The organism is Burkholderia sp. 4NA327C6, assembly GCF_005502655.1.
Classification (GTDB): Bacteria; Pseudomonadota; Gammaproteobacteria; order Burkholderiales; family Burkholderiaceae; genus Burkholderia; species Burkholderia contaminans.
In genome coordinates, this window is record NZ_SCNZ01000021.1 from 1 (window position 1) to 115343 (window position 115343).

The 115343-nt window shown below is 66.1% G+C and carries 97 protein-coding genes and 1 tRNA gene (1 of these 98 running past the window's edge); 64 read left to right on the top strand and 34 right to left on the bottom strand.

What is annotated here, in order from left to right; genetic code table 11:
- From dnaG to FFS49_RS21350, 4 genes are all read left to right on the top strand, one after another.
- Positions 1 to 1543: DNA primase (dnaG, locus tag FFS49_RS21335; protein ID WP_137951016.1), on the top strand; the 1543-nt coding region annotated here is incomplete at its 5' end.
- A gap of 88 nt (positions 1544 to 1631) precedes the next feature.
- The gene (gene rpoD, locus FFS49_RS21340) at positions 1632 to 4058 is read left to right on the top strand and encodes an RNA polymerase sigma factor RpoD (RefSeq protein ID WP_137909896.1); all 2427 of its coding nucleotides are present in this window, start codon (positions 1632 to 1634) and stop codon (positions 4056 to 4058) included.
- Positions 4059 to 4185: 127 nt separating this feature from the next.
- Positions 4186 to 4261, top strand: a tRNA-Ile gene (locus FFS49_RS21345).
- 258 nt (positions 4262 to 4519) lie between these two features.
- Positions 4520 to 6070 carry a phospholipase D family protein gene (locus FFS49_RS21350; protein WP_105818900.1) on the top strand — a complete coding sequence of 517 codons (1551 nt, stop codon included), beginning with the start codon at positions 4520 to 4522 and terminating at the stop codon, positions 6068 to 6070.
- Between the two features lie 25 nt (positions 6071 to 6095).
- Here FFS49_RS21350 and FFS49_RS21355 read toward each other — a convergent pair whose 3' ends face one another.
- The gene (locus FFS49_RS21355) at positions 6096 to 7559 is read right to left on the bottom strand and encodes a PLP-dependent aminotransferase family protein (RefSeq protein ID WP_105818899.1); all 1464 of its coding nucleotides are present in this window, start codon (positions 7557 to 7559) and stop codon (positions 6096 to 6098) included.
- 313 nt (positions 7560 to 7872) lie between these two features.
- Between FFS49_RS21355 and FFS49_RS21360 the strand changes: the two genes are divergently transcribed.
- Complete coding sequence (locus FFS49_RS21360) at positions 7873 to 8523, top strand: pyridoxamine 5'-phosphate oxidase family protein (RefSeq protein ID WP_071332914.1); 651 nt, start codon at positions 7873 to 7875, stop codon at positions 8521 to 8523.
- A 94-nt stretch (positions 8524 to 8617) separates the two neighbouring features.
- On the opposite strand, the gene FFS49_RS21365 is transcribed toward FFS49_RS21360, so the two are convergent.
- The 8 genes from FFS49_RS21365 to FFS49_RS21405 form a co-directional block, all read right to left on the bottom strand.
- Positions 8618 to 10309 carry a DUF3300 domain-containing protein gene (locus FFS49_RS21365; RefSeq protein ID WP_105818898.1) on the bottom strand — a complete coding sequence of 564 codons (1692 nt, stop codon included), beginning with the start codon at positions 10307 to 10309 and terminating at the stop codon, positions 8618 to 8620.
- Positions 10310 to 10760: 451 nt separating this feature from the next.
- On the bottom strand, positions 10761 to 12593 hold the full coding sequence (locus FFS49_RS21370) for a S53 family peptidase (protein ID WP_039358153.1): 1833 nt from the start codon (positions 12591 to 12593) through the stop codon (positions 10761 to 10763).
- A gap of 977 nt (positions 12594 to 13570) precedes the next feature.
- Entirely contained in the window at positions 13571 to 14041 is a 471-nt protein-coding gene (locus FFS49_RS21380) for a VirK family protein (protein ID WP_105818897.1), read from the bottom strand.
- Between the two features lie 79 nt (positions 14042 to 14120).
- The gene (locus tag FFS49_RS21385; protein ID WP_105818896.1) at positions 14121 to 14732 is read right to left on the bottom strand and encodes an ankyrin repeat domain-containing protein; all 612 of its coding nucleotides are present in this window, start codon (positions 14730 to 14732) and stop codon (positions 14121 to 14123) included.
- 75 nt (positions 14733 to 14807) lie between these two features.
- Positions 14808 to 16343, bottom strand: coding sequence for a catalase (locus tag FFS49_RS21390; RefSeq protein ID WP_105818895.1), 1536 nt, complete (start codon positions 16341 to 16343; stop codon positions 14808 to 14810).
- Positions 16344 to 16652: 309 nt separating this feature from the next.
- Entirely contained in the window at positions 16653 to 18140 is a 1488-nt protein-coding gene (locus FFS49_RS21395) for an efflux transporter outer membrane subunit (protein ID WP_105818894.1), read from the bottom strand.
- A 13-nt stretch (positions 18141 to 18153) separates the two neighbouring features.
- Entirely contained in the window at positions 18154 to 19740 is a 1587-nt protein-coding gene (locus FFS49_RS21400; protein ID WP_039358167.1) for an MDR family MFS transporter, read from the bottom strand.
- Positions 19733 to 20854 carry an HlyD family secretion protein gene (locus FFS49_RS21405; RefSeq protein WP_105818893.1) on the bottom strand — a complete coding sequence of 374 codons (1122 nt, stop codon included), beginning with the start codon at positions 20852 to 20854 and terminating at the stop codon, positions 19733 to 19735. Before FFS49_RS21405 ends, FFS49_RS21400 begins: the two co-directional genes overlap by 8 nt.
- Before the next feature lie 92 nt (positions 20855 to 20946).
- Here FFS49_RS21405 and FFS49_RS21410 point away from each other — a divergent pair, with 92 nt between their 5' ends.
- Positions 20947 to 21777 carry a CerR family C-terminal domain-containing protein gene (locus FFS49_RS21410; protein ID WP_105818892.1) on the top strand — a complete coding sequence of 277 codons (831 nt, stop codon included), beginning with the start codon at positions 20947 to 20949 and terminating at the stop codon, positions 21775 to 21777.
- Positions 21778 to 21804: 27 nt separating this feature from the next.
- Here FFS49_RS21410 and FFS49_RS21415 read toward each other — a convergent pair whose 3' ends face one another.
- Both FFS49_RS21415 and FFS49_RS21420 read right to left on the bottom strand, forming a co-directional pair.
- Positions 21805 to 24303, bottom strand: coding sequence for a mechanosensitive ion channel domain-containing protein (locus tag FFS49_RS21415; protein WP_105818891.1), 2499 nt, complete (start codon positions 24301 to 24303; stop codon positions 21805 to 21807).
- A 299-nt stretch (positions 24304 to 24602) separates the two neighbouring features.
- A complete protein-coding gene (locus FFS49_RS21420; protein WP_105818890.1) occupies positions 24603 to 25562 on the bottom strand; it encodes an LLM class oxidoreductase in 960 nt (319 codons plus the stop codon).
- Positions 25563 to 25747: 185 nt separating this feature from the next.
- Between FFS49_RS21420 and FFS49_RS21425 the strand changes: the two genes are divergently transcribed.
- Positions 25748 to 26146, top strand: coding sequence for a lysozyme inhibitor LprI family protein (locus FFS49_RS21425; RefSeq protein ID WP_105818889.1), 399 nt, complete (start codon positions 25748 to 25750; stop codon positions 26144 to 26146).
- A 21-nt stretch (positions 26147 to 26167) separates the two neighbouring features.
- Here FFS49_RS21425 and FFS49_RS21430 read toward each other — a convergent pair whose 3' ends face one another.
- The gene (locus FFS49_RS21430) at positions 26168 to 26899 is read right to left on the bottom strand and encodes a GNAT family N-acetyltransferase (RefSeq protein ID WP_105818888.1); all 732 of its coding nucleotides are present in this window, start codon (positions 26897 to 26899) and stop codon (positions 26168 to 26170) included.
- Positions 26900 to 27921: 1022 nt separating this feature from the next.
- Here FFS49_RS21430 and FFS49_RS21440 point away from each other — a divergent pair.
- The 4 genes from FFS49_RS21440 (at position 27922) to FFS49_RS21455 (ending at position 31511) form a co-directional block, all read left to right on the top strand.
- Complete coding sequence (locus FFS49_RS21440; protein WP_105818887.1) at positions 27922 to 28818, top strand: NAD-dependent protein deacetylase; 897 nt, start codon at positions 27922 to 27924, stop codon at positions 28816 to 28818.
- Complete coding sequence (locus tag FFS49_RS21445) at positions 28815 to 29456, top strand: DUF938 domain-containing protein (RefSeq protein WP_105818886.1); 642 nt, start codon at positions 28815 to 28817, stop codon at positions 29454 to 29456. The genes FFS49_RS21440 and FFS49_RS21445 overlap by 4 nt, the downstream gene beginning before the upstream one ends.
- 97 nt (positions 29457 to 29553) lie before the next feature.
- Positions 29554 to 30966: an NADP-dependent phosphogluconate dehydrogenase gene (gene gndA / locus FFS49_RS21450; protein ID WP_071332901.1), complete on the top strand. Its 1413-nt coding sequence runs from the start codon at positions 29554 to 29556 to the stop codon at positions 30964 to 30966.
- A 200-nt stretch (positions 30967 to 31166) separates the two neighbouring features.
- Complete coding sequence (locus tag FFS49_RS21455) at positions 31167 to 31511, top strand: DUF4148 domain-containing protein (protein ID WP_039358191.1); 345 nt, start codon at positions 31167 to 31169, stop codon at positions 31509 to 31511.
- A 118-nt stretch (positions 31512 to 31629) separates the two neighbouring features.
- Here FFS49_RS21455 and FFS49_RS21460 read toward each other — a convergent pair whose 3' ends face one another.
- Positions 31630 to 31950 carry a hypothetical protein gene (locus FFS49_RS21460; protein ID WP_039358194.1) on the bottom strand — a complete coding sequence of 107 codons (321 nt, stop codon included), beginning with the start codon at positions 31948 to 31950 and terminating at the stop codon, positions 31630 to 31632.
- A gap of 423 nt (positions 31951 to 32373) precedes the next feature.
- On the opposite strand from FFS49_RS21460, the gene FFS49_RS21465 reads away from it, so the two are divergent.
- Positions 32374 to 33108 (top strand): peptidoglycan DD-metalloendopeptidase family protein, encoded by a 735-nt coding sequence (locus FFS49_RS21465; protein WP_039358196.1) that lies wholly within the window; start codon positions 32374 to 32376, stop codon positions 33106 to 33108.
- 48 nt (positions 33109 to 33156) lie between these two features.
- On the opposite strand, the gene FFS49_RS21470 is transcribed toward FFS49_RS21465, so the two are convergent.
- Complete coding sequence (locus tag FFS49_RS21470; RefSeq protein WP_039358356.1) at positions 33157 to 33795, bottom strand: Pr6Pr family membrane protein; 639 nt, start codon at positions 33793 to 33795, stop codon at positions 33157 to 33159.
- 225 nt (positions 33796 to 34020) lie between these two features.
- Between FFS49_RS21470 and FFS49_RS21475 the strand changes: the two genes are divergently transcribed.
- From FFS49_RS21475 to FFS49_RS21495, 5 genes are all read left to right on the top strand, one after another.
- Positions 34021 to 34557 (top strand): cytochrome b, encoded by a 537-nt coding sequence (locus FFS49_RS21475; RefSeq protein WP_105818885.1) that lies wholly within the window; start codon positions 34021 to 34023, stop codon positions 34555 to 34557.
- A gap of 156 nt (positions 34558 to 34713) precedes the next feature.
- Positions 34714 to 35082 carry a DUF2946 domain-containing protein gene (locus tag FFS49_RS21480; protein WP_071332900.1) on the top strand — a complete coding sequence of 123 codons (369 nt, stop codon included), beginning with the start codon at positions 34714 to 34716 and terminating at the stop codon, positions 35080 to 35082.
- An 82-nt stretch (positions 35083 to 35164) separates the two neighbouring features.
- Positions 35165 to 37297 (top strand): TonB-dependent copper receptor, encoded by a 2133-nt coding sequence (locus FFS49_RS21485; protein WP_105818884.1) that lies wholly within the window; start codon positions 35165 to 35167, stop codon positions 37295 to 37297.
- Between the two features lie 228 nt (positions 37298 to 37525).
- On the top strand, positions 37526 to 38620 hold the full coding sequence (locus tag FFS49_RS21490; RefSeq protein ID WP_105818883.1) for a triacylglycerol lipase: 1095 nt from the start codon (positions 37526 to 37528) through the stop codon (positions 38618 to 38620).
- 3 nt (positions 38621 to 38623) lie between these two features.
- Entirely contained in the window at positions 38624 to 39658 is a 1035-nt protein-coding gene (locus FFS49_RS21495; RefSeq protein WP_105818882.1) for a lipase secretion chaperone, read from the top strand.
- A gap of 36 nt (positions 39659 to 39694) precedes the next feature.
- Here FFS49_RS21495 and FFS49_RS21500 read toward each other — a convergent pair whose 3' ends face one another.
- Positions 39695 to 41218: a PLP-dependent aminotransferase family protein gene (locus FFS49_RS21500; protein ID WP_105818881.1), complete on the bottom strand. Its 1524-nt coding sequence runs from the start codon at positions 41216 to 41218 to the stop codon at positions 39695 to 39697.
- A 108-nt stretch (positions 41219 to 41326) separates the two neighbouring features.
- Here FFS49_RS21500 and FFS49_RS21505 point away from each other — a divergent pair, with 108 nt between their 5' ends.
- The 5 genes from FFS49_RS21505 (at position 41327) to FFS49_RS21525 (ending at position 47417) form a co-directional block, all read left to right on the top strand.
- Positions 41327 to 42433, top strand: coding sequence for an ABC transporter ATP-binding protein (locus FFS49_RS21505; protein ID WP_039358214.1), 1107 nt, complete (start codon positions 41327 to 41329; stop codon positions 42431 to 42433).
- Positions 42434 to 42511: 78 nt separating this feature from the next.
- Positions 42512 to 43558 (top strand): ABC transporter substrate-binding protein, encoded by a 1047-nt coding sequence (locus tag FFS49_RS21510; protein WP_105818880.1) that lies wholly within the window; start codon positions 42512 to 42514, stop codon positions 43556 to 43558.
- Positions 43559 to 43660: 102 nt separating this feature from the next.
- Positions 43661 to 44917, top strand: a complete 1257-nt coding sequence (locus FFS49_RS21515; RefSeq protein ID WP_046550015.1) for an ABC transporter permease — start codon at positions 43661 to 43663, stop codon at positions 44915 to 44917.
- A 37-nt stretch (positions 44918 to 44954) separates the two neighbouring features.
- Positions 44955 to 45791, top strand: coding sequence for an ABC transporter permease (locus FFS49_RS21520; protein WP_027791109.1), 837 nt, complete (start codon positions 44955 to 44957; stop codon positions 45789 to 45791).
- Between the two features lie 207 nt (positions 45792 to 45998).
- A complete protein-coding gene (locus FFS49_RS21525) occupies positions 45999 to 47417 on the top strand; it encodes an MFS transporter (RefSeq protein WP_105818977.1) in 1419 nt (472 codons plus the stop codon).
- A gap of 55 nt (positions 47418 to 47472) precedes the next feature.
- Here the strand turns inward: FFS49_RS21525 and FFS49_RS21530 are convergent, their stop codons facing one another.
- A complete protein-coding gene (locus FFS49_RS21530) occupies positions 47473 to 49206 on the bottom strand; it encodes a S53 family peptidase (RefSeq protein ID WP_105818878.1) in 1734 nt (577 codons plus the stop codon).
- A 172-nt stretch (positions 49207 to 49378) separates the two neighbouring features.
- Here FFS49_RS21530 and FFS49_RS21540 point away from each other — a divergent pair, with 172 nt between their 5' ends.
- The 4 genes from FFS49_RS21540 (at position 49379) to FFS49_RS21555 (ending at position 51042) form a co-directional block, all read left to right on the top strand.
- Positions 49379 to 49792 carry a hypothetical protein gene (locus FFS49_RS21540; protein ID WP_137909897.1) on the top strand — a complete coding sequence of 138 codons (414 nt, stop codon included), beginning with the start codon at positions 49379 to 49381 and terminating at the stop codon, positions 49790 to 49792.
- Between the two features lie 61 nt (positions 49793 to 49853).
- A complete protein-coding gene (locus FFS49_RS21545) occupies positions 49854 to 50177 on the top strand; it encodes a metalloregulator ArsR/SmtB family transcription factor (RefSeq protein WP_105818877.1) in 324 nt (107 codons plus the stop codon).
- Complete coding sequence (locus FFS49_RS21550) at positions 50177 to 50608, top strand: SRPBCC domain-containing protein (protein WP_071332894.1); 432 nt, start codon at positions 50177 to 50179, stop codon at positions 50606 to 50608. Before FFS49_RS21545 ends, FFS49_RS21550 begins: the two co-directional genes overlap by 1 nt.
- Positions 50605 to 51042: a DUF1801 domain-containing protein gene (locus tag FFS49_RS21555; RefSeq protein ID WP_105818876.1), complete on the top strand. Its 438-nt coding sequence runs from the start codon at positions 50605 to 50607 to the stop codon at positions 51040 to 51042. The genes FFS49_RS21550 and FFS49_RS21555 overlap by 4 nt, the downstream gene beginning before the upstream one ends.
- 122 nt (positions 51043 to 51164) lie before the next feature.
- On the opposite strand, the gene acnA is transcribed toward FFS49_RS21555, so the two are convergent.
- The 5 genes from acnA to FFS49_RS21580 form a co-directional block, all read right to left on the bottom strand.
- The gene (gene acnA, locus FFS49_RS21560; RefSeq protein WP_039358234.1) at positions 51165 to 53882 is read right to left on the bottom strand and encodes an aconitate hydratase AcnA; all 2718 of its coding nucleotides are present in this window, start codon (positions 53880 to 53882) and stop codon (positions 51165 to 51167) included.
- A gap of 52 nt (positions 53883 to 53934) precedes the next feature.
- The gene (locus FFS49_RS21565; protein ID WP_039358237.1) at positions 53935 to 55386 is read right to left on the bottom strand and encodes a bifunctional 2-methylcitrate dehydratase/aconitate hydratase; all 1452 of its coding nucleotides are present in this window, start codon (positions 55384 to 55386) and stop codon (positions 53935 to 53937) included.
- Between the two features lie 22 nt (positions 55387 to 55408).
- Positions 55409 to 55924, bottom strand: a complete 516-nt coding sequence (locus tag FFS49_RS21570; protein WP_105818875.1) for a hypothetical protein — start codon at positions 55922 to 55924, stop codon at positions 55409 to 55411.
- 230 nt (positions 55925 to 56154) lie between these two features.
- Positions 56155 to 57162 (bottom strand): aldolase/citrate lyase family protein, encoded by a 1008-nt coding sequence (locus FFS49_RS21575; RefSeq protein ID WP_071332892.1) that lies wholly within the window; start codon positions 57160 to 57162, stop codon positions 56155 to 56157.
- A 184-nt stretch (positions 57163 to 57346) separates the two neighbouring features.
- Complete coding sequence (locus FFS49_RS21580; RefSeq protein WP_006754984.1) at positions 57347 to 58333, bottom strand: malate dehydrogenase; 987 nt, start codon at positions 58331 to 58333, stop codon at positions 57347 to 57349.
- A gap of 288 nt (positions 58334 to 58621) precedes the next feature.
- On the opposite strand from FFS49_RS21580, the gene FFS49_RS21585 reads away from it, so the two are divergent.
- The 7 genes from FFS49_RS21585 to gltA all read left to right on the top strand — a co-directional run bounded on the left by FFS49_RS21585 (position 58622) and on the right by gltA (position 64556).
- Positions 58622 to 59446: a GntR family transcriptional regulator gene (locus FFS49_RS21585; protein ID WP_039358249.1), complete on the top strand. Its 825-nt coding sequence runs from the start codon at positions 58622 to 58624 to the stop codon at positions 59444 to 59446.
- Positions 59447 to 59616: 170 nt separating this feature from the next.
- The gene (sdhC, locus tag FFS49_RS21590; protein WP_105818873.1) at positions 59617 to 60033 is read left to right on the top strand and encodes a succinate dehydrogenase, cytochrome b556 subunit; all 417 of its coding nucleotides are present in this window, start codon (positions 59617 to 59619) and stop codon (positions 60031 to 60033) included.
- Between the two features lie 4 nt (positions 60034 to 60037).
- On the top strand, positions 60038 to 60406 hold the full coding sequence (gene sdhD / locus FFS49_RS21595; RefSeq protein ID WP_011355745.1) for a succinate dehydrogenase, hydrophobic membrane anchor protein: 369 nt from the start codon (positions 60038 to 60040) through the stop codon (positions 60404 to 60406).
- A gap of 3 nt (positions 60407 to 60409) precedes the next feature.
- Complete coding sequence (gene sdhA / locus FFS49_RS21600) at positions 60410 to 62188, top strand: succinate dehydrogenase flavoprotein subunit (RefSeq protein ID WP_039358255.1); 1779 nt, start codon at positions 60410 to 60412, stop codon at positions 62186 to 62188.
- 21 nt (positions 62189 to 62209) lie between these two features.
- On the top strand, positions 62210 to 62911 hold the full coding sequence (locus tag FFS49_RS21605) for a succinate dehydrogenase iron-sulfur subunit (protein WP_006479352.1): 702 nt from the start codon (positions 62210 to 62212) through the stop codon (positions 62909 to 62911).
- A gap of 7 nt (positions 62912 to 62918) precedes the next feature.
- The gene (locus FFS49_RS21610) at positions 62919 to 63188 is read left to right on the top strand and encodes a succinate dehydrogenase assembly factor 2 (RefSeq protein WP_039358259.1); all 270 of its coding nucleotides are present in this window, start codon (positions 62919 to 62921) and stop codon (positions 63186 to 63188) included.
- Positions 63189 to 63254: 66 nt separating this feature from the next.
- Positions 63255 to 64556 (top strand): citrate synthase, encoded by a 1302-nt coding sequence (gene gltA, locus FFS49_RS21615; RefSeq protein ID WP_039358262.1) that lies wholly within the window; start codon positions 63255 to 63257, stop codon positions 64554 to 64556.
- A gap of 90 nt (positions 64557 to 64646) precedes the next feature.
- Here the strand turns inward: gltA and FFS49_RS21620 are convergent, their stop codons facing one another.
- Entirely contained in the window at positions 64647 to 65624 is a 978-nt protein-coding gene (locus FFS49_RS21620; protein ID WP_105818872.1) for an AraC family transcriptional regulator, read from the bottom strand.
- 71 nt (positions 65625 to 65695) lie between these two features.
- On the opposite strand from FFS49_RS21620, the gene FFS49_RS21625 reads away from it, so the two are divergent.
- The 5 genes from FFS49_RS21625 (at position 65696) to FFS49_RS21645 (ending at position 70610) form a co-directional block, all read left to right on the top strand.
- Complete coding sequence (locus tag FFS49_RS21625) at positions 65696 to 66085, top strand: VOC family protein (protein ID WP_046549909.1); 390 nt, start codon at positions 65696 to 65698, stop codon at positions 66083 to 66085.
- A gap of 110 nt (positions 66086 to 66195) precedes the next feature.
- Positions 66196 to 67446, top strand: coding sequence for a DUF1479 domain-containing protein (locus FFS49_RS21630; protein WP_105818871.1), 1251 nt, complete (start codon positions 66196 to 66198; stop codon positions 67444 to 67446).
- A 209-nt stretch (positions 67447 to 67655) separates the two neighbouring features.
- Complete coding sequence (locus FFS49_RS21635; protein ID WP_105818870.1) at positions 67656 to 68414, top strand: arginine deiminase family protein; 759 nt, start codon at positions 67656 to 67658, stop codon at positions 68412 to 68414.
- A gap of 98 nt (positions 68415 to 68512) precedes the next feature.
- A complete protein-coding gene (locus FFS49_RS21640; protein ID WP_105818869.1) occupies positions 68513 to 68977 on the top strand; it encodes an Lrp/AsnC family transcriptional regulator in 465 nt (154 codons plus the stop codon).
- A 100-nt stretch (positions 68978 to 69077) separates the two neighbouring features.
- Positions 69078 to 70610 carry an amino acid permease gene (locus FFS49_RS21645; RefSeq protein ID WP_105818868.1) on the top strand — a complete coding sequence of 511 codons (1533 nt, stop codon included), beginning with the start codon at positions 69078 to 69080 and terminating at the stop codon, positions 70608 to 70610.
- A 102-nt stretch (positions 70611 to 70712) separates the two neighbouring features.
- Here the strand turns inward: FFS49_RS21645 and FFS49_RS21650 are convergent, their stop codons facing one another.
- Positions 70713 to 71438: a glutathione S-transferase gene (locus FFS49_RS21650; RefSeq protein ID WP_039358278.1), complete on the bottom strand. Its 726-nt coding sequence runs from the start codon at positions 71436 to 71438 to the stop codon at positions 70713 to 70715.
- 128 nt (positions 71439 to 71566) lie between these two features.
- Positions 71567 to 71890, bottom strand: coding sequence for a cupin domain-containing protein (locus tag FFS49_RS21655; protein WP_105818867.1), 324 nt, complete (start codon positions 71888 to 71890; stop codon positions 71567 to 71569).
- 405 nt (positions 71891 to 72295) lie between these two features.
- Here FFS49_RS21655 and FFS49_RS21660 point away from each other — a divergent pair, with 405 nt between their 5' ends.
- From FFS49_RS21660 to asd, 7 genes are all read left to right on the top strand, one after another.
- Positions 72296 to 73117, top strand: coding sequence for a hypothetical protein (locus tag FFS49_RS21660; protein WP_105818866.1), 822 nt, complete (start codon positions 72296 to 72298; stop codon positions 73115 to 73117).
- Positions 73118 to 73149: 32 nt separating this feature from the next.
- The gene (locus FFS49_RS21665) at positions 73150 to 73908 is read left to right on the top strand and encodes a Tat pathway signal protein (RefSeq protein ID WP_105818865.1); all 759 of its coding nucleotides are present in this window, start codon (positions 73150 to 73152) and stop codon (positions 73906 to 73908) included.
- A 235-nt stretch (positions 73909 to 74143) separates the two neighbouring features.
- Positions 74144 to 75553, top strand: coding sequence for a 3-isopropylmalate dehydratase large subunit (gene leuC, locus FFS49_RS21670; RefSeq protein ID WP_039358286.1), 1410 nt, complete (start codon positions 74144 to 74146; stop codon positions 75551 to 75553).
- Positions 75554 to 75556: 3 nt separating this feature from the next.
- Positions 75557 to 75703 (top strand): entericidin A/B family lipoprotein, encoded by a 147-nt coding sequence (locus tag FFS49_RS21675; protein WP_039358289.1) that lies wholly within the window; start codon positions 75557 to 75559, stop codon positions 75701 to 75703.
- Between the two features lie 67 nt (positions 75704 to 75770).
- Positions 75771 to 76421, top strand: a complete 651-nt coding sequence (leuD, locus tag FFS49_RS21680) for a 3-isopropylmalate dehydratase small subunit (RefSeq protein WP_039358292.1) — start codon at positions 75771 to 75773, stop codon at positions 76419 to 76421.
- A 79-nt stretch (positions 76422 to 76500) separates the two neighbouring features.
- Positions 76501 to 77568 carry a 3-isopropylmalate dehydrogenase gene (leuB, locus tag FFS49_RS21685; protein WP_039358295.1) on the top strand — a complete coding sequence of 356 codons (1068 nt, stop codon included), beginning with the start codon at positions 76501 to 76503 and terminating at the stop codon, positions 77566 to 77568.
- A 299-nt stretch (positions 77569 to 77867) separates the two neighbouring features.
- On the top strand, positions 77868 to 78989 hold the full coding sequence (asd, locus tag FFS49_RS21695) for an aspartate-semialdehyde dehydrogenase (RefSeq protein WP_027791140.1): 1122 nt from the start codon (positions 77868 to 77870) through the stop codon (positions 78987 to 78989).
- Between the two features lie 104 nt (positions 78990 to 79093).
- Here the strand turns inward: asd and flgE are convergent, their stop codons facing one another.
- On the bottom strand, positions 79094 to 80338 hold the full coding sequence (flgE, locus tag FFS49_RS21700; protein WP_105818864.1) for a flagellar hook protein FlgE: 1245 nt from the start codon (positions 80336 to 80338) through the stop codon (positions 79094 to 79096).
- 852 nt (positions 80339 to 81190) lie between these two features.
- On the opposite strand from flgE, the gene FFS49_RS21705 reads away from it, so the two are divergent.
- The 12 genes from FFS49_RS21705 (at position 81191) to FFS49_RS21760 (ending at position 94606) form a co-directional block, all read left to right on the top strand.
- Positions 81191 to 83392, top strand: a complete 2202-nt coding sequence (locus FFS49_RS21705; RefSeq protein WP_105818863.1) for a FimV/HubP family polar landmark protein — start codon at positions 81191 to 81193, stop codon at positions 83390 to 83392.
- Positions 83392 to 84204: a tRNA pseudouridine(38-40) synthase TruA gene (gene truA, locus FFS49_RS21710; protein WP_171026811.1), complete on the top strand. Its 813-nt coding sequence runs from the start codon at positions 83392 to 83394 to the stop codon at positions 84202 to 84204. The genes FFS49_RS21705 and truA overlap by 1 nt, the downstream gene beginning before the upstream one ends.
- Positions 84201 to 84902 (top strand): phosphoribosylanthranilate isomerase, encoded by a 702-nt coding sequence (locus FFS49_RS21715; protein ID WP_105818861.1) that lies wholly within the window; start codon positions 84201 to 84203, stop codon positions 84900 to 84902. Before truA ends, FFS49_RS21715 begins: the two co-directional genes overlap by 4 nt.
- 54 nt (positions 84903 to 84956) lie before the next feature.
- The gene (gene trpB, locus FFS49_RS21720; protein WP_039358309.1) at positions 84957 to 86150 is read left to right on the top strand and encodes a tryptophan synthase subunit beta; all 1194 of its coding nucleotides are present in this window, start codon (positions 84957 to 84959) and stop codon (positions 86148 to 86150) included.
- A 9-nt stretch (positions 86151 to 86159) separates the two neighbouring features.
- Positions 86160 to 87011: a site-specific DNA-methyltransferase gene (locus tag FFS49_RS21725; protein ID WP_105818860.1), complete on the top strand. Its 852-nt coding sequence runs from the start codon at positions 86160 to 86162 to the stop codon at positions 87009 to 87011.
- A gap of 41 nt (positions 87012 to 87052) precedes the next feature.
- Positions 87053 to 87868 carry a tryptophan synthase subunit alpha gene (gene trpA / locus FFS49_RS21730; protein ID WP_039358314.1) on the top strand — a complete coding sequence of 272 codons (816 nt, stop codon included), beginning with the start codon at positions 87053 to 87055 and terminating at the stop codon, positions 87866 to 87868.
- 64 nt (positions 87869 to 87932) lie between these two features.
- Positions 87933 to 88805: an acetyl-CoA carboxylase, carboxyltransferase subunit beta gene (accD, locus tag FFS49_RS21735; RefSeq protein ID WP_039358317.1), complete on the top strand. Its 873-nt coding sequence runs from the start codon at positions 87933 to 87935 to the stop codon at positions 88803 to 88805.
- Between the two features lie 100 nt (positions 88806 to 88905).
- Complete coding sequence (gene folC, locus FFS49_RS21740) at positions 88906 to 90216, top strand: bifunctional tetrahydrofolate synthase/dihydrofolate synthase (protein ID WP_039358319.1); 1311 nt, start codon at positions 88906 to 88908, stop codon at positions 90214 to 90216.
- Between the two features lie 29 nt (positions 90217 to 90245).
- Entirely contained in the window at positions 90246 to 91085 is an 840-nt protein-coding gene (locus FFS49_RS21745) for an SPOR domain-containing protein (RefSeq protein ID WP_039358321.1), read from the top strand.
- 6 nt (positions 91086 to 91091) lie between these two features.
- A complete protein-coding gene (locus FFS49_RS21750) occupies positions 91092 to 91586 on the top strand; it encodes a CvpA family protein (RefSeq protein WP_039358324.1) in 495 nt (164 codons plus the stop codon).
- 51 nt (positions 91587 to 91637) lie between these two features.
- Positions 91638 to 93170, top strand: coding sequence for an amidophosphoribosyltransferase (gene purF, locus FFS49_RS21755; protein ID WP_039358327.1), 1533 nt, complete (start codon positions 91638 to 91640; stop codon positions 93168 to 93170).
- 245 nt (positions 93171 to 93415) lie between these two features.
- Positions 93416 to 94606 carry an O-succinylhomoserine sulfhydrylase gene (locus tag FFS49_RS21760; protein WP_039358331.1) on the top strand — a complete coding sequence of 397 codons (1191 nt, stop codon included), beginning with the start codon at positions 93416 to 93418 and terminating at the stop codon, positions 94604 to 94606.
- Between the two features lie 94 nt (positions 94607 to 94700).
- On the opposite strand, the gene FFS49_RS21765 is transcribed toward FFS49_RS21760, so the two are convergent.
- From FFS49_RS21765 to FFS49_RS21775, 3 genes are read right to left on the bottom strand one after another with little or no spacing between them, the layout of a single operon-like run.
- A complete protein-coding gene (locus tag FFS49_RS21765) occupies positions 94701 to 95663 on the bottom strand; it encodes an NAD-dependent epimerase/dehydratase family protein (protein WP_105818859.1) in 963 nt (320 codons plus the stop codon).
- Complete coding sequence (gmd, locus tag FFS49_RS21770; protein ID WP_039358336.1) at positions 95650 to 96696, bottom strand: GDP-mannose 4,6-dehydratase; 1047 nt, start codon at positions 96694 to 96696, stop codon at positions 95650 to 95652. Before gmd ends, FFS49_RS21765 begins: the two co-directional genes overlap by 14 nt.
- A gap of 35 nt (positions 96697 to 96731) precedes the next feature.
- On the bottom strand, positions 96732 to 97796 hold the full coding sequence (locus FFS49_RS21775) for an acyltransferase (protein ID WP_039358339.1): 1065 nt from the start codon (positions 97794 to 97796) through the stop codon (positions 96732 to 96734).
- Between the two features lie 499 nt (positions 97797 to 98295).
- Between FFS49_RS21775 and FFS49_RS21780 the strand changes: the two genes are divergently transcribed.
- Both FFS49_RS21780 and FFS49_RS21785 read left to right on the top strand, forming a co-directional pair.
- On the top strand, positions 98296 to 100488 hold the full coding sequence (locus FFS49_RS21780; protein ID WP_171026813.1) for a hypothetical protein: 2193 nt from the start codon (positions 98296 to 98298) through the stop codon (positions 100486 to 100488).
- Positions 100489 to 100514: 26 nt separating this feature from the next.
- The gene (locus FFS49_RS21785) at positions 100515 to 101981 is read left to right on the top strand and encodes an oligosaccharide flippase family protein (protein ID WP_039358344.1); all 1467 of its coding nucleotides are present in this window, start codon (positions 100515 to 100517) and stop codon (positions 101979 to 101981) included.
- A 13-nt stretch (positions 101982 to 101994) separates the two neighbouring features.
- On the opposite strand, the gene FFS49_RS21790 is transcribed toward FFS49_RS21785, so the two are convergent.
- The gene (locus FFS49_RS21790; protein WP_105818857.1) at positions 101995 to 103047 is read right to left on the bottom strand and encodes an RNA-guided endonuclease TnpB family protein; all 1053 of its coding nucleotides are present in this window, start codon (positions 103045 to 103047) and stop codon (positions 101995 to 101997) included.
- 89 nt (positions 103048 to 103136) lie between these two features.
- On the opposite strand from FFS49_RS21790, the gene FFS49_RS21795 reads away from it, so the two are divergent.
- Positions 103137 to 105602 carry a glycosyltransferase family 4 protein gene (locus FFS49_RS21795; RefSeq protein WP_105818856.1) on the top strand — a complete coding sequence of 822 codons (2466 nt, stop codon included), beginning with the start codon at positions 103137 to 103139 and terminating at the stop codon, positions 105600 to 105602.
- 474 nt (positions 105603 to 106076) lie between these two features.
- On the opposite strand, the gene FFS49_RS21800 is transcribed toward FFS49_RS21795, so the two are convergent.
- Entirely contained in the window at positions 106077 to 107252 is a 1176-nt protein-coding gene (locus tag FFS49_RS21800; protein ID WP_105818855.1) for an acyltransferase, read from the bottom strand.
- Positions 107253 to 107469: 217 nt separating this feature from the next.
- On the opposite strand from FFS49_RS21800, the gene FFS49_RS42055 reads away from it, so the two are divergent.
- Positions 107470 to 107613: a hypothetical protein gene (locus FFS49_RS42055; RefSeq protein WP_006479318.1), complete on the top strand. Its 144-nt coding sequence runs from the start codon at positions 107470 to 107472 to the stop codon at positions 107611 to 107613.
- Between the two features lie 230 nt (positions 107614 to 107843).
- Complete coding sequence (galU, locus tag FFS49_RS21805; RefSeq protein ID WP_021162860.1) at positions 107844 to 108731, top strand: UTP--glucose-1-phosphate uridylyltransferase GalU; 888 nt, start codon at positions 107844 to 107846, stop codon at positions 108729 to 108731.
- 381 nt (positions 108732 to 109112) lie between these two features.
- On the opposite strand, the gene FFS49_RS21810 is transcribed toward galU, so the two are convergent.
- Complete coding sequence (locus tag FFS49_RS21810) at positions 109113 to 110231, bottom strand: acyltransferase (RefSeq protein ID WP_039370278.1); 1119 nt, start codon at positions 110229 to 110231, stop codon at positions 109113 to 109115.
- A 257-nt stretch (positions 110232 to 110488) separates the two neighbouring features.
- Here FFS49_RS21810 and FFS49_RS21820 point away from each other — a divergent pair, with 257 nt between their 5' ends.
- Entirely contained in the window at positions 110489 to 110938 is a 450-nt protein-coding gene (locus FFS49_RS21820; protein WP_011355701.1) for an HU family DNA-binding protein, read from the top strand.
- 277 nt (positions 110939 to 111215) lie between these two features.
- Complete coding sequence (locus FFS49_RS21825) at positions 111216 to 112007, top strand: AadA family aminoglycoside 3''-O-nucleotidyltransferase (RefSeq protein WP_105818976.1); 792 nt, start codon at positions 111216 to 111218, stop codon at positions 112005 to 112007.
- Between the two features lie 149 nt (positions 112008 to 112156).
- Here the strand turns inward: FFS49_RS21825 and FFS49_RS21830 are convergent, their stop codons facing one another.
- The 3 genes from FFS49_RS21830 to FFS49_RS21840 form a co-directional block, all read right to left on the bottom strand.
- Entirely contained in the window at positions 112157 to 112630 is a 474-nt protein-coding gene (locus FFS49_RS21830) for a VOC family protein (RefSeq protein ID WP_105818854.1), read from the bottom strand.
- 392 nt (positions 112631 to 113022) lie between these two features.
- Positions 113023 to 114180, bottom strand: a complete 1158-nt coding sequence (locus FFS49_RS21835) for a porin (protein WP_105818853.1) — start codon at positions 114178 to 114180, stop codon at positions 113023 to 113025.
- Between the two features lie 417 nt (positions 114181 to 114597).
- Positions 114598 to 115343: the 3' portion of a YihY/virulence factor BrkB family protein gene (locus FFS49_RS21840; RefSeq protein WP_071333651.1), read on the bottom strand. 199 nt of this gene lie beyond the right edge of the window; the window shows 746 of its 945 coding nt (coding positions 200-945); the start codon falls outside the window, past its right edge; the stop codon is at positions 114598 to 114600.

Here is a 115343-nt window from a genome sequence, read left to right on the forward strand (position 1 = left end):
GTTCTTCAGGTACTGGATCGCGACGGTCGCAACCGCACTGTCCGATGCGATGACCGCCGCGTGCGACTACTACCGCAAGCAGTTGCGCGGCGCGACCGTCGCGATCCAGTACCTGAAGAACCGGGGCCTGACCGGCGAGATTGCCGCGCGCTTCGGGCTCGGCTATGCGCCGGACGGCTGGCAGAACCTCGAAGCCGCGTTCCCCGACTATCGCGACGAGTCGCTCGTCGAGGCGGGGCTCGTGATCGTCAGCGAGAAGACCGATGCGCAGGGCGTCGCGCGCCGCTACGACCGGTTCCGCGAGCGGATCATGTTCCCGATCCGCAACGTGAAGGGGCAGGTGATCGGCTTCGGCGGCCGCGTGCTCGGCAGTGGTGAGCCGAAGTACCTGAACTCGCCCGAGACCCCGCTGTTCAACAAGGGCAGCGAGCTGTACGGCCTGTTCGAGGCGCGGCTCGCGATTCGCGAGCGCAAGTACGTGCTGGTCGTCGAAGGCTACATGGACGTCGTCGCGCTCGCCCAACTCGGGTTCCCGAACGCGGTCGCGACGCTCGGCACCGCATGCACGCCGATTCACGTGCAGAAGCTGCTGCGCCAGACCGATACGGTCATTTTCAGTTTCGACGGCGATTCGGCCGGGCGGCGAGCGGCCCGGCGCGCGCTCGAGGCTTGCCTGCCGCATGCGGGGGACAACCGCACGATCCGGTTCCTTTTTCTGCCGGCCGAGCACGATCCGGACAGCTACGTGCGCGAATTCGGCGCGGACGCGTTCTCCGAGCAGGTCGAGCGCGCGATGCCGCTGTCACAATTTTTGCTGAACGAAGCAATTTCCGGCAAGGCGCTCGATCAGCCGGAAGGCCGCGCGAAGGCGCTGTTCGATGCGAAGCCGTTATTGCAGGCGCTCCCCGCGAACGCGTTGCGCGCGCAGATCATGCACATGTTCGCCGACCGCCTCGACATTCCGTTCGAAGAGGTTGCGGGGCTGTCCGACGTCGATACGCGGATCGCGGCACCGCCGCGCCAGGCGCCTGCGCGCAGCGAGCGGCGCCGCGTGACGGACAGCGAAAAGCGCGCATTGCGCACGCTGGTGATGCATCCGCGCATCGCGTCGCAGCTCGACGATGAGCAACTGGCGACCCTGCGCGCGTTGCCGCGCATCGGCGAACTGTTCGCGGAAGTCGTCGATCATGCGCGCGCGCTGGGCGACGGCGCGGAGTTCCGGCTGCTGTCGGATGTGCTGCGGACGTCCTCGAATGGAGCGACTTACGAGGAAATCTTCCGCGAAATTCTGGACTATGATGAAAACGTCCGTGATTTGCTGTTACAGAATCCGGAAGACGAGACGGTGCCCGAGCGGCAGCGTGAACAGGAACGGATCGCGGCGGAGGAACTGCAGGCGGCGGTGCTCAAGATGCGTTACGACGCCTGCTGCGACCGGCTTGACAGGCTGGCGCGGCAATCCACCTTCACACCCGAGGAATTGGCCGAATTGACGGAATTGAACCAGCAGCGAACCGACATGAAGCGTCGGCTCGGGCTGTAGGCGGCAGGGGAGCTTAGAGAGGGCTCCCCAGCGTGCTATAATATAAGGTTTCCAGCGGTTTGTTTTCCAAGCAAAGGCGAGAATCGCGATGGCAAAGACGACAGGCGGAAAGAAAGCAACAGGCAAGGGCTCGACGGAGCCGACCAAAAAGGTCACAGCGGCCAAGTCTGCTTCTTCCACCAGGACAACGTCTTCAGCCACGTCAGCTTCTGCAGGAAAGAAAACCGCGGCCGGCACTGCTCAGGCTGCGCCGGCGCCGGCAGCCAGAACACGGGCTGCCGCCAGACCCGACTCCGGGCCGGCCAAGCCGGCGGCGAAGCGGGCAAGTGCGAAAAGCGCAAGGGACACGACTGCCGCCGCGGACGAAACGGCAGTACGTACTACTCATGCACCCACGGTTCAACCGGCTGTCGTCCAGCAGCCGCGAGTCGATATAGCCGGTACGGCGAACTCCATGACCAAAAAGCTGAACGAAGTATCCGTCGAAGACGACGCAAATCAGAGCGACGAGCAGCCCGCAGCAGCAGCGGCTGCACCGGGCAAATCCAAGGTGCGCGATCGTCGCGCCAAGGAAAAGGCGCTACTGAAGGAAGCGTTCGCGACGAGCACGCCGGGTACGGCCGAGGAGCTCGAAGAGCGCCGCGTGAAACTGCGCGCGCTGATCAAGCTCGGCAAGGAGCGCGGCTTCCTCACGTACGCCGAAATCAACGACCACCTGCCGGACAACTTCACCGAGACCGAAGCCCTCGAGGGCATCATCGGCACGTTCAACGACATGGGCGTGGCGGTCTACGAGCAGGCGCCGGACGCGGAAACGCTGCTCCTGAACGACAACGCGCCCGCCGCGTCGTCGGACGATGAAGTCGAAGAGGAAGCGGAAGTCGCGCTGTCCACCGTCGATTCGGAATTCGGCCGCACGACCGATCCGGTCCGGATGTACATGCGTGAAATGGGCACGGTCGAACTGCTCACGCGCGAAGGCGAAATCGAGATCGCGAAGCGGATCGAGGACGGCCTGCGCCACATGGTGATGGCCATCTCCGCGTGCCCGACGACGATCGCCGACATCCTCGCGATGGCCGAACGCGTCGCGAACGAAGAGATCCGCGTCGACGAACTCGTCGACGGCCTGCTCGATCCGAATGCTTCGGACTCCGCCGATACCGACGGTTTCTCCGCGAAGGAAGCGGAAGCCATCGAGAACGAGGACGAGGAAGCCGAAGAGGAAGAGGAAGAAGAGGAAGAGGAAGAGGAGGAGGACGACGGTGCCGCGCAGGCATCGGCCAACGCCGCCCAGCTCGAAGCCCTCAAGCGTGCGTCGCTCGAGAAGTTCTCGCAGATCAGCGAGTGGTTCGACAAGATGCGCCGCGCATTCGAAAAGGAAGGCTACAAGTCGAAGGCCTACCTGAAGGCTCAGGAAACGATCCAGAGCGAGCTGATGACGATCCGCTTCACCGCGCGTACCGTCGAGCGCCTGTGCGACACGCTGCGTGCGCAGGTGGACGAAGTGCGTCAGGTCGAACGCCAGATCCTGCACATCGTCGTCGACAAGTGCGGCATGCCGCGCTCGGAATTCATCGCGCGCTTCCCGGGCAGCGAGACCGATCTCGACTGGGCCGAGAAGATCATGGCCGAAGGCCATTCGTACAGCGCGGTGCTGTCGCGCAACATCCCGGCGATCCGCGAACAGCAGCAGCGCCTGCTCGACCTGCAGGCGCGCGTCGTGCTGCCGCTGAAGGACCTGAAGGAAACCAACCGCCAGATGGCGGCCGGCGAACTGAAGGCGCGCCAGGCGAAGCGTGAAATGACCGAGGCGAACCTGCGTCTCGTGATCTCGATCGCGAAGAAGTACACGAACCGTGGCCTGCAATTCCTCGACCTGATCCAGGAAGGCAACATCGGCCTGATGAAGGCGGTGGACAAGTTCGAATACCGTCGCGGCTACAAGTTCTCGACCTATGCGACGTGGTGGATCCGTCAGGCCATCACGCGCTCGATCGCGGACCAGGCGCGCACGATCCGTATTCCGGTTCACATGATCGAGACGATCAACAAGATGAACCGCATCTCGCGGCAGATCCTGCAGGAAACCGGTCTCGAGCCGGATCCGGCAACGCTCGCCGAGAAGATGGAGATGCCGGAAGACAAGATCCGCAAGATCATGAAGATCGCGAAGGAGCCGATCTCGATGGAAACGCCGATCGGTGACGACGACGATTCCCATCTCGGCGACTTCATCGAGGACACCAACACGGTCGCTCCGGCGGATGCCGCGCTGCATGCGAGCATGCGCGACGTCGTGAAGGACGTGCTCGATTCGCTGACGCCGCGCGAGGCGAAGGTGCTGCGGATGCGCTTCGGTATCGAGATGAGCACCGATCACACGCTCGAGGAAGTCGGCAAGCAGTTCGACGTCACGCGTGAGCGGATCCGTCAGATCGAGGCCAAGGCGCTGCGCAAGCTGCGTCACCCGAGCCGTTCCGACAAGCTGAAGTCGTTCCTCGAAGGGAACTGATTTCCAGCGTCTCTTGCGAACGCCGCCGGTATCCGCGTGATGCCGGTGGCGTTTCTCTCCTTTGTTGTTACAATGCCGGCCCGGCTTCTTCGTCGGGGCAGCGTGTGACACGCTTCGCTTCTCATCAGGGCTTGTAGCTCAGCGGTTAGAGCAGTCGACTCATAATCGATTGGTCGCGGGTTCGAACCCCGCCGGGCCCACCAGATTTCATGCGCGCGTTCGCGTAGCATGCCGAAAACCCGCGATGGCTTCATGCGTCGCGGGTTTTTCTTTGCGGGCACGCGTGACTCATGTGGTGATCAGGAAGTACCGAGAGGGTGCCGCGCGACCGTCAATCGAAGTATGCTGTAGCGCGGCCGTTCCACGCGCGACACCGGTTGCGGCCGAAGGAAAACCAGACAGCCCCGCGATCCATCCGGCGGCGAAAATAAACAGCTTCGGCCGGGAGTGGGACGGCAATCATGACCATGCTGCGTTCGTGGGGTGCGCTTCTTTCGTTGCTGGCGCTCGTTGCATGCGCGAGCCTGCCGCCGCAGGCCGAGCGCGCGCAGACGCACGCATACACCGATACCGACAACACGCGGCTGGGTGTCGCGTTTCGGCAGCAGGCCAGTACGCATCCGGGGCAGGACGCGTTTCATCTGCTGACCGATCCGGTCGATGCGCTGGATGCGCGCGTGTTGCTGGCCGATCGCGCGGATCGCTCGATCGACCTTCAGTACTACATCTGGCATGACGACCTGACCGGGCACGAACTGGCCGACGCGATCATCCGCGCGGCCGATCGCGGCGTGCGCGTCCGTGCGCTGCTCGACGACCTCGGCACGAACGCGGACGATCGCAAACTGCTCGAGATCAGCTCCCATCCGAACATCGAGATCCGGCTCTTCAACCCGGTTGCCACGCGCCGGTTCAAGAAAATCGGCACCGTGTTCGAGTTCTCGCGCGTCAACCGGCGCATGCACAACAAGGCGATGATCGCGGACAACCAGGCGGCGATCGTCGGTGGCCGCAATATCGGCGACGAGTATTTCGGCGCATCGTCGATGCTGGAGTTTGGCGATCTCGACGTCGTCGTTCACGGCCCGGTCGTGAAGGACATCTCGACCGAATTCGATACGTTCTGGAATTCCCCGTACGCGTATCCGATCAGCGCGCTGGTCGGGCATGACGCGGCGCCGGGCGGGCTGGACCGCGAGCGCGAACGGTTGCGCGACTACCTGAGGGCCATGGAAGACAATCCGTACGTGCTCGAGGCCAGGCAGCGGCTCGACCGGATCGTGCATGGGCAGGGTACGGAACTGTCGTGGGGGCACGCGACGGTGCTGTACGACGATCCATCGAAGATCGCACATGCGCCGAAGGACAGCGACGGACACCTGATGCCGCAGTTGCGGGCGCTCGCATTGCAGCCCGAACATGACCTGCTGATCGTGTCGCCGTATTTCGTGCCGGGCAGGGAGGTCGTCGAGCGGCTGCGTGCGCTCACGGCGCGCGGTGTGCGCGTCACGGTGCTGACCAACTCGCTCGCGTCGACCGACGTCGCGGCCGTGCATGCCGGCTACCGGCACTACCGAAGCGATCTCGTGGCGGCCGGCGTGCGGCTATACGAGCGGCGGCCGTCGGGTGACAAGAGTATCTCGAAGCAGGTCATCATCGGGTCGTCGCGTGCGTCGCTGCATGCGAAGACCTACGTGTTCGATCACAAGAACATTTTCATCGGTTCGATGAACCTCGATCCGCGCTCGCTGAACCTCAACACGGAGATCGGCGTTTACTGCGAGAGTCCGGCGATTGCGTCGCAGGTGGCCAACGATCTGGAGGCGCGGCTCGATCGCATCGCGTGGCGGGTCGAATTGAAGCCCGATCCGGCGGGCAACGGGCGGCTCAAGTGGATTCAGACCGATTCGGACGGCACGGTCACCGAGCTCGATCACGAACCGGAAGTGTCCGCCCCGCGCCGCATGGAAGTCTGGTTTCTCGGGCTGTTTCCGATCGAGTCGCAACTGTGAGCGACGATGCCGCGCGCGGCATTCATCAACGCGTGCGGCCGTGCTGCTCGATGACGGCCGCGAACTGCATCGTCGCGGTCTCGATCGTCGTGTCGCTGAGCCCCGAGTATCCCAGCACGAAGCCGTTGTACGGCCGGCCGTCGCCGACCCGATAGCTGCTCAGCGGCTGAAGCAGCACGCCATGCGCGGCTGCGGCGCGGGCGACGTCGGTATCGTGCAGCGGCATCGCGAGATCCGCCGAAAGATGCATGCCGCCCGGGCTTTCGCGAACGCTCAGCACGGCGCCGAGGTGGCGGGCGAGTGCGGCTTCGAGGCTGCGCCGCCGTTCGGCGTACAGCGTCCTCATCCTGCGCAGGTGTCGCGCAAAGAGGCCGGTGTCGATGAATTCGGCCATCGCCAGTTGATCGGCCGAGTGGCCGCGATGGACGAGTTCGCGCAGCGTGCGGGTGAAGCGGTCGACCAGGATCGGCGGAACCACCATGAAGCCGAGCCGGAGGGCGGGAAACATCGTCTTGCTGAAGGTGCCGAGATAGCAGACCGGTGCGTCGGCATCGAGGCCCTGGATCGCGGGCAGCGGCTGGCCGCCGTGGCGGAACTCGCTGTCGTAATCGTCCTCGATGATCCACGCACCGCACGCCCGTGCGTGCTCGACGAGCGCCGCGCGCCGCCGGGGGCTCATCAGTGCGCCGAGCGGGTACTGGTGCGACGGTGTCGTATAGATCAGCCTGGGCGGGCGGGTGTGCCACTGCTCGTCGGTTGGCGCCATTCCTTCGTGGTCGACCTCGATCGGCACGAGCTTCAGGCCGGTCGACCGGAATGCGGTTCGGGCGCCGTTGTAGCAGGGGTTCTCGAGCCAGCCATATTCACCGGGATTCGCCAGCATGCGTGCGCACAGTTCGAGGCTGCTTTGCGTGCCGTCGGTGATGAATACCTGGCCTGTTTCGCAGCGCACGCCGCGCGAGACCCGGATGTAGGCGGCCACGGCACGCCGCAATTCGGGCAGCCCTTCGACCGGGCCATAGGCGAGCTGCGCGGGCTTGACGGCTCTCCACGCGCGCTCGATGCAACGGCGCCATTGGGCAACGGGGAATTCGTCGAGCGATGGGAGGCCGGGAATGAACGGCAACATGCGTTCGGGTTCGGGATCGACGTTCTCCAGCCCGTGCACGCGCTCGGACAATCGAGCCGGGGCCGGGCCGCGTTCGATTCCTGCACTGGAACGGCCGCACCCGTCCCATTGCGTGATCGTCCCGTTGCGCGTGGCCGCCACGAAGCCTTCCTCGGCAAGGCGCTCGTACGCATAGACCGCCGAATTGCGCGCGATACCGAGCTCGGCCGCAAGTACGCGCGTCGACACGAGCCGCGTGCCGGGCGGGATGTGCCCGTCCAGCAGCAGGTTGCGCAGGCTCCGGTAGAGGGCTTCCTGCTGGCTGTGGCGCGTCGAGCCGTGCTGTCTGGAAAGCGATGAGACGAGCAGCGCGAGATCCATGGGCTGGTTCCAGAATTTTTCGTTGAGCTGGTTCTTTTGAAGATTCGACGCGCGTCGTATCGTTCACGTTCACGTGGTGCTGGCCCGTGCGCGGGCATGTCCAGCGATCGTCACGGATAGCGGCACGCGCGTATTTTGATCGATTTGGCAAGCGACTGTCGATGGGATGATCGACAGGTCATACGCGAGTGGAAGCTCTTGCGTTCGATTCTATTAACTTCGTAGTGCAAATATATTTGGAGTGAATGCCCGTGCTTTGCCGAAACGTGGGCTGCTCGATGCGCGCAAGGGCGCGCAAACAGGAAAACGAAACATGAAAGACCAGGCCGTCATCTCCCCCACGTCCCGCACCACCATCCGCCGCCTGCCGGAACTGGCGAGCCACGATCGCGAGATGCTTCATCGCATCGTGGACGAGGCCTACGTGTGCCACATCGCATTCGGTTCGGGCGAGGACACGCACTGTATCCCGACCGCGCACTGGAGACGGGGCGATGACCTCTATATTCACGGGTCGAACGGTAGCCGGATGATCAAGGCATTGGCGGCGGGTGCGCAGGCTTCGGTCGCGATGACGTTGCTGGACGGTCTCGTGTTGGCCAGGTCGGCCTTCAACCATTCGATGAATTACCGATCCGCGGTGATCTACGGGCGATTCGAGACGGTGGAGGGCAGTGCGGACAAGCTGGCGGCCCTGGATGCATTGATGGACAAGATCGCGCCCGGTCGCAAGCATGCCGCGCGGCCCGGCAACGAGAAGGAAATCAATGCGACCAGCGTGCTGCGAATTGCGCTTGCGGAAGCAGCGGTAAAAGTCAGCGATTCAATGCCGTCCGACAAGGAAGAAGATCTCGCGCTTGCTGTCTGGACGGGGATCCTGCCGCTGAAGATGACGCGCGGTGCGCCGGTCCCTGCCGAGGGCAACGTGCCGGTACCGGATTATGTCCGGAACTGGGAGGAGTAAGTTGCGCGGCAAGGCCGTGCGGCTTCGCACGGCAACGAGACGCGTTCTTGCCGGCCGGCAGTGCGAATGCCGCGCTGCCGTCACGGCGTGCATTTCACTCGGTGCGATGCTCATGCGTCTCGTGCGGCGGATGCGACTCCGCAGGGTGCGGATGCGGTGCGGGCGCGTGCTCGGGGGCCGGTTGCCGAGGTTGCGGTGCCGCGTGTTCTCGCGGTTGCGCTTCGTTGTGCGGTGGCGCCTCTTTATGCACTTGCTGCGGAGTCTCGTTGCGTTGCTGCATGGCTTCGCGCTGCCGTTGCTGCTCCGCATCGTGTTGCTGCAACGCCTCGCGCTGCTGTTGCTCCGCTGCGTTGTGTTGCTGCATTTCCTCGCGTTGCTGCTGCTGTACGGCGTTGCGCTGTTGCATCGTGTCGCGCTGCTGCTGAGCCTCGTTGCGCTGTTGCTGCTGCTGGGCGGCTGCACGATTTTCCTGCGCGGTGTGCTCCTGCTGCATTGCCTGCTGCCGCTCCTCGCGCATCGCACCGGGCGCATGTTGTCCCGGTGCTTCGGCATGCAGTTCATTCGCCCGGTTCTGCGCGAACGCGTCCGGCGACGGCCGCGCGCCGGGGCGCGCGTCGTTCGCGCCGAAGTGCGGAATCGTCATCGGCACGGCGCCCGGGTGTTGCTCCATGGCCTGCCCGCGCATCGGCTCTGCGCCCGGCTGCATCGTGTTGCGTTCGATCGTCGTATTCGTCGTGTTGTTGGTGACGTTGCCGCCGTAGTTGTTCGTGATTCGCGTGTTGCGGATGTTGGTGATGTTGTTGATCACGGTGGTCGACTTCGACACGTACGTGGTGTGGTTGTACACCACCGCGGGGCGCTGCCAGCCGCCATGCCAGCCGGGGCCTTCCGGACGAGGTGCGCCCCAGTTCATGCCCCATGCATGCCAGCCCCAGTCGTGGTGCCCGAAGATCGCGGCGCCGACGGCGATGCCGACGCCGAACGTGATCACGCCGGCGGTAACGATTTCGCCCGTGCTGTATGAAGGCGGCCGGTACACGTAGCCGGGGTAGGCCGAAACCGGCTCGCCGTAGACGACCGTCGGGTTGTACGACGGGACATAGACGACCTCCGGCTGTGCCGATTCGATCTCGATGGCCTGCGCGGGGGGCGGCACGATCGCCGGCCCGGCGTAGACGACGGGCGCATCGGTAGCCGGGGTATAACCGGTCGGTGCGGCCTGCGCGACTTGCGTGACCCGCATCTGGCCGCTCGAGCGGAGATGGCCGGACGTCTGCGCGCGCTGGCGCATCACCTGGATCGCGTTCATCACGTCGGTCGGATCGTTGTAGTACGCCTGGCCGAGCGACGTGGTCCAGGCCGGATTCGACGCCATCTGCGACAGCACCGCGGGGAACGCGGTCAATGCCTTGACGGACGGATCCCACGGCTGCGTATCGGCGGCGGTTGCGAGTGCCTGTCCCTTCAACGAAGGATTCTGCGTGACCCAGTTATTGGCGGCCGTGACCTGGTCCGGGTACGTTGCCCCCGCCAGCACGAGTGCGACGAGCTTGTCGGGGAACAGTGCGATCGGCGCGACCATCTGGTAGAGCTGGTCGGCAGTCGGCGGCGTGTAGGCAATGGGTGCCGACGCGGGCTGCGCCGCCGCGGCCGCGCTCGCGTCGCTGGCCGGAGTGGCGGCGCTGCTGTCGCCGTTCCTGTTGCAGGCCGAGAGGCCGAGCAGCGACACGATGAGGGACGACGCGATCAGCGTTCTGACGGGGCGGTGTGCACGTGTGTTGTTCATGTTGTTCGTTCGGTGTTGTGTCGGCGTTGGCAGGCACGCGGGCCGCGCGACCGGCTTGAGCCCGGTATCGCGACCGTTGTCGCATGCTCCGGGGGCATCGACCGGGGCAGGCGGTGAGGCCGTGTTCGCATGGTGGTCGTTCCGCGACGAATCGATATACCCAGTTAAACGCACGACACGCACGTAAGTTGTCTGCGTGTTGTGTAACAGTGTGTGTGCCTTGCAGTTCGTAAGCGGGCGGTGCTGCCGGGGTAATGAACATGAAAGTTGCTTGCGCAACGATTGCAAGGTCGGTGAGGGCGTCGTCGCACCGGGAGCTGCTCCGCGACAGTAAGCGGAACGCAAAAAACCCGCGAAGGCCTTGCGGCCCTCGCGGGTTGTTCAAGCGATCACTTCCGGTTCCCTGCATGCGCTGCGGTGCGCATGCGGGACCGGAGCAGTCATCGATCCATCAGCGTGCGAAATCCGACGTGCCCTGGATGAACGTGTTGAGCTTCGAGATGTTCACGCTGCCGAAGCCCGTCGTCGCGTCCCAGCCGGCCTTCGCCTTGTAGCCGTAGGTGCCGCTGCCGTTGTTGCCGGACGTGACGTCGTGCAACAGGGCCGCGTTGCTCGGGAAGTACTTGTAGAAGCTCGACGCGGGAAACCCGAGCGCATTGTTGTTGGCGGACTGCAAGCGCGCCCAGATGCCCGTGAAGATCGGCGCGGCGAGGCTCGTGCCGCCTTCGTTGTTGAGGTAGCCCGAGCCCCACAGCGTGTCGGACGTCTGGCCGTTGACGACGAGAATCGCGCCGGTGCGCAGGTCAGCGTCGAAGCCGACGTCAGGCAGCGCGCGCTTGGTCGATCCCGTGAGGCTCGACGATTGCCAAGCAGGCGCGGCTTCGTACTTGCTGTACCCGCCGCCCGTCGACCACACGGTGCCCGGCTGCCAGCTCGGATCGTTCCAGACGATCTCGCTGTTGTAGGCGTTGGTCGACGTATTGGTGAACAGCGTCGTGCCGCCCACCGCGATCACGTACGGCGACGTTGCCGGCTCGCTCACCGTGTAGGTCGAGCGCGACGGCGTGCCGCTCGCACATTCGTACGCGCCATGGTCGCCGGCGGATACCGAGAAGGTCTGCCCCTGCGCGACTGCCTGCTTGAAGATGGTGTCGTCGGTGGCCTGCGAGCCGGTGCTGTTCGCGGACGATTCGCACACGCCGAGCGACACGTTGATCACCTTTGCGACGTTGTCGGTTACGGCCTTGTTGTACGCGGCGGTGATCGCCGTGAGCGTCATCGACGGCGCGACGTAGAACACGACCTGCTTCACGCTGCCGCCGGCCGCGCCGACGATCGACTGGCTGTCGAGGTTCCATTCGACGGTGCCGTCGGTGTCGGTGTACGAACTGCCGGACGGGCCCGTCTTCACAATGCTGCTGCTGATCGTGCCGAGGCTGTTGTTTGCGGCGAACGTATTGAGGTCGCTGACCGTCTGCGACAGGTCGCCTTCGGAGATGATGCCGACGGTGGTCTGCGAGGCGGTCGGCGTGCCGTCGCCGCCGTAGATCGACGAGAATTCGGTCGGGTTGTGCGGCACCGCCGACGCGCCGGCCGGAATCGCCAGGTTGCTGGTGTTGCCTTGCGGCTGGCTGCCCGCGCCCGTATGCATCAGTTCGACGTTCTGCAGGCCCAGCACCGAACCCACGACGCCGCCGATCGCATTCGGCACCTGCGCGGCGTCGGTATTCGCGTAGACGCTGCGGCCGTTGCGCGTGAAGCGCTTGAGCGTCGTGCGGAACGCGGACTTGATGGTGGCCGCGGTGCCCGACGCGGAAACCAGCAGACGGTTCGGCGCGACTACGATGTTCACGAAGCCTTCCTTGCGCAGATGCGCGACGACCGAGGCGACCTGCTGGTCGGTCGGCGCATATTGCGCCGCGAACTGCGCCGGCGTGAGGAACTGCCGGTAGTGCGGCGAACCAGGCGTATGCAGGTCGTGCAGATACTGGTCGAGTTGCGCCTCGTTGCGCAGGTTCAGCCCGAGCACGATGTCCACCGATTCGCCCGGCGCCATCTCGACGGCTGCTGCTGCAGCGGCGGCCGTGCTTGCGGCGGGCGCGCCGGCCGTACCGGCTTCGCTTTGCTGCACGAGCGGCAGGAAACCCTTGGTGTGCGTCTCCGTCCAGCCGGCCGCAGGCGCGGCGTGGGCGGTCGCCATGCCGAACGATGCGGCGGCTGCGGCGGCGAATGCGAGTTTGACGAAGCGATTGTGCTTTTGATTCTTGTCTGCAACCTGATTCATTTGAATTACCCCTCCGGTTGAACATCGAACAGCACGAACAACAACGGTCGACAGCGATGCGGGTCATGCACCGCCGATTTCTGTCGCACGCATGCGGATGGCACGGACGCGACAGGGCCTTTCGCCCGATCCGGAAAGGTGTTTTTTCTCCGGGGGCGAAATACGGAAAACGCGGTAACGGGAAGGCTGCGCCTCGACGCGACGCAACTGCGCCGGACGTGACGCGGGCGGGATTGCTAGAGCAACAGTTTCGTTGTCCTGCTCATTTTATTCGGTCCTTCGGCCCGCTGCCGGATGGCAGTCGTCCAATGAGATGCATCGGGATGTTGCATGCGCCGGCGCGCGAACGATACAGCCGGCGGCGAGCACTGCGGTGCGGCGGAAGCGAAAAACGTGGAGCGGAAGCGGTTGTGTCGTGAGCAATTCGTCAGATTGCATCGGACGGTATCAAGAACGAAAGCGAGGTGTCAAACTTTTTTTGATTATATGAAACTAAATTAAAGCGAATATGTGAAATGTTTTTGAAAAGATTGGCGGTGTTTTGTAATATTCGAGGCCACCAAAGAAAGTAATTCGGAATTCGTTTTGCCGATCGTTTCTGGTTTGATGCGTAATGGGTGCAATTCGCCGATCGGGTTCGAGGCGGGACTCGAATTGCAGGGGCGTGCCGGAGAAAGCCCAATCAGCGGGCGGCGGCACGCGAAGCATGAAGTCGCGAAGTGTCCGACGTTACGCATGTCGGCCGAGTCAACGAGGATCGAACCTGACGTGGGTCGCGCCTTTCTTTGCCCGGTATGGAATCGGTCAGCCCGATCCGGGCCGGATCGCGTTCTACCGGCTGCTCGACGATTTTTTCTGATACCTCGGGGGCTCGCGGGCGATGCACGAAACAGATTTCCTGTCCCGCGCATTGTCCTGTTTCGTAGTACTCCTGCTTTTCAGGCGAAATTTTTCACGTTCTCTACGTATCTCCTTCGTCAGTCGTGCTCGCGCCCTGTGTAGGCGAAACGGAGGCCGTCGCCGAGCGTGCACTGGAAGACCTGGGCCGGCGCGACCGGCTGATACGTCGTTGGTGAAAGCGAGCGCACAGTCACCGTCGCGCTTTCATCCTGCATGACGCGGTACTGGATCAGCTCCAGTACCGGCGAGCCGCTGGGCTGGACGGTAAGGTGCTGATTGGCGAATGCGAGCGTATTGCCACCGACTTCCATGAAGTCGCGTATCGCGAAGGCGCCCGATACGGTGGGCACCGTTACCTTCGCCTGAGCCGGCTGCGCGTTCTGGCACTGGGTCGGTGAAAAGATTGCAGTCACGGTCACGCCGGCAAACAGCCGCGTGCGCAACTGTCGATACGAATTGACGTTGTCCGGCTGGGGGCTCGCGGCTGTTGCCGCGAGACTGGTTGCCGCACCCGCGGCAACAAGAACAATGGCGAAGCGATTCAGCATTTTCCTGTCTCCGTGCGATGAAACCACGGGCACGATAGCACGGTGCGCAGGCATTATTCAGACGGTTCGGTCACGGCGGCTACTGCCTCGCACCTGCATGCCGCAGCGCGTCCACGGCTTCCGTGTTGTCGTGCGACCGCGCGAGCTGCAGCAGCGACTGGCCGCGCCGATCGATGTGATTCGGATTCGCGCCACGCGCGACGAGGAGCGGAATCAGGTCGAAACGATTGAACAGCGTGGCGAATCCCAGCGCGGTTTCTCCGGCACCGTTCGTCTGGTCGATCGGGCATGACGTATCGATCAGGCGCCGCGCGATGTCCGGTTCGTTCCTGAAGAGGGCGCCCATCAGCGCCGTGTTGCCGTGACGGTCACCGGTGCACGCGTTGGCGCCGGCCGACAGCAGGTAGTCGAGTGCGGTGGGCTGGCCGTCGTAGGACGCGAGTATCACGGCCGTATAGCCGTGGCTGTCGGTGGCATCGACGGGATAGCCGGCTTCGTGCAATGCGCGCAGGATGTCGACGCGTCCGACACGGGCGGCGTCGAACCAGTCGCCGTCGTAGCGGCGCAGCGCGGCAGGGTCGGCCGGCGAGTATGCCGGCTGGTCGGGAAGGTGCGCGCAACCGGTGATCGCGGCCAGAGCCAGGACCGTTGCGGTCGCGCGGATCGCGTGTGTCAGGCGTTTGGATTGCATGAAGATGTCCTGATGGGGGGAGGGTCGACGTGCGTGGTACAACCCCGCACGTCGACGGCAACCTGAATCGCGGGATCAGTTCTCGCTCAGCTTTGCGGCGAGCGCTTGCACTTGCCCGACGTCGGCGTGAACGGCCTGCGCGAGACGCGTGCCGTAGTCGGCATCGGCCTTGTAGAAGTACGACAGCATCGCGTACTGGTTGTGCGCGTTCGTCACCTTGCCGAGATCACCGGACAGCGCAGTGATCAGGTCGTCCTTGTCCTGCTGCGACAGGCCGCGGTAGTACTCGCCTGCCTGGCGGAACCTCAGCTTCTTGTGGATGGCTTCCTGCTGCGTCGTGCCGTTGAGCGCCGTGCGAACGGACTTGTACTGCGGATCCGGTGCGAGTTCATGCAGCGTGGACGGTTCGTAGTTCACCTCGCCCTTGCGGTCGCCGGCGTTCATCTTGCCGTCCTGGTTGTTGTTGACCACCGGCACGACGGGCCGGTTGATCGGCAGGTCCATGTAGTTCGCGCCGAGCCGGTACATCTGCGTGTCGGCGTACGCGAACAGCCGGTCCTGCAGCATCCGGTCTTCGGACGGTTCGATGCCGGGCACGAGCCGCGACGGCGCGAATGCCGATTCCTCGGTCGACTGGAAGTAGTTGTCGGGCACGCGGTTCAGCGTCATCGTGCCGATCTTGCGCTCGGGCACACCGGCCCACACCTTCGTGTCGTCCAGCGCATCGAAGTCGAAACGGTTCAGGTCCTGCGGCGTGAGCACCTGCACGTACAGATCCCACTTCGGAAAGTCGCCTTGCTTGAGTGCGCCGTACAGGTCGTTCGTCATCATGTTCCAGTCGCGCCCGATCGATGCGTCGATCTCTTGCGGACGCAGCCCGTGCACGCCTTGCTGGCTTTTCCAGTGGAACTTCACGTAGTGCACGTCGCCGTGCGCATTGACGAACTTGAACGCATGCACCGCGAAGCCGTCCATGTGACGATACGAATCGGGCATGCCCGCATTCGTGTACAGCATCGTCAGCATGTGCGTCGCTTCGGGTGTATGCGCGAAGAAGTCGAATGCGAGGTTTGGATCCTGCACGCCAGTCACGGCGCTCGGCTTGTTCGCGTGAACGAAGTCGGGGAACTTGATGCCGTCGCGAATGAAGAACACGGGCCAGTTGATGCCGACCATGTCCCAGTTGCCCTGTTGCGTATAGAACTTCACCGCGAAACCGCGCGGATCGCGCGCCTGTTCAGGTGAGCCGCGATAGCCCATCACGGTGGAGAAGCGCACGAACACGGGTGTGCGGGTGCCGGGCGTGAAGACCTTCGCTTTTGTCAGGTTCGAGATGTCGGCGGTCGGCACGAACTCGCCGAATGCACCGGTGCCGCGTGCATGCACGACACGTTCAGGAATGCGCTCGCGATCGAAGCGCTGCAGTTTCTCGATGAGTGCGGAGTCTTGCAGGAGTACGGGGCCGGCAGGGCCCGCCGTCTGCGAATTCTCGTTGTCGCCGACGGGGGCACCCGTGTCTCGCGTGAGTTCGGCAGCATGGGGGGACGCGGAAAGTGCAACGCAGATCGCAGCGATTGCGTGTCTCAGCACGCGATGGGAGGATGAGGACATGACGATGGAACTCCTTGAATCCGATCGATGGTGGGGAAGCCGACTGAATTAGAAGAGATCGTCAGACGATTGGCTAATTGATATTGGATATGTTTCCGATAGCGGCGGCGTCGATGTGGCGTGAGCGCCGTTTTCATCGGCGCGGACGATGAATATTGTTGCGTGCGCAATGGGTTGTTGCGTCGCGCATCGTGAAGCGGGCCGTGAGCGTCGAACGTGGACGCATTGAAGTCTTGCGATTCGCATATCGCGTATCGGCGCCGCAACAGCCTCGACCAACCCGGCCGTGCGGCACCGATCAACTCGGCATCAACCCGCGCCCGCTTGCCACCCGAGCCCGAGGTTCTTCTGCAGCGACACGTAGTCCTTGATCAGCTCGGCCTGCCCGGCGATCACGTTCTGTTGCGCGGACAGCGCTTCGCGTTGCGTATCGAGCAGGTCGATCATCGATGCGACGCCCGCGCGATAGCGCTCGTCCATCAGCGCCCGGGAATGCACGGCCGACGTCTGCACCTTGGTGAGCGCAACGACGTGTTCGCGCTGGTGCCCGTAACGCTGTAACGCCGTGTTGGCATCCTGCAGGGCGCCGAGCACCGCCTTCTGATAATTCGCTTCCGCTTCGTCGCGTGACGCTTCGGCCGCGCGCACCGCGCCGCGCGTGCGTCCGAAGTCGAGAATGTTCCATTGCAGATACGGCGCACCGACCCACGTGAAATTCTGCTTGCGGAACAGGTGGCCCGGGTCGGTCGCGCTGAAGCCGAGATCGCCGAGCAGCGTCACCTTCGGGAAATAATCGGCGACGTGCTCGCCGATTTGCGCGTTGCTCGATGCAAGCCGGCGTTCGGCCGCGCGAATGTCGGGGCGCTGCTTCAGCAGCGTGGCCGGATCGCCGATCGCGACGCTGCCGGGCAGTGTCGGCAGCGGCGCGTCCGGTGTCGACAGTGCTGCGTCGAGTGCACCGGGCGCGCGGCCCGTCAGGATCGCCAGCCGGTCGAGCGACTCCGTGACTTGAGCATCGAGCGGGATCAGCGACGCGCGCGTGGTTTCGACCTGTGTGGTCAGGCGCTCGAGATCCACGTCGGCCGCGACGCCGCGCGCACGGCGCTGCTGCGTGAGTTCGAGCATCTGTTGCTGCAACTCGGCGGTGCGCCGCGACAGCGCAAGCCGCTGCTGCTGGTCGCGCAGGTCGACATACGCATTCGCAACTTCGGCCGCGATCGACACCTGCGTGTCGGCGAGATCGGCATCGACCGCTTCCGCCTGCGCGGATGCTGCTTCGACCGCGCGGCGCGTGCCGCCGAACAGGTCGATTTCCCAGGTTGCGTCGAAGCCCGCCGAATACAGCTGCAGCGGGCCCGAGCCACCCAGCGACGGCGAGGTGCCGCTCGATTGGCTCGAACCGTTCGACGGCAGCAGCGAACCGAGCGCGCTGACGTCCGGCTCGCGCATGCGGATGGCGGCGACGGTGGCCGACGACTTCGGCAACTGGGCCGCACGTTGTTGCGAGAGCTGCGCGCGCGAGGCGCGCAAGCGGGCCTGCGCCGCGTGCAGATCGGGGTTGTACGCGAGCGCGGCGGTGATCAGGTCGTCGAGCTGGCGATCGTTGAGCGCATGCCACCATGCGCTCGGCGCGGGCGCAGCGGGGTCGACGCCGGTGGCAGGCGCGCGCACGAAGGTCGGCGCATCCGGTGCGGCGGGCGCGCCGCGGTAGTCGGGGCCGACCGTGCAGCCGGCGAGCAGGCACGCGGCCGCGCACAGCGTGAGCGCAGGGCGGCGGGGCAGGGAGAAGGGTTTCATCGCGTAAGACGGTTCAGTGGCCGGACGACATCGGCTGCGGCCCGCGCGGCGTTCTCAGCAGCAGCGCGAGCGGCACGCAGGCGAGCAGCGCGAGGCCCAGCAGATAAAAGGTTTCGGAATAGGTCATCACGACGGCCTGGATCTGGATCTGCTGCGCCAGCTGTCCGAGCGCGCGCATGTTCGAATACGCGAGATCGCCGGTGTGCGAGAACCAGTTGGCCGCGTAGGCCGACAGCCGGTCCTGCCCGATCAGCGAGTTCGCCGTCACCGATTCGCGGAGCGCGGCCGTATGGAAGGTCGTGCGCCGGTCGATCACGGTACCGATGATCGCGAGCCCGATCGAGCCGCCGAGATTGCGCGCCATGTTGTAGAGCCCGGCTGCATCGCCCGAATCTTCGCGTGCGACGGCTGCCATCGATGCCTGGTTGAGCGGCATCATCGCGAGCATCTGCGCGACGCCGCGGATGAGTTGCGACCAGACGAAATCGTGGCCGACGCTTTGCGCAGTCAGGCTGATGTCGAGCATGCAGCTCAGGCAGAACAGCAGCAGCCCCGAGATCACGAGAATGCGGAAATCGACCTTGCCGAGCAGGCGCGGCAGGATCGGCATCACGAGAAACGCGGGCAGCCCCGACAGCAGCATGATCGCGCCCGCCTGCTCCGCGTTGTAGCCGGCGACGATCGCAAGAAACTGCGGCAGCAGGTAGGACACGCCATACAGCCCGGCACCGACCGCGGACACGATCACGATCACGCTCGCATAGCGCGGGTTGCGCATCAGCGACAACCGCATGATCGGCCGCTTCGCAAAGATCTGCGACAACGCGATCAGGATCATCCCGGCAAGCGACACGACGCTCAGCGTGACGATCATCTGCGATTCGAACCAGCGTTCGCGCTGGCCTTCCTCGAGCACGACGGTGAGCGAGCTCAGGCCGATCGCGAGACCGCAGATCCCGAGCCAGTCCGCGTTCAGGAATGAATGCCATTGCGGGCGGTCCGACGGCAGCCCGAATATCAACAGCGCCATCAGCAACAGGCACACCGGCAGGTTCAGGAAAAAGCACCAGCTCCAGCTCACGTTTTCCGCGAGCCAGCCGCCGAGCACGGGGCCGAACAGCGGCCCGAGCAGCACGATCAGGCCGAACAGCGTCATGCCGACCGGCAACTGCGACAGCGGCAGCCGCGTGCGGATGATGGTTTGCGCCGTCGGGATCAGCGCACCGCCGGTGAAGCCCTGGCCGATCCGGCCGGCGATCATCATCGGCAGCGAATGCGACCAGCCGCACATCATCGAGAAGGCAATGAACAACGCGGAGTTCGTCAGCAGGAAATTGCGCAGCCCGAACACGCGCGTGAGCCACGCGGCGAGCGGGATCATCACGATCTCCGACATCAGGTAGCCGGTCGAGATCCACGTGCCTTCGGTGCCGGTTGCGCCGATTTCACCCTGGATCTGCGGCAGCGCGGAGTTCGTGATCGAGATGTCGAGGGTCGCCATCAGCGCGCCGAGCGCGCCGGCCGCGACCGCGATCCAGTCGGTCACGCTCGCGCGGCCTTCGTGCGGCGGCGTGGGCATCGTGGCGGACGGCTCAGCCATGATGCGTCTCGTCGCGGGCCGAGCGCGTATCGACGTCGACCGTCACCGACAGCCCCGGCAGCAGCATGCGCTGCGCGCGGGCGTTCGCGGCGAGGCGAATGCGCACCGGCACGCGCTGGACGATCTTCGTGAAGTTGCCGGTCGCATTCTCGGGCGGCAGCAGCGCGAATTGCGCGCCCGTGCCGGGGGCGAAGCTGTCGACCACGCCGGACAGCGCGCCGTCCGGCAGTGCGTCGACGTGCAGTTCGACGGGCTGGCCGATGCGCATGTTGCCGATCTGCGTTTCCTTGAAGTTCGCGACGAGGTAGATCGCGTCCACGGGCACGACGGTCAGCAGGCGCGTGCCGGGCTGCACGTATTGACCGACGCGCACCGTGCGATCGCCGACGCGGCCGGCGAGGGTGCTGCGCACGATCGTGTTGTCGAGGTCGAGCTGCGCCTGGGCGGCGCTGGCCTGTGCGGCTTCGAGCTGTGCGCGCGCCTGCTGGAGCTGCGCGGTGTACGACGCGATCTGCGTGCGGGCGGCAGCGATCGACGCGTTGTTCGCGGCGAGCGTCGCGGCCGCCTGATCGCGCGTGCTCTTCAGGTCGGCCACGCGTTCGTGCGTTTCCGCGCCCGTCGCGGCGAGCGGCGCATAGCGCGCGTATTCGTCGCTGGCGTGCTGCGCGTTGATGCGCGACACCTTCGCCTGTGCGTCGGCCTGCTCGAGATTCGCATGCTGCTGGCTGATGTCGGCCTCGGCGCGTGCGATGTCGGCACGGCGCGCGTCGACGGTCGCAAGCGATTGTGCAAGTGCGACCTGGTACTGGCGGACGTCGAGCCGCACGAGCGGGTCGCCGGCTTTCACGGCCTGGTTGTCGCGCACATACACGTCGGTCACGTAGCCGGCGACCTTCGGCGCGGCGGTCATGCTGTCGGCCTGCAGGTACGCGTCGTTGGTGCTTTCGATGAAGCGGCCGACCGTCCACCAGCGGCCGAGCCAGACTGCACCGCCGATGGCCGCGAGCACGGCGACGACGAGCAGGACGCGCCGCTTCGTGCCGTTGCCGTTTCGCGGCGTTGTTCCGTTTTCCTGACGATTTGCTTTCTGTGGCGAGTCTTGCAGCGTCGACATGCTGGCGTCCAATTTATTCCAAGTGGAAGAATTATTCCAGTTGATAAAATTGTGTCAAGTAGAATGTCGATCGATCGAATGACGAGGAAGGCATGAACGAAGCGAAGAAGCTGCGCCGTACGTCGGCGGGCGGCTACGCCCGCGGCGACGAAACGCGCCAGCGGATCATCGAGGCGGCGATCGAACTGTTCGGCGAGCGCGGGTTCGCGGGGGCATCGACACGCGAAATCGCCGCGATGGCGGGCGTGAACGCGCCGGCGCTCCAGTACTACTTCGAGAACAAGGAAGGCGTGTACCGCGCGTGCGTGGAGACGATCGCGGAGAACGGCTGGGAAGTGTTCGCACCGGCAGTCGGCCATGCGTGGGCGATGCTCGACGCGGACGCCGACGTCGACGCGCTGATCGACGCATTCGTCGGGCTGCTGCGTGCGCTCGCAGACCGGATGTTTACGGCGCCGAAGACGATGAACCAGCGGATGTTCTTCGTGCGCGAGCAAGGCGGCCAGGAGCCGGCGAGCGCGAGCGAGATCCTGATGAAGCGCATGCGCAAGCCGCTCAACGACGTGAGTGCCGAGCTGATCGGCCGTATTTCGGGGCGGCCGGCCAACGATCCTGTCACGCGGTTGCGCGCGCTGAGCCTGTTCGGGCAGATCACGGTATTCCACATCGCGCAGCGTTCGGCACTGCAGTTGCTCGAATGGGAGGCATTCGAAGGCGAGCGCGCGGCGCTGCTGACCGACACGATCGCCGAACAGACGCGCGTACTGCTCGAGCAATGGCACGCGCAGCGCGACGTATCGGCTGACGGCCCTCAACGCTCGAAGCGGGGGCAGGGCGCGGCGGAGAAGCGCAGCGCAAAGGCGAAGGCATCGCCGCCCGCCGTGAAAGGCGCCGGGCGCCGGAACAAGCCCGCCGCGCGTTGAGCGCCGCGCGCCGTCGGCACCGGCCGGTCAATCCGGCTTGCGCGCCGGGTCGGCGGGCGACGGCGGCCGGGCCGATGCTTCGGCAGCTTGGCCGTTGTCGCCGCTGCTGCCGTTTGCCTCTTCGACGACAGGCCGCGATCCATCCGCGTATGCAACGACGCTGCGCTGCGGATTGGCGATCCGGATGCCGCGTTCGCGGAACGTCTCCGCGATCCGCCGGTTGAATTCACGCTGCACGCTCCAGCGCGTCGAGTCCGTGCATTGCATCTGTCCGGACAGCACGAGCGTCGCGCCGTCGACCTGGTCGATACCCCAGTAGCTGAAGTCCGACAGGATGCCGTCGCGGTACTTCGGATCGTCGCGCAATGCGGCACCGATCTCCTTCAGCGTCGCGATCGCGCGATCGATGTCCTCGCCGTAGGCAATGCTGATCTTGACGGCCGCGTTGCCGAGCCCGCGATTCGTATTGTTGACGGTCGTCACCGAGCTGAACGGGATCGTGTACAACGACCCGTCGCCGGCGCGCAGCCGCACGGTGCGGATCGACAAGTACTCGACCGTTCCCGACACGCCGGCGAGCGTGACCCAATCGCCCACCTGCATCGCGTTTTCCATCAGCAGGAAGATCCCGGTGATGAAATCCTGCACGAGCTTCTGCGAGCCGAAGCCGAGCGCGACGCCGAAGATGCTGGCGCCGGCAAGCAGCGGGCCGACGTTCACGCCGAGCTGGCTGAGGCCCGTCAGCACGACGACGAGCGCGATCATCACGAACAGCAGCGAGCGCAGCATGGGCAGCAGCGTGCGCAGGCGCGCTGCGCGCATGAGATTGCCTTCGCGCGTCCATCGTTGCAGGCGGCGCTCGATGGCGATGTTCGCGGCTTCCCACACGATGAGCGCGACGATGGCCGCAATCGCGATCGTCACCAGCGCCGACGCGAGCCGGTGGCCGATCGTGCCGGTTTCGAACGCGCGGAAGATCGGCACGCCCCAGATCTGCAGCAGCAGCACGAAGGTCACGATGCCGATCGCGCCCGACACGATCTGGCGCAGCAGCGGGTAGTAGCGGTACGCGTGCACATGGACGAGCGTGCGATCTTCGTCGCGGCCCTGGAACAGCCGCGCGAGCGCGCCGAACACGACGATCGACACGATCCGCATGCCGATCATCACCGCGATCGAGCGGCCGCCGAGCGTGATCAGCACGCGGTAGCCGTTGTGGACGTCGAGCGCCCACACGAACCACAGGGCCATCACGATGAAGACCGATACGGGCGCCCACGCGTCCGCGAGCGCATTGGCGATCATCGTGAACGACGGGCGATCGTCGCCGGCCGCGCGGATTCGCGCGGCGACCGGCAGGCGGCACTGGAGGATCAGCGCCGAGATCATCAGGTGCCCGATGAGCGCGACGGCTTTCAGCAGCGCGACGTGACCGGCGTCGCTGAGGCCGAAGTTCGCGGCGATCTCGACAGCGGCCGTGCAGGCGCCGACCACGATCACGATCCGCGCGATCGAGCGTTGCGCGAAGTCGGCCCATGCGTCGCTGATGTGCAGCAACCGCAATCGCCGCGCATCGGGCTGGAAGAACAGCCGACTGACGATCGTGACGAGCCGGCAGATCACGTAGATGTCGATCAGCGCTTCGAGCGCGGATTCGATCGGGGTGCTCGTATCGCCGATCACCGACATCGTCAGGCTCGCGACGCCGACGAACACGAGCAGCGGCACGGCACGCAACGCAAGGCTGACGAGCGCGCGCGGCATCCGGTGCAGCAGCGTGGTTTGGCGGCGCGCGTGGCCGCGGCTTTGCGACGACGCGGGCGCGGCGGCGGGAGCGTCGGGAGCGCCTGGCGGGGCGGTCGTGCCCGGTCGCGCGTTGCCGTCATCGAGCGTCGCGGAGCCGGGTGTAACGGACTCGGACTCGGATTCGGGTTCGGGTTCGGGCGTGGTGCGGCGCCACGTGTCGGCGCGCTGAGCGGCCACCGCGGCCAGCGCACGTCGCAGCAGCCGCTTCGCGAACCATTCGACGAGGAGCGCAGGCACGAGCACAGCGATGATGATCCAGAGCGCGTGTGCAAGATCCGCGCGCTCGTCGGCGCGCACCAGCTTGTCATGCCACCAGCTGCCGACCGAGCCGACGTCGAGCAGCGAGTGCAGCGACTCCTTCAGCGCGCCGCCGATTTCGATGGTCCAGCGCGATCCCTGCCGGACGAGCATCGATGCGAGCCCGTTCGAGGTCAGTGCGGCCGGGGTCGCGGTGGCCGACGCGGCGCTGGCTGCCGCTGCATCGCTCGCCGCGATCGCGGGTGCACTCAGCGCACCGACGGCCGCGATCGCACGCAGCGTCGTTTCGACCTGAGCGCGCTCGCGCGGATTTTCGAGCACGTTGAGTGCCTGCTGCGCCTGTTGCGGCGTCAGCGCGGGCGCGGTGCCGGAAGCGGCCGACGCGGCGGCCGGGGCGGGAGCGGCCGCATGGGCGGCCGAGACGACGGCGGCCAGCAGCCAGCCGAGGAGGAAATGTCGCATGGAGTAGGCATGCGGGCGCGCATCGGCGCGCGGCCCGCCAGGCTGAACGATGGACGGAAGTTAACATGATTGCGATTGGAACCGAATAGTTCCACCGACGACCATTCGAATCGGGCATACCCGACGCGGCGCGGGCGTTTGCGGCGCGTTTGCGCAGTCATGTGTCCGACACAGACTACAGGCCGTCGGACAGGTTGGGTCGTTTCAATCGTCAGTGCGTAAGGCATTTGTAATGCCTGCTCGTCTACACCGATGAGCCGCGCACGCGTCGGATCGAATTAATCTGGAATCCTTCAGAATCACGCTCGCTCGTCGTGAAAAACCGGCAGAACGTGTTCCGCGATTTCCTCGATGACTTCGCGCACGGGCCGGTCCGAGCCCGGATTCAGCGTGACGTGATGCGTGCCTGACGCGCGCATATCCCGCAGGATGTCGATCAATGCGCGGCGGCCGGTTGCATAGCCGAGCGGCAATGCGGCGGCCGGCGCGTCGGGATCCGCGACGAGATCGAGCCGCATCGACACGCCGAATGCGCGAAAGGCCGGCGACGCGAGCCGGTCGACCGCCGCGCGCCACATCGAATAGCGCGCACGCTGCGTGTCCGGATCGCGGTGGTATGTCATCCAGCCGATCGAGTGCCGTGCGATCCAGTCGACGCTTTGCCCGCCCGAGCCGACCGCCAGCATCGGCACCGCGTCGGCGCCGCGCGGCAGCAGCGTGAATTCGGGCGCATCGGGCGGCGCTTCGTCGGGCAGGACGCGCGACGGCACGCCGAGCGCGGCCGCGACGACGTCCCAGTGCGCGCGGTAGCGGTCGCGCCGCGTCTGCGCGTCGACACCGAACGCCGCATATTCGGGCGGCCGGTCGCCGGAGCCGAGCCCGAGGACGAAGCGGCCGCCCGACAGCGTCGCGACCGACAGCGCGCCTTTCGCGATATGCAGCGGATGACGCAGCGGCAGCACGATCGCGCCGCTGGCGAGCGCGATCCGGCGCGTGCGTGACGCCAGTGTGCCGAGCAGGACCCACGGGTCGAGATGGCCGACCGGATCGGGGTAGTCGGCGCTGTTCAGCGGCACGTCGCGAATCCACAGCGCGCGAAAGCCGAGCGTGTCGGCCAGCGCCGAGAGCTCGAGCTGCTCGTCGAAGTCGGCGACGATATGGCCGGTGCGAAGCAGCGGAAGCGTGAGGCCGATCGACAACCGTCCGTCCGAAAAGACGCGATGCGCGACATCGGGGCGGGCAGGAGCGGGCGTGGTCATGTCGAGTCCTTGGCGGCGGCGTGAAGCGAACGTGCGACGTTGCGTGTCCGAATGCTAGCGTGTTTGCACGACGGTTGCGCGGCACGGCGTGCGCAGCGACCGGTCGACGTCGAGGCAACGCAGGTCATGCGGGTAGCGGGCCGTGCATAATCGGTGCCTTCCGTCATTGAACACAACGAATCCGGATGAACACGCTTCAACACATGGCGATCGGTCTGACGGCGAGCGCGATGCTTTTCGCGGTCGCGTCGGACGCGCTCGCGGACGATGCCGAGCGCGCCGCTATCTGCAAGACCGCCGAGCAAACGGGTTACACGGCCGACATCCGCAATTGCCTGGCGCTGAAATACGAAGCGGCCGACAAGCGCTTGAATGCCGTCTACAAGACGAAGATGGCGAACCTGGACGAGCAGGGCAAGGCGAGGTTGCGCAACGACGAGCGCCGCTGGCTCAAGGCGCGGGATGCCGCCTGCGCGGAATCGCGGCAGCCCGATGCAGGCGGCACGCTCGGGCTCGTGGAAGTCGACAGTTGCTTCGTCGACGAAACCGAGCGTCGTATCAGGACTATCGAAGCCTTTCGTTGAGGTGTCGCGCCGGCCCCGGCACTATCCCACCCGCAGCGTCGTGCCACGCAATGTGAGGCCGAGGCGCGACGCCACGCGTTGTGACGCGCGGTTGTCGCTGTCGGTGCTGTAGAACAGCGTGCGCGTTTGAAGCGACGGCAGGCGCGACCACGCGGCGGTCACCGCCGCCGCGAGGCCGCGCCCCCGAAACGCAGGGGCCGTCGCGAGACCGAGTTCCGCACCGACGTCGGACAGCCGTGCGGCGAACGCGACCGAGGCGACTTCTCCGTCGACGACGGCCGCGCACCACGGAGCCCACAGGTCGGCGACGCTCCGAAACCCCATCGAGAACAGGCCGCCGGGCATCCCGCGTGCGGACAGCGCATGCAGCAGATGCCGGCCCGCGTCACTGTCGCCGTCGATCAGCGCGACGCGCGCGTCGGTGTCGAAATCGAGTGCGTGCGGCAGCGGGTAGACGAGGCCGATGTTCCAGTGCGGAACGGGCGCGAGCAGCGCGAGATAGCGTTCGAGATGCGCGGGTTGCATGCGGTTTGCCAACGGCGGTTCGCTGCTGGCCAGGCGCGCGAGTGCGTCGGCGACAGCGGGAGGCACGTCGGCGCGTACGCCCGCCAGGTTGCCGTCCGCGCATCGGCCGAGCCAGAAGCGGGGAGCGGGCGAGCGGTCGGGATCGTTTTCGCGTTCGATCCGGCGGTCCGGATGCAGGCAAAACAGCGTGCGGTAGTCGATATCCAGCCAGTCGTGTGTGTCGGGCATGCGGTGGGTAGGCGTCTCCAGTCAGGTGGCGGGGAGCAGCACGAGGAATGCCGGGGCGGGTCCGGACTTCCATTCGCGCAAACGTGGCACTGTGTGGCGATTGTAAGCCGCTCGGCAATCGCGCGCGGATGCAACGCCGCGCCACCCGCACGGGCCGGTGCCGCGTGACGGCTCGCCCGGCCAACGGAAGCCGCTCCAGCCTGCGTTTCAGTTTCGAAACGTTCGCGCTGCTTGTCGGGGCACGATGCGCGCCGATGGCCCCGTATCGGCCCGCGCAGCCTTGCGGCATGAAGCATGGTGCGCTCCTTGCATAACTGTGCACGCCGTGAGCGCGGTCGCGGACGCAGTCGGTCCGGCGATCGCTTCAGTGGGTCGGACGTATCGGAGACGGGGACAAGAGAATGAAAACAGACCGAATCGCAACGTGTCGTGTTGCAAACATGAATCGCCGACCTGCCGGGCTATTCGCTTCGCCGTTTGTCGAGGCGACGTGAGCGCGCGGCTTTCCGTTCCATCCGAGCAATCGGGTTTGTTCTGAACGACGACGTGCTGGCATGACGCACGAGGCCGACTGGTGCCGGTCGGCCGTCGGGGATGAACCGTGAATGCCTGCGGATGGCCGGCCCGGATCCCGGATCGTCAATCTGCCGCGCGCAACGCGAGTCGTCGCGCGGCGTAGGCGTGTGCGCGCCATACATCGTGGCGGCGCGACCGGGCGAACCGGAAAGCCGGCAGCGCATCGACGCATTCGGCATCGCGGAACACATGGAGTCCAGGGGAAGCGTTCACCAGCCGCAGGAAGGCGGACGCCGCGAAATTGTGCTGTCAGTTGATCCACTACCCCGATGGATCAATTGTTGAAGCGCCCATCGCCGAGTGGCGGATGGGCGTCTTTTTTTGTGCGCCGGCGTGCGATGCGGGCCATCGGCCCGATCGCGCGGCGTTCTGTATCATGTGCTGGCGTGCCTGGCCGCCCGTGCGGGCGCACGGCTTGCCGGCGCGCCCGATCACGCGTTGCCAACATGAACGACAAAGCTCAGAACGACCCCTCAACCGTCGACGTCGATCCGGCCGCACTCGATGCGCTGCACGCGTTCGTCGAGCGTCATCCGCGCCTGCTGGTACTGACCGGCGCGGGCATCAGCACCGATTCCGGCATTCCCGGCTATCGCGACCGCAATGGCCAATGGATGCGTTCGCCGCCGATCCAGCTCCACGAATTCCTCGGCTCCGATGCCGCGCGGCGGCGCTATTGGGCACGCAGCATGATCGGCTGGCCCGTCGTCGGCCGCGCGCGGCCGAACGGGTCGCACGTGGCGCTGGCGCGGCTCGGCAGCGCGGGACGGATCGAGCGTCTCGTCACGCAGAACGTCGACGGCCTGCACCAGCGCGCGGGCAGCGGCGACGTCATTGAACTGCACGGCGGAATCGACGGCGTCACGTGCCTCGGCTGCGGCGCGCATCATGCGCGCGCGACGATCCAGGTCATGCTCGAGGCCGACAATCCCGAACTGCTGGGCGCGGAGGCCGAGCCGGCCGCGGATGGCGACGCGCACCTCGAATGGGCCGCGCTCGACACGTTCCGCATTCCGGCATGCCCCGCGTGCGGCGGGCTGCTGAAGCCGGCGGTCGTGTTCTTCGGCGAAAACGTGCCGCGCGAGCGCGTGGCGCTCGCGTCGCAGGCGCTCGAGGCGGCCGATGCGCTGCTGGTCGTCGGCTCGTCGCTGATGGTGTATTCCGGCTACCGCTTCTGCGTATGGGCGCAGGCACAGAACAAGCCGGTCGCCGCGCTCAATCTCGGCCATACGCGCGCCGATCCGATGCTGACGCTGAAGGTCGAGGCGCGCTGCGCACCCGCGCTCGACGCGCTGACGGCGCGGCTGGGCCTCGCGAGCCACGCACCGGAGCAGGCATCGTGACCGATCCGACCGCTTCTCCCGATCCGTCGGCGCGGCTGTCGGCGCCGGCGGCCGAACGCAATCGCGGGCCGATCCTCGACGTCTTGCGTCGGGTGCTGCCGGCGAGCGGCCGCGTGCTCGAAATCGCGAGCGGCACGGGGCAGCACGTGGTCCACTTCGGGCAGGCGCTGCCGGGCCTGCACTGGCAGCCGAGCGATCCCGATGCGCAGGCGCGGCGCTCGATCGCCGCGTGGGTGGCCCATGCGGGCCTCGCCAACGTTGCCGGGCCGCTCGCGTTCGACGTGCGCGACGCGTCGTGGCCGGTCGACGCGCTCGATGCAATCGTCTGCATCAACATGATCCACATCTCGCCGTGGGCCTGCACCGACGCGCTGTTCGCGGGGGCGTCGCGCCTGCTGAGGCCGGGCGGCGTGCTGTTCCTTTACGGGCCGTATCGCCGCGAGGGCCGGCATACGGCGCCGTCGAACGAGGCGTTCGACCTGCAATTGCGCAGCCGCGACCCGTCGTGGGGCGTGCGCGATCTCGAGACCGTCGTTGCGCTCGGCCTCGATCGCGGGCTCGACTGCATCGAGGTGGTCGAGATGCCGGCGAACAACCTGAGCGTCGTGTTCCGGCGGCTGCCGCACGCGGAGCAATGACACGCAAGCGCGCATCGCCGCCGGGTTTCCACTATCCTTTCGCCTGTGCGCGCGACCCGGTTCGGGTCGCGCCCCGTTTTTTCCGGAGAATTGACTAATGGGCAAACAAGCAATCGGTGTGATCGGGCTCGCGGTGATGGGCCGCAATCTCGCACTCAATATCGAGAGCCGCGGTTACGCGGTGTCGGTGTACAACCGCAGCCGCGAGAAAACCGACGAACTGATCGCCGAATTCCCCGGCCGCAATCTGGTGCCGACCTACACGCTCGAGGAGTTCGTCGCGTCGCTCGAAACGCCGCGCCGGATCCTGATGATGGTGAAGGCCGGCGAGGCGACCGATGCGACGATCGCGTCGCTCAAGCCGCTGCTCGAGAAGGGCGACGTGCTGATCGACGGCGGCAATACGCACTTCACCGATACGATCCGCCGCAACCAGGAACTCGCGCAATCGGGCCTGCACTTCATCGGCACCGGCGTGTCGGGTGGCGAAGAGGGCGCGCTGCGCGGCCCGTCGATCATGCCCGGCGGCCAGCGTGACGCATACGACCTCGTCGAGCCGATCCTCAAGCAGATCGCCGCCAAGGCGCCGTCGGACGGCGAGCCGTGCGTCGCCTACATGGGCCCGGACGGTGCAGGCCATTACGTGAAGATGGTCCACAACGGCATCGAATACGGCGACATGCAACTGATCGCCGAAAGCTACGCGGTGCTGAAGGACGTCGCGGGCCTGACCAACGACGAACTCGGCGCGGTGTACACCGAGTGGAACCAGGGCGAGCTCGACAGCTACCTGATGGAGATCACGTCGAAGATCTTCGGCAAGAAGGACGAGGAAACCGGCAAGCACCTGGTCGACGTGATCCTCGATCGCGCCGCGCAGAAGGGCACCGGCAAGTGGACGAGCCAGAATGCGCTGGATCTCGGCGTGCCGCTGCCGCTGATCACCGAATCGGTGTTTGCGCGCGTGCTGTCGTCGCTGAAGACCGAGCGCGTCGCGGCCAGCAAGGTCCTGTCGGGCCCGTCCGCCGCGCCGTTCGAAGGCGATCGCGCCGCGTTCGTCGAAGCGGTGCGCCGCGCGCTGTACCTGAGCAAGGTGATCTCGTACGCGCAGGGCTTCGCGCAACTGCGCACGGCGTCGGAAGAGTACGGCTGGAACCTCGATCTCGGGACGATCGCGAAGATCTTCCGTGCGGGCTGCATCATCCGCGCGCGCTTCCTGCAGAAGATCACGGACGCGTACGCGAAGGATTCGGCGCTCGCGAACCTGCTGCTCGATCCGTACTTCAAGGACATCGCCGCGAATTACCAGGCATCGCTGCGCGACGTCGTGGTCGCCGCGGTGAAGGCCGGCGTGCCGGTACCGGCGTTCGCGTCGGCGGTCGCGTACTTCGACAGCTACCGCTCCGAGCGGCTGCCGGCGAACCTCGTGCAGGCGCAGCGGGACTTCTTCGGCGCGCACACGTTCGAGCGTACCGACAAGCCGGGCAGCTTCCACGCGAACTGGTCGTAACGGGCTGGCGGCTGCAACATTGTTGCGAAAATCTATTCTTTGAATAGGGTTTTTCTATCCCGGATGCCGACATTGTTGGCTCCGGGGAAACAGTGTTTTCGTTCTTTCATGGTTTTCCCTAGGTGCTGCCGGGACTAAACTCTGTTCCATCGCTGCAGACATGGTGTGTGCGGCGGAGCAAAAAAATCCCGGAGGTAATCATGAAATCGCTGATCGCAACGTTCGCCGCAGCTGCCGTCCTCGCCGTTCCCGCCGTCTCGTTCGCCCAACAGAACGCGCCCGTCACCCGTGCACAAGTGAAGGCCGATCTGGTCGCCGTCCAACAGGCCGGCTACAAGCTGGGCAGCGACCGTACGAACTACCCGGAAGGCATCCTGGCTGCTGAAGCCCGCCTGAACCCGCAACAGAACGTCGCCGCTGCCGACACGACCGGCTACGGCGCGCAACCGGCCGCTGCGCAAGAATCCGGCGCACCGGCCAAGGCCAAGACCGGCTGGCAAGTCAAGCGCATCGCTGACGACGCCCCGATCTACAAGGGTCGTTAATGGTTGGGCCGCCCCGGCGGCCTGATCCGACCCCCGAAGTACGAACAGCCCGCCGTTCCGTCATCCGGAACGGCGGGCTGTTTCCATTGGCGGCGCGCGTGTCGCGCGAGCCGTCAGTTCAGTGCAGTGCGCGCCGGCCGCGCCCGATATCCCGGTACAGCGCTTCGGCCGGTTCCAGCACCTGCAGCCACGTTTCGTCGTAGCCGCTCAGCGTGTCGAGCGCATCGCGCAGCCGCTCGATCGCAAGGATCGGCAGCTCGACGCTGTGGCGCGTGGCGCCGGTCATGTGCGCGACGCTCGCCAGCTGGACGAGCGCATCGGCCGCCTCGGCGACGTCGGTCGCGAACAGCAGGTGCCGGTTGAGCAATTCGACCAGGCCGCTGGAACCGGAGAAGTCGTCGGCGTCGAGCTGCACGGAAAGAAACGTCGCGTTGTTCATTGTCATGCTCCTCGTTGTCGTTGGGTCGCGCAGTGCATCACCGAGTATAGGTGGCGATCGAAGGGAAGAATGTGACGGGATCGGTACTGCCGGCGAGGGCGGCACGGCATGCGGACAAGCCGCTTCAGGCCCGCCTGACGGCCCGTGCGGGGGGCTTGCCGGCCACAGGAGCGCCGGGGCGATGCCGCAAGATTGTTGCCGGATCAGGCGCCTGACGCGGCCTTGACCGCCACAAATGGTATCTTTGCCGATCGGGACACGCGAAAAAGGGGCCGATGAGTCCATTCGCACCAACGTCCCGCTGTGGAAACTGACGGCCGCAAGCGCGGTCGGATACTGATTGGTCCGGCCGTTCGGCCGGACATCGTGCGTCGCGCGCCGGGGGGCGGTGGGCGGCGCAACGACGCAAATCCGGGAGGACCTTTGAGAGAAACTATTCCCATCCACGATGCGCTGACGCGCCGGCTGCCGCAGGCGGTGCTCGTTGCCGCAGCCATCGCGCTGACGGGCTGCACGATGACGCCGTGGACCGACAGCTGGCAGCCGGCGCGCCAGCCGGCACCCACTTCGGCCGCGACGCCGGGCGTGATCGCCGGCTATTACCGCGTGAATCCGGGCGATACGCTCGCGGGCGTCGCGAACGCGTACGGGCAGCGCGTCCAGGACGTGGCCAGCTGGAACCACATGGCGCCGACCGATGCCGTGTATCCCGGTCAAGTGCTGCGCGTCGCGCCGCCGCCTGCCGCGACGTCGCTCGGGCAGCCGCCCGCGGCGGCCGCGCAGCCGGGCTCGCTCGCCTGGCCGGCCACCGGTGCCGTGGCGACGCCGTTCTCGGCCGGCAAGACGCGCGGCATCGTGATCGTCGCATCCGGGCCCGACCATTCGGTGCGAGCCGCGGCGGCCGGGCGCGTGGTTTATGCCGGGTCGGGCGTCAAGGCATACGGCCCGCTCGTGATCCTGAAGCATGAGAACGGGCTCATCACGGCCTACGGACACAACGGCAAACTGCTCGTCAACGAGGGCGACGCGGTGCGCCAGGGCCAGCCTGTCGCCGAAATGGGCGCGGACGCGAGCGGCCGCTCGACGTTCGAGTTCGAAGTCCGCCAGAACGGCAAGGTCGTCGATCCGATGAACTTCCTGCCGCGCAACGGCGGCTGACGTCTCTCTTCACCCCGTGTGCGCCGGGCGGCGCACACGCTCCCGCCTTCATCCTTTCCTGAGCGTCACCGCACCGGACTGTCTCGCGTGATTGCCGAGCCAGCGAATACCCATGGCGAGCGCCGCCGCGCCCAGCGCGATCAGCGAACACTGGATCGCGACCGGCAAGTAGCCGTGCGGCCGCGGATCGACGAACGGGTACGGATACCAGTTCTCGAATGAGCCGCGCACGAGCGTATAGCCGAGATAGACGATCGGGAAGCCGAGCCACACGAACGCGCTGCGCCGCGGGATCGGCAGGCGCGGCTCCACATACAGCCAGTCGCACAGCATGACGAGCGGTACGATCCGGTGCAGCACCCAGTTGTTGAACGCCGGCGTGACGTGGCGCAGCGCATCGAGCCGCGCGAGCAGGAGTTCGTAGACGATCGCGGTGATCAATACGTACAGCACCGCGGCGCCGCGCATCGATTCGTAGCGGGCCGAGCCGGGGCGCGCGATGCGCCAGAGCCCGACGGCGAGCATCGCGGCCGCGTAGAGACTGCTCAGTTGCGTGAAGTAGCTGAGGTAGTTGCCGAGATGAAAGCCCGGCAGGTGCCAGTAGTCGGCGACGCTGTGCAGCGTGGTGGATACCGCGAGCAACGCGGCGATCAGCCGATAGGCCGCAACGAAGAACGCCTTGCTCATGATGCCCGCGCGCCGTCGCACCAAAGCTTCATCGTGCCACAGTCGTCCCGGCGCGCGATGCGGATTTTCCATATGGTGCGCTGCATGGCGTGCGTGGACGATTCGTCGGATATTTGCGCGCGTCGTGCAAAACCGTGCGCCCGTGCGGCTACAATCGGGGCAGTTTTGACGGGCGCCGGCCGGTGGCCGCATGCGCCGATCCCCGCATCCAACACGAGACGAAGCATGAGAAACATCCTCGCGAAACAGACGCGCTACAGCTCGCCCGCGATCTTCTTCCACTGGGCCGTCTTCCTGCTGGTGGCGCTGGCCTACCTGGCCATCGAAATCCGCGGGCCGAAAGGCAGCGACAGCCGGGTGTTCTGGATGAACGTGCATCTCACCGCGGGCACGCTCGTGCTCGTGCTGTCGGTGCTGCGCGTGCTGTGGCGGGCCGTCAGCCGTGTGCCGCAGGCCATTCCGCAAGCGGCGCTGCTGCGCTGGCTCTCGAAGCTCGCGCATGTCGCGCTCTACGTGTTCATCCTCGCGCAGCCGCTGCTCGGCATCATGATGATCAACCTGGGCGGCAAGCCGGTGTCGCTCGACTGGCTCGGTATATCGTTCACGCTGTTCGGCCCCGACAAGGCGCTGCGGCCGACGATCAAGGAAGCGCACGAGCTGATCGGCAACGCGTTCTACTTCGTGATCGGCCTGCACGCGCTGGCCGCGCTTTACCATCATTTCATCCGGCGCGACGACGTGCTGCGGCGCATGGCGCCCTGAGCGGCACGTTCCGGAAGCCTGCAGCAGGCGGGGGCGCATGGTTGTGCTGACAACCATACGCCCCCCGGTTCGTTTACCGCCATCCGCGCTGGCCATCGCGTTGAACATTCTGTAACATCTCGGCTGTTTTTACATTCCGCTTACTCGTTGCCGAGCATGCTGCACCGACATCGTCACCTGACCGCCTGGCTTGGCGTGCTCGCGATCTGGTTTGCGATCGCGGCGCCGCTGGTGTCGCAGTGGCGCGTCGCGCAGGCGGCCACGCCCGACGCGATCGTCTGCAGTACGGAGCATGGGGCGCATCCGTCGCCTGGTGCGGGCCGCATGCACGATCATGCGCTGCATCTCGATGCATGCGGCTACTGCGGCTTCTTCGCGCACAGCCCCGCGATCGGCGGGCCTGCCGCCGCAGCACTCGCTTCCGTTCCCGTCGTTTCCGTTTCCGCCGCCGCGCCGCCTGCCGTCGCGGCGCGCACCGACCGCTATCCGCGCGCGTACCCGCGCGCCCCGCCCGAGCGCGCCTGACGCGCTGTTTCCGTTCCATTCATCGCCGATATCCGTGCGGCCCGTCGAGGCCGCGTGGAGGGCGTCACTCGGGCTTTCGATCATGACCATTTTCCAGTTGCGTGCGCCGCGGGCGTCACGCAATGCCTGCGCGCGGCGGTTGCCGCGCGTGCTGAAACTCACCGTTCCCGCACTTGCTGTCAGTGCATTGGCTGCAAGCGCCGCGGCTGCCGAAACGACGCGCGCGCCCCGCGCGCCGACCGACGAGACGGCCGCGCCGCTGCCGGCCATCGAAGTCGTCGCATCGCCGCTGTCGACGCCGCTCGTCGTCGTCACGGATCCGAAGACGCCGCGCCAGCCGCTGCCCGCCAGCGACGGCGCGGATTACCTGAAAACGATCCCCGGTTTCACGTCGATCCGCAGCGGCGGCACCAACGGCGACCTCGTGCTGCGCGGGATGTTCGGCTCGCGGCTGAACATCCTCGCGAACGGGATGTCGACGCTCGGCGCATGTCCGGGCCGGATGGATGCGCCGACGTCGTATATCGCGCCGGAAAGCTATGACAAGGTCACCGTCGTGAAGGGGCCTCAGACCGTGCTGTACGGTCCCGGCGCGTCGGCCGGCACCGTGATGTTCGAGCGCGTGACGCCCCGCTTCGACAAGCCCGGCATGCGCTTCGAGGGCAGCCTGGTCGGCGGGTCGTTCGGCCGCAACGACCAGAACGTCGACGTGACGGCCGGCACGCCGGACGTCTATGGCCGCGTGACCGCGAACCACGCGCATTCGCAGGACTACAAGGACGGCAACGGCAACACCGTGCCGTCGCAGTGGGACAAGTGGAACGCCGATGCGGCGCTCGGCTGGACGCCGGACGACCACACGCGCGTCGAGCTGACCGCCGGCACCGGCGACGGCTATGCGCGCTACGCGGGGCGCGGGATGGACGGCGCGCATTTCCGCCGCGAGACGTTCGGCCTGTCGTTCGACAGGAAGCATCTCGGCGACGTGCTCGACCGGATCGAGGCACGCGTGTACTACAACGAAGCCGATCACGTGATGGACAACTACACGTTACGGCAACCGGATCCGACCAGCAGCATGCCGATGCGGATGGCATCGGAAGTTCGGCGTCGCACGTTGGGCGCGCGCACGGCCGCGACGTTCCGCTTCGCCGACGACTTCAAGCTCGTGACGGGCGTCGATGCGCAATCGAACCGGCTCGACTCGCGCTCGGCGATGGGGCGGCAGAACTATGGCGACAAGCCGTGGGATGCGCAGGCGACGATGTGGAACGCCGGCGTGTTCGGCGAGCTGACGTGGTATGCGAACGACGTGTCGCGCGTGATCGGCGGTGCGCGCATCGACTATGCGAGCGCGCGCGACAAGCGCGCAACGGCGAGCGGCATGATGAAGAGCAAGCCGAACCCGACCTTCGATGACGATCGCACGCGCGTGCTGCCGAGCGGCTTCCTCCGCTACGAGCGCGATCTCGCGTCGCTGCCCGTCACGTGGTACGCGGGCGTCGGCCATACGGAGCGCTATCCCGACTACTGGGAGCTGTTTTCCGCGAAGCGCGGGCCGGCCGGGTCGGTCAACGCGTTCTCGGCGGTGCAGCCGGAGAAGACCACGCAACTCGACATCGGCGCGCAATACAAGAGCGAACGGCTCGATGCATGGGTGTCGGCGTATGCGGGTTATGTTCAGGACTTCATCCTGTTCAACTATGCGGCCGGCATGATGGGCCCGACCACGCAGGCAACCAACGTCAACGCACAGATCATGGGTGGCGAAGCGGGCGTCTCGTGGAAACCGGTTTCGCCGCTGCGCGTCGAGACGTCGCTCGCATATGCGTGGGGGCGCAACGTGGCAACCGGCGATCCGTTGCCGCAGATGCCGCCGCTCGAGGCGCGCATCGGGCTCGAATACACGCGCGGTGCGTGGTCGGCCGGGGGGCTGTGGCGCATCGTTGCGCCGCAGCATCGCTATGCGCTGAACGAGGGCAACGTGGTCGGCAAGGACTTCGGCCCGAGCGCCGGATTCGGTGTGCTCTCGCTGCATGCGCAATACAACGTCAGCAAGACCGTGCAGATCTCGGTCGGCGTCGACAACGTGCTGAACAAGGCCTACACCGAGCACCTGAACCTCGCCGGCAACGCGGGCTTCGGCTATCCGGCGAACTCGCCGGTGATGGAGCCGGGCCGGACCGCATGGTTGCGTGTGAGTGCGAAGCTTTGACGAATCGCGCGTGTGCATTGCAGCATGTGCACGCATGAACGCGGCCCCGCCCGAACGGGCGGGGCGCGTCAACCGATTAGAGAACCGTGTCTAGTCAGGGCGCAAACGTTCGCGACTCGTGATTCACTCCCGCATTCGACGCACACGGTGGTCGCGATGTTGGCGACGCATAGTGCGTGTCGATCCGGCTTCATTCGCACCGGCAGCACAATAATCAGGAGAACATGCATGGCCAATACGATGCGTTCCAGGGTGGTGGCAGGGGCAGTGGCATGCGCGATGAGCATCGCGCCGTTCGCGGGGACGACTGTGGCAATGACGCTCGCGACGACGCACGCGGCGATGGCGGCGACCGCGCCCGCCGATGGCTACGCGGCGACGCGTTATCCGATCATCCTCGTGCACGGGCTGACGGGTACCGACAAGTACGCCGGCGTGCTCGAGTACTGGTACGGGATCCAGGAGGACCTGCAACAGAACGGTGCGACCGTCTACGTCGCGAACCTGTCGGGGTTCCAGAGTGACGACGGCCCGAACGGGCGCGGCGAGCAGTTGCTCGCTTACGTGAAGACGGTGCTCGCGGCGACGGGGGCGACCAAGGTCAATCTCGTCGGCCACAGCCAGGGGGGCCTCACGTCGCGCTATGTTGCTGCCGTCGCGCCCGATCTCGTTGCGTCGGTGACGACGATCGGTACGCCGCATCGCGGCTCCGAATTCGCCGACTTCGTGCAGACCGTGCTGGCATACGACCCGACCGGACTTTCGTCATCGGTGATCGCCGCGTTCGTCAATGTGTTCGGTATCCTGACGAGCAGCAGCCACAACACGAACCAGGACGCGCTCGCCGCGCTGCAGACGCTGACGACCGCACGCGCTGCCACGTACAACCAGAACTATCCGAGTGCGGGCCTGGGTGCGCCCGGCAGTTGCCAGACCGGCGCGCCGACGGAAACCGTCGGCGGCAACACGCACCTGCTGTATTCGTGGGCCGGCACGGCGATCCAGCCGACGCTCTCCGCGTTCGGCGTGACGGGCGCAACGGATACGAGCACCATTCCGCTCGTCGATCCGGCGAACGCGCTCGACCTGTCGACGCTTGCCCTGTTCGGCACGGGTACGGTGATGATCAATCGTAGCTCCGGGCAGAACGACGGGCTCGTGTCGAAGTGCAGTGCGCTGTACGGCAAGGTGCTGAGCACGAGCTACAAGTGGAACCACCTCGACGAGATCAACCAGCTGCTCGGCGTGCGCGGTGCATATGCGGAAGATCCGGTCGCGGTGATCCGCACGCATGCGAACCGGCTGAAGCTGGCGGGCGTGTAATCGATGACGGTACGTGAAGGACGCGCGCCGCTGGCGCGGCGCGCCATGATTTATGGTGCCGTGGGGCTGGCGGCGATTGCCGGCGTGGCGATGTGGAGCGGTGCGGGCTGGCATCGCGGGACGGGCGCTGCCGGCGATGCGCGGGATGCGCCGGTGGCAGGCGGATTGGCTGCCGCACCGCCGCAGGCCGCCGTGCCGGCAAGCGCGGGCCTGCCGCCGTCGCTGGCCGGCTCCAGTGCGCCCCGGTTGCCGCTCGATGCCGGCGGCCATCTGGCGAAGTCGCGCGCGGTGCGCGACTTCTTCGACTACTGCCTGACCGCACAGAGCGACCTGGGCGCGCCCGCGCTCGATGCGTTCGTCGTGCGCGAGATTGCCGCGCAACTCGACGGCACCGTTGCGCAGGCCGAAGCGCTCGACGTATGGCATCGCTATCGCGCCTATCTCGATGCACTCGCGAAACTGCGCGATGCCGGCGCGGTCGACAAGTCCGACCTCGGCGCGCTGCAGCTCGCGCTCGACCAGCGCGCGTCGATTGCATATCGCACGCTCGGTGACTGGAGCCAGCCGTTTTTTGGTGCGGAGCAGTGGCGGCAGCGCTACGACCTCGCGCGACTGAAGATCACGCAGGACCGGACGCTGACGGACGCGCAGAAGGCCGAGCGGCTCGCCGCGCTCGAACAGCAGATGCCGGCCGACGAACGCGCGGCGCAACAACGCATCGACCGGCAGCGGGCGGCGATCGACCAGATCGCGCAATTGCAGAAGAGCGGGGCAACGCCCGATGCGATGCGCGCGCAGCTGACGCAGACGCTCGGCCCTGAGGCCGCTGCGCGCGTCGCGCAGATGCAGCAGGACGACGCGTCGTGGCAGAGCCGCTATGCGGACTATGCGGCGCAGCGTGCGCAGATCGAGTCGGCGGGCCTGACGCCGCAGGATCGCGACGCGCAGATCGCCGCGCTGCGGCAGCGCGTGTTCACGAAGCCCGGCGAAGCGGTGCGCGCGGCATCGCTCGATCGCGGGGCGGGCAGCGCGCGGTAACGCGGGAGGCGCGGGCGGCGCGGCGCATGAGCGCCGCTATGCCGCGCGCGTGAGATCCTGCGGCAGGTGTCGCTCGATGGTATTCGCGAGCGTGTCGAACGCGGGGCCGATGCCTTCGTGCGGGACGCACGCATAGCCGAGCAGCAGGCCGCGCCGCGCGGTGTCGAGGCTGCTGTAATAGCTGGTGAGCGGGCGCACGATCACGCCCGCGTCGAACGCGCTTTGCGTGACCGCGCGATCGTCGCAGGCGTCAGGCAGGCCGAGCACGAGATGCAGGCCTGCCTCGTCGCCCATCACGGGCAGCGCGTCGCCGAAGCGCGTGCGGATCGCGTCGATCATCAGTTGCCGGCGCTCGCCGTACAGCGTGCGCATTCGTCTGACGTGCGAAGTCAGGTGGCCGTCCATGATGAATTCGGCGAGCACGGCCTGCTGCATCAGCTGGCCCTCGCGGTACAGCTCCGACAGCCCGGTGCGGAACGTGTCGACCAGATGCTCGGGCACGACCATGTAGCCCATCCGCAGCCCCGGGAACAGCATCTTGCCGAGGCTGCCGACGTAGATCACGCGGCCGCCGTCGTCGAGCCCCTGCAGCGATGCGAGCGGGCGGCTGCCGTAGCGGAACTCGCTGTCGTAGTCGTCCTCGATGATCCAGCAGCGGTGCTGGCGCGCGTATTCGAGCAGCATCCGGCGTCGCGCGAGGCTCATCACCATCCCCAGCGGGTACTGATGCGACGGCGTGACGAGCACGAGCCGCGGCGGATGCTGCATGTCGCTGGCACGCGGGTCGAGCCCTTCCTGGTCGACCGGCACCGGTGTCAGCGTGAGGCCGGCCGCCTGCAATACGCTGCGCACGCCCCAGTAGCACGGCTCCTCGACCCAGGCGCGATCGCCGATGTCGGACAGCAGCCGCACCGCGAGATCGATCGACTGGTGGATGCCCGTCGTGATGATCACCTGGTCCGGCGAGCATTTGACCGAACGCGCGACGCGCAGGTAATCGGCGAGCGCCCGCCGCAATGGCCGGTAGCCGCCGCCCGGCGCATAGGTCAGCAGTTCGGGATTCGCTTCCTTCCACAGCCGCGCCTGCAGGCGGCTCCACGTCCGGCTCGGGAATTCCGACACGTCCGGCACGCCCGGCATGAACGCGCCCCACTGGCGCCGCGACACGCCCGCATGCTCGATCAGTTGCCGGCCGCGCATCGACAGGCTGCCCTGCGCGTCCGGCAGCGGCGGTTCATCGGCGCTCGACGGCGGCGGCGCGGCGCCCGGCACGAGGATCGCGGCGGCGTCCGGCCGCGTGTCGGCGACATAGGTGCCGCTGCCGGTGGTCGTCAGCACGTAGCCTTCGGCCGTCAGCTGGTCGTACACGTGCAGCACGGTATTGCGCGCGATCGACAGGTCGGCCGCGAGCGTGCGCGAACTCGGCAGCTTTGTTCCTGGCCCCAATTCCCCGGTCAGGATGGCCTGCTGCATCTGCTGCAGCAACTGCCGGTACATCGGCTCGGGCGAGCTGCGGTCGAGGCGGGCAGAGAGCCAGTCGGCGAGGATCACGGTATCCAAAGTGGTCCTACTAGTAATATTGAAATGGTTCCCTATTGTAGAACCGTGGGCGCCGTATAGTGGCTCGCATCTCAAAATCAATTGTCGCGAAGCAAGGGGACAGCCACGATGAAGTCCGATGATGTGATCGTCAGCTTTCGCGGCGTGCGGAAGACCTACGACGGCGAAACGCTGGTCGTCAAATCGCTCGACCTCGATATCCACCGCGGGGAATTCCTGACGCTGCTCGGGCCGTCCGGCTCGGGAAAGACCACCTGCCTGATGATGCTGGCCGGCTTCGAATTCCCGACCGGCGGCGAGATCCGCCTCGACGGCGAGCTGCTGAACAACGTGCCGCCGCACAAGCGCAACATCGGCATGGTGTTCCAGAACTACGCGCTGTTTCCGCACCTGACGGTCGAACAGAACGTCGCGTATCCGCTGACCGTGCGCAAGCTGCCGGCGGGCGAGCGCGCGGAACGCGTCGCGCATGCGCTGAAGATGGTGCAGATGGAGCGCTTCGCGAAACGCTACCCGGCGCAGTTGTCGGGCGGCCAGCAGCAGCGCATCGCGCTGGCGCGGGCGCTCGTGTTCGAGCCGAAGCTGGTGCTGATGGACGAGCCGCTCGGTGCGCTCGACAAGCAGCTGCGCGAACACATGCAGTACGAACTGAAGGCGCTGCACGAAAAACTCGGCGTGACCTTCGTGTATGTGACGCACGACCAGGGCGAGGCGCTGACGATGTCCGATCGCGTCGCCGTGTTCGACAAGGGCATCGTGCAGCAGCTCGACACCGTCGACCGCCTGTACGAATCGCCTTGCAACGAATTCGTCGCGAACTTCATCGGCGACAGCAACCGGCTGCGCGGCACCATCGCGCGCGTCGACGGCGAATTCTGCGAATTCCGGCTCGACGACGGCACGAAACTCGTCGGCCGCCGCATCGGCGATGCAGCCGAGGGGGCGCCGGCCGTCGCGTGCATCCGTCCCGAACGCATGAGCCTCGCCGCGCACGGCGCGAACGGGCACGCGAACGGCGCGGCCGCCAACCAGCTGAGCGGCGAGGCGCGCAGCCTCATCTATTTCGGCGACCACGTGCGCATGCGTTGCGCGCTGCCCGGCCAGGACGAATGCTTCGTGAAGGTGCCGCTCGGCACCGGCGCGCTCGATGCGTTCTCGCCCGGCGCACCGGTCGCGCTCGCGTTCTCGCCCGAACACCTGCGCGTGTTCGCATGAGCCGCGTTTCCCCCGATTTTCCGTAGCACGTCGTCAACAACAACTGCCCACTTCCACCACGAGAGGAGAGGAACCATCATGAACCGAGCACGCATTACCGGACGGCGCACCGCGCTGGCTTTGGCGCTCGCCGTCGTCGGCGCATCGGCATCGGCTGCCGAACTCACGGTCGTCAACTTCGGCGGCGCGAACGGCGACGCACAGAAGGCCGCGTTCAACCAGCCGTTCGAGAAGGCGACCGGCAACAAGGTCACGGCCGTCGAATACAACGGCGAGCAGGCGAAAGTGAAGGCGATGGTCGAGGCGAAGCACGTCAACTGGGACGTGGTCGAAGTCGAATCGGGCGACCTGAACCGCGGCTGCGACGAAGGGCTGTACGAGAAGCTCGACTGGTCGAAGATCGCGAAGAAATCCGACCTGATTCCGGAATCGCCGCAGGTGTGCGGCGTCGGCTTCTTCGTGTGGTCGACGGCGCTGTCGTACAACGCTGACAAGCTGAAATCGGCGCCGACCGGCTGGGCCGATTTCTGGAACGTGAAGAAATTCCCGGGCAAGCGCGGCATGCGCAAGGGCGCGCGCTACAACCTCGAATTCGCGCTGATGGCCGACGGCGTCCCGACGAAGGACGTGTACAAGGTGCTCGGCACGAAGGCCGGGCAGGATCGCGCGTTCAAGAAGCTCGACGAGCTGAAGCCGTACATCCAGTGGTGGGAAGCGGGCGCGCAGCCGCCGCAGTTCCTGGTGGCCGGCGACGTCGTGATGTCGACCGCGTACAACGGCCGCATCGACGCCGCGCAGAAGGAAGGCAAGAACCTGAAGGTCGTGTGGAACGGCAGCATCTACGACCTGGACTACTGGGCGATTCCGAAGGGCTCGCCGAACAAGGCGCTGGCCGAGCAGTACATCGCGTACACGCTGACGCCGAAGCCGCAGCAGGGCTACGCGCAGCATATCGCGTACGGCCCGACGAACATCGCGGCGATCAAGTCGCTCGACGCGAAGACGCTGGCGAACCTGCCGAACTCGCCGGCCAACGGCAAGAACGCGGTGCTGGAAGACATCGGCTTCTGGACCGACCACAGCGACGAGCTCGAGCAGCGTTTCGCCGCGTGGGCGACGAAGTAACCGTCATTCAGGCATCCTGATGCAACCCGCCGCGCGACGCGTCGATCGTGTCGCGCGGCCTTCCGCCGGATCGTGCCCGGCCGGAGAGAACCGTTGAATACGATGACGATCGCGCCTTCCTCGCCGTCGAACGCCGCGCTCAAGCGCGAGCTGAAGGCCGCCGAGGCCCGCAAGCGCACGATGGCACTGCTGCTGGTCGCGCCGCTCGCGATTTTCCTGCTGCTGATTTTCGTCGTGCCGATCGGCGCGCTGCTCACGCGCGCGGTGCAGAACCCCGAGATCGCCGCGGCGCTGCCGAACACGGTCAGGGCGCTGTCGAGCTGGGACCGCAAGGCGCCGCCGGCCGACGCCGCGTATGTCGCACTCGCGGCCGACATGACGAAGGTGGCCGACAGCGAGGCGATGGGGGCGCTCGCGCGGCGGTTGAACACCGAGATTCCAGGCTATCGCTCGCTCGTCGCGAAGACGGCGCGCGCGATGCCGCTGAAAGGCGACAACGACGCGGCACTGACGCCCGCGCAGACGCGCGACAAGCTGGTCGAGCTCGATTCGCGCTGGGGCGATGCCGCTTACTGGCAGGCGATCGCGAAGAACGGTAGCGCGTATTCGCCGTTCTACCTGCTCGCTGCACTCGACCACAAGCAGGACGGTTTCGGCCACGTCGTGCAGGCCGACCCCGACCAGTCGATCTATCTGGCGATCTTCGGCCGCACGTTCGTGATCGGCGTCGCCGTCACGCTGTTCGCGCTGCTGCTCGGCTATCCGCTCGCGTACTGGATCTCGACGCTGTCGGAGCGGCGCGCGAACCTCGTGATGATCCTCGTGCTGATTCCATTCTGGACGTCGGTGCTCGTGCGCGTCGCCGCGTGGATCGTGCTGCTGCAGAGCGAAGGGCTCATCAATACGGCGCTGATCGGCAGCGGGCTGATCTCGCATCCGCTGACGCTGCTGTTCAACCGCGTCGGCGTGTACATCTCGATGACGCACATCCTGCTGCCGTTCATGATCCTGCCGCTGTACAGCGTGATGAAGTCGATCCCGCCGACCTACCAGCGCGCGGCCGTCTCGCTCGGCAGCCACCCGTTCGCCGCGTTCTGGCGCGTGTACGTGCCGCAGACCTACCCGGGCGTCGGCGCGGGCGCGCTGCTCGTGTTCATCCTCGCGATCGGCTACTACATCACACCCGCGCTGCTCGGCGGGCCGAATGACCAGATGGTCAGCTACTACGTCGCGTACTTCACGAACGTGACGATCAACTGGGGCATGGCGTGTGCGCTCGGCGGGCTGCTGCTCGCGGCGACGCTCGTGCTGTACGCGGTGTACGGGCGCTTCACGCGCACCAACGTGAGCCTCGGCTGAGTGCCGCGTGCAACGATACGGGAAGGAGATTCGAACCATGAAACTCGCCAGGCCGCTGTTCGCGCCGCACATGTCGTTCGTCGAGCGCGCGTGGTACGTCGCATTGCGCGTGCTCGTCGTGCTGACGCTGCTGTACCTGATCCTGCCGGTGCTCGCGATCGTGCCGCTGTCGTTCTCGTCGAGCACGTTCCTCGTCTATCCGATCCCGGGCTTCTCGATGCGCTGGTACGAGAACCTGATCGCATCGGACGAGTGGCGCATGGCCGCGAAGAACAGCTTCATCGTCGCGCCGTCGGCGACCGTCGTCGCGACCGTGCTCGGCACGCTCGCCGCGATCGGTCTCACGAAGGCCGACTTCCGCGGCAAGGGGCTGCTGATGGCCGTGCTGCTGTCGCCGATGATCGTGCCGGTCGTCGTGGTCGGCGTCGGCATGTACCTGTTCTTCGCGCCGCTCGGGCTCGCGAACACCTACACGGGGCTGATCGCCGCGCACGCGGCGCTCGGCGTCCCGTTCGTCGTGACGACGGTGGCCGCGACACTGCAGGGCTTCAACCAGAACCTCGTGCGCGCGAGCCTGTCGCTCGGCGCGAATCCGGTGTCGACGTTTTTCCGCGTGACGCTGCCGGTGATCGCGCCGGGCGTGATGTCGGGCGCGCTGTTCGCGTTCGCGACGTCGTTCGACGAGGTCGTCGTCACGCTGTTCCTCGCGGGCGCGGACCAGACGACGCTGCCGCGCCAGATGTTCACGGGTATCCGCGAGAACATCAGCCCGACGATCGCTGCGCTCGCAACGATCCTGATCATCTTCTCGACGAGCCTGCTGCTGGCGCTCGAGTGGCTGCGCGGTCGCAATGCGCGGCGCGCGGTGAGCTGATCCATCACGTTCGGCACGATGCGCCGCCGTGCAGCGGCGCATTTTCTTTCATTTCGCTGACTGACGAGGCGGCCGCCTGCACGTTCGGTGCGGCTCTGCAACAATAACGGGCGCGGCGGCGCGCGTTCCGTGCGGTGCGTCCGGAACGCCGCCGCGAGTCCAATCCGCGACGCGGCGCAACGCGTCGCTCGTCAGCCGAGCCTCATCTTGTCCGAATTCGCTTCCCCCGCCGGCGCGCATGAGCCGGCCGTCAACTGGCGTGCGATGTCCGCCGTGCTGCTGGCCGTCGCGCTCGCGACGCTCGACACCGCGATCGCGAACACCGCGCTGCCCGCGATCGCCGCCGACCTGCATGCGTCGCCCGCCGCGTCCGTATGGATCATCAACGCGTACCAGCTCGCGATGGTCGCGACGCTGCTGCCGCTCGCGTCGCTCGGCGACATCGTCGGCCACAAGCGCGTGTACGTCGCCGGCCTCGCGGTGTTCACGCTCGCGTCGCTCGGTTGCTCGCTCGCGTCGACGCTGCCGATGCTGACGGTCGCGCGGATCGTGCAGGGCTTCGGCGCGAGCGCGATCATGAGCGTCAACGTCGCGCTGATCCGCGGCCTGTTTCCCGCGCACCGGCTCGGGCGCGGCGTCGGCTTCAACGCGCTCGTGGTCGGCGTGTCGTTCGCGGTGGGGCCGACGATCGCGTCGCTGATCCTGTCGGTCGCCGCGTGGCCGTGGCTGTTCGCGGTGAACGTGCCGCTCGGCGTGTTCGCACTTGCCGTGGCGATTCCGTCGCTGCCGCAGACGGCGCGCGGCAAGCATGTGTTCGATCCGGTCGCCGCGCTGTTCAACGTGATCACGTTTGCGTCGCTGATCTTCGCGCTCGGCGAATTCGCGCAGCGCGGGCCGCTTTCCATCGTGTTCGCGGCGGCGGCGGTTGCGCTCGTCTTCGGCTGGCTGCTGATCCGCCGCCAGGCCGGGCACCCGGCGCCGATGCTGCCGGTCGACCTGTTTCGCCGGCCGGTGTTCACGCTGTCCGCGCTGACCGCCGTGTGCGCGTTCGCCGCGCAGGGGCTCGCGTTCGTGTCGCTGCCGTTCTATTTCGAAACCGTCCTGCATCGCAACGCGGTCGAGACGGGGTTCCTGATGACGCCGTGGTCGGCGATCGTCGCGCTCGCCGCGCCGATAGCGGGGCGCTTGTCGGATCGCTATCCGCCGGGCCTGCTCGGGGCGATCGGTCTGGCATTGCTGAGCGCGGGCATGGTGTCGCTCGCCGCGTTGCCGGCGGCACCGGGCGTCATCGACATCGGCTGGCGGATGATGCTGTGCGGCGCGGGCTTCGGTTTCTTCCAGTCGCCGAACCTGAAGGCGCTGATGTCGAGCGCGCCGCCCGAGCGCAGCGGCGGCGCGAGCGGGATCATCGCGACCGCACGGCTGATCGGGCAGGCGACGGGTGCGGCGCTCGTCGCATTGTCGTTCGGGATCGCGGGGCACCACGGGCCGACGCTCGCGCTGATGCTCGGTGCAGGTTTCGCCGGAGCGGCGAGCGTCGCGAGTGGATTGCGGCTGTTTGCGCCGTCGCATCGCGCGGGCGTGCCGGCCGCGTCGGAACGCGTGAAGGAGCCGGCTGCGGAGTAGGAGAGACAAGCCGGCGCGCGGCAACCACCGCCGCGCGCCGGCCTTCACGCTTCGCTCAGAACCCGCCCGACTTGATCAGCTGGTTGAGGTTCGCGATGTTCAGGCTGCCGAAGCCGGTCGTGTAATCCCAGCCGGTGCCTGCGTTGTAGCCATACCCCTGATAGCCGTTGTTGCCCGACACCACGTCGTAGCGCACGAGCGACGGGTTCGACGGAATGTCGGCGTAGAACTTGCCGGCCGGGAAACCGAGGCCCGTGCCGTTCGCCGCGAGCAGGCGCGCCCAGAAACCCGTGAAGATCGGCGCGGCAAGGCTCGTGCCGCCGATCTGCTGCAACTGGCCGTAGTTGTAGATGTATGCGCCGGTGCTTTGCGCGGCGTCGAACGCGACGTCCGGCAACTGGCGGTTGCTGCCCGACTGCCACGACGGCGCGGGCAGGATCGTGCTGACGCCGCCGCCCGTCGCCCACAGCTTGCCGTTGCCGTCGAGCCCTTCGTTCCACACCGTCTCGTTCGAGAACGCGCCCGACGACGTCGTGTAGAGCGTCGTGCCGCCGATCGCGAGCACGTGCGGCGACGATGCCGGCCACGATACCGTGTAGTTCGAGCCGTCCGGATAGCCGCGGTTGTTGCACTCGTACACGCCTTCGTCGCCCGACGAAACGGAGAACGTCTGGCCTTGCGCCGCAGCGGTCGTGAAGATCTGCTCCTCGGCGTCGATCGTGCCGTCCGCGTTCGCATCGGTCTCGCACCAGCCGAGCGACACGTTGATCACCTTCGCGGTGTTGTCCGACACGGCGCGGTTGAACGCCTGCGTGAGGCCCGTGTTGCCGCTCGCATTGAGGTCGGCCATGTAGAACACGAGCTTGCCGACCTGGCCGCCGGCCGAGCCGACGATCGACTGGCTGTCGAGGTCCCACTCGCCCTGGCCGTCCTGGTCGTCGGTGTAGCTGCCGCCCGAGCCGTTGGTCTTGATGGTCTGCGTCGTGACGGCGCCGTAACCGTTGCTCGACGTGAACTGCTTCAGGTCCTGCAGCGTCTGCGACACGCCGCCGATCGTGATGATGCCGACGGTCACGCCGGCCGCGGTCGGCACGCCGGTCGCGTTGTAGAGGCCCGGGAATTCCTTCGGATAGTGGCCGGTCGCCGTGCCGGCCGCGAGCGCTTGCGGCTTCGACACATTGCCGATGTGCAGCAGCGGCCGCGCGTGGGCGACGCTCTGCAGCCCGAGCACCGAGCCGACGACGTCGCCGAGCGCGCGCGGCACCTGCGCAGTCGACGTGTTCGCGAAGCCGGAGTGACCCGCGTAGTCGAAGTGCACGAGCGACGTGTTGAACGCGGTCTTCACGGTCGCGGCCGTGCCGCTGGCGGAAACCAGCAGGCGGTTCGGCGCAACCTCGACGTTCACGAAGCCGCTCTTGCGCAGATAGTCGACGACCGACTTGACCTGTGCATCGGTCGGCGCGTAGTTGGCGAGGAACTGCTCGTGCGTGAGGTACTGGCGGTAATGCGCGCTGCCGGGCCGGTTCACGTCGCGCGCCAGTTGCTTGAGCTGCGCGGCGTTGCGCAGCTTCAGGCTGACGACGACGTTGGTCGTTTCACCGCCTGCCAGTTCGAGCGACGGCGCCGCACTGCGCGCCATCAACTGCGGGCCGGTCAGAAAGGCCTTCGTATGCGTATCGACCCAATCCGTCGTCGCATGCGCCGCGGCGGCGGCGAACACGAACGGTGCCACGCACGCGAGGCGGCGGGGCGACGGAAGGGGAAGGGCAAACCAGGTGTTCCTTTTCATCGGGAGTCCTTTTTTAGGAGAGGCGACGTTACTGGAACCCCCGGCCCTTGTGGGGCCGCGAGCGGTGACGAGCGTAGGGCGTCGGTGTCGTTCGGGTAGCTGCCATTTTCCACAGCTGTCAGTTCTGACATCGGCGCGTGCGGATGCAGGCGGGTTGCCGGAAGCGCGTGCGATGGTGAGCACAGCGAACGGAACCGGTTCGCGGCACGACAGCGCGGCCACGCGCGACGTTCGCACGCACGAGTTGCTCGTCGCGGCATCGAAACGTGCGCGATCACGGAGCGGATCGCCGCGTGAGCGCATCGCGCGCGACCAGTCGTTGTTGCGTGCCACGTCGCACTATGTGGTCAAACGCAGCGACCCGGCAGGAACGGATACGTATGTGCACAAGAAAGGGGGCGGTCGATCGCAAACGTTTCCCGAACTGTGGAACGGTGCTTCCGGCAGTCTTGCGGGTGTCTTTCGGATCGCATGCGGCATTTGCGGATTAGAGGAAAGGCTCGAATTCGGGGGCATGGACACCCCGGCGAGGCGGACAGCCGGCCGCGCAAGTTCGCGCGGCGTCGTTCGCGAAATTCCGCCTTGACGCGTGTCGATCAGCGGATATGCTTCGATCCATAACCATCGGGTTATGAATCTTGGACGATATGCAGAACGCTCACGACATGCTTTTCCGGACGCTTGCCGATCCGACGCGCCGCGCGCTTTTCGAGCGGCTGTGCGAGGAGGGCGAGCTGACGGTAGCCGCGCTGACGGCCCATGCGGGCGTCTCGCAGCCGGCCGTGTCGAAGCACCTCGGTGTACTGAAGCAGGCCGGGCTCGTGAATGACCGTCACGAAGGCCGGCAGACGCACTACAGCGCGCAGCCTCAAGCGCTGGCCCCGTTGATCGACTGGACGAGCCAGATGGCCGGCTTCTGGCAGAACCGGTTCGATGCCCTCGACGATCTTCTGAAAAGGATGGACCAGTAATGAACCAGGCCACTACCGAAACGCGCTCCGTCGTCGTCGAACGGGAGCTGCCTCATCCGCCGGAGAAGATCTGGCGCGCGCTCACGCAGCCGCACCTGATCGAGGCATGGCTGATGAAGAGCGACTTCGAGCCCGTCGCGGGCCGCGCCTTCAGCTTCCGCGCGGACTGGGGCTCGGTCGACTGCACGGTGCTGGCGATCGAACCGCCGCGCACGCTGTCCTACACGTGGGCCGCGTACGGCCTCGAAAGCGTCGTCACGTGGACGCTCACGCCGACGGCGGCCGGTACGCACCTGCGCATGGAGCAGGTCGGTTTCCGCGCGGATCAGGAACAGGCGTACCGCGGCGCGCAGCATGGCTGGGTCCGGTTCTTCGAGTCGCTCGAACAGGTGCTGGCGCGCCCGGACGAAGGCACGGAGGCCCGCGCATGAGCACAACGGACCTCACGCCGTCGGCGCGCATCGACGCGCTGATTGCCGGCATCGCCGACTGGCGCGGCAGGACCTTTGCCGATCTGCGCCAGACGATCCTCGCGTCCGACGACGGCATCGTCGAGGAATGGAAATGGATGGGCAGCCCCGTGTGGGAATGCGACGGGATGATCGCGGTCGCGAACGCGCACAAGGGCAAGGTGAAGCTGACCTTCATGCACGGCGCGCAGCTCCCTGATCCCGACAAGCTGTTCAACGACGGCCTCGACGGCAATGCGCGACGCGCGATCGATTTTTTCGAAGGCGACCGGATCGACAAGCGGGCGTTGAAGAACCTCGTGCGCGCGGCGATCGAATACAACCGCACGCATCTGAAGAAGAACGCGCGGCGAGCGGGCCCAGGCACGAAGGCGCGGGCCGGCAAGGCGGCATGACGCTCCGCATGACCGGTCACGCAGCGTAGCGCAGGCAAAAAAATGCCCGACACGAGGTCGGGCATCCAAATCGGCCGCAACCGCCCGCGAGGCGGCTGCGGCACCTGCAAGGTGCAGGGCGCTTACGCTGCGAGCAGCGAGCGCAGCACGAACGGCAGGATCCCGCCGTGCTTGTAGTAGTCGACTTCGATCGGCGTATCGATGCGCAGCAGCACCTGCACGCGCTGCGATTCGCCGTTCTTGCGGTGGATCACGAGCGTGACGTCCTGCTGCGGCTTGAAGTCGTCGCCGAGGCCTTCGATGTCGTACGTTTCTTCACCGGTGATGCCGAGCGACTGGACGCTGTCCGAGCCCTTGAACTGCAGCGGCAGCACGCCCATGCCGACCAGGTTCGAGCGGTGGATGCGCTCGAAGCTGCGTGCGATCACGGCCTTCACGCCGAGCAGTTGCGTGCCCTTCGCGGCCCAGTCGCGCGACGAGCCCGTGCCGTACTCTTCGCCCGCGAACACGACGGTCGGCGTGTCGGCTGCGACGTACTGCATCGCCGCGTCGTAGATCGACTGCTGTTCGCCGCTCGGCTGGTGGATCGTCAGGCCGCCTTCGACGCGCGTGCCGTCTGCCTTCGCCGGGATCATCAGGTTCTTGATCCGGACGTTCGCGAACGTGCCGCGCATCATCACGTCGTGGTTGCCGCGGCGCGAGCCGTAGCTGTTGAAGTCGGCCTTCTGCACGCCGTTTTCCTTCAGCCACTTGCCTGCCGGCGAGTCTTCCTTGATCGAGCCTGCCGGGCTGATGTGGTCGGTCGTGACCGAGTCACCGAAGATGCCGAGTGCGCGCGCGCCCTTGACCGTCGGGATCGATGCAGCCGGTTCCATCGAGAAGTCGTTGCCGAAGAACGGCGGCTCGGCGATGTACGTCGACTTCGGCCAGTCGTAGACCTGGCCCGATTCGCCCTCGATCTTGCTCCAGAGGTCGCCCTTCTTGGTCAGCTTCGAGTAGTTGTCCTCGAACTTCTTCGGGTCGAGCGCGAACTTGAGCAGCGCGTGGATTTCTTCGCTCGTCGGCCAGATGTCGCCGAGGTAGATGTCGCGGCCGCCCTTGCCCTTGCCGACCGGCTCGGTCATCAGGTCGCGCGTGATGTTGCCGGCGATCGCGTAGGCGACGACCAGCGGCGGCGACGCGAGGAAGTTCGCGCGGATGTTCGGGTGGATACGTGCTTCGAAGTTACGGTTGCCCGACAGCACGGCCGCCGCGACGATGTCGTTCTTCGTGATCGCTTCGTTCAGCTCCGGCGTCAGGTCGCCCGCGTTGCCGATACAGGTCGTGCAGCCGTAGGCCGCGACTTCGAAACCGAGCTTCGACAGGTAGGGCAGCAAGCCCGTCTTCGTCAGGTACTCGGTGACGATGCGCGATCCCGGCGCGAGCGAGGTCTTGATCTTCGGATCGACCGTGAGGCCGGCCTCGACCGCCTTCTTCGCGAGCAGGCCGGCGGCCAGCAGCACGCTCGGGTTCGACGTGTTCGTGCACGACGTGATCGCGGCGATCAGGATGTCGCCGTTCTTCACGTCGACGCCGTTGCTCGTCGTGTATTGCGCGCCGAGGTCTTCCGCCTTCTTCGCGAAGCCGTTTTCCGCGACCGGCTTCGAGAACAGGTCGGTGAACGTCGACTTGACGTGGCCGATCTCGATGCGGTCCTGCGGGCGCTTCGGGCCGGCCAGCGACGGCGCGACCGTCGTCAGATCCAGCGTGACGACCTTCGTGTAGTCGATGTCGCCGGCCTTCGGGATGCCGAACAGCTTCTGCGCCTTGAAGTAGTTTTCGAACGCGGCGATTTCGGCCTTCGTGCGGCCCGTGCCTTCGAAGTACTCGATCGTCTTTTCGTCGACCGGGAAGAAGCCCATCGTCGCGCCGTATTCCGGCGCCATGTTGCCGATCGTCGCGCGGTCCGGCAGCGACAGCGACTTCGTGCCTTCGCCGAAGAATTCGACGAACTTGCCGACGACCTTCTCCTTGCGCAGCATTTCGGTGATCGTCAGCACCAGGTCGGTGGCCGTCACGCCTTCGCGCAGCTTGCCCTTCAGCTCGACACCGACGACGTCCGGCGTCAGGAAGTACACCGGCTGGCCGAGCATGCCGGCTTCAGCCTCGATGCCGCCCACGCCCCAGCCGACCACGCCGATGCCGTTGATCATCGTCGTGTGGCTGTCCGTGCCGACGAGGGTGTCCGGGTAGTACACGGTGTCGCCGCCGTCCGCCTTCTTGTGGACGCCGCGCGCGAGGTATTCCAGGTTCACCTGGTGGACGATGCCCACGCCCGGCGGCACGACCTTGAACGTGTCGAACGCCTGCATGCCCCACTTCATGAACTGGTAGCGCTCGTTGTTGCGCTGGAATTCCAGTTTCATGTTCAGGTCGAGCGCGTCCTTCTGGCGGAAGTAGTCGATCTGCACCGAGTGGTCGACGACGAGATCGACCGGGACCAGCGGCTCGATCTTCTTCGGGTTCTTGCCCGTGCGCTCGGCGACGCCGCGCATGGCCGCGATGTCGGCGAGCAGCGGCACGCCCGTGAAGTCCTGCAGCACGACGCGCGACACGACGAACGGAATCTCGTCGACGCGCTTGTCGTTCGGCTTCCAGTTCGCGAGCTGCTGGATGTGCTCTTCGGTGATCTTCTTGCCGTCGTAGTTGCGCAGCACGGACTCGAGGACGATACGGATCGACACCGGCAGGCGTTCGATCTTCGTCTTCAGTTCCTTGCCGAGCTGCGGCAGCGAGTAGAACTTGCCTTTGCCGGAACCGCTGTCGAATTCCTTGAGGGTCTTGTGGAGATTGTGGGCCATGGTGATTTTCCTGGGTTTAAGGCTAGGAAACTACGTGTCCTGTAGATGACGGCTATATCACATACAAGTCGACGTACTCATCGACCGGCATCGCTTCGAGCTTTGCCTGGTCCAGCGACACGTCGAGAATCGCTTGTTGCTGCTTGGCCGGAAAGCGGCGGGCAAGGTTGGTCCTGAACTTCTCGACCAGGAGCGGGACGCCTTCCGTCCGGCGCCGCCGATGGCCGAGCGGGTATTCGACCGCCACCTCGGCAAGCTTCGACCCGTCCGTGAACTCGATCGTCAGCGCATTCGCGATCGATCGCTTGTCCGGGTCGTGATAATCCTTCGTGAACTGCGGATCCTCGACGCACACGGTTTTCGCGCGCAACGCGTCGATGCGGGGATCGGCGGCGGCCGAATCTTCGTAGTCGGCCGCGGTCAGCCGGCCGAACAGCAGCGGCACGGCGACCATGTACTGGATGCAGTGGTCGCGGTCGGCCGGATTGGCGAGCGGGCCCTGCTTGTCGATGATGCGGATCGCGGCCGCGTGCGTGCGGATCGTGATCCGGCTGATGTCGTCCGTCGTGCGGCCCGCGGCGGCGAGCTGCGCGTGCAGCTGCAGCGCGGCCTCGGCGGCCGTTTGCGCGTGAAATTCCGCGGGGAACGCGATCTTGAACAGCACGTTTTCCATCACGTACGTGCCGTACGGGCGCTGGAAGCGGAACGGCTTGCCGTCGAACAGCACGTCGTAGAAGCCCCAGGTCCTGGCCGTGAGCGCCGACGGGTAGCCCATTTCACCCGTTTTCGCGATCAGCGCGAGGCGCACCGCGCGGGACGTGGCGTCGCCGGCCGCCCATGACTTGCGCGAGCCCGTGTTCGGCGCGTGGCGGTAGGTGCGCAGCGCGTGACCGTCGATGAACGCGTTGGATACCGCGTTGACCAGCTCGTCGCGCGTGAGCCCGAGCAGCCGGCCGACGACGGCGGTAGACGCGACCTTCACGAGCAGCACGTGGTCGAGCCCGACCGCATTGAACGAATTCTCGAGCGCGAGGCAGCCCTGGATCTCGTGGGCCTGGATCATCGCGACCAGCACGTCGCGCACCGTGAGCGGCTTCCGGCCGGCCGCGCGGGCCGTGCGGGAGAGCCAGTCGGCCGTCGCCAGGATCCCGCCGAGATTGTCGGACGGATGACCCCATTCGGCGGCGAGCCAGGTGTCGTTGAAGTCCAGCCAGCGGATCATCGCGCCGATGCCGAAGGCGGCCTGGACGGGATCGAGCTGGAAGGACGTGCCGGGCACCTTCGCGCCGTTCGGCACGATCGTGCCGGGCACGACGGGGCCGAGCAGCTTGGTGCAGGCAGGGTAGGACAGCGCCTCGAGTCCGCATCCGAGCGTGTCGATCAGGCAATGACGCGCCGTCTCCAGCGCGAGCGCGCTGTCGATGCCGGCATTCAGCACGTAGTCGACGATATCGACGAGTACCGTATCCGGAGCAGGGCGGACGTTGGAGACCGGGGCGGACATCGAGGGGCCGATGGGAACGCGCTTAGTTCGTTGCCGGCTTCAGCTCGTTCGACTGCGTCGGTGCCGGCGTGCCTTGCGCCATTTCCGGCGTCACGCATTCGTCCGCGAGGCGTTCGCCGCCGTTCGCGTCGGAGAACAGCATCGCCTTGGTCGGGATCACGACGAGCTTGAAGCCTGCTGCCGGATCGTAGAACGTGTCGGCACCCGTCGTCGTGGCCTGACGCGGCAGCTTGTAGTTCTTCTTCGCCCAGTGAACCGTGACGACCTGGTCGCGCTTCATGTCACCGACGAGGTCGAACGACAGGCCTTCCTTGCAGGACCACTTGACCGCGCCGTCCGGTACCGGATCGACCTTGGCTGCTGCGCGTGCCTGCGCCTTCTTGCTGCGCGGGATGATGCGCTTGGCCGGCGCCGGGCGCTTGGCCGCTGCCTTCTTCGCGGTCGTGGTGGCCGTACCCTGGGCGAACGCGCTCGGAGCCGACACCAGCATCGTGGCGGACAAGGCGCCGATAGCGGTAGCGATCAGGAGTTTCTTCATGGAGTCAGAACCTTTCGATAATCAGTTGACAAGGGCCGGCAATCGAAACTGCCGGCCGGTTTGAAACTGCACGCGCCCCGAAAGCGCGCAGCGGCCGCTATTTTCACCTATTTGGCCGCGTGTATATCAGGTTTTCGGGCTCCGTTACGTTTTTTGTCGTTTCGCAAACCTCTATCCGGTTCGCGCGTCGTCGAATGCATGAAACTCGTGTATCGGCCGGCGGCGCGCGCTTACGGCACGCTGCCCTCGGCGGCGGGGCCGAACAGCGGCGCGGCCTCGGCCGGCACGGGCTGGCCGGTGGCCCGTGCGCGGCGCAGCACCGACCAGTAATAGCGGTAACTCGCGCGATCGTGCAGCGTATCACCATGGCGTGTCGGGCCCCAGTCGGCGGCCTGCGCGGCCAGCAGGATCTCGGCGGCCAGCGCGACCTCGTCGGTGCGCGGCGCGAATGCGTCGACGATCGGGCGGATCTGCGCGGGGTGGATGCTCCACATCCGCGTGAACGCGAATTCGTCGCGCGCGCGGCGTGCATCGCCGGCGACGACGCCCATGTCGCGCACCTCGGTCGTCACGTTGTGCGACGGTGTCTTGCCGTGCGCGTGGCAGGCCGCGGCGATTTCCAGCTTCGCGCGGCGCACGAGCGGATGCTCGAACTGGCCGGGCGAGCGCATCGCGGAATCGGGAATCGCGCCATGGTGCGCGGAGACGAAATCCATCAGCCCGAAGCTCAGCGTGCCGACCGTCGGCAGCGCGGCGAGGGCGGCCGCCTGCGCGAGCGCGCCGTGCGTCTCGACGAGTACGTCGACGGGAATCGGCTGCGCGATGCCGAGCTCGCGGCGCGTGCCTTCGATGAACGCGGTCATTTCGGCGGCATCGGCGGCGCTCGCGATCTTCGGGAGCGTGATGTAGGCGGGGGCACGCGATGCGCGCAGCACGATGCGCACGTCGTCGCGCCAGTGCGGATGGGAAAAATCGTGGATGCGGACGCCGACACGGCCGAAGCGGTTCTCGTCGCTGCCGAGCAGTTCGGTGACGAGTGCCGCGTGCGCGGCTTCCTGGCCGACGGCGGCGCCGTCTTCGCAGTCGAGCGTGATGTCGAACACGGGGCCCAGCTCGGCCTGCAGCGCGAGTGACTTGCGCATCAGCTTTTCGCTGCCCGCGTAGTGATCGCAGCAGGGCAGGATCGCGGGCGGGGACGCCCCGTCGTACAGCACTTGTGCGGGAGTGAGCGCGGCCATCTCGTCTACGTCAGGGAAGCGGGTCAACGTGGAGAAAATCGGATTCGGGCGCGTTCTGGGCCCGTGCGCGGCGGGCGCGGGGCGGCAAAACGAGCGCGGATCGGATCGGTCGGCCGGGCCGGCGGCATGCCGGCCCGGGCCGAAACCGGGCTGCCCGAGGGCCGCCCGGCGAGGTGCGTAATGCTTAGTTCTTCAGCAGGTGGGCGACGCCATCGCGCTCTTCGAGCAGCTCGGCCAGCGTACCGTCCATCTTCTCGCGCGAGAACGCGTCGATTTCCAGGCCTTCGACGCGCTTGTATTCGCCGTTTTCGCAAACGACCGGCACGCCGTAGATGATGTCTTCGGGGATGCCGTACGAGCCGTCCGACGGGATGCCCATCGTGACCCACTTGCCGTTCGTGCCGAGGACCCAGTCACGCACGTGGTCGATCGCTGCGTTCGCGGCCGACGCTGCCGACGACAGGCCGCGCGCTTCGATGATCGCCGCGCCGCGCTTGCCGACGGTCGGGATGAACGTGTCGCGGTTCCACACGTCGTCGTTGATCAGCTTCAGCAGCGATTCGCCTTCGGCGGTCGCGAAGCGGAAGTCGGGGTACATCGTCGGCGAGTGGTTGCCCCACACGGCGAGCTTCTCGATCGATGCGACCGGCTTGCCCGACTTCGCCGCGAGTTGCGACAGCGCGCGGTTGTGGTCGAGGCGCAGCATGGCCGTGAAGTTCTTCTTCGGCAGATCCGGTGCCGACTTCATCGCGATGTAGGCGTTCGTGTTCGCCGGGTTGCCGACGACCAGCACCTTCACGTCGCGGCTCGCGACTTCGTTCAGCGCAGCGCCCTGGACCGTGAAGATTTCTGCGTTTGCCGACAGCAGGTCCTTGCGCTCCATGCCCTTCGAGCGCGGACGTGCGCCGACCAGCAGTGCGACGTCGGCATCCTTGAATGCGACCTTCGGATCGTCGGTGATCACGACGCCCGCGAGCAGCGGGAACGCGCAATCGTCGAGTTCCATCACGACGCCTTTGACGGCGGCTTGGGCTTGCGGGAGGTCGAGCAGTTGCAGGATGACCGGCTGGTCCTTGCCGAGCAGGTCGCCGTTCGCGATGCGGAACAGCAGGGAGTAAGCGATTTGACCTGCGGCGCCGGTGACGGCAACGCGCTTTGCGGGCTTAGCCATTGAAAATCTCCAGGACGGGTGAAGCGTTGGACACTCGCGAAAACGCCATTTTATGCGCGTTGTGCTGAGTGTTGCATTGAAGCAGGGCGGAGGACTCGCGATGGCAGACGCGGTGAACCTGGAGACGGCCGTGGCACGTAGCCGGGGACGCGCTTTTGCACCCGCGAACCCTTGCTCGACCCGGAGTGTAGGAGCCGTCCGGCTCAAAGTCAAACGGTATCATATGTCTTATATAAGACAGATGTTTTGCGGAAATTGAGTGGACTTAAAAGTGCGGTTTGTGATGAAATGCGCGCCATGACATCGAACCAGGCGAATACCGCGAATCAGACCGGCGCAGGCGGCCCAGGGCAGCCGGGCGCGAGCGATCCCGCACCCTCGCCTGCGGCTGCTCCGTCGCCGACGTTCAGCCCGTTATACCAGCAGATTAAGTCATTGATCACGCAAAGTCTCGAAACCGGTGAGTGGAAGCCGGGCGAGATCATCCCGAGCGAGGTGGAGCTCGCGGCCCGTTACAAGGTCAGCCAGGGCACCGTCCGCAAGGCGATCGACGAGCTGGCCGCCGAAAACCTCGTGGTCCGGCGGCAGGGCAAGGGCACTTTTGTTGCAACGCACAATGAAGATCGCGCGCAGTTCCGCTTCCTGCGGCTGCTGGCCGACGACGGTGCCGAGCATCCGCACGTGAGCCGCCTGCTCGAGTGCCGCCGCCTGCGCGCGCCGGCCGAGATCGCGCGGCAGCTCGACCTGAAACCGGCCGATCCCGTCGTGCAGGTGCGCCGCCTGCTGGAGTTCGAGAACGAAGTGACGGTGCTCGACGAGATCTGGCTGCCGGGCGCGATGTTCCGCGGGCTCACGTTCGAGCGGCTGAGCGAGTACAAGGGGCCGCTCTACGCGATGTTCGAGACGGAGTTCGGCACGCGGATGATCCGCGCGACGGAAAAGATCCGCGCGGTGGCGGCGGAGCCGGCGGTGGCCGACCTGCTGCACGTGCCGGCCGGTTTCCCTTTGCTGTCGGTCGAGCGCGTGTCCTATACCTATGGAGACCGTCCGGTGGAAGTGCGTCGCGGCTGGTATGTCACAACCGGGTACTACTATCAGAATGACTTGAGCTGACGGTGTATCGGCTCAAGCCGAGTGCGTTCGCGTTCCCCACGTTCGCGAAGCACGTTTCGGGCCGCCTTTGTTCTTGTTCGCGCAACTATCCAGAGCAGACTTTCGCTGCAGCGCGATATAAAAAGGCGCTAAAATCGCGGATTAGTGTGACAACATAGTAGGGGTCTAGCATGACTGATGCAGTAAGAAAGCCGAGGCCGGAATACCGGAACATCGGACTCGCCGATATCACGATGAAATATCGCATGCCGCTGGCAGCGACTTTGTCGATTCTCCACCGAGTCAGCGGTGCGCTGCTGTTCTTGTTCCTGCCGTTCCTGCTGTTCCTCTTCGACCAGAGCCTCACGTCCGAGCTCAGCTTCGAAGTCTTCAAGGCTTTCCTCTCCAACATCATCGTCAAGCTGATCGTCCTCGCACTGTCGTGGGCCTTCTTCCACCATTTCTGCGCCGGCATTCGCCACCTGCTGATGGACGTCAACCATGACGCCGTCACGAAGGAAGGCGGCAAGCGGACGGCAGCCGTCGCCTTTGTCGTCTCGATCGCGCTGACGATCGCCATGGCACTCAAACTGTTCGGAGCATTCTAAGAAAATGGCAGCCAATAACCGAATCGGCTCGAAGCGCCTCGTCGTCGGCGCTCATTACGGCCTGCGCGACTGGCTTGCGCAGCGCATCACCGCCACGATCATGGCGGTCTACACGGTCATTCTGCTCGTCCTGTTCTTCGGCGCGCACGATTTTTCGTACGAAGGCTGGGCATCGATCTTCGCCGCGCAATGGATGAAGCTCGCGACCTTCGTGATGCTGCTTTCCCTCTTCTACCACGCATGGGTCGGCGTGCGCGACATCTGGATGGACTACGTGAAGCCCGTCGGTGTGCGCCTGCTGCTGCAATCGCTGACCATCGTCTGGCTGCTCGCATGTGCGGGCTACGCCGCGCAGATTCTCTGGAGAGTGTAAAGAATGGCTGCAATCAAAACTTCCCTCCCGCGCCGCAAGTTTGACGTCGTGATCGTCGGCGCAGGCGGCTCCGGCTTGCGCGCGGCGCTGCAACTGTCGCGCGCGGGCCTGTCGGTCGGCGTGCTGTCGAAGGTGTTCCCGACCCGTTCGCACACGGTGGCCGCGCAGGGCGGTATCGGCGCGTCGCTCGGCAACATGAGCGAAGACAACTGGCACTACCACTTCTACGACACGATCAAGGGTTCCGACTGGCTCGGCGACCAGGACGCGATCGAGTTCATGTGCCGCGAAGCGCCGAACGTCGTGTACGAACTCGAGCACTTCGGCATGCCGTTCGACCGTAACGCGGACGGCACGATCTACCAGCGCCCGTTCGGCGGCCACACCGCGAACTACGGCGAGAAGCCGGTCCAGCGCGCCTGCGCGGCCGCCGACCGTACCGGTCATGCGCTGCTGCACACGCTGTACCAGCAGAACGTCGAAGCGAAGACGCAGTTCTTCGTCGAATGGATGGCGCTCGACCTGATCCGCGACGCGGAAGGCGACGTGCTCGGCGTGACGGCCCTCGAGATGGAGACGGGTGACGTCTACATCATGGAAGGCAAGACGACGCTGTTCGCGACGGGCGGCGCAGGCCGGATCTTCGCAGCATCGACCAACGCGTTCATCAACACCGGCGACGGCCTCGGCATGGCTGCGCGTTCGGGCATCGCGCTGCAGGACATGGAGTTCTGGCAGTTCCACCCGACCGGCGTGGCCGGCGCGGGCGTGCTGATCACCGAAGGCGTGCGCGGCGAAGGCGGTATCCTGCGCAACGCGAACGGCGAGCGCTTCATGGAGCGCTATGCACCGACGCTGAAGGATCTGGCGCCGCGTGACTTCGTGTCGCGTTCGATGGACCAGGAAATCAAGGAAGGCCGCGGCGTGGGTCCGAACAAGGATCACGTGCTGCTCGACCTGTCGCACATCGGCGCCGAGACGATCATGAAGCGTCTGCCGTCGATCCGCGAAATCGCGCTGAAGTTCGCGAACGTCGACGCGATCAAGGAGCCGATCCCGGTCGTCCCGACGATCCACTACCAGATGGGCGGCATCCCGACCAACATCCACGGTCAGGTCGTCGGCACGACGCGCGGCGGTCACAAGGATCCGGTCAACGGTTTCTACGCAGTGGGCGAATGCTCGTGCGTGTCCGTGCACGGCGCGAACCGCCTTGGCACGAACTCGCTGCTAGACCTCGTGGTGTTCGGCCGTGCGGCCGGCAACCACATCGTCGAGCACGTGAAGAACCAGAAGGAACACAAGCCGCTGCCGGCCGATGCAGGCGAATTCTCGCTGGCACGCCTGGCGAAGCTCGACAAGTCGACCTCGGGTGAATACACGCAGGACGTCGCGAACGACATCCGCTCGACGATGCAGAAGCACGCAGGCGTGTTCCGCACGTCGGAACTGCTGAAGGAAGGCGTCGACCAGATGGCCGGCCTGAAGGCCCGCGTGGAAAACATCCACCTGAAGGACAAGTCGAAGGTGTTCAACACCGCGCGCGTCGAAGCGCTCGAGCTGGAGAACCTGATCGAAGTTGCTCGCGCAACGATGGTGTCGGCGGAAGCACGCAAGGAAAGCCGTGGCGCACACGCGCACAGCGACTACGAACACCGCGACGACGAGAACTGGCTGCGCCACACGCTGTGGTACAGCGAAGGCGATCGCCTCGACTACAAGCCGGTTCAAATGAAGCCGCTGACGGTCGAATCCGTGCCGCCGAAGCCGCGCACGTTCTAAGCCGAGTCAAAGGAATCCGAAATGGCAAAACGCATTTTTGAAGTCTACCGCTACGATCCGGACAAGGACGCAGCGCCGCGCATGCAGACGTACGAGCTCGAGATCCAGCATGAGCGCATGCTGCTCGACGCGCTGGTCAAGCTGAAGGCACTGGACGAGACGCTGTCGTTCCGCCGTTCGTGCCGTGAAGGCGTGTGCGGTTCAGACGCGATGAACATCAACGGCAAGAACGGTCTCGCGTGCCTGACGAACCTGAACGACCTGCCGCAGAAGATCGTGCTGCGTCCGCTGCCGGGCCTGCCCGTCGTGCGTGACCTGATCGTCGACATGACGCACTTCTTCAACCAGTACCACTCGATCAAGCCGTACCTGATCAACGACGCGCCGCCGCCGGAGAAGGAACGCCTCCAGTCGCCGGAAGAGCGCGACGAGCTCGACGGCGTGTACGAGTGCATTCTGTGCGCGAGCTGCTCGACGTCGTGCCCGAGCTTCTGGTGGAACCCGGACAAGTTCGTCGGCCCGGCCGGCCTGCTGCAGGCTTACCGCTTCATCGCGGACAGCCGCGACACGGCTACCGGCGAGCGTCTCGACAACCTGGAAGACCCGTACCGTCTGTTCCGTTGCCACACGATCATGAACTGCGTCGACGTTTGCCCGAAGGGCCTGAACCCGACGAAGGCGATCGGCAAGATCAAGGAACTGATGGTTCGCCGCGCTGTTTAAGGTCGAGATGAGCGATTCGCATCAATCCGACCCGCACCGTCGCGCACGCCTCCGCTGGCGTGCGCGGCGGGGTCTGCTGGAGAACGACATCATTTTCGAGCGTTTCTTCAGCAGATACGAGCATGACCTCACCGATGCAGACGTAGGCGCGTTGTCGCGCCTGCTCGATCTGAGCGACAACGACCTGATGGACTTGCTCCTCGCGCGCAAGGAACCAGAAGGCGACCTAGACAGCCCGGATATTCACCGGCTGTTGGAGATGCTGCGCAACGTGTAACGCCAACGCGTAACACGCTGTGCCCGTTATCGAATCCCGTTTCTTTATTTCGATTGAGGATGTGCCATGACTCCGTCTGATGTTAAAGCCACGCTATCGTTCAGCGACAACTCGCCGAGCGTCGAACTGCCGATCTACAAGGGCACGATGGGCCCGGACGTGATCGACATCCGCAAGCTGTACGGCCAGACCGGCAAGTTCACGTACGACCCGGGCTTCATGTCGACGGCAGCTTGTAATTCGGCGATCACGTACATCGACGGCGACAAGGGCGAGCTGCTGTACCGCGGCTACCCGATCGACAACCTCGCGCAAAACGCGGATTTCCTCGAAAGCTGCTACCTGCTGCTGAAGGGCGAGCTGCCGAACGCAGCGCAAAAGAAGGAGTTCGTCGACACCGTCACGAAGCACACGATGGTGCACGAGCAGATGCACTTCTTCTTCCGTGGCTTCCGTCGCGACGCACACCCGATGGCGATCCTCGTCGCCGCAGTCGGCGCGCTGTCGGCGTTCTACCACGATTCGCTCGACATCAACGATCCGCGTCACCGTGAAGTGTCGGCGATCCGCATGATCGCGAAGCTGCCGACGCTCGTCGCGATGGCGTACAAGTACAGCATCGGCCAGCCGTTCGTGTATCCGAAGAACTCGCTGTCGTACAGCGCGAACTTCATGCACATGATGTTCTCGAACCCGTGCGAAGAGTACAAGGTCAACGACGTGCTCGTTCGCGCACTCGACCGTATCCTGATCCTGCACGCCGACCACGAACAGAACGCATCGACGTCGACCGTCCGTCTGGCCGGCTCGTCGGGCGCGAACCCGTTCGCGTGTATCGCTGCCGGTATCGCCTGTCTGTGGGGCCCGGCGCACGGTGGTGCGAACGAAGCCGCGCTGAACATGCTCGAGCAGATCGGTTCGCCGGACAACATCCCCGAATTCATCAAGCAGGTGAAGGACAAGAATTCGGGCGTGAAGCTGATGGGCTTCGGTCACCGCGTGTACAAGAACTACGACCCGCGTGCGAAGCTGATGCGCGAAACGTGCTACGAAGTGCTGAACGAACTGGGCCTGCACGACGACCCGCTGTTCAAGCTCGCGATGCAGCTCGAGAAGATCGCGCTGGAAGACGAATACTTCGTGTCGCGCAAGCTGTACCCGAACGTCGACTTCTACTCGGGCATCGTCCAGCGCGCGCTGGGCATCCCGACGTCGATGTTCACGTGTATCTTCGCGATGGCACGTACGGTCGGCTGGATCGCACAGTGGAACGAAATGATCGGCGATCCGGAACAGAAGATCGGCCGTCCGCGTCAGCTGTTCATCGGCGATACGCCGCGCGAAGCGAAGCCGCTCGACGCACGTTAAGTCGTGCGCGGCGCGAACGGCCGGCAGGCCGCTCGCGTCAGGCGATCGCAACGCCACGACACCCCGACGGGTCATCCCGTCGGGGTGTTTTCATTTGTGCGGCCGAACTTCGCTCGGGCCCGCGCGGCGTTCCAGCGACGGCGGGCGCGTGTCGAGTGCGGGCGCGTCGTGATCGGGCGCGTGGCCGTGCTGCACGAAGAATTGCCGGTATGCGCCGGGCGTCATCCCGCGTGCGGCGAGGAACTGGCGATTGAAGTTCGCGGCATTCGGAATGCCGCAGCGCGCAGCCACGGTCGCGATCGGCCAGTCGGTGCCGACGAGATGACGGCACGCGTGCGCGAGCCGCAGCCGCTGCACGTAGCGGCCGACGCTTTCGCCAAGGTGCCGGACGAACAGGCGCTGCAAGGTGCGTTCGGACATGTGCGCGGTGGCGGCGAGCGCGTCGATGCGCAACGGTTCGTGGAAGTGCCGGTCGATCGCGTCGAGCACGCGGTCGAGGCGTTCGGCTTCGGGGGCGGCGACGTTGGCGGGCGGTGTCGTACCGTCGGCCCGGTCGTATGCATGCGCGGTGGCGAGCGGTTCACCGCCGGCTTCCGCGAGATCGGCGAGCGTGTCGAGCGCGGCCGCGAGCCGTGTGCGTGGCGACGGATCGAGCAACTGCGGCAGCCGTGCGCGCATCGCACGGGCCGCGTCGGTGTCGAAGCGCAGGCCCGGTGCGGCACGCCGCAGCAGCGAGCGCAGCGCTGCGTACTCGGGGCAACAGTCGGCCAGACGCCGCGCCCAGTCGCCGTCGAACCAGATGACGAGCGCGACTTCGGGGGCATCGCGATCGATGCGTGCATTCGACGACCAGGTATGCGGCAGGTTGGGCGGCACGAGCACCAGGTCGTCGTCCGCGTAGTGCGCGACGTGATCGCCGATGAAGCGCCGGCCACGGCTGTTGAGCGTCAGCGTCAGCTCGTATTCGGGATGGCGATGCCATTCGAATGGAATGCGCGCGAGCTGACGGTGATATATGCGGATCGAACAGCCGGAAGCGAACGTCACGTGCTCGTACTGCGGTTTCATCGCGGCCTCCGGAGGGAGCCGGCATCGCGCCGTGGCATGATCGTGAGCGATCGTCACGAAGGAGCGATGCCATGTTTTCACATGTTTGCGTGGGGGTGACCGATACTTCGCGCGCCTACGATTTCTACGCGCCGCTGTTCGCGGAACTCGGGCTGCGCCTGAAATTCCGCGAGCCGGACGGCTGGTCGGGCTGGATGCCGGCCGACGCCGACCGGCCGCTGTTCTTCTTCGGCCACCCGCTCGACGGCCGCGCGCCCGAACCGGGCAATGGCCACACGATCGCGTTCGATGCGCCGACCCGCGCACACGTCGATCGCTGCCACGCGCTCGCGCTGCGTCATGGCGGCACCTGCGAAGGGCCGCCGGGCCTGCGGCCGCACTATCACCGCGACTACTACGGCGCGTATTTCCGCGATCCGGACGGCAACAAGCTGTGCGTGGTCTGCCATCGTCCGGCGTGACCTACGGTTGTCAGGATTGTATCGATAGTTGGCCGGATAGTGGTAATCGAGGTCGCGCGCCGGCCGTACTCTGGCAGCACATCACGACACCTGTCAGCGAGGAGACCACGATGCAACTGACGATTGACGACCTGCCTGCCGCGATTCGCGACGCGAAAAGGGCGCTGCGCGCCGACCTGCCCGGTTATGCGGCCACGTTTCGCGAGCTGGAGGGCGATATCGCGCGGCAGGTCGACGTGATTCGCCGTGCGCATGCGCATGGTCGTGACGTTATTCCGGTGGTGCCGTTCGCGGATATAGCGGGCGGGACGGTCGATCCGCGCGCGATCGCCGCGATCCGCACGCATGGCGCGGTCGTGATCCGTGGCGTGTTCGACCCCCGGCAGGCGCGCGACTGGAACGACGAGATCGGTGCCTACCTGGATGCGAACCGCTTCACCGATCGGCTGCATGCCCGTGCCGAGGACCGCTATTTCGGCAACCTCGCGTCGGGCAAGCCGCAGATCTACGGCGTCTACTGGTCGAAGCCGCAGGTGGCTGCGCGCCAGTCACCGGCACTGACCCGGGCGCGCGTGTTCCTGAACCGCTTGTGGCGGCACGCGGACGGCGGCCGCACGCACTTCGATCCCGACCAGGTGCCGGCCTATGCGGACCGGATTCGCCGCCGCCCGCCCAGCTCGACGTCGCTCGGGCTGTCACCGCATGTCGACGGCGGTTCGGTCGAACGCTGGCTTGGCGCGAATTTCCGGCAGGTCTACCGTCACGTGCTGGCCGGCCGCTGGCGCGACTACGACCCGTTCGATGCGGCGTTCCGTCCCGATGTCGAGGAGATTCCGTCGCCGGCCGTGTGCTCGATGTTCCGCACGTTCCAGGGCTGGACCGCACTGACGCCGCAGGGGCCCGGCGACGGTACGCTGCAGTTGATCCCGGTTGCGAACGCGATGGCCTACGTCGTCCTGCGGGCGCTGCAGGACGACGTGGCCGACGACGACCTGTGCGGCGCGCGTCCGGGCCGCGCGCTGTCGATCCGGCCCGAATGGCACGCGCTGCTGCTCGACGCGCTGGTGCCGATCCCGCACATGGAGCCGGGCGACGCGGTGTTCTGGCACGGCGACGTCGTGCACGCGGTCGAGGATGCGCACCGCGGCAGCGGCGACAGCAACGTGATGTACATCGCGGCCGCGCCCGGTTGCGCGAAGAACGACGCGTACCTGCAGCGTCAGCGCGCTGCGTTCCTGCGCGGCGAGAGCCCGCCCGATTTCCCGGCCGATCATTTCGAGGTCGAATTCGACGGGCGCGGCGGGGAGGGCGATCTCACGGCGCTCGGCCGTTCGCAGATGGGGTTCGGGGCGGGCGTGTAGCAAGCGCGCCGCACGTGAAAGCGGCGGCTCGCCGGGCGGCGAACGGTGGGCTGCCGAATCCGCTGCGTGCCGCGTGCAATTCGACGCAATCGGCTGTCGGCGCAGCCGAAATCGACGCGAATTGCGCAATTTGGCTTCCGATAATGGTCCGGACACAACGCAGCCGCCCCGTGTGAAGCACGGGTGTGGCGCTGACCATGGAGGAGTCGATGCAATTCACGCAAGCGATCGTTCGCCGTCCCGCGCCGTCCTGTGGCGCGGGCCTGACCACGGCCGAACTCGGCGCGCCCGATTACGACAAGACGCTCACCCAGTTCCACGCATACTGCGAAGTGCTGCGCATGCTCGGCGTCGCGCTGACCGAACTGCCGCCGCTGGAGGCCTTTCCCGATTCGCACTTCGTCGAGGACACCGCGGTCGTGACGCCCGAATTCGCGGTGATCACGCGCCCCGGTGCGCCGGCGCGGCGGGGCGAGACGGTGCATATCGAAGCGGCGCTGGCCGCGCATCGCGACCTGCTGCCGATGCAGGACGGCCGTCTCGACGGCGGCGACGTGATGCAGGTCGGCAAGCGCTTCTACATCGGCCTGACGGGCCGCACCGACGCCGACGGTATCGCCGCATTCGAATCGCTCGTGTCACGCTACGGCTATTCGGTCGTCGCGGTGCCGGTGGGCGCCGGCCTGCATCTCAAGTCGGTCGTCAACGCGCTCGGCGACGACACGCTGCTCGTGACCGAAGCGCTGGCCGCGCATCCGGCCTTCGCCGACTATCGCCGGATCGCGATCTCGGCCGCCGACGAATACGCGGGCAACACGCTGCGCGTGAACGGCACGCTGATCACCCCGGCCGGCTACCCGCGCGTGCACGACGCGATCGCGTCGCTCGGGTTGCCGCTGCACGTGATCGATACGAGCGAGTTCCGCAAGATGGACGGCGGCCTGACCTGCCTGTCGCTGCGGTTCTAGCCGATTGGCGCGCGGTCGCTTCGGCCGGATAATGTGGCCCCCGCGCGGAACAGGAGACGTTCCGCGCACCAGCCACGACCCGACCGGAGCGAACGCGGATGACCGACAAGAAGATGCAGCTCGACAAGATCGATCTCCGGATCCTCGACATTCTGCGCATCGACGGGCGGATTTCCTACCGGAAGCTGTCCGAGCTCGTGAACCTCACGCCGCGGCCGTGCCAGGCGCGCGTGGAGCGGCTCGAGGCGCTTGGGGTGATCGAAGGGTACCGCGCGGTGATCAAGGCGCCGCGCGCGACCAAGCCGATCGTCGTGATCGCGCAGGTCACGCTGGCCGACCACGGGCGTTCGCAGGCGCCGTTCGAGGACGACATGCGAGCGAATCCGGCCGTGCTCGATTGCTGGCTCGTCAGCGGCACGTTCGATTTTCTCGTGCGGCTCGCGTGCGAGGATCTCGACGAGTACCGGCGAATCGCGAACGCATGGCTGGAAAGCCCGCGGTTCCGGATCGAGAAGATCGTGACGACGGCCGAACTGCAGGCGATCAAGCGCAGCATCGTGTGATGCGGCCGGCCGGGACGGGCCGGTTTCGACGCGAATGACCGGGCGACGATTTGCATTCCGAATCAAATCGTCAGGCTCCAATCGAACCAGGATGAACACTATGGATGCTTTGCAAGCGGCGGCGGAGACGGCCGCACCGTCCGGAACGACGCTGAAGCGGCGTCTGCAGGGCCGCCACATCGCGATGATCGCGATCGGCGGCTCGATCGGCACGGGGTTGTTCGTCGCGTCGGGTGCGTCGGTCGCGCAGGCGGGGCCGGGCGGGGCGATTGCCGCGTATATCGCGATCGGGATGATGGTGTACTTCGTCGTCACGGGCCTCGGCGAGATGGCCGCGCTGATGCCGGTATCGGGCTCGTTCGCGATCTACGGCGAGAAGTACGTCGACGAAGGCTTCGGCGTCGCGCTCGGCTGGACCTACTGGTACAGCTGGGCCGTGACGATCGCGATCGAGCTGGTCGCCGCGCAGATCGTGATGCGCTACTGGTTTCCGACCATACCCGGCATCTGGTGGGGCGCGGGTTTCCTCGTGCTGATCTTCCTGCTGAATACGCTGTCGGTGCGCGGCTTCGGCGAATCGGAATACTGGTTCTCGCTGATCAAGGTCGTCACCGTGGTCGCGTTCATCGCGGCCGGGCTGCTGATCGCTGCCGGCCTGATCGGGAACGGGCATCCGGTCGGCTTGCGCAACTTCACGACGGGCGATGCGCCGTTCGTCGGCGGGGTACACGCGATGATGAGCGTCGCGCTGATCGCGGGCTTCTCGTTTCTCGGCACCGAGCTGGTCGGGATCACGGCCGGCGAATCGGAAAACCCGCGCAAGACGATCCCGCGTGCGGTGAAGCAGATCTTCTGGCGGATCATGCTGTTCTACGTGTTCGCGATCTTCGTGATCGGGCTGCTGGTGCCGTACACGGATCCGAACCTGCTGAAGAGCGACGTGACCGACATCGGCGTGAGCCCGTTCACGCTGGTGTTCAGCCACGCGGGGTTCCGGCTCGCGGCCGGCGCGATGAATCTCGTGATCCTGACGGCCGTGCTGTCGGCCGGCAATTCCGGAACTTACGCTGCCACGCGGATGCTGTACAACCTCGCCGCGGAAGGGCGCGCGCCGGCGATGTTCGCGACGTTGTCGCCGGGCGGCGTGCCGCGCAACGCGCTGTACGCGACGATGGCCGTCGGCGGGCTGTGCTTCCTCACGTCGCTGACCAACAACCAGAGCATCTATCTGTGGCTGTTGAATACGGTCGGCATCACCGGCTTCATCGCATGGCTCGGCATCGCGGTCTGCCATTACCGGTTCCGCAAGGGATTCCTGAAGCAGGGCTACCGGCTCGAACAACTGCCGTACCGCGCGAAATGGTTCCCGTTCGGGCCGCTGTTCGCGATCGCGATCTGCATCGTGATTTCGCTCGGGCAGGATTACCAGGCGTTTTTCGCAGCCCGCATCGACTGGATGGAAGTGCTGTCGATCTACGTGTGGATTCCGCTGTTCGTCGCGATCTGGTGGGCGTATCGCCGTGCGCGCAAGAGTCGGCTCGTGCGCTACGAGGAGATGGACATCGGGCCGTGGCTGACGCGTTCGGTCGAGGCCGTCGATGCAGCGGCTACGCAGCACGGGCAGTCGCACTGACTGCCTGGTATCGAAAGCGCGGTAACGCGGGCCGGCCGTGTCGTACGGCCGGTGCCGATGCGGCGGCGGCCGTGCACGAAGCGGCGCGGATGCCGTTCGCCGCTACTTGTCCAGCTCCGGATAGTGCCGGAAGATGCCCATGTCGTTGAACGGAATGCGACGTTCCGACTCGAGATAGCGCGCGACAGGCGGATGCAGCGCAACGCGATCATGCAGTGCAACCAGCGCCGCGATCTTCCGCTCCGCACGCTTCATCGCTTTCGGAAACGCGTAGCGCAGGCCCTCGATCAACTGGAACATCGACAGGTCCGCATAGCTGAGTGCGTTGCCGGCGAGGTAGCCGCTCTTGTGCGGATTCTGGTCGAGTACGCGCTCGAAGTAACCGAGGAATTTCGGCAGCCGGTTTTCCAGGAAATCGGCCGCACGCTCGGCGGCTTCCGCCTGCTGATCCTCATAGTAGAGGCCGCTTGCGATCGGATGATGCGTGTCGTGGATCTCGGTGACGAAATCGGCGACGGTCAACTGAAGCTGGTGCACCCACAGCCGGCCGGCTTCGTCGTCGGGCGTGAGCCCGAGCCGCGCGCCGAGAAACAGCAGGATGTTCGCGGTCTGCCCGACGACGACGTCGCCGGCCTTCAGGAACGGCGGCGCGAACGGCACGCATTCCGCCTTCGTGCTGTCCATCATGCGCATCATTGCCGGCACACCCATGCCGCGCCCCGATTCACGTGCGACGTCGACATAGTCGGCTTCGGCCGCTTCGAGTGCGAGCCGCACGTACTCGCCTCGGCCCTGGATCTCGGGCCAGTAATACAGTTCGTATCGCATGCTGTTTTCCCGTTCGTTGAACCGGCTGCCACCGGCATCGTGACGACCGGGCGGCCACGCGTCGCGGGCCACCCGCTGCGAATAGACAGTCTAGGCGATCGCAGGAAAAGTGCCGCGTGCGTCGTGCGTTACGCGCCGCGCTCGCCGCCTTCGGGGCCGTAGAAGAACACCCACGTCGAGAAGTCGTCGGAGAAGCCGACGAAGCGGTGCTCGGCGTGTGCCGGGACGAACAGCACGTCACCGGCCGCGACTTCGCATTCGCGGCCGTCGACGACGAAGCGCGACGTGCCCGTGGAGATCGCGTAGACCTCGTCGCGCGTATGCGGCTTCTGCTTGTCGTCGATGCTCGGCCGGTACAGCTCGACGTCGAGCGTACCGTGGCGAAACAGCGTCGTGAACAGCGTGCCTTCATCGTCGAGGCGGGCGAGCGATTCGTTCAGGCCGAGCTTCATGGTGAGGGCTCCGGATCCGGATCGTGGGGGCTACGTCAGGCGTTGAGCCATCGTATCTCGAAATCGGGAGCGCGATGTTCTGCGCCCGACGAGGCGGGCGAATCACGTTGCTCGCCACCGATGAAACAGTGCACGCACACGCTCGCCATGGATGAAACGCATGTGTCCATCGATGAAACAGCGTGACGTTCGTCCGCATTCGATCGACAGGTTCACCGCGATTTAATAAACGCCCACTACGATCGCGCATCGTCAATCGACCGATATGCAGCGATTCGATTCGAGCGTCGACCCTGCCATCCATCGCCCAACCGCGCGACGCGTCAGGTTGTCGTTTCCCGTGAACCCGCGACTTGCAACGCCGTGACCGGCTGCCGGCGTTGCTCGCATCATTTCGTATTTCTCATGAATCGAAACCCGTCGGCTTCTTTACGCAGAAAAATTCTTGCTGCCGCACCCGCGGTTGCCGTGGCGCCGTTGCTGAGTGCATGCGGCGGTGACGACGTCACGTCGGCGCCCGTCACCGATGCGGCGCTGGCCGCGCAGATGTCCTCGAAGCTCAATGCGCAGCTCGGCGACGCGGCGACGGTCAATGCGATCGTGCCGGCGTTGACCGACGTCGGCTTCACGTGGGACCTGCCGACCTTGCCGGCCGCGCAGGTCGGCGCGATCGTCGCGTACAGCTTCGGCAATCGCCCGAATGCGGCAAGCGGCAACACGTCGAGCACCGGCGGCAACCAGATCGCGCTGCCCGACCCGGGGCCCGTCAACGAAGCGCTCGCGGATGCCGTGTACCGGATTCGCCAGTTGAAACCGGTGAAGGTGTACGCGCAATGGGAGATCGCGCGCTTTCTCGTGTCGAAGTACGGGATGGGAGCCGACGTGCTGTCGTCGATCGAGCCGGTGATCGCGAGCGATGGCTCGATCGTGTACCTGAGCACGGCCGGCGTCGCGGCCGTGGCCGTGTCGCGCGCGGGCGGCGCGGCGGCAATGGGCACCGTCGCGGTGGTCGGCCATCGCGACCATGCGAAGCGCTGCATCCAGACCTCGCAGCAGGCGGGCATGAAGGCTGCCGCGGTGGCCGAGGTGTCGCTGCCGACGATATACGACCCGCAATCGGGCCAGCCGTGGACGCGCAATCGCAGCCTCTATCTCGTGCACGACATGTATGCGCAGATGCTTGGCCGCGCGGTGACCGCGACGATGCAGGCGTTCCCGAAGGGATGACGCCTTCCGCTCCTCACTCGAATCTCATGACCATGACGACCCGCCGCCATTTCCTGGCTTCCACTTCGTTGCTCGCCGCCTCGTGTGCATCCGTTGCCCCGGCTTTCGCGAGCGATGCCCTCGTTTCCGATGCGGAATTGCAGCGCCAGATGCTCGGCAAGCTGACGAACGAACTGAACGATCGCGCGACCGCCGCCGCCGAAACCGGCTACCTGTTCGACACGTTTTTCTCGTGGACGCCGCCGACCGTCGACGCTGCCGGTATCAACACGATTGCCGCGTTCAGCTTCGGCAATCGTGCCGCGACATCCGGCGCCACGCCGGTGCCTGGCCCCGTGAACGAGGCGATTGCCGACGCCGTGTTCCAGCTTCGACAGAAGGTCCCGGCCCCGATCTACGCGCAGCAGGAAGTCGCGAGCGTGCTCGCATCGAAGTACGGGCTGACGGCCGGCGTGACGTCGATCGCGACACCGGCCCTTGCTGCCGGCAGCCCGATCCCGGCACCGGATGGCGTGGCCGCCGCGATCGTCAGGCAGGCCGGCTCGGCCGCGGCGCCAGGGAAGGTCGGCGTCGTCACGCATGCGGATCAGGCGTCGATGGCCGTGCGCGTGTCGACCGCGGCAGGGATGCAGGCCGCCGTGCCGGCCGGCCTCACGCTTCCGTCGCTCTACGACACGTCGGCGCTGATGCCGGCCATGCGGCGGCGCGATCTCTACCTGATGAGCAACGCGGGCGTGCAGCTCGGCATGCTGCGCCTCGCCCTGATCGATCGCGAGTACCCGAACGGCTGACATCGCGACGCATCGGCGCACGCGATCCGGGCGACATGATCCGCGATTCGCCATCGCGCCGCGCCGGATCGTGCGTGCCCCGTTTGCCGGGTAATGCCGATACAGGTATTGGGACTACCAGCCAAACCACTGTTTTTAATGGGTTTTTTCGCGTCCGGCCTGAGCCGTGACGCGTTCTGCGTGGCATAATCGACCACATCCGCAAGGCTTGTAGTCACAACGACCCCGCATACCCATGGCACAGACTCTCTACGACAAATTGTGGAACACCCACGTGGTCCACACCGAGGAAGACGGCACGACTCTGCTCTACATCGACCGTCAGCTGCTGCATGAAGTCACGAGCCCGCAGGCGTTCGAAGGGCTGAAGATGGCGCAGCGTCCGGTGTGGCGCATCAGCGCGAACCTGGCCGTGTCGGACCACAACGTGCCGACCACCGATCGCAGCCACGGCATCGCCGATCCCGTCTCGAAGCTGCAGGTCGACACGCTCGACGCGAACTGCGATGCGTTCGGCATCACGCAGTTCAAGATGAACGACGTGCGCCAGGGCATCGTCCACATCATCGGGCCGGAGCAGGGCGCGACGCTGCCGGGCATGACGATCGTGTGCGGCGATTCGCATACGTCGACGCACGGCGCATTCGGTGCGCTCGCGCACGGCATCGGCACGTCGGAAGTCGAGCACGTGCTCGCCACGCAAACCCTGCTGCAGAAGAAGAGCAAGAACATGCTCGTGAAGGTCGAGGGCACGCTGCCGCGCGGTTGTACCGCGAAGGACATCGTGCTCGCGATCATCGGCAAGATCGGCACGGCCGGCGGCACGGGCTACGCGATCGAATTCGGCGGCTCGACCATTCGCGCGCTGACGATGGAAGGCCGCATGACCGTCTGCAACATGGCGATCGAGGCCGGCGCGCGCGCAGGCATGGTTGCGGTGGACGACACGACGATCGACTACCTGAAGGGCCGCCCGTTCGTGCCGACCGGCGCGGAATGGGATCAGGCCGTCGAATACTGGCGCCAGTTCAAGTCGGACGACGGCGCGCAGTTCGACCGCGTGGTCGAACTGAACGCCGCCGAGATCGTCCCGCAGGTCACGTGGGGCACGTCGCCGGAAATGGTCACGTCGATCGACGGCCGCGTGCCCGATCCCGAGCGCGAGAAGGATCCGGTCAAGCGCGACGCGATGGAGCGCGCGCTGGCGTACATGGCGCTCGAGCCGAACACGCCGATCGAATCGATCAAGGTCGACAAGATCTTCATCGGCTCGTGCACGAATGCACGTATCGAAGACATCCGCGCGGCCGCCTATGTCGTGAAGAAGCTGAACCGTCGTGTCGCGTCGAACGTGCGGCTCGCGATGGTCGTGCCGGGCTCGGGCCTCGTGAAGGCGCAGGCCGAGCGCGAAGGGCTCGACAAGGTATTCACCGATGCGGGCTTCGAATGGCGTGAGCCGGGCTGCTCGATGTGCCTCGCGATGAACGCCGACCGGCTGGAGCCGGGCGAGCGCTGCGCGTCGACGTCGAACCGCAACTTCGAAGGCCGTCAGGGCGCGGGCGGTCGCACGCACCTCGTGAGCCCCGCGATGGCGGCGGCCGCGGCGATCGAAGGTCACTTCGTCGACATTCGCCAGCTGGGGTAACGCGTGACGGCATCGAAAGTCATTGCGCGGCGGGTTGCCGCGCTGGCGCTGGCGGGGCTGGTTTTCGGCCTCGCGGGCTGCAATACCGTCCGAGGCTTCGGCCAGGACGTCAACGCCGCCGGCAACGCGCTTCAGCGCGCCGCGGACTGACGCCGCCGACCGAGAATTTGCGATGGGTGCCGGCTGGACGCCGGCCCTTCAACCGGATAGACGGATCATGGAAAAATTCACTGTGCATACCGGCGTCGTGGCGCCGCTCGATCGCGAGAACGTCGACACCGACGCGATCATCCCGAAGCAGTTCCTGAAGTCGATCAAGCGCACGGGCTTCGGTCCGAACGCGTTCGACGAATGGCGTTATCTCGATCATGGCGAGCCGGGCCAGGACAACTCGAAGCGTCCGCTGAATCCCGACTTCGTGCTGAACCAGCCGCGCTACCAGGGTGCATCCGTGCTGCTCGCGCGCAAGAACTTCGGCTGCGGCAGCTCGCGCGAGCACGCACCGTGGGCGCTGCAGCAGTACGGCTTCCGCGCGATCATCGCGCCGAGCTTCGCTGACATTTTCTTCAACAACTGCTACAAGAACGGCCTGCTGCCGATCGTGCTGACCGAGCAGCAGGTCGATCACCTGTTCAACGAGACGGTCGCGTTCAACGGCTTCGAGGTGACGGTCGACCTCGACGCGCAAGTCGTGCGCACGGGCGACGGCCGCGAGTATCCGTTCGAGATCGCCGCGTTCCGCAAGTACTGCCTGCTGAACGGCTTCGACGACATCGGCCTCACGCTGCGCCACGCGGACAAGATCCGCCAGTTCGAAGCCGAGCGGCTCGTGAAGCAGCCGTGGCTCAATACCAAGCTGGTCGGCTGAGATCGCCTTTCGGGCGGGCGCGCCGGCGGCGCGTTCGCCGGCCTGCCTCCCAAAAAACCTACCCAGTCAGGAATTTCGCATGAAGATTGCAGTGCTGCCCGGCGACGGCATCGGTCCGGAAATCGTCAATGAAGCCGTGAAGGTGCTGAACGCACTCGACGAGAAGTTCGAACTCGAACAGGCGCCGGTCGGCGGCGCGGGCTACGAGGCGAGCGGCCATCCGCTGCCCGACGCGACGCTGAAGCTCGCGAAGGAAGCCGATGCGATCCTGTTCGGCGCCGTGGGCGACTGGAAGTACGACTCGCTCGAGCGCGCGCTGCGCCCCGAGCAGGCGATCCTCGGGCTGCGCAAGCACCTCGAGCTGTTCGCGAACTTCCGCCCGGCAATCTGCTATCCGCAGCTCGTCGATGCGTCGCCGCTGAAGCCCGAGCTGGTCGCGGGCCTCGACATCCTGATCGTGCGCGAACTGAACGGCGACATCTACTTCGGCCAGCCGCGCGGCGTGCGCGCTGCACCGGACGGCCTGTTCGCCGGCGAGCGCGAAGGCTTCGACACGATGCGCTATTCGGAACCGGAAGTGCGCCGCATCGCGCACGTCGCGTTCCAGGCGGCCCGCAAGCGCGCGAAGAAGCTGCTGTCGGTCGACAAGGCGAACGTGCTCGAGACGTCGCAGTTCTGGCGCGACATCATGATCGACGTGTCGAAGGAATACGCGGACGTCGAGCTGTCGCACATGTACGTCGACAACGCGGCGATGCAGCTCGCGAAGGCGCCGAAGCAGTTCGACGTGATCGTCACGGGCAACATGTTCGGCGACATCCTGTCGGATGAGGCGTCGATGCTGACGGGCTCGATCGGCATGCTGCCGTCGGCGTCGCTCGACAAGAACAACAAGGGCCTGTACGAACCGTCGCACGGTTCGGCGCCGGACATCGCGGGCAAGGGCATCGCGAACCCGCTCGCGACGATCCTGTCGGCCGCGATGATGCTGCGCTACTCGCTGAATCGCGCGGAGCAGGCCGATCGCATCGAGCGCGCGGTGAAAACGGTGCTCGAACAGGGCTACCGCACGGGCGACATCGCGACGCCGGGCTGCCGGCAGGTGGGCACGACGGCGATGGGCGACGCGGTGGTCGCGGCGCTGTAACGCAATCATGTAGAAAGGGTGCGAACAGGCCGCGAAATCGGCCGGTTCGCATGCGGTTGGCCGTTGTGCGGGCCACCGGCTTTGTGTAGACTCGAACGATGGCGCATCTTTCCCTGATCTCCCCGGTCTTGAAACTCCACGGCAACACAGCCCGTGTGGGTGCGCGCGCCATCGTCATCACGAAAACCATTACCACGAAAACGATCATTAAACGCTGATCGTCCGTCGTGCCCGCCTATTTCCCCGCGCGGTCACATCGGGGACGGAAATGGCGGGGAAGCTCCATCAAAGGGTTAGTCATGAACGTAGGTCTCGTAGGTTGGCGCGGCATGGTCGGCAGCGTCCTGATGCAGCGCATGCAGGAAGAGGGCGATTTCGACCTGATCGAACCGGTGTTTTTCAGCACCAGCAACACGGGCGGCAAAGCGCCGTCGTTCGCGAAAAACGAGACTACGCTCAAGGACGCGACCAACGTCGACGAGCTGAAGAAGTGCGACGTGATCATCACGTGCCAGGGCGGCGATTACACGAACGACGTGTTCCCGAAGCTGCGCGCGGCCGGCTGGAACGGCTACTGGATCGATGCGGCATCGTCGCTGCGGATGAAGGACGACGCGGTCATCATCCTCGATCCGGTCAACCTCGACGTGATCAAGGACGCGCTCGTCAAGGGCACGAAGAACTTCATCGGCGGCAACTGCACGGTCAGCCTGATGCTGATGGCGCTCGGCGGCCTGTTCCGCGAGAACCTCGTCGACTGGATGACGGCGATGACTTACCAGGCCGCATCGGGCGCGGGCGCGCAGAACATGCGCGAGCTGCTGTCGCAGATGGGCACGCTGAACGGCGCGGTGAAGGAGCAACTCGCCGATCCGGCTTCCGCGATCCTCGACATCGACCGCCGCGTGCTGGCCGCGATGAACAGCGATGCGATGCCGACGAGCAACTTCGGCGTGCCGCTCGCCGGTTCGCTGATCCCGTGGATCGACAAGGATCTCGGCAACGGGATGTCGAAGGAAGAGTGGAAGGGCGGCGCGGAAACCAACAAGATCCTCGGCAAGCCGGCCATGGGCGAGCCGGGTTCGATCCCGGTCGACGGCCTGTGCGTGCGGATCGGCGCAATGCGCTGCCACTCGCAGGCGCTGACGATCAAGCTGAACAAGGACGTGCCGCTCGACGAGATCAACGGCATCCTCGCGTCGGCGAACGACTGGGTGAAGGTCGTACCGAACGAGCGTGAAGCGTCGATGCGCGACCTGTCGCCGGCGAACGTCACGGGCACGCTGACGGTGCCGGTCGGCCGTCTGCGCAAGCTCGCGATGGGCGGTGAATACCTGTCGGCATTCACGGTCGGCGACCAGCTGCTGTGGGGCGCGGCCGAGCCGCTGCGCCGCATGCTGCGCATCCTGCTCGACAAGTAAGCTGCATGACCGGCCCGCGAGATGCGGGCCGCGGTGCACGAGATTGCGCGCCGCGTCGGCCTTGACGATATCAAGGCTGGCGCGGCGCGTTTTTCATGTGCGGGTCAGCGCATGTTCAGGAGCGTCTGGTCGACGGCCTGCTGCGTCTTGATCGTCTGCGCGTTCGCCTGGTAATCGCGCTGCGCCTTGATCAGGTTCACGAGCTCGGTCGTCAGGTCGACGTTCGAGTTTTCCAGCGCGCTCCCCTGCAGCGTGCCGTGGTTCGTGCTGCCCGGCGCGGAGATCTGCGGCACGCCCGACGCGGCGGTTTCCACATACTGGTTGCCGCCGATGTTCACGAGCCCGTTCGGGTTGTTGAAGTTCGCGAGCGCGATCAGGCCGAGCAACGCGCTTTGGCCGTTCGAGTAATTGCCGGTGAGCTTGCCGTCGGCGCCGATCGAGAACGTCGTCAGCGTGCCGCTCGCGAAGCCGTCCTGCGCAAGGTTGTTCACGCCGCTTTTCCCGCCGAACTGCGTCGTGCCGGTCAGGTCGAGCGTCAGGTTCTGCGGATTGGCGGCGCCCGACGCGTTGGGGATCGAGAACGAGAACTGCCCGACGCTCGGCGTCGGCTGGCCGGTTGCGGCCGACGTCGTCGAGCTGATCCGGCCCGATGCGTCGAACGTGACGGTGCCGAGATTCGTCGGCGTCTGGCCCTGCACGCCCGCATAGGCCTGCCAGGTGCCGGCCGCGTTCTTCGTGAAATACATCGAGACCTGTTGCGCACCGCCGAGCGTGTCGTACACCTGGATCGACGAATTGTAGTTGTACGTAGTGTTGTCGCCCGCGTTGAACGGCGTCTTGGCCGGCACCTTGTCCTGCGAGTTCAGGTTGAACTGGCCGGTGATCTTCGTCGTCGCCTGCGGCGCGATGTTGGTGGTCGGCGCTTGCAGCGGCACGGTCGCCGCGGTGTTGATGGCGCCGCCCGGGCCGGCCGCATAGCCCATCAGGTTGCGGTTTTGCGCGTCGACGATGGCACCGCTCTTGTCGCGGTGGAATACACCATCACGCGAGTACGTCGTCACGCCGTTGTTCGACATCTGGAAGAAACCATTGCCGTTGATCGCGATGTCGAGCGACGACTTCGTCGTGTTGATCGTCCCCTGTCCGAATTGTTGCTGCACCGACGTGAGCCGCGTGCCGATGCCGATCTGCGTGTTGGTCGACGTCGCGACCGAATTCGCGTACATGTCGGCGAAGTTCGCGCGACCCTGCTTGAAGCCAACCGTGTTTGCGTTCGCGATGTTGTTGCCGATCACGTCGAGATGGTTCGCCGCGCCGGCCAACCCGCTCAAACCCTGTTGATAGCCCATGTTCGATCCCCGTAACGAGCTGGTGAGTAAATGCAGTCGTGCGACTGCGGGATGCCTCCCTGGCACCTCACGGCGTCAGCCAGGCCGACCGCGTTCCCGCTTTTACGGCGGGTGCGAGCGCGATGGTCGAACTGCGCCGATTCTTGTTTGAAGACGATCCTAGCGACGGCAATTATTCGATCTGTGTAATCTTGTGTAATTTAATTGAATTGCTGTCGAAATGATCGATTTCGTATGAGTAATGAGGCGGGGGTGAGGCTGGAAAGCCTTATGGGGCGGGGGCTTGACGGAGGGGATGCGCAATTCGACGATCAGAGGGGAGAATTGGCCTCTTATCGATCAATTGAAATTCATTTGAATGGGGTGATGGCCGAATGGATTTATTTTGATTGGCGCTTGTTAATCCAATAACGGCAGGCGGCGCGAATTATTGAGGAAACGCACCTGATATCCCGGCCGTGGTTCTGTGTCGACCCCCCCGGGTTGTGCGAACCACATCGTCGAGCGAGCAAGGGCATGTGGGATGCGTTCGGCAGGCGATGCGGCCGGTCGGTTTTTCATCCGATACAGGTGCGTGCCCGGTCGATCGCGGGCGTGGGTCGCAGCGTGCGCAGCCGGACACCCACCGCGGCCCGATCGCGGGATGGCCCGACGCGCGAACGCAATCGGTTGCACCCGCCGGCGATGAATTCGGCCCGAACCTGATCACGTGAAGTAAACTATGCGGTTACGACGCACAGACCCGCCGAAAGCGTCGCGTTCCACGCGACGCTTTTGCATTTCTGCGGCAACTTTATTGATGCTTTCAACCGCGAATCCGAGCCGCGCCCGCGCGCGGCGATAGAGCCAACGATGTCCCGAATTTCCTTGTTTCCGCGTCAGTCCCGTCTGTCGCGCGCCGTGCGTGGCGCGCTGGCGATCCTGGCGCTCGGCGCAACCGCATCGGCCTGGGCGGCCGGCACCGGCGAACTGCCGGCGTCCGCTGCCGACGGCGCAGTGCCGCTTACCGTGACGGTCCAGCCGGGCCAGTCGCTGAACGACATCGCGAAGGCGGCCACGCAGTCACGCGATCCCGGCGTGCTCGCGCGCGCCGGTCGCGCGCTGTTCGACGCCAATCCGCAGGCGTTCATGAAGCACGACGCGAGCCGCCTGAAAGTCGGCGCGACGCTGACCGTGCCGGCGCTCGATGCGACCGGCGCGGCAGTCGTGCCGGCCGCTGCATCCGCAGCGTCCGCGGCGTCCGGTGCAGCAGCCGCGTCCGCACCCGCCGCATCGGGCGGCACGGCAGTCGCGCAGCATGGTGCGTCCGCGCCGCATCCGGGGTCGACCGTGCAATCCGCGCCGGTGGCGCCGCCCGCGCATGCGGCGCCGGTCAGCGGTGCGAGCGCAGCGACGACGGCCGCTGGCGCGGCGGCATCGGTCGGTGCTTCGGCTGCCCACGGCGCATCGGTTGTCGAAAGCATGCAGCCGGCGGCACCCGTTGCCGGTGCAAGCGGTCCGCATGTGTGGAGCGGCGCGATCCAGTCGGTGCCGTCGTCCGCGAGCGGTGCCGTGATCCCGCCTGCGTCGGGCAGCCAGGTTCCGGGCATGAACGAACCGGCCGGCGCGACACCTGCCACGAGTGCGTCGCAGCCGCGGCCGTCGAGCCTGCAGCAACTGCTGGCGCTGAAGAATCGCGTGCTGATGGAACTGCAGAAGCACGGGATCGGCAAGCCGGCCACGACGAACGAGGTCACGCCGGCTCCGGCGCCGGCACCTGTCGCGCCGCGTCCGGCCGCGAACGATGCGGGCGCGTCCGCAACTGCGCCGACGACAGGCGAAGCGGCATCCGGCGTTGCTGCCAGCGCAGTGCAGCCGGCATCGGTATCGGCGCCCGCGCAACCGGCCGCGCCGGTGGTGGCGCCTGCACGCAGTCACGAGCAGATCGACTGGCGTCCGGCCGCGGTGGCCGGTGCGGCCGTGATCGTCCTCGCGGCAGGTTTCGCGTGGCGCAAGCGCAGGAAGAGCCGACGCACGGACGATGCGGGTACGGACACGGCGGCTACCGCAGCGGCTGCGGGGGGTATTGCGGCTGCGGCTGCCACTGCGCACGCCGAAGCCGCGCCGTCCGTCGAACCGGAACTGCCGATCCGGCCCGAGATGCCGGTTGCGCGCGATGCCGCTTCCGACTTGAACCTTGCCGTGGCGACTGCAGCAGCGGCGGAACCGGTCGGGATGCCGGCTACGGATGTATCGCCGGCACCGGAAGTGACGGCGGCGCATGTCGAGCAGCCTGAGTTGCCGATCGCACACGCCGCAGTACCGCCCGTGAGCGAGGCGGCTCCGATTTCGCACGATGCCGAGCCGGTTGAAAAGGTCGCGACTGAAGCGCAGGCCGAAGCGCACGCCGAAAAGCCGGCCGAAACGTCGTCGGGGACGCCGATCGAGACGTCGGCGGAGCCAGGGGCGGCGATGCCGGCGGAGGCGCCGGCCGCACCCGCGGCCACCGAAGCGCAGCACGCGGCGCTGATGCAGAACGCGATCAGCGCGCTCAGCAGCCTCGACATGCCGCTGCCGCCGCGCACGCCGGACGAGCCGTCACTGGCGGCGGACGAGCCGGCTGCGCAAGCAGGGCAGTCCGACACCGATAAAATCGCAACTAACGGTCGAGCCGCTCACCACCTCCCGATTGGCTCGATCGATCCGGCCCCGGAACATCCGGCCGACCAGGACGACGAGTTCGATTGGGATCCGGACGCAGCGACGCCGGCGAGCCAGGCGGGCAGCCCGTTCGCGACGTCGTCGCTGCCGCCGCTCGGCGGCGCGCAGTTCGGCGCGCTGAAGCTCGATTTCGATCTCGACCTGCCGTCCGCGCCAGGTGCTGCGTTGCCGGCGCTGACGCCGGACGAACTCGCCCGCATCGCGCGCAACAAGCTCGACCTCGCGTCCGAGTACGTCGAACTGGGCGACCTGTCCGGTGCGCGGACGCTGCTGCAGGAAGTGGTCGACGCGAACGACGCCGCGACGCGCGACGATGCGCGCGCGCTGCTCGCGAAACTGGCGGACGAGGCGTGATGCGGATCGCGCTCGGCATCCAGTACGACGGCGCGGCGTTCTGCGGCTGGCAGGCGCAGCCCCACGGCAAGACCGTGCAGGATCGGCTCGAGCACGCACTGGCCGAGTTCGCGCGCGTGCCGCTGCATACGACGGTGGCCGGGCGGACCGACGCGGGCGTGCACGGGCTCGGGCAGGTCGTGCACTTCGATACCGACCTCGATCGCGAGGTTTTCTCGTGGGTGCGCGGCACCAATGCGTTCCTGCCGCCGACCGTCGCGGTGCAATGGGCGAAGCCGATGCCGGACACGTTCCACGCGCGTTTCTCGGCGTTCGAGCGCACCTATTACTACACGCTGTACGTGCATCCCGTGCGCTCGCCGATGCTGGCGGGGCGCGCGGGCTGGATCCATACGCCGCTCGACGACGACGCGATGCGCGCCGCCGCCGCGCACCTGATCGGCGAGCATGACTTCTCGTCGTTCCGGTCGTCGGAATGCCAGTCGAAGACGCCGGTCAAACACCTGTATCAGATCGACGTGCGGCGCGTGGGCCATTTCATCCATTTCCGGTTCCGCGCGAACGCGTTCCTGCACCACATGGTGCGCAACCTGATGGGCTGCCTCGTCGCGGTCGGTCGCGGCCGTTATCCGGCCGACTGGCTCGCTGACGTGCTGGCCGGGCGCGACCGCAAGCTCGCGGCGCCCACATTCATGGCCGACGGGCTGTACCTCGCCCACGTCGGCTACCCGGCGGAATTCGCCGTCCCGCCCGCGCAGCTCGGCAGTGTGCCGTGGAGCAGCGTCTGGGCCGATCTGGACCCGCAATCATGACGGATCACGCCGTGTCTCCCCCGAATCCCGCCTCGGCCGGCTTGCCGCCGCGCACCCGCATCAAGCTGTGCGGGCTGTCGCGTCCCGAGGACGTGCTGCACGCGGCGGCGCTCGGCGCCGATGCGATCGGTCTCGTGTTCTATCCGAAGAGCCCGCGCGCGGTGTCGATCGCGCAGGCGGCGGAGCTTGCGCGCCTCGCGCCGCCGTTCGTGTCGGTGGTCGGGCTGTTCGTGAACGCGACCGAAGCCGAGATCGAGGCCGTGGTGCGCGACGTGCCGCTCACGCTGCTGCAGTTCCATGGCGACGAAACGCCCGAGCAGTGCGATGCGCTCGGCCGCACGGCGCGCCTGCCGTGGCTGCGCGCGGTGCGCGTGGGCCCCTCGACGCAATCGGCCGATTTGGTAGAATCGGGTCTTCATTATTCGAAAGCGCGCGGCCTCCTGTTCGACACCCTGGTGCCGGATTACGGTGGTAGCGGCAAGGTCTTCGATTGGTCTCTTATTCCCGCAGAGCTCGCGCATCGGGCCGTTTTGAGTGGTGGCTTGAGCGCGCAAAACGTCGGTGATGCGATCCGCCAGTTGCGCCCGTTTGCTGTCGATGTCTCGAGTGGCATCGAAGTGGAGGGCGCGAAGGGCGTGAAGGATCACGCCCGGATGGCGGCGTTCGTACGCGCGGTGCGCGAAGCGGACGCCGGGTGATGCAAGCCGGTGCGGCCTGACAAGCGGGCGCGCCGACCGATCGAGAGAGACACCATGTACAACCTTCCTGATGATCGCGGCCATTTCGGCCCGTATGGCGGCACGTTCGTCGCCGAGACGCTGATTCACGCGCTGGACGAACTGCGCGCGGCATATGAAAAATTCCAGAACGATCCCGATTTCGTCGCCGAATTCGAGCGCGAACTGAAGCATTTCGTCGGCCGCCCGTCGCCGATCTATCACGCGCAACGCTGGAGCGAGACGCTCGGCGGCGCGCAGATCTACCTGAAGCGCGAAGACCTGAACCACACCGGCGCGCACAAGATCAACAACGTGATCGGCCAGGCGCTGCTCGCGAAGCGCATGGGCAAGAAGCGCGTGATCGCCGAGACGGGCGCCGGCCAGCACGGCGTCGCGACCGCGACGATCTGCGCGCGCTTCGGGATGGAATGCGTGGTCTACATGGGTTCGGAAGACGTGCGCCGCCAGGCTGCGAACGTCTACCGGATGAAGCTGCTCGGCGCGACGGTGGTGCCGGTCGAATCGGGTTCGCGCACGCTGAAGGACGCGCTGAACGAAGCGATGCGCGACTGGGTCACGAACATCGAGAGCACGTTCTACATCATCGGCACGGTCGCGGGCCCGCACCCGTACCCGATGATGGTGCGCGACTTCCAGCGCGTGATCGGCGACGAGTGCAAGGTGCAGATGCCCGAACTCGCAGGCCGGCAGCCTGACGCCGTGATCGCCTGCGTAGGCGGCGGTTCGAACGCGATGGGCATCTTCTATCCGTACATTGACGATACCTCGGTGCAGCTGATCGGCGTCGAAGCAGCCGGCGACGGCATCGACACGGGCCATCACGCGGCGTCGCTGATCGCTGGCAGCCCGGGCGTGTTGCACGGCAACCGGACCTACCTGCTGCAGGACGACAACGGCCAGATCATCGAGACGCACTCGGTGTCGGCGGGCCTCGACTATCCGGGCGTCGGCCCCGAGCACGCGTGGCTGAAGGACAGCGGCCGTGCGCAGTACGTCGGCATTACCGACGAGGAAGCGCTGAAGGCGTTCCACGACTGTTGCCGGATCGAGGGGATCATTCCCGCGCTCGAGTCGAGCCACGCGATCGCGTATGGCGTGAAGCTCGCGCCGACGTTGCCGAAGGACAAGATCCTGCTCGTCAACCTGTCGGGCCGCGGCGACAAGGACATGCACACGGTCGCCGAGCGATCGGGCATCGAGCTCTGACCCCGACCGATGCGTGACCTGATCGAAGAACCGGGCGGCGGCGCCGCGAGCGAGGCGGGGGCGGTTCAGCCCGCCGCTGCCGAGCTGCGCGCGCTGCCGTCCGGTATCGAACTGCATAACCGCGATTTCCTGACCCATGCCGCGCACCTGCCGGACGCGTCGATCGACCTGATCGTCGCCGATCCGCCGTACGGGCTCGGCAAGGACTACGGCAACGACTCGGACAAGCGTTCGGGCGACGACTTTCTCGCGTGGACGCGCGGGTGGCTCGAGCTCGCGATTCCGAAGCTGAAGCCGAGCGGGTCGATGTACATCTTCTGCACGTGGCAGTACGCGCCGGAAATCTTCAGTTTCCTGAAGACGCAACTCACGATGGTCAACGAGATCATCTGGGACCGGCGCGTGCCGAGCATGGGCGGCACGACGCGCCGTTTCACGTCGGTGCACGACAACATCGGCTTTTTCGCGGTTTCCAAGTCGTATTACTTCGATCTCGATCCGGTCCGCATCCCGTACGACGCCGATACGAAGAAGGCCCGCTCGCGCAAGCTGTTCGAAGGCAGCAAGTGGCTGGAGATGGGCTACAACCCGAAGGACGTCTGGTCGGTCTCGCGCCTGCACCGGCAGCACGCGGAGCGCGTCGATCATCCGACCCAGAAGCCGCTGGAAATCATCGAGCGGATGGTGCTCGCAAGCTGCCCGCCGGGCGGCCGCGTGCTCGATCCGTTCATGGGCAGCGGCACGACCGCGGTGGCCTGCGCACGGCAGGGGCGCGACTTCGTCGGCTACGAGATCAACGAAAGCTATTGTGCGATCGCGCACGAGCGCGTGAACGCGCTCGCCGCGCCGGCGTGCGCGTGAATCGCGCCGCCGCATCGCCGAATGCATTTAGGAAAATTGCCATGTCCCGTATTCAGCAGACCTTCGCCGCGCTCGCCGAACAAGGCCGTAAGGGCCTGATCCCGTTCATCACGGCCGGCGATCCCGACCCCGCGAAAACCGTCGAATTCATGCACGCGCTCGCCGAAGGCGGCGCAGACGTGATCGAACTCGGCGTGCCGTTCTCGGACCCGATGGCCGACGGCCCCGTGATCCAGCGCTCGTCGGAACGCGCGCTCGCACGCGGCGTCACGCTCAAGAGCGTGCTCGCCGACGTGAAGCGCTTTCGCGAAACCGACCCCAAAACCCCCGTCGTGCTGATGGGCTATGCGAACCCGATCGAGCGGATGGGCGTCGACACGTTCGCGGCCGAAGCACAGGCGGCCGGGGTCGACGGCGTGCTGGTGGTCGACTATCCGCCGGAAGAGGCGGGCGTGTTCGCCGAGAAAATGCGCGCCGCGCAGATCGATCCGATCTTCCTGCTCGCGCCCACGTCGACCGACGAACGCATCGCCGACGTCGGCAAGATCGCGAGCGGCTACGTGTATTACGTGTCGCTCAAGGGCGTGACCGGCGCAGGAAATCTGGATGTTTCGAGCATTGCGGGTAAAATCCCGGCCATCAAGTCGCGCGTGCCGGTTCCGGTGGGCGTCGGCTTCGGTATCCGCGACGCCGAAACGGCGCGCGCGGTGGCCGAGGTGTCGGACGCCGTCGTGATCGGCAGCCGCCTCGTGCAGCTGCTCGAAACCGCTGCGCCGGAAGGCGCCGCGGCCGCGCTGAAGACTTTCATCGCCGAGCTGCGTGCCGCCCTGGACGGCGCGGGCAAGACGGCGCGATAAACACAACACAGGAAGCGGGAACGGGCCGGTTGGCCCGCCCCGCCACGGAACAGGAAACCATACGATGAGCTGGCTCGACAAACTGTTGCCGCCGAAGATCAAGCAGACCGACCCGAAAAGCCGCAAGGGCATTCCGGAAGGCCTGTGGGTCAAGTGCCCGTCCTGCGAGGCCGTGCTGTACCGCAACGACGTGGACGCGAACCTGCACGTGTGCCCGAAGTGCGACCACCACATGCGCATCGGTGCGCGCGAGCGCCTCGACGGGCTGCTCGATCCGGAAGGCCGCTACGAGATCGGCCAGGAAATCGTGCCGGTCGACACGCTGAAGTTCAAGGACAGCCGCAAGTACCCCGATCGTCTGAAGGAAGCGATGGACGATACGGGCGAAACCGACGCGATGGTCGTGATGGGCGGTGCGATCCACACGCTGCCGGTGGTCGCAGCCTGCTTCGAGTTCTCGTTCATGGGCGGCTCGATGGGCTCGGTGGTGGGCGAGCGCTTCGTCCGCGGCGCGCAGAACGCGCTGGAACAGCAGGTGCCGTTCATCTGCTTCACCGCTTCGGGCGGTGCGCGGATGCAGGAAAGCCTGCTGTCGCTGATGCAGATGGCGAAAACCACCGCGATGCTGACCAAGCTGGCCGAAGCGAAGCTGCCGTTCATCTCGGTGCTGACCGATCCGACGATGGGTGGCGTGTCGGCGAGCTTCGCCTTCCTCGGTGACGTCGTGATCGCCGAACCGAAGGCGCTGATCGGCTTCGCCGGCCCGCGCGTGATCGAGCAGACGGTTCGCGAGAAGCTGCCGGAAGGCTTCCAGCGCGCCGAATTCCTGCTGAAGACGGGTGCGATCGACATGATCGTCGACCGTCGCAAGATGCGCGACGAGATCGCGCAGCTGCTCGCGCTGCTGCAGCGGCAACCGGCCGACGCGCTGGCCTGACGGGCGCGAGGTTGTGAACACTGCGCGTCGCCTGGCTTCAGCGTCAGGCGGCGCGCTTCGTTTTTTGGCGTAGTGGCGGCACCGATCCAGATTTGAACCGATGAGCACTTTTCCCACTCTCGACGCGTGGCTTTCGCATCTCGAACGCGCGCACCCGGTCGGCATCGACATGGGCCTGACCCGCATCGGGCAGGTCAAGGCGGCGTTGCAGCTCGAATTCGCGTGCCCCGTCATCACCGTCGGCGGCACGAACGGCAAGGGCTCGACCTGCGCGTTCCTCGAGACGATCCTCGTGCGCGCCGGCTACAAGGTCGGCTGCCACACGTCGCCGCACCTGCTCGAATTCAACGAGCGCGCGCGCGTGAACGGGCAGAACGTCACCGATGACGAGCTGCTGCCGCACTTCGAGGCCGTCGAAGCCGCGCGCACGTCGTTGGCCGAGCCGGTGTCGCTCACGTACTTCGAATTCACGACGCTCGCGATCCTGCACCTGTTCGCGTCGCGCGGGCTCGACGCGGTGATCCTCGAAGTCGGCCTTGGCGGCCGGCTCGATGCGGTGAACATCATCGATACCGATTGCGCGATCGTCACGAGCATCGACATCGACCACACCGAATACCTCGGCGACACACGCGAGAAGATCGCGTTCGAGAAGGCCGGGATCTTCCGCTCGGGCAAGCCGGCGATCTGCGGCGATCCGGCTGCACCGCAAACGCTGATCGACCACGCCGAAGCGATCGGCGCCGACCTGTGGCTGGTCGGCCGCGATTTCCGTTACGAGGCGCAGGCAGGCGCGGAGCGCCAGCAGTGGAGCTACCTCGGCCGCGAGAAGCGCTATCCGGCGCTTGCGTATCCGGCGCTGCGCGGGGCGAATCAGCTGATCAATGCATCGGCCGCGCTCGCCGCGCTCGAGGCGCTGCGTCCAGTGCTGCCGGTGTCCGCGCAGGACATCCGGCTCGGCCTCGCGAACGTCGAGCTGCCGGGGCGCTTCCAGGTGCTGCCCGGCAAGCCGGCGATCGTGCTCGACGTCGCGCACAACCCGCATGCGTCGGCCGTGCTCGAGCAGAACCTCGGCAACATGGGCTTCTTCCCGTACACGTACGCGGTGTTCGGCGCGATGCACGACAAGGACATCGACGGCGTGCTGCAGCACCTGAAGGGCGAGATCGACCACTGGTGCGTGACCGACCTGCCGCTGCCGCGCGCGGCCTCCGCGGAGCAGCTCGAAGCCGCGCTGCGCAAGGCCGGCGTGGAGGAGGGGCCCGATTCGAGCGTCACGCGTTACACGTCGCCTGCCGAAGCGTTTCGCGATGCACTAAAAAGAGCATCCGAGAATGATAGAATCGTGGTTTTCGGCAGTTTCCATACGGTTGCCGGCGTGCTGGCCTACCGTAAATCGCAGCAACACTGACTGACGGGCAGTTTCGGACTCAGCCATTCATGGGAATTTTCTCGTTCGGCAAGAAAGACGACGACGCGCCCCCGCGGCGCGGCGGTCGCACCGGGACCTCCCGGAACGTGCGCACGGAGCGCACCACTGAACGCGTCGAGCGACGCTCGCGCCGCACCGAGCGTCCGGAATCGGACGCACTGCTCCTCGATCCGACCCTTCCAGAAAAGCAACGCGCGCGCCGTCGCCTCGTCGGCGCGATCGCGCTCGTCGTCGCCGCCGTGATCGTGCTGCCGATGGTGCTCGACTCGCACCCGAAGCCGGTCACGGACGACATCGCAATCGACATTCCGAACCGGCCCGCGCACCAGGCGGTCGCATCGCGTGACGATGACGCCTCCGACGTACAGGCAGGCGTCGCGCACGACGAACCGCCGGCATCCGATGTGGCCGTTGCGGCCGCACCGGCGCCCGCACCGAAGCAGGCCGACAAGCCGGCCGCGAAGCCCGATACCACGACCACGGCAGGCGTGACGCCGCCGAAGCCCGCGCCGAAACCGGCTGCCCCCGTGGCGAAACCGGCTGCGCCGAAGCCTGCGCCCGCGGCCGTCGCGAATACCGACGCCGCCAGCCCGGACACCAGCGATGCTTCGTCGCCGTCGTCGCCGGCCGGTGCGCGTTTCGCGGTGCAGCTCGGGTCGTTCAAGGACGACGCGACAGCCCGTTCGTGGGCCACCAAGTTGAAATCGGCGGGCGTGCCCGCATATGTCGAGCATCGCAAGCAGGCAGACGGCAGCACGGCTACACTGTTGCGTGCGGGCCCGTTCGCGGATCGTGCGGCGGCTTCCGCCGCGATCGCGAAGGTGCGCGAAGCCGGTCTGACGCAGTAACGCGCGATGCTGACGGCTTTCGACTACGCTGTATTGGCGGTGATCGCGTTGTCTGCGCTGCGTGGCGCGTGGCGCGGCTTCGTGTCCGAGATTTTCGGGCTGATCGGCTGGATCGCGGCGATCGTGATCGCGGGCCGCTACGTCGGACTGGTCGTGCCGTATATTCCGGCGAACTGGCCGGGCGGTGCGCTGACGCAGTGGGTGATCGCTTTCGCGTTGGTCGTGATCGGCGTGGTGCTGGTCGCCGGCGTGGCGAACGCGCTGCTGTCGCGGATCGCGCAGGCGAGTGGCCTGGGCGGCGTCGACCGCTCGCTGGGCATGATGTTCGGGCTCGTCCGCGGCTGCGTGCTGGTGGTGCTGCTGGTCGCGGCGGCCGGGCTGACCGAACTGCCCAAACAGGATTTCTGGCGCAATGCGCTATTGCGTCCTTTCGCCGAACAGGGCGTGCACGAGCTGAAGCAGCTCCTGCCCGACGGCATGGCCCAGTACGTACGCGTGTGACGACGCGGCCGGGCAGGACGGAACCGATTTTGTCATTCTGAAGGACATGCCATGTGCGGCATCGTAGGCGTTATCTCCCAATCCCCCGTCAACCAGCTGATCTATGACAGCCTGTTGCTGCTGCAGCATCGCGGTCAGGACGCGGCGGGCATCGCGACGGCGGACGGCAGCAATTTCCACATGTACAAGGCGAACGGCATGGTGCGCGACGTGTTCCGCACGCGCAACATGCGCAGCCTGCCCGGCACTTACGGCATCGGCCAGGTGCGCTACCCGACCGCCGGCTCGGCGTCGAGCGAAGCCGAGGCGCAGCCGTTCTACGTGAACGCGCCGTTCGGGATCATCCTCGCGCACAACGGCAACCTGACGAACTGGCAGCAACTGAAGGACGAGATGTTCCGGATCGACCGCCGGCACATCAACACCAATTCCGACAGCGAAGTGCTGCTCAACGTGTTCGCACACGAGCTGCAACTGTCGACCACGGGCCTCGAGCTCGATCCGGCATCGGTGTTCAAGGCCGTCTCGGGCGTGCATCGCCGCCTGCAGGGCTCGTACGCGATCGTGTCGCTGATCGCCGGCTACGGCCTGCTCGCGTTCCGCGATCCGTTCGGCATTCGCCCGCTGTGCATCGGCAAGCTCGAGACCGAGCACGGCACCGAGTGGATGGTCGCGTCGGAGTCGGTGGCGGTCGAAGGCATCGGTTTCGAATTCGTGCGTGACCTGGAGCCGGGCGAAGCGATCTTCATCGACAAGGCCGGCAATTTCCACAGCCAGCAGTGCGCGGAGAACCCGACGCTGAATCCGTGCATGTTCGAATACGTGTACCTCGCGCGTCCGGATTCGTGCCTTGACGGCGTGCCGGTCTACAACGTGCGCCTGCGCATGGGCGACTATCTCGCCGAGAAGATCAAGCGCGAGCTGCCGAACGTGCCGATCGACGTCGTGATGCCGATTCCCGATTCGTCGCGCCCGGCCGCGATGCAGGTCGCCGCGAAGCTCGGCGTCGAGTATCGCGAAGGCTTCTTCAAGAACCGCTACGTCGGCCGTACCTTCATCATGCCGGGCCAGGCCGTGCGCAAGAAGTCGGTGCGCCAGAAGCTCAATGCGATGAGCATCGAGTTCAAGGACAAGAACGTGCTGATCGTCGACGATTCGATCGTGCGCGGCACGACCTCGCATGAAATCGTGCAGATGGCGCGCGATGCGGGCGCGAAGTCGGTGATCTTCGCGTCGGCCGCGCCGCCCGTGAAGTTCCCGAACGTGTACGGCATCGACATGCCGACGCGCGGCGAGCTCGTCGCGCATGGCCGCACCGACGAAGAAGTCGCAAAGATCATCGGCGCCGACCACCTGATCTACCAGGACGTCGACGATCTGCGCCGCGCGGTGCGCGACATCAACCCGAAGCTCGAACGCTTCGAGGCGTCGTGCTTCGACGGCAACTACATCACCGGCGCCGTGACGCCCGAGTACCTCGATGCGATCGAGCGTGCACGTCTCGCACCGGCATCGCAGGCCGATCGCGACACGGCGGGCGACACCGAACGCTCGCAGATGAACCTGCAGCTGTCGGTCGAGTGACACCGGCGCACGCTTTTGACGAAGCGTGATAGGATGTGGCCTTGCGTCGATTTGATATCAGCTTGCGGACGCGGGGCGACTTCCCAAAACAGCTAAAGCGAAGGCCGGTGGCAACCGGCCCGAGTCGATCGCTGTCGTACCGCACCGAAGCCCGCTGATGCCGACGCATAGCGGGCTTTTTGTTTTGGCCTGGTTTTGACTGGGTTCGCGCCATGCGCGCGGCCATCGAATACGGAAAACGGAACATGGACGACTCCCTCAACTTCGACACGCTTGCCGTGCGCGCGGGCACGCTGCGCAGCGACTTCAACGAGCACTCGGAAGCGCTGTTCCTCACGTCGAGCTTCTGCTTCCAGAGCGCGGCCGATGCGGCCGAGCGCTTCGCGAATTCGGAAGACTACTTCACCTATTCGCGCTTCACGAACCCGACCGTCACCATGTTCCAGGAGCGTCTCGCGGCGCTCGAGGGCGGCGAAGCCTGCATCGCGACGGCGTCGGGCATGGCCGCGATCATGTCGGTCGTGATGGCCGCGCTGCAAGCCGGCGACCACCTCGTCAGCTCGCGCAGCCTGTTCGGCTCGACGCTCGGGATGTTCTCGCAGATCTTCAGCAAGTTCGGGATCACGACGACCTTCGTCGACCCGACCGACCTGAACGCATGGAAGGAAGCCGTGCGCCCGGAAACGAAGATGTTCTTCCTCGAGACGCCGTCGAATCCGCTGACCGAACTCGCCGACATCGAGGCGATCGGCAAGATCGCGAAGGCATCGAACGCGCTGTTCGTCGTCGACAACTGTTTCTGCAGCCCGGTGCTGCAGCAGCCGCTCAAGCTCGGCGCGGATGTCGTGATGCACTCGGCGACGAAATTCCTCGACGGCCAGGGCCGCGTGCTCGGCGGCGCACTGGTCGGCTCGAAGGAATTCATCATGGGCAAGGTGTTCCCGTTCGTGCGCAGCGCGGGCCCGACGCTGTCGGCGTTCAACGCGTGGGTGCTGCTGAAGGGGATGGAAACGCTGTCGCTGCGCGTCGAGAAGCAGTCGGCAAACGCGCTGGAGATCGCGCGCTGGCTCGATTCGCATCCGGCCGTCGCGCGCGTGTTTCACCCGGGCCTCGAATCGCACCCGCAGCACGAACTCGCGAAGCGTCAGCAGAAGGCGGGCGGTTCGATCCTGTCGTTCGAGCTGAAGGGCGACACGCCCGAGCAGCAGCGCGCGAATGCATGGCGCGTGATCGACAACACGAAGCTGATCTCGATCACCGGCAACCTCGGCGACACGCGGTCGACCATTACCCATCCGGCGACGACCACGCACGCCCGCATCACGCCCGAAGCACGCGCGGCAGCAGGGATCAGCGAAGGGCTGATCCGGTTGTCGGTCGGCCTCGAAGACGCGGGCGACCTGCGCAAGGATCTCGCGCGCGGCCTCGAAGGCTGAGCGCGGCGACCGTTTTCAAGGTCGACATGACGACGGGCCGCTCGACAGAGCGGCCCGTTTTTCTTTTCAGGCTGGCGATGAACGCGCGCCTGCTTCAGCCGGCGTGCCCGTGCGGCGTGTCGCGCATCGCCTCCATCATCCATCGCAGCGTTTCGTCGAGCGGCGTGACGGGCAGCTCGCCCACCACGCGCCGCAGCTTGTCGCGCGACCCGCTCAGGCTCTTCACCTCGTTGTACCGCACGAAACGCGGATCGATCGTCACGTCGATCACGTAACCGGCGATGCGCGACAGCATCGCGAGCACTTCCTTCAGCGAATACGCGCGCTCCGAGCAGACGTTGAACGTCTCGCCGGCCGGCGCGGCCTCGACCAGCTTCAGGTACGCGGCCGTCACGTCGCGCACGTCGGAGAAGTCGCGGCTCACGTCGAGATTGCCGAGCGAGATGCGCGGTGCGCTGCGCGCGTAGTGTGCGACGAGCTTCGGCAGCAGGTATGCATCGCTCTGGCCGACGCCCGTGTAGTTGAACGGCCGCGCGATCACGATCGGCAACCGGTCGGCCCACAGCTTCGCCGCGTATTCCATCGCGAGCTTGCTGACCGCGTAGTCGTTCGCCGGGGCCGGGCCGACGGTTTCGTCGAGTACGCCGGCCGTCGAATTGCCGTAGATGTTCGCGCTGCTGGCGAGCAGCACGGCCGACGGGCGGCGGTCGAGGCCCGCGAGCGCGGCCAGCAGGTTGCGCGTGCCGACGATGTTGACCGCGTAAGTCTGCGACGGCTCGTCCTGCGCGACGTGCGCGCGGGCCGCGAGATGCACGACCGCAGCGGGCCGCGCGTCGGCGGCCGCTGCACGCATCGCATCCGCATCGAGCAGGTCGACGGGCAGCAGCGTGCAATGCGCGAATACCGGGTCGTCGGACGGCGGCGAACCGGGCGCGACCGTGCCCCAGACGTCATAGCCGGCCGCCTGCAGGCGTTCGGCCATGTAGCGGCCGGTGAAGCCCGTCAGGCCCGTGACGAATGCACGGCGCGACGGGCGTCCGGCTTCAGAACGTGTCATGGTGTTGATTCCGCGTCAAGTCCGCTTCGACCATCATCTGGCAAAGTTGTTCGAGCGTCGTCTTCGGTTCCCAGCCGAGCTTGGCTTTGGCCTTGTCGGCGCAGCCGATCAGCAGGTCGACCTCGGCAGGGCGGTAGAACTTCGGATTCACTTCCACGAGCACGTTGCCGGTCGACGCGTCGAGGCCGCGTTCCTGTTCACCCTTGCCGCTCCATTCGATCTGATAGCCGGCCGCCGCAAATGCCATCCGCACGAAGTCGCGCACGGTTTCGGTCCGGTTGGTTGCCAGGACATAGGTATCGGGTTCGTCGGCCTGCAGCATGCGCCACATGCCTTCGACGTACTCGAGCGCAAAGCCCCAGTCGCGCTTCGCATCGAGGTTGCCGAGCTCGAGGCGGGTCGCCTTGCCGAGCTTGATCTTCGCGATGGTGTCGGTGATCTTGCGCGTGACGAACTCGCGGCCGCGCAGTGGCGATTCGTGGTTGAACAGGATGCCGCTGCTGCCGAACAGGCCGTACGACTCGCGGTAGTTCACCGTCATCCAGTGCGCGTAAAGCTTCGCGACGCCGTACGGGCTGCGCGGATAGAACGAGGTCGCTTCCGTCTGCGGAATCGACTGCACCTTGCCGAACATCTCGGACGTCGACGCCTGGTAGAAGCGCGTCTTCGGGCTCACGACGCGGATCGCCTCGAGCAGGTTCAGCGGACCCAGGCCCGTCACTTCGGCGGTCGTCGCCGGCTGGTCGAACGACACGCCGACGAAGCTCTGCGCGGCGAGGTTGTACAGCTCGTCGGGCTGCGTGCGTTCGAGCAGGCGCAGGCTCGAGCCGGCGTCGGTCAGGTCATGCTCGACGAGCGTGAGGTTCGGGTGCGTGTCGACGCCGAGCTCGGCGATGCGCCAGAAATTCACCGAGCTGGTACGGCGGTAGGTGCCGGTGACCTCGTAGCCCTTGTCGAGCAGCAGCTTGGTCAGGTAGGCGCCGTCTTGCCCCGAGATCCCGGTGATGATGGCCTTCTTGCGAGTTTGGCTCATGACGTTGTCCTGGTAGAAACGATGGAGGATGAAATTCAGGCGGTCGTGCCGGCCGCGGCCGGCAGCGCGCGGCGTGCGGGGCCGCGCGTCAGGCGCCGTTCGAAGCCGTACCAGCTCAGGGTCGCGTACGCGAGCGTGATCGCGAGCGCCAGCGCGGCCGTGACGAAGCGGTTCAGGTGCAGCGGCCACAGCGCGTACAGCACGCTGAGGTGGATCAGGTACACGGTGTAGCTGACGGTGCCCACGTAGACGAGCATCGGGTTCGTCAGCACACGCTGCACGAGGCCGCGGCCGCGCAGGGCGATCACGACGATCGACGTGCACAGCAGCAGCGAGATGCTGTAGAGCGCCGCATTCGACAGCGGCGTGTTCGCGGCGCGAAAGCGCGGGAACGACAGGTGCAGCCAGCCGAGGATCGCGAGCGATACGAGCGCGCCGACGATCGCGAGCGGATAGAACGGCTCGAGCGCGCGCCGGTCGCGGCGCAGCACGATGGCGAGCAGCGCGCCGGCGGCGAGCAGGTCCATGCGGAACGGCGTCAGGTAGTAGATCGGCCAGAACGAGTCGAACCACGGCGTCGCGATGGCGCGCAGCACGGGGGCCGCGACGATCAGCGCGGCGGCGACCCACAGCAGCGCGCGCTCCGAGCACCACAGCACGACGAACGGCCAGAAGATATAGAACTGCTCCTCGACCGCGAGCGACCACAGCACGTTCAGGCTGTCATGGCCGATGCTGCCGAGCGACAGCCCGATGTTGGTCGAGAAGAACGCGAACCACGGCCAGTGCGGCAGCCAGCCCGCGCCGAACAGGATCGTCGACACCACCAGCAGGAGCACGTACGGCGGCAGGATGCGCCGCACGCGGCGTGCGTAGAAGTGGCTGAAGTACGACTGCCCGCGTGCCTTGCGATCGAGCAGGATGCCGGTGATCAGTAAGCCGCTCAGCACGAAGAACAGGTCGACACCCATCCAGAGCGGCGCCTTCAGCGCGTGCTGCAGGAACACGGCGCCCACCGCGATCGCGCGCAGCCCGTCGAGCTGCACGATGCGGCCGTGTTGCGGCGGGGTGAGATCCGCGGGTCGCGAGATGCCCGTCATCGCGCCGCTCCTTCGGGACGCGCGGCATGAGCCGGCGCGTGTCGCACATCCGATGCGTAAACGTGAACGTAATGCATGCCATTAAATGAAATATCGAATCGAAATCGATTCTAGGGAAAAGAAATCGGCAAAAAAACGCGCGTCATTTATCTGACGGCAAACATTCGAATGGCGATTATTTTTGTCGCGGGATGAAAGGTCGGCGCCCGGACGGCCCCGTCAGGCGGTGGAGGGCGGCATTTTCTACGGAATGGGAAACGAAAGGCGGTCGTTATTGCCGCTTTCGGGCGCCTTTTTGACTTTGTTCCGGTTCGATATTTCAGGCGGAAACATCCCCAAATATTTCCAAATTTCTTGTGATTATTTTTGCTTGTAACCTGCATCGCGACGTTTGAAACCCATTTGGCGACAGGGTGCGCCGGCGGCAGTCCTTGCGGCGGCCCGGTCGCTGTTGCATCAAGTCTGGAGAAGCGTATTGCGACGTCTGATTCTGGTAGGCATGACGGTATGCGCGACGCTGCTGACGAGCGCCGCACCGGCCGAAACTGTGTTGCCCGCGACCACGTCGTGGATCGGCAATACGTTCGGCTATGGCGACGGCAGCTGGACGCAGATCGACATCCGCGCGATCGCGGTGACGCCTGAAGGCAAGGTGTATACGAATGCGCCGTGGGACGAGAGCGGGGCCGAAGCCAGCGTCTACCAGGACGGGAAGATGCTCGGCTTCGCCGGCGGCACGCACGGCTGGGGCAACCTCGGCGGCAGCGCGATCGCCGTGAACAGCAAGTACGCGTACGTCGCGATCGGTGTCGGCAACGAGCGCGGCCACCTGCAGTCGCCCGGCATCTGGCCGGACAAGGGCAAGCAGTGGTTCGGCATCTCGCGCCGCACAATCGGCGACCTGAAGCAGCCCGCGCCGTTCCGCGCGGCGCCGCAGGTCGCGCCGGGCGGCCGCGCGGACACCGGCCGCGCGCGGATGGCCGCGAGCTTCATGGTGATGAACGAGGTGGCGGCGCCCGCGCGCTCGGAAGTGGGCGAGCAGAAGGCGGAAGTCGGCGGCCTCGCGGCCGACGACAAGACGCTGTTCGCGACGAATCCGTCGCGCGACGCGGTGGACGTGTACGACGCGGAGACAATGCAGCAGAAGGGCACGTGGAGCGCGCACGAGCCGGGCCGCATCGCGCTCGCGGGCGACGGCACGCTGTGGCTGCTCACGGATACGCTCAACGGGCCCGCGCACCTCGTGCACGTGCGTGCGGACGGCCGCAAGCTCGACGACGCGCCCGCGCTGCCGGAAGGCACCGACGCGGTGGACGTGGCCGTCGACGCGAAAGGGCGCGTGCTCGTCGCGGACAACGGGCCGCGCCAGCAGATCCTGATCTTCTCGAAAGGCGGCAAGGGCTATGCGCAGTCGGGCACGCTCGGCGAGCGCGGCGGCATCTTCGCGGGCCCGGTGCCGGGCCGGCCGGGGCCGCAGCGTTTCAACGGGCTGACGGGTGTCGGCGTCGATCGCGCGGGCAACATCTATGTGTCGATGAACGGCATCGGGCCGCGCCACGACACGATCGGCGCAGGGCTCGGCGCGGTGCTCGAAAGCTACACGCCGGACGGCAAGCAGCGCTGGCAGGTGCAGGGGCTCTTGTTCGTCGACGGCGCGTGGCTCGACCCGGCGCGGCCGAACAGCGTGTACACGGGGAACAAGCGCTTCGAGCTCGACCTGTCGAAGCCGCCGGGCCAGGACTGGAAATACGTCGGCTTCCTGTCGAACCGCTTCAAGTATCCGGACGATCCCGTGTTCCACACGGACCAGTATCCCGGCATGCCGTTCGCACGGCGCCTCGACGGCCGCACGTTCCTGTACCTGACCGACATGTACGCCGATCACCTGAAGATCTACCGCTTCGACGCGAAGCGCGACGGCGAGGTCGCGATTCCGTCCGGCCTGATCGCGGGCCGTGCGCGACCGGTCGACAAGGTGCCGAACAAGCCGCCGGGCGGCGACTGGCTGTGGCGTGACGCGAACGGCAACGGCCGGATCGATGCCGACGAGGCCGAGATCAACACGACGGCCAAGGCGAGGGCGGGCGGCTGGGGCTGGTGGGTCGACACGAAAGGCGACATCTGGCGCACCAGCGACGTGCGCGGGATCCACCGCTTCCAGTACGGCGGCATCGACAAGGCCGGCAACCCGATCTACTCGTACGACAAGGTCACGACCTATCCGATGCCGCAGCCGTTCACGCAGCTGCGCCGTGCGATCTACGAGCCGCAGACCGACACGCTGTACGTGACCGGCTACACGGCCGACGCACCGCCGCAGCCGGGCATCAACAAGGAAGTGGGGCGCGTGCTGATCCGCTTCGACAAGTGGTCGACGGGCTCGCCGGTCGTGCGCTATCAGGTCGCGCTGCCGTGGCAGCTCGACGCGAAGCCGATCTTCGACCTGATCGGGCTCACGGCCGAGGGCCGCTACCTGTTCGGGGTGGAGCCGGTCGGCAAGATCCACGTGTACGACAAGGAAACCGGCAAGGAAGTGGGCGTGATGAGCCCGGGCGCCGAGGTCGGCAAGGCATCCGGCTGGGTCGACGTGCCGTTCGGCATCAGCGCGTTCCGGCGCGAGAACGGCGAGTACCTCGTGTTCGTCGAGGAAGACGCACGCGGCAAGGTGCTGATGTATCGCTGGAAACCGTGACGGGCGACGTCACACAAGGCAGAAGCATGGACAAAGGCATACTCAAGAACGTTTCGATCAACTTCATCGGGCTGATCCTGCCGACCTTCGTGTCGCTGGTGACGGTGCCCGCCTATATCCACGCGCTCGGCGTCGAACGCTACGGCGTCGTCAGCCTCGTGTGGACGCTGATCGGCTATTTCGGGATCCTCGATCTCGGGATGAGCATGGCCGCGCAGAACCACATCTCGAAGGCGCTCGCGAGCGGCAATGCCGACGAGAGCGCGCGCGTGTTCTGGAGCGCGTTCTGGCTGAATCTCGGCACCGGCATCGTCGGCGGGCTGCTGATCTATTTCGGCGCGTTCGTCTACACCGCGTACTTCACGAAGGTGTCGGCGGCGATGCAGCACGAGGTGTATCTCGCGCTGCCGTGGCTCGCGCTCGCGATTCCGCTGGCGAACGTGTCGTGGGTGTTCGCCGGCGCGATCAACGGCGCCGAACGGTTCGGCGTGTTCAACACGAACCAGACGATCGGCACGTTCCTGTTCCAGCTGCTGCCGCTCGGCGCCGCGTGGTGGATCGCGCCGAACCTGCAGACGGTGCTCGCCGCGGCGGTCGTCGCGCGGCTGGTCGCGGCGGTGATGCTCGGCCACGCCAGCATCAAGGTGCTCGGAATCCGGCGCATCGATCCGCCGCAGTGGGGTACCGCGAAAGGGCTGTTCAACTTCGGCGGCTGGATGCTGATCGCGAGCACGACGAGCATGATCGCCGACACGCTCGACCGCGTGATGCTCGGCGCCGGGATGGGCGCGAAGTTCGTCACTTATTACACGGTGCCGCAGAACCTCGTCACGCGCCTGAACATGCTGCCGAACGCGCTCGTGCGCACGCTGTTCCCGCGCCTGTCGGCCGTGGGCCGCGACCATGCGGACACGCTCGCGCGCCAGTCGCTCGAATTCCTGAACGGCGTGTTCACGCCGGTCGGCATCGTCGCGATCTTCGCGCTCGCGCCGTTCCTCACGCTGTGGGTCGGCGCGGATCTCGCCGCGCATTCGGCGCCGGTCGGCCGCGTGCTGGTGATCAGCGTGTGGCTCGTCGGCCAGGCGAGCGTCACGCGAATCCTGATCCAGTCGCAGGTCAACCCGGCCCGCGCGGCGTTCGCCGGGCTCGTCGAGATGCCGTTCTTCGTCGGCGGCCTGTGGTTCGGCATTCATCACTTCGGGCTGATCGGCGCGGCGGTCGTGGTCGCGGCGCGCGCGCTCGTCGACTACGGCGTGCTGCTGTACCTGTCGGCGATCCGGATGCGCGCGATCGTGCTCGACATGCTCGCGCACCTCGCCTTCCTGCTCGCGAGCCTGTTTCTCGCGCAGGCGTGGCCGGGGCTCGTCGAGTCGATCGGCATGTGCGCGGTCGTGCTGGTGCTGAACGTCGCGTGGTCGCTCACGATGACGCCGGGGCTGCGTGCGCTCGTGCGCGACCTGTTTGTCCGTCTCAATGCGAGGAGAACCGCTTGACGTCCTCCCCCGACTAACGGCGGGAGATTCCCACACCTGGCGATGCACGTCCGCATCGGAGAATGTTCAAAGCAGCGTTGGTATCACGATCATGCAAGACACCACAGTCACTACAGGCCCACTCTCTTATTCGCAGTCCCGCGATACCTTTCGGCCGCGTCGTGCTGTCTTTCGATCCGCACGCCGAACAGGACTGGGTAGAACCGCTTTCGTCGACTTCCTCGAACGTGGCTCCGTGCGCGATCGCCTTGTAGCGGAGCTTGTTTCGGAAGGACGACCAGGACGCGTCGTAGACGCTGTTCGCCATCCTGGTTCTGGCGAGCTTGGCAGCCGACACGTTGCCGGCCGCGATGTAATCGAAACGCCGCACCAGATCGAGCGCGAGCTTGTTCTGGAAATCGGCACGGGCATTCGCGACCTTGGCGTGCAGCTTCGCGATATGCCGTTTGTGTTTTCGCGCCCGTTGCGCTTTCGCGAGCTTCTCGGCCGCGCGTCGACCGAACCGATCGTTAGGCAGCTTCTCGCCGGTCGAAAGTGTGACGAAGTCTTTCAGTCCGAGATCGATACCGACGCCGGACCGGATCGGGCGAGCCGGAACATCGGGCATGTCGACCACGATGTTGAGAAACCAGTTGCCGCGCGCATCCTGCGCAAAGTTGGTCCCGTCCTTGATCTTGCCTTCGGGAAGCGCCCGGCTGTTGAACACGCGAAACGTGTTGCCAGCGAAACGGAACGCGTCACCCTCACGCTTCAGGTCACGGCCCTTCAGCGGCACCCAGCCCAGCGATTTCTTGCCGCGATAACGCAGGTAAGGCCGACGGTGTTGGCTGCGCGACTTCGCGTATTGCTCGCACGTTGCGTTGACGGTGCCCGAGTGGATGCCGAGTTCCTTGCTGCTACCGGTCGTCAACACGTTCAGGTCGAAACCCGTCGGCCACTTCTTGCGCCACTTGAGCGCGTGCTTTTGCGTGTCGTTGCAGAAGTTCCAGACGTAGTTCACCGCACGGCTTTGCTTGTTAAGCAGTCCGTTGAGCGACTTAACCCGGTAGCGATAGACAAGGATCATGCCGGCCATCCTAGCCTGCAGACCAAGCTGGCTGTCAAGGACACACCTGTCCTCCCCGCCGTCAATGGCACCGTTTCTTGGAGCGACTGATGAATCGCGATCTGGCGGAGCACGCCGTATTGAATCTCGCCACCGCCGATGCGGCCGTGGCCGAAGCGGGCGACGCCGCCGCGCTGCGCCGGTCCGTGCCGGCCGAACGTGCCGGCGCGCGCCATGCATCGCGGGCGCTGCGCGTGGCGATCGTCCACGACTGGCTCGTCACCTATGCGGGCGCCGAGCGCGTGCTCGAACAGATCGTCGCGTGCTTTCCCGACGCGGACCTGTTCAGCCTCGTCGACTTCCTCGACGATCGCGCGTTCGTGCGCGGCAAGCCGGTGACGACGTCGTTCATCCAGAAGCTGCCGTTCGCGCGCACCAAGTACCGCAGCTACCTGCCGCTGATGCCGCTCGCGATCGAGCAGCTCGACGTGTCGGAGTACGACCTGGTGATCTCGAGCAGTCACGCGGTCGCGAAGGGCGTGCTGACGGGGCCGGACCAGGTGCACATCAGCTACGTGCATTCGCCGATCCGCTATGCGTGGGATCTCCAGCACCAGTACCTGGAACAGTCGAACCTCACGCATGGGCCTAAATCGCTGCTCGCGCGGATGATCCTGCATTACATCCGCAACTGGGACACGCGCACCGCGAACGCGGTGGACGGTTTCGTCGCGAACTCCGCGTTCATCGCCCGGCGTATCAAGAAGGTCTACCATCGCGACGCGGCGGTGATCTTCCCGCCGGTCGACGTCGACGCGTTTTCGCTGAACGCGGAGAAGGAGGATTTCTACCTGACCGCGTCGCGGATGGTGCCGTACAAGAAGATCGATCTGATCGTCGAGGCGTTTTCGCGCACGCCGGAGCGCAAGCTCGTCGTGATCGGCGACGGCCCCGAGATGCAGAAGATCCGCGCGAAGGCCGGCCCGAACGTCGAGATCATGGGCTACCAGCCGTTCGCGGTGCTGCACGACCGGATGCGGCGCGCGAAGGCGTTCGTGTTCGCGGCCGAGGAGGATTTCGGGATCTCGGTGGTCGAGGCGCAGGCGTGCGGCACGCCGGTGATCGCGTACGGCAAGGGCGGCGCGCTCGAAACCGTGCTCGACCCGCAATCGGACCTGAATCCGACCGGGCTCTTTTTCGACGAACAGACGCCGCACGCGATCGTCGCGGCGGTCGACGATTTCGAGCGTGCGCCGCAGCGCTTCACGCCGACTGCCTGCCGCACGAATGCGGAGCGGTTTTCCGCCGATACGTTCCGGCGGCGCTTTCTCGACTATGTGGAGGCCGCGTTGCCCGGCTCGACCGCGCAGCGCGGTACGGCGATCGCGCCGATGCCGGCCGCGCGCGGCCCGGCGACGCTCGTGCTCGACCAGAGCGGCGTGCTCGGCGGCGCCGAGCTGTCGCTGCTCGAGATCATGAAGCACATGCGTGCGAACGCCGACGTACTGCTGTTCGACGACGGCCCGTTCCGCGCGGCGCTCGACGAGATCGGCGCGCGCGTCGACGTGGTCGACCAGGGGGCGCTCGCGGGCGTGCGCAAGCAGGGCGGCGTGTCGCTCGGCGCGGTGAAGCAGCTCGTGCGGCTGGTGCGCGATGTCGCGCGCCGCGCACGCCGTGCCGAAGTGATCTATGCGAACACGCAGCGCGCGATGGTGGTCGCCGCGCTGGCCGGGCGGCTCGCGCGCAAGCCGGTGGTGTGGCACCTGCGCGACATCGTCAGCACCGACCATTTCGGCAGCAAGCAGTTGCTGGCGATCAAGTATTGCTCACGGCTCGGCGTCACGCGCGTGATCGCGAATTCCGATGCGTCCGCGCAGGCGTTCCGCACGCTGACGGGCTTCACGCCGCAGCACGTCGACGTCGTGTTCAACGGCATTTCGGCCGAGCCGTTCGATGCGCTGGAAGGTGTCAGCCAGGCCGCGCTGCGCACGCGCCTCGGGTTGCCTGAAAACGCGTGGCTCGTCGGTTCGTTCAGCCGGCTCGCGCGCTGGAAGGGGCAGCACGTGCTGCTGGAAGCCGCCGTGCGGCATCCCGACATGCACGTGGTGCTGGTCGGCGCACCGCTGTTCGGCGAGGACGAATACGCGGCGCAGTTGCACGAATACGTCGCGCGGCACGGGATGGACGAGCGCGTGTATTTCCTCGGGTTCCAGCGCGACGTGGCGGCCTGCATGACGGCGGTCGACGTCGTCGCGCACACGTCGATCACGCCGGAGCCGTTCGGGCGCGTGATCGTCGAGGGGATGCTCGCGCGCCGGCCGGTCGTCGCGGCCCGCGCGGGCGGCGTCGTCGAGATCATCGAGGACGGCGACAACGGGCTGCTCTGCGCGCCGGGCGATGCGGCCGCGCTGGCCGATGCGCTGGATACGCTGAAGCGCGACGGCGCGCTGCGCGAGCGGCTCGTCGCGAGCGGGCGCGCGACGGCGGTGCGCCGGTTCGGCACCGAAACCTACGTGGAGCGGGTCGAGAAAATTCTCGCGGATACGGCGAAGGCCGCGAAGGCGAAGAAGCGGTAAGCGGCGCAAGCCGGCGGGAAGCGAGCCCTCATGCGGCGGTGTGCTGCGTGGGGGCTTTGTTTTTCAGCGCCGGGGGCCTTTTGCCGGGCGGGTGGTGGGCAGGTTGTCGTGCGTTGTGCGGGACGTGTGCTTGGCCGGTTGCCGATTGGGAGGCAATTGTTGGCGACGCGAGAAGGCGACGCCAGAAGGTGACGCCAGAAGGTGACGCCAGAAGGTGACGCCAGAAGGTGACGCCAGAAGGTGACGCCAGAAGGTGACGCCAGAAGGTGACGCCAGAAGGTGACGCCAGAAGGCCGCGCCCAGGCGGTCCCCGGTGAAAGTCGGTCGAGGGCGGCTCAGGCGGGCCGTAGCGCGGCCCGACACCGGCAGGCTACCCACGGATGCCAACCCGGCATGCCTGGCGCGCTCAGGCCATGAAAAAGCCCCCGCGCAGCGTACCGCCTCGCGAGGGCTCAGGAAAGCCTGCCGGTCCGGTCAAACGGCCCGTTCGGGCGCCGGCGTAACGACCCGAGCAGGGCGAGCGGGCTTGAAGCTGGCCGACCACGTCATCGCGGGCCGTTCGAACATCCGGTAGAACACATACGCGACCGGGATCGCGATGGCCATGAACGCGAACGACGGCCAGATCGACAGCTGCAGCTCGGAATGGAACAGCACCGAGCCGAGGCAGACGAACAGCGGCAGGTGGATCAGGTACAGCGAGTAGCTGAAGTCGCCGAACCAGCTCAGCACGCGCAGCGGCGGCGTCGGGCGCGGCGGACGGGCGAGCGCGCGGTACAGGAAGCACGCGAAGCCGGCCGACCACAGCTGGAATGCGCCGTACTGGCCGAAATGGAACGCGCCGCAGCCGGCGGCCAGCAGCACGGCGGCCGCGCCGTACCACGCGCGCGACGGCACGGTGGCCGCGCCGCGTGCCGGCTGTGCGCGCACGTCGGCGATCCACGCGCCGATCGTCCAGGACAGCCAGTACGACGTGAAGAACTGCAGGTCGTGCCGTTCGAGCAGCCACGCCGACGCGACGTTGACGAGCGCAACCGCGGCCACGACCGCCGGCATGCCGATGCGCCGGCGGACCGCGAACAGCAGCGGGTAGATCGCATAGAACTGCACTTCGAGCGACAGCGTCCACAGTGCGCCGTTCGACCCGTACGTGTAGCCGGCGACGCCCTGCAGCGAGAACAGGTTCACGAGGAACGCGACGAGGCCGACGTCGCGGATCTTGTGGCTGACGGGCTCGATCTGCAGGCTGACCGAGTCGAGTGCGAGCGTAAACAGCAGCGCGGCGAGCAGCACCGGGTAGATGCGCGCGAACCGGCGCACCCAGAAGTTCGGCGCGTCGAGCCGGTACGCGGGATCGGCCGCGAGCTTGAGGGCCGCGTTGCGGTGGATGCAGTAGCCGCTGATCACGAAGAAGATCGGCACGCCGGCGGAGCCCCACGCGAACGGGAAGGTCAGGTAGCCGGCGATCGCGCTCGGGGTGAGCGCGTGGCCGTAAGCCTGATGGAAGCTCTGCATGCCGACCCAGACGACCTGGCGGCAGTGGAAATAGGCGACGAGCAGCGCCGCGAAGCCGCGCATCGCGTCGATTACGTGTTCCTTGTGATCGGCGACGGGCGGCGCGGTCAGAGACGATCCGCTGAAAGCTTGCATGCGATTCGATTCCTTGCGACGGATGGACGGGAAGTTTCATCCAATCGTAATGCGCAAGAATTCGATCAATGAATAAAAAAATCTCGCCGGGAAATATCGGAATTCCACATCATGGGTTTATCGCGTTCGGAAAGCGGTTCCGCGAGGCGGGTCAATTATTTACCGATTTTTTTCTGATAGTTTGAAGCTCCAGTTGATTGATGCAAGGAGCGGCAAGATGGACATGCATTGGATCGCGAGCGCTGCAGTACTGCTGGTCATGGCCGTGCTGTCGGCGTACCGTGAGGCGCTGAAGAACGAACCGATTCGCCCGGGTCTCGAACGGGGCGGCGTGCCCTATATCGAGGAATTCGAATCGTAAGAATTTGTATCTGGAAAATCGGTAATTTGTTTCTGCCTCGGCACTCGGTTCGGCAATATCGACCGGGTTGAAAGGATTATATTTTTTCCGGAATCATTGGGCAATCAGTCCATATCGAAAATGAGCGGAGTCGAATTGGCCGTACCGTCGATTCTCGATATGCCGTTCGGAACACAATCGCGCCGGGTCGCGGGTCGACGCGGCGCAGTCAACGCAATCAGGATGCGAACATGTTGAAAGTCACCAAGGCCGTGTTCCCCGTCGCCGGTCTCGGCACGCGGTTCCTTCCGGCAACGAAGGCGAGCCCGAAGGAAATGTTGCCCGTCGTCGACAAGCCGCTGATCCAGTACGCGGTCGAGGAAGCGATCAACGCAGGTATCACCGAGATGATTTTCGTCACCGGGCGCAGCAAGCGCGCGATCGAGGATCACTTCGACAAGTCCTACGAGATCGAGGCCGAACTCGAGGCGCGCGGCAAGGAAAAGCTGCTCGAACTGGTGCGCGGCATCAAGCCGAGCCACGTGAACTGCTTCTACGTGCGCCAGCCGGAAGCGCTCGGCCTCGGCCACGCGGTGCTGTGTGCCGAGAAGCTGGTGCATGGCGAGCCGTTCGCGGTGATCCTCGCCGACGACCTGCTGCACGGCGAACAACCGGTGCTCAAGCAGCTCGTCGACGTGTTCGACCACTATCACAGCTCGGTGATCGGGGTCGAGACGATCGCGCGCGACGACAGCCGCTCGTACGGCGTCGTCGAAGGCCGCGAATGGGAAGAGGACATCATCAAGCTGTCGGGCATCATCGAGAAGCCCGCGCCGGAAGACGCGCCGTCGAATCTCGGCGTGGTCGGCCGCTACGTGTTCATGCCGACGATCTTCGATCACCTGCGCAAGCTCAAGCCGGGCGCCGGCGGCGAGCTGCAACTGACCGATGCGGTCCAGTCGCTGCTCGCGAACGAGCAGGTGCTCGCGTATCGCTACTACGGCACGCGTTTCGATTGCGGCAGCAAGATCGGCTATCTCAAGGCCACCGTCGAACTCGCGCTCCAGCATCCGGAAGTGAGCCGCGAATTCGAGGCCTACCTGCGTACCTGCTTGCCCGCGCTGGCTGCTGTCGCCTAAGCAGCCGCGCGCTCTGTCGTTTCAGGTGGTGGTTGTTCCGTTGGCCCCGGCCGCTCGCGCGCCGGGGCTTTTTTGCATGTGCGGGTGCGCCAGTGCACGATCGCGGTGCGTGGCGTCTGGGTGTGTGCGGTAGCGGATCGGCTTCAGGATCGGGGCTGCGTGCGGGGCGGGGCGCGCCGACGAGCACGGACGTCACGGCTGAAACCGGTGCCGCGGCGGGCGCCCGGATGACAGGATCGGCGGTTCGATCGCGCGATGCACGTCGATGTTCGTGACCGCATCGGTTTTGCCGGCGCTGGTCGATGCCGCGATCGCTGGAGTGTTGAGCGTCAGCTCCGGGGTGGGGCTTGAAGCACCGTTTCTCCGCTCAACGTGCAACGCTCAACGTGCCGACGTGCTCGGCCGCGCGACGAAATGCCGGGCCAGCATCGCGGCGACCGGCTTCTTGAAATCGAGCAGCCGCTTTTCGAGATAGCGCCAGGACAGGTGCGCGAGCAGCACGGCGAGCGCGAACTGCAGCAGTTCGGGCAGCGTGTCGCGGACGATTTCAGGTATGCCCACGTGCGCGACGTGCGCGGGCAGTACGCCGAATCGCGCCGGAATCAGGTTGTGGAACAGGTAGAAGCCGTAGCTGATCGTGCCGAGATAGGCGAGCGGCGCCCAGTCGAGCAACGCCACGACCGGATGCTCGGGTTCGCTGACGATCCACAGCAGCAGCGCGCCGAGCGACGCGGACAGGCCGAGATCCGCGAGCCCCGCGATCGTGTCGGGCAAGCTCGTGCATGCAGGCAGCACGAGGAAGAACACGACGCCGGCCGCGCCGAGCCAGCCGGGCGGAATGCGGCGCACGGCGGCCGCACCGCGATCGGCGAGCGCCATCGCGCCGACGCCGCCGAGCGCGATCAGCGCGAAATTCCACGGGGAAAACGCGTAGATCAGCACCGGCGACGCGTCGCACAGGTAGAGCGCGAGATGCGCGAGCGCACACAGTACGATGGCAGCGATGCCGAGCGCGACGTGTCGCGCGGCGGGCACCGCGAGCAGCGCGAGCGGCGCGATCAGATAGAACTGCTGTTCAACCGCGAGGCTCCAGAAGTGCGACGTGGAGCCCGGCCAGCCGTCCTTGACGACACCGATCCAGTAATTCGACAGGAACGCCGCGTGCCACGCGAGCCCGAGATTGACGCCGCGCTGGTAGAACAGCGCATGCGCGATCGCGAGCGCGGCGAGCAGCAGGTAATAGACGGGAAAGATCCGCAGTGCGCGCTTCGCGAGAAACAGCGCGAGCGCGTGGCGGCGCGTCATGGTGCCGCGCTCGACCGCCTCGCGGTTGCGATGCAGCTCGCCGACGATCAGGAATCCGCTGATGAGGAAAAACGTCCACACGCCAAGCTTGCCGACGTCGACGGCAAGGACGTGGCCCTTGTGGGACAGGAAAACGAGGATGACGGCGAGGGCTCGCAGGCCGTCGAGTCCTTTGACGTATCTGGCTTCGCGCATGGAGGCATCCGGGCATTGAGCGAGCCCAGTATAGGTGCGCAAATATCGAACGTAATTCGCATTCGGGTGCCTACGTGAAGGGGTTTTTTGATGCTGGAGCGTCGATGAAATCGGTCGCATGCAAAAAAACCTGCGGGAAACCCCGCGAAAACGCATAAAAGTACTGCACGAAGCGTCAAGGCGCTTGTAGAATCCGGCGTTGAAGCGCGCGCGTTGCACGCTTCGTGTATCCAACGACCACACCTGGTAGGAGAAACATGGCGACTTCCGCAAAAAAGGTGGCCAAGAAGGCTGCCGCACCCGCCACCAAGAAAGTGGCTGCCAAAAAGGCTGCGCCCGCGAAGAAAGTAGTGGCTAAGAAGGTTGTCGCGAAGGCGGCACCGGCCGCTCCGACGCCGCTGAAGGACAAGTTCACGAAGGCATCGCTCGCAACGCACATCGCTGAGCGCGCAGCTGTCGAAGTGAAGGCGGTCAAGGCAGTGCTCGTCGCACTCGAGAACGTCGTGCTGGGCTCGGTCCACAAGAAGGGCGCGGGCGAGTTCACGCTGCCGGGTCTGCTGAAGATCACGGCGCAAGTCGTGCCGGCGAAGAAGAAGCGCTTCGGCAAGGATCCGTTCACGGGCGAAGAGCGCTGGTTCCCGGCGAAGCCGGCCAGCGTGCGCGTGAAGGCACGTGCGCTGAAGAAGCTGAAGGACGCAGCGGCGTAATGCCGCGCAGCGGTTGCCGAATGCATGTCGGCAACCGCTGCGATGTCCGACGATCCCCGTACGCGAAAGCGTACGGGGATTTTTATTGCGCTGCGCAAATCGTGAAGCAAAGAAGCGGCGAAATGGCGGAAGGTCCGGTTCGACGCGTGACGCATGACGGAAGACGCGCCGCGCACGCGCGATGCGAATGTCAATCCTCCGCGCGCTTGCAGCAGATCCGCTGCTACGCGTCGCGCGCGCTCTGCCGATTGCGTGCGCATCGCGAGGCGCGTGCATCGTGACTGAAACCATCCCCGACGAAATCGCAGCCCAGGTCGCTGCCGCGTGCGACACGATCGCGCGGCATCTCGGCGCGACGCTGAAGGCGATCCACCTGTTCGGATCGGCGCTCGACGGCGGACTGAAGCCGCGCAGCGATGTCGACCTGCTGGTGACGGTGTCGGCCCGGCCCGGCGCATCGACGCGGCGCGCATTGATGCTCGACCTGCTCGCCGTGTCGGCGCCGCCCGGTCGCGCCGGCGGCATGCGTGCACTGGAAGCGACCGTCGTTGCGCACGATGAAGTGGTGCCGTGGCGTCATCCGGCGCGTCGCGAACTGCAGTTCGGCGAGTGGCTGCGTCACGACCTCGAGGCCGGCATTGTCGAACCGGCGCTCGTCGATCACGATCTGGCGATCCTGTTGACGAAGGTGCGGCAGCACAGCGTCGTGCTGGCTGGCTTGCCGGCGGCTACGCTGCTCGAGCCGGTGCCGACACGGGATTTTGTCGCCGCGCTGCGGGCGACGGTTGCGCAGTGGAATGCCGAACCGGACTGGCGCGGCGACGAGTGCAACGTGGTGCTCGCGCTCGCGCGCATCTGGTACAGCGCCGCGACCGGCAGGATCGCGCCCAAGGACGTCGCTGCCGCATGGGTGCTGGAGCGTCTGCCGGACACGTACCGGCCGGTTGTAGCGGCGGCGCGCGCCGCCTATCTCGGCGGCGAGGAAGACGCGGCGATCCTGTCGGGCGAACCCCTTGCGGCATTCATCGGCTACGCGCGTCGAACGGCCGAATCGATGCTGTCGACGTAGCGGCGGATGCCGCGCGCGTGGCCGGCCTTGGGGGCGACGCCGATGAAGATCATCGGCATTGGCGTGGCAGTCGCACGCGCATGCGGTCGAGCCGGAAGCCTGCCGGCGACCCGGCGCGTCATCGCGCATGCGCCGTGCGACGTGCTTCGTCAGCCCGCCGTACCCGCGTACGCGGCTTTCAGCGCGGCATCGTCGAGCTTGATCATCTGCATCATCGCGGCGGCCACGCGCGTGGCCTTGACCGTGTCCCGGTCCGACATCATCGGGATCAGCGTTTCCGGAACGATCTGCCACGACACGCCGTAGCGGTCTCGCAGCCAGCCGCAGGCGTCGGCCGTGCCGCCGTTGTCGAGCAGGGCGTTCCAGTAGCGGTCGAGTTCCGCCTGGTCGGCGCAGCTGACCAGCAGCGAGATTGAATGGTTGAACGTGTCGGTGCGCGGGTGGCTCATCGCGAAGAACGGCTGTCCGAACAGCTCGAACTCGACCATCCGCGTGCCGTCGGTGCCGGGCACCGCCGTGACGCGCACGATGCGCGAATCCGGAAAGATGCCAGCATACAAGGCCGCGGCTTCTTCTGCTTGGGTCGAATACCAGAGGAAAGGCGTGATCTTCTGAATCGTCATGACGAGTCTCCTGTCTGTATGGGTGCGGGGCAAACCTGTGCCGCCATCGATACGACGGACGACGCGTGCCGGAATCGACACGCGGTGCAAACGAATCCCGCGTCGGTTCGACCGGGCAGCGCCGGCTGTGCGGATGGTAGTCGCTCGACAGGGAAACCGCGACCTCTGCGGACCTCGGAAACGGTGTTGCGGGCACATTGCAGCCGTCAGGCGCCGCTGCCGGCCACTCACCCTATGTCGGGTCCCGGCTTGGGCGCGGAGGCCCGGCAGGCGGTGTCGGCCTCGCTTGCCGGAGGCGGACGAAAAAAAGCCAGCCGCGGCCGAAACCGGGGCTGGCTTTCCAGGTCGGCGGCAAGGCGTCGGAGACGCCGTGCACACCGGATACTTCGTTTTTAGAACTTGTGACGCAGGCCGAGTGCGACCATTTCCTGGGACTTCGTGCCGGCGTAGCCGTACGAGCCGATCGACGCTTGCGCAGCTTGCGTCGTATTCGCGTCGACGCGTTGCGTGCCGCTTGCGTGCTGGTACGCGCCGACCAGGTAGACGTCCGTGCGCTTCGACAGCGAGTAATCCGCGCCCAGCGAAACCTGATGGTACTTCGCGTCCGTGTCGCCGCTCGCCTTCGTGTACGAGTAGCCCAGACCCAGCAGCAGCGGCGGCGTGACCTGATACGTCGCGAACGCGCGGCCCGTATTGTACTTCTCGGTCGAACCGAAGCCCGACGATGCGTCCGGCTTGTACTGTGCGTTGCTGTAGCCGAGGCCGAGCGTGACCGGGCCGATTGCGTACTGGCCTGCGACTTGTGCGATGCCGATCGACTTCGCCGTCTCGTAACCCGAGTTGATCGGGCCGTCGATGATGTTGTCGGCCGTCGTCGAGGTCCAGCCGGTACGCGGGCCCGAAGCCGGCGTCGGGTTGTTCGCGTAGAAATAGCCGGCGGCGACGCCGATCGGGCCGTTGTTGTAAGCGGCTCCGACCGACCACGTCTGACCCGAGCCCGGCTTCCCAGCCACGCCGCTCAGACCGTACATGCCTTCGAACTGGAAGCCGCCCCAGACCGGCGATGCGTACTTGATCGCGTTGCTGACGCGCAGGCTGTTGTCGTTGTTGTCGACGTCGCCCGGGGTCGCGAAGAAGCTGCCGAAGTAGTTGTCAGCCGTGACAGCCTGAACCAGGTCGACCAGCGGGTCGTACTGGCGGCCCAGCGTCAGCGTGCCGTACTGGTTGCTTTCCAGGCCGACGTAAGCCTGGCGGTTGAAGATCGTGTTGGCTGCGCTCAGCTTGCCCGTGCCCGGGTTGAAGCCGTTTTCGATCTGGAAGATTGCTTTCAGGCCGCCGCCCAGGTCTTCAGCACCCTTCAGGCCCCAGCGGCTGCCTTGCAGGTTGCCCGACAGCATTTGCCACATGTTGTTGCCCTGGCCGTTGTTGCCGTGAACGTAGGCGATCGACGTGTCGATCACGCCGTAGAGCGTCACGCTCGACTGAGCCTGAGCAGCACCAGCGGCGCCCAGCAGGGCGAGCGAGAGGGTCGAGAGAGCAAGTTTCTTCATCGTTGAGTTTCTCCACGCAAGTGATTCATCGTTATTTGTTGCGGATTGGAGAATAGCTCAGTGCCATACACGCAAGAAAGCTTAAAAAATAAAGTGTCTCGAAAAGGTAACAGCGGGAAAAAGTCTATATATATCAAGCACATCAACGACTGTTCCTGTTTTTGAAATAGTTGACAATTGCTGCGCCGCGATTGTTTCAATAGTTGATGCGCGTGTCGGCAGATCCTCTGTTTCAGCCTGTTGCAGCAGGGAAACGAGGGCGTGCAAACGTTTGCGGTTGCAGTGGCGTGCACGCCGACGTATCAAGCGCGCGTTGACGCCGCACGAATGCGCGGCGGACACAGGGGTTGCAAAGGGGCGGGTGGGTATGCCGGGCGCGCGCGATCGATGCGCGCCCGGTTGCAGACGGCGGGTAAATCAGTCGTCGCGCGGGCGATGATCGGCGCGGCCAGGTTGAGCAACGCGAGCGGACGCGGCCGGCGCTGAATCCTCGGCCGGCCGATGCGCGTTGCCGCGGGCTGCCGCGAATTCCGCGCCGAGCAGCAGCACGATCGCGGAGAAGTACAGCCACATCAGCAGGACCGCGAACGATCCGGCCGCGCCGAACGCGCTCGCGGTGCCCGCGTGCGCGAGGTACAGCGCGAACAGCTTCTTGCCGCCGGAGAACAGGATCGCGGACACGATGCCGCCGATCGCGGCGTCGCGCCACGCGACGCGCGCATCGGGCAGGAACTTCATCAACGACGCGAACGCGCCCGCGAGCACGGCGATGCCGACGAAGAACTGCACGAGGTTCGTGACGATCACATACGGCGAATCGCCCAGCAGCCAGGTGCCGACGAACGTGATCGCGGTGTCGAGCACGAGCGACACGATCAGCAGGAACGCGACGCCGAGCACGAGCCCGAACGAGATCAGCCGCACGCGCACGAGCCCGAGCATGCTCGACCAGCGGTTCTCGGTGGCCGGCCAGATCACGCTGAGCGCGGCGCTGAGCGACGCGAAGGTGGCCGACGCGCCGATCGCGAGCGCGGCGAACGAGATCAGGGTTGCCAGGCCGCCGCGCTCGCCCGCGCGGTGCGCGTTCTGCACGATCGTCTGGATGCTGGCCGCCGCGTCGTCGCCGATCAGCTGGTGGGCCTGTTCGAACACCTGGCCGCGCG

Coding starts and splice junctions, on each gene's coding strand:
- rpoD (WP_137909896.1), top strand. CDS start 1,632: ATGGCAAAGACGACAGGCGGAAAGAAAGCAACAGGCAAGGGCTCGACG.
- FFS49_RS21350 (WP_105818900.1), top strand. CDS start 4,520: ATGACCATGCTGCGTTCGTGGGGTGCGCTTCTTTCGTTGCTGGCGCTC.
- FFS49_RS21355 (WP_105818899.1), bottom strand. CDS start 7,559: ATGGATCTCGCGCTGCTCGTCTCATCGCTTTCCAGACAGCACGGCTCG.
- FFS49_RS21360 (WP_071332914.1), top strand. CDS start 7,873: ATGAAAGACCAGGCCGTCATCTCCCCCACGTCCCGCACCACCATCCGC.
- FFS49_RS21365 (WP_105818898.1), bottom strand. CDS start 10,309: ATGAACAACACACGTGCACACCGCCCCGTCAGAACGCTGATCGCGTCG.
- FFS49_RS21370 (WP_039358153.1), bottom strand. CDS start 12,593: ATGAATCAGGTTGCAGACAAGAATCAAAAGCACAATCGCTTCGTCAAA.
- FFS49_RS21380 (WP_105818897.1), bottom strand. CDS start 14,041: ATGCTGAATCGCTTCGCCATTGTTCTTGTTGCCGCGGGTGCGGCAACC.
- FFS49_RS21385 (WP_105818896.1), bottom strand. CDS start 14,732: ATGCAATCCAAACGCCTGACACACGCGATCCGCGCGACCGCAACGGTC.
- FFS49_RS21390 (WP_105818895.1), bottom strand. CDS start 16,343: ATGTCCTCATCCTCCCATCGCGTGCTGAGACACGCAATCGCTGCGATC.
- FFS49_RS21395 (WP_105818894.1), bottom strand. CDS start 18,140: ATGAAACCCTTCTCCCTGCCCCGCCGCCCTGCGCTCACGCTGTGCGCG.
- FFS49_RS21400 (WP_039358167.1), bottom strand. CDS start 19,740: ATGGCTGAGCCGTCCGCCACGATGCCCACGCCGCCGCACGAAGGCCGC.
- FFS49_RS21405 (WP_105818893.1), bottom strand. CDS start 20,854: ATGTCGACGCTGCAAGACTCGCCACAGAAAGCAAATCGTCAGGAAAAC.
- FFS49_RS21410 (WP_105818892.1), top strand. CDS start 20,947: ATGAACGAAGCGAAGAAGCTGCGCCGTACGTCGGCGGGCGGCTACGCC.
- FFS49_RS21415 (WP_105818891.1), bottom strand. CDS start 24,303: ATGCGACATTTCCTCCTCGGCTGGCTGCTGGCCGCCGTCGTCTCGGCC.
- FFS49_RS21420 (WP_105818890.1), bottom strand. CDS start 25,562: ATGACCACGCCCGCTCCTGCCCGCCCCGATGTCGCGCATCGCGTCTTT.
- FFS49_RS21425 (WP_105818889.1), top strand. CDS start 25,748: ATGAACACGCTTCAACACATGGCGATCGGTCTGACGGCGAGCGCGATG.
- FFS49_RS21430 (WP_105818888.1), bottom strand. CDS start 26,899: ATGCCCGACACACACGACTGGCTGGATATCGACTACCGCACGCTGTTT.
- FFS49_RS21440 (WP_105818887.1), top strand. CDS start 27,922: ATGAACGACAAAGCTCAGAACGACCCCTCAACCGTCGACGTCGATCCG.
- gndA (WP_071332901.1), top strand. CDS start 29,554: ATGGGCAAACAAGCAATCGGTGTGATCGGGCTCGCGGTGATGGGCCGC.
- FFS49_RS21455 (WP_039358191.1), top strand. CDS start 31,167: ATGAAATCGCTGATCGCAACGTTCGCCGCAGCTGCCGTCCTCGCCGTT.
- FFS49_RS21460 (WP_039358194.1), bottom strand. CDS start 31,950: ATGAACAACGCGACGTTTCTTTCCGTGCAGCTCGACGCCGACGACTTC.
- FFS49_RS21470 (WP_039358356.1), bottom strand. CDS start 33,795: ATGAGCAAGGCGTTCTTCGTTGCGGCCTATCGGCTGATCGCCGCGTTG.
- FFS49_RS21475 (WP_105818885.1), top strand. CDS start 34,021: ATGAGAAACATCCTCGCGAAACAGACGCGCTACAGCTCGCCCGCGATC.
- FFS49_RS21480 (WP_071332900.1), top strand. CDS start 34,714: ATGCTGCACCGACATCGTCACCTGACCGCCTGGCTTGGCGTGCTCGCG.
- FFS49_RS21485 (WP_105818884.1), top strand. CDS start 35,165: ATGACCATTTTCCAGTTGCGTGCGCCGCGGGCGTCACGCAATGCCTGC.
- FFS49_RS21490 (WP_105818883.1), top strand. CDS start 37,526: ATGGCCAATACGATGCGTTCCAGGGTGGTGGCAGGGGCAGTGGCATGC.
- FFS49_RS21495 (WP_105818882.1), top strand. CDS start 38,624: ATGACGGTACGTGAAGGACGCGCGCCGCTGGCGCGGCGCGCCATGATT.
- FFS49_RS21505 (WP_039358214.1), top strand. CDS start 41,327: ATGAAGTCCGATGATGTGATCGTCAGCTTTCGCGGCGTGCGGAAGACC.
- FFS49_RS21510 (WP_105818880.1), top strand. CDS start 42,512: ATGAACCGAGCACGCATTACCGGACGGCGCACCGCGCTGGCTTTGGCG.
- FFS49_RS21515 (WP_046550015.1), top strand. CDS start 43,661: ATGACGATCGCGCCTTCCTCGCCGTCGAACGCCGCGCTCAAGCGCGAG.
- FFS49_RS21520 (WP_027791109.1), top strand. CDS start 44,955: ATGAAACTCGCCAGGCCGCTGTTCGCGCCGCACATGTCGTTCGTCGAG.
- FFS49_RS21530 (WP_105818878.1), bottom strand. CDS start 49,206: ATGAAAAGGAACACCTGGTTTGCCCTTCCCCTTCCGTCGCCCCGCCGC.
- FFS49_RS21540 (WP_137909897.1), top strand. CDS start 49,379: ATGGTGAGCACAGCGAACGGAACCGGTTCGCGGCACGACAGCGCGGCC.
- FFS49_RS21545 (WP_105818877.1), top strand. CDS start 49,854: ATGCAGAACGCTCACGACATGCTTTTCCGGACGCTTGCCGATCCGACG.
- FFS49_RS21550 (WP_071332894.1), top strand. CDS start 50,177: ATGAACCAGGCCACTACCGAAACGCGCTCCGTCGTCGTCGAACGGGAG.
- FFS49_RS21555 (WP_105818876.1), top strand. CDS start 50,605: ATGAGCACAACGGACCTCACGCCGTCGGCGCGCATCGACGCGCTGATT.
- acnA (WP_039358234.1), bottom strand. CDS start 53,882: ATGGCCCACAATCTCCACAAGACCCTCAAGGAATTCGACAGCGGTTCC.
- FFS49_RS21565 (WP_039358237.1), bottom strand. CDS start 55,386: ATGTCCGCCCCGGTCTCCAACGTCCGCCCTGCTCCGGATACGGTACTC.
- FFS49_RS21570 (WP_105818875.1), bottom strand. CDS start 55,924: ATGAAGAAACTCCTGATCGCTACCGCTATCGGCGCCTTGTCCGCCACG.
- FFS49_RS21575 (WP_071332892.1), bottom strand. CDS start 57,162: ATGGCCGCGCTCACTCCCGCACAAGTGCTGTACGACGGGGCGTCCCCG.
- FFS49_RS21580 (WP_006754984.1), bottom strand. CDS start 58,333: ATGGCTAAGCCCGCAAAGCGCGTTGCCGTCACCGGCGCCGCAGGTCAA.
- FFS49_RS21585 (WP_039358249.1), top strand. CDS start 58,622: ATGCGCGCCATGACATCGAACCAGGCGAATACCGCGAATCAGACCGGC.
- sdhC (WP_105818873.1), top strand. CDS start 59,617: ATGACTGATGCAGTAAGAAAGCCGAGGCCGGAATACCGGAACATCGGA.
- sdhD (WP_011355745.1), top strand. CDS start 60,038: ATGGCAGCCAATAACCGAATCGGCTCGAAGCGCCTCGTCGTCGGCGCT.
- sdhA (WP_039358255.1), top strand. CDS start 60,410: ATGGCTGCAATCAAAACTTCCCTCCCGCGCCGCAAGTTTGACGTCGTG.
- FFS49_RS21605 (WP_006479352.1), top strand. CDS start 62,210: ATGGCAAAACGCATTTTTGAAGTCTACCGCTACGATCCGGACAAGGAC.
- FFS49_RS21610 (WP_039358259.1), top strand. CDS start 62,919: ATGAGCGATTCGCATCAATCCGACCCGCACCGTCGCGCACGCCTCCGC.
- gltA (WP_039358262.1), top strand. CDS start 63,255: ATGACTCCGTCTGATGTTAAAGCCACGCTATCGTTCAGCGACAACTCG.
- FFS49_RS21620 (WP_105818872.1), bottom strand. CDS start 65,624: ATGAAACCGCAGTACGAGCACGTGACGTTCGCTTCCGGCTGTTCGATC.
- FFS49_RS21625 (WP_046549909.1), top strand. CDS start 65,696: ATGTTTTCACATGTTTGCGTGGGGGTGACCGATACTTCGCGCGCCTAC.
- FFS49_RS21630 (WP_105818871.1), top strand. CDS start 66,196: ATGCAACTGACGATTGACGACCTGCCTGCCGCGATTCGCGACGCGAAA.
- FFS49_RS21635 (WP_105818870.1), top strand. CDS start 67,656: ATGCAATTCACGCAAGCGATCGTTCGCCGTCCCGCGCCGTCCTGTGGC.
- FFS49_RS21640 (WP_105818869.1), top strand. CDS start 68,513: ATGACCGACAAGAAGATGCAGCTCGACAAGATCGATCTCCGGATCCTC.
- FFS49_RS21645 (WP_105818868.1), top strand. CDS start 69,078: ATGGATGCTTTGCAAGCGGCGGCGGAGACGGCCGCACCGTCCGGAACG.
- FFS49_RS21650 (WP_039358278.1), bottom strand. CDS start 71,438: ATGCGATACGAACTGTATTACTGGCCCGAGATCCAGGGCCGAGGCGAG.
- FFS49_RS21655 (WP_105818867.1), bottom strand. CDS start 71,890: ATGAAGCTCGGCCTGAACGAATCGCTCGCCCGCCTCGACGATGAAGGC.
- FFS49_RS21660 (WP_105818866.1), top strand. CDS start 72,296: ATGAATCGAAACCCGTCGGCTTCTTTACGCAGAAAAATTCTTGCTGCC.
- FFS49_RS21665 (WP_105818865.1), top strand. CDS start 73,150: ATGACGACCCGCCGCCATTTCCTGGCTTCCACTTCGTTGCTCGCCGCC.
- leuC (WP_039358286.1), top strand. CDS start 74,144: ATGGCACAGACTCTCTACGACAAATTGTGGAACACCCACGTGGTCCAC.
- leuD (WP_039358292.1), top strand. CDS start 75,771: ATGGAAAAATTCACTGTGCATACCGGCGTCGTGGCGCCGCTCGATCGC.
- leuB (WP_039358295.1), top strand. CDS start 76,501: ATGAAGATTGCAGTGCTGCCCGGCGACGGCATCGGTCCGGAAATCGTC.
- asd (WP_027791140.1), top strand. CDS start 77,868: ATGAACGTAGGTCTCGTAGGTTGGCGCGGCATGGTCGGCAGCGTCCTG.
- flgE (WP_105818864.1), bottom strand. CDS start 80,338: ATGGGCTATCAACAGGGTTTGAGCGGGTTGGCCGGCGCGGCGAACCAT.
- FFS49_RS21705 (WP_105818863.1), top strand. CDS start 81,191: ATGTCCCGAATTTCCTTGTTTCCGCGTCAGTCCCGTCTGTCGCGCGCC.
- truA (WP_171026811.1), top strand. CDS start 83,392: ATGCGGATCGCGCTCGGCATCCAGTACGACGGCGCGGCGTTCTGCGGC.
- FFS49_RS21715 (WP_105818861.1), top strand. CDS start 84,201: ATGACGGATCACGCCGTGTCTCCCCCGAATCCCGCCTCGGCCGGCTTG.
- trpB (WP_039358309.1), top strand. CDS start 84,957: ATGTACAACCTTCCTGATGATCGCGGCCATTTCGGCCCGTATGGCGGC.
- FFS49_RS21725 (WP_105818860.1), top strand. CDS start 86,160: ATGCGTGACCTGATCGAAGAACCGGGCGGCGGCGCCGCGAGCGAGGCG.
- trpA (WP_039358314.1), top strand. CDS start 87,053: ATGTCCCGTATTCAGCAGACCTTCGCCGCGCTCGCCGAACAAGGCCGT.
- accD (WP_039358317.1), top strand. CDS start 87,933: ATGAGCTGGCTCGACAAACTGTTGCCGCCGAAGATCAAGCAGACCGAC.
- folC (WP_039358319.1), top strand. CDS start 88,906: ATGAGCACTTTTCCCACTCTCGACGCGTGGCTTTCGCATCTCGAACGC.
- FFS49_RS21745 (WP_039358321.1), top strand. CDS start 90,246: ATGGGAATTTTCTCGTTCGGCAAGAAAGACGACGACGCGCCCCCGCGG.
- FFS49_RS21750 (WP_039358324.1), top strand. CDS start 91,092: ATGCTGACGGCTTTCGACTACGCTGTATTGGCGGTGATCGCGTTGTCT.
- purF (WP_039358327.1), top strand. CDS start 91,638: ATGTGCGGCATCGTAGGCGTTATCTCCCAATCCCCCGTCAACCAGCTG.
- FFS49_RS21760 (WP_039358331.1), top strand. CDS start 93,416: ATGGACGACTCCCTCAACTTCGACACGCTTGCCGTGCGCGCGGGCACG.
- FFS49_RS21765 (WP_105818859.1), bottom strand. CDS start 95,663: ATGACACGTTCTGAAGCCGGACGCCCGTCGCGCCGTGCATTCGTCACG.
- gmd (WP_039358336.1), bottom strand. CDS start 96,696: ATGAGCCAAACTCGCAAGAAGGCCATCATCACCGGGATCTCGGGGCAA.
- FFS49_RS21775 (WP_039358339.1), bottom strand. CDS start 97,796: ATGACGGGCATCTCGCGACCCGCGGATCTCACCCCGCCGCAACACGGC.
- FFS49_RS21780 (WP_171026813.1), top strand. CDS start 98,296: ATGACGGTATGCGCGACGCTGCTGACGAGCGCCGCACCGGCCGAAACT.
- FFS49_RS21785 (WP_039358344.1), top strand. CDS start 100,515: ATGGACAAAGGCATACTCAAGAACGTTTCGATCAACTTCATCGGGCTG.
- FFS49_RS21790 (WP_105818857.1), bottom strand. CDS start 103,047: ATGATCCTTGTCTATCGCTACCGGGTTAAGTCGCTCAACGGACTGCTT.
- FFS49_RS21795 (WP_105818856.1), top strand. CDS start 103,137: ATGAATCGCGATCTGGCGGAGCACGCCGTATTGAATCTCGCCACCGCC.
- FFS49_RS21800 (WP_105818855.1), bottom strand. CDS start 107,252: ATGCAAGCTTTCAGCGGATCGTCTCTGACCGCGCCGCCCGTCGCCGAT.
- FFS49_RS42055 (WP_006479318.1), top strand. CDS start 107,470: ATGGACATGCATTGGATCGCGAGCGCTGCAGTACTGCTGGTCATGGCC.
- galU (WP_021162860.1), top strand. CDS start 107,844: ATGTTGAAAGTCACCAAGGCCGTGTTCCCCGTCGCCGGTCTCGGCACG.
- FFS49_RS21810 (WP_039370278.1), bottom strand. CDS start 110,231: ATGCGCGAAGCCAGATACGTCAAAGGACTCGACGGCCTGCGAGCCCTC.
- FFS49_RS21820 (WP_011355701.1), top strand. CDS start 110,489: ATGGCGACTTCCGCAAAAAAGGTGGCCAAGAAGGCTGCCGCACCCGCC.
- FFS49_RS21830 (WP_105818854.1), bottom strand. CDS start 112,630: ATGACGATTCAGAAGATCACGCCTTTCCTCTGGTATTCGACCCAAGCA.
- FFS49_RS21835 (WP_105818853.1), bottom strand. CDS start 114,180: ATGAAGAAACTTGCTCTCTCGACCCTCTCGCTCGCCCTGCTGGGCGCC.